Below are 115343 nucleotides of genomic sequence, written 5' to 3' on the forward strand. Positions count from 1 at the left end.
CAGGTTCTCGTACCAGTACTCGCCGGTCAGCGTGGTCGTGTCGATGAAGGCGTTGTGCAGCGTCGAGTAGAAGGGGATCTTCGCCTCGACCGGCTTGATGCCCTTCAGCGCTTCCAGCAGCTCGTCGCGAAGCGGCTCGACGTACGGCGAGTGCGACGCGTAGTCCACAGGAACGAGCCGGGCTTGAATTCCCTCGGCCTGGTAACTTTCCACCACCTCCCGCAGCGCCGTCGCGTCACCGGAGATGACGGTCTGGCGCGGGCTGTTGTACGCCGCGACGTACGCGCCGTCCGGCAGCGCGATCTCGTCGGCGGGCAGCGGGATCGACGCCATCGTCGTGTCGCCGGTGATCGTGATGAGCGTCTTGCTGCGCAGCGCGACGACCGCCGCCGCGTCCTCCAGCGACAGCGCCCCCGCGATGTACGCGGCGGCGATCTCGCCTTGGGAGTGCCCGATCACCGCGTGCGGCTGGATGCCCGAGTGCTGCCAGAGGTGCGCCAGCGAGACCATGATCGCCCACAGTGCGGGCTGGACCGTGTCCACGCTCTCCAGTGCTGACAAGTCGGTCGGGTCCCAGGTCACGTACGGGCTGAGGGCCTGGACACAGGCGTCCAGGTGCTCCCGGAAGACCGGGTTGGTGGCGTAGAGGTCGGCGGCCATGCCCGCCCACTGCGATCCCTGGCCCGGGAAGACGAACACCGTCTTGCCCGGGTCGCCCGTCACGCCGGACACGACGTTCTCGGCGGCCTCGTCACGGGAGAGCGCCAGCAGCCCGTCCCGGAGCGCGTCGGCCGAGCCGCCGACCACCACGGCGCGGTGGTCGAACGTGTCGCGCCCGACGGTCTGCGCGTGGACGAGCGCCGCCGGGTCGTCCAGCCGGTCGGCGAGCAGCGCCGCCTGCGCCCGCAGCGCCGCCGGGTCCTTGGCCGACAGCGGCAGCGGCAGCGGCCCGGCGGGCGCCGTCGGGGCCGTCGGTTCGGCGGCGGGCGGCTGCTCGATGATGACGTGCGCGTTCGTCCCGCTGATCCCGAAGGACGACACGGCGGCCCGGCGCGGACGCCCGGTCTCCGGCCACGGGACCTCGTCCATCAGCAGCGACACCGCGCCCGCGTCCCAGTCCACCTCGGGGCTGGGCGCGTCGATGTGCAGCGTCTTCGGCAGGACGCCGTGCCGCATCGCCTCGACCATCTTGATGATCCCCGCGACACCGGCGGCGGCCTGCGTGTGCCCGATGTTGGACTTGATCGACCCGAGCCACAGCGGCTCGTCGCGCTCCCGCCCGTAGGTCGCGAGCAGCGCCTGCGCCTCGATCGGGTCGCCGAGCGTCGTGCCGGTGCCGTGCGCCTCGACGGCGTCCACGTCGGTGGTCGTCAGGCGCGCGTTGGCGAGCGCCTGCCGGATGACGCGCTGCTGCGACGGCCCGTTCGGCGCGGTGAGCCCGTTGGACGCGCCGTCCTGGTTGATCGCCGAGCCCCGGACGACCGCAAGCACCGGGTGCCCGTTGCGCTGAGCGTCCGACAGCCGCTCCAGCAGCAGCAGGCCCGCGCCCTCGCCCCAGCCGACGCCGTCCGCGCCCGCCGAGAACGGCTTGGACCGGCCGTCCGCCGCGAGGCCCCGCTGCCGGCTGAACTCCACGAACAGCGCCGGGGTCGCCATGACCGTGACGCCGCCCGCGAGCGCGAGTTCGCACTCGCCCTCGCGCAGCGCCCGCGCCGCCAGGTGCAGCGCGACCAGCGACGACGAGCACGCCGTGTCGATCGTGATCGCCGGTCCCTGGAGGCCGAGCGTGTAGCTGATGCGGCCGGACGCGATGCTGGACGCGCTGCCCGTCCCGATGTACCCCTCGAACGGCTGCGGCGCGGGCGTCAGCCGGGCGCCGTAGTCGTCGTACATGAGCCCGGTGAACACGCCGGTGCGGCTGCCGCTCAGCGACCCCGCCGCGATGCCCGCGCGCTCGATCGCCTCCCACGCCAGCTCCAGCAGGATGCGGTGCTGCGGGTCGGTCGCCTGCGCCTCGCGGTCGCTGATGCCGAAGAAGTCGGCGTCGAAGTCGGCCGCCCGGTGCAGGAAGCCGCCCTCGCGGGTGTAGGACGTCCCGGTGTGCGCGGGGTCGGGGTCGTAGAGGCGGTCCAGGTCCCAGCCCCGGTCGGACGGGAACGTCGTGACGGCGTCCGCGCCGCCCGCGACCAGCTCCCACAGCTCCTCGGGCGACGTCACGTCGCCGGGGAACCGGCACGCCATCGACACGATCGCGATCGGCTCGTCGTGCGCGGCCGTCGCGACGGCGACCGGCGCGTCCTGCGGGGCCTCGCCGAGCAGTTCGTCCCGGACGTGCTCGGCCAGCGCCTCCGACGTCGGGTGGTCGAACACGAGCGTCGCGGGCAGCCGCAGCCCGGTGAGGACGTTCAGCCGGTTCCGCAGCTCGACGGCCATCAGCGAGTCGAAGCCGAGGTCCTTGAACGCCCGGTCGGCGTCGACGCGCTCCCCGGACGCGTGGCCGAGCACGGCCGCGACGACGCCGCGCACCGCGTCCAGCACGATCCCGAGCCGGTCGGCCTCGGGGCTCGCCGCGACGCGCCGCGCGAGGTCGGCGCCGCCCGCCCCGGCCCGGCGCGCCGGGGTCCGGACGAGCGAGCGCAGCACGGCCGGGACGTCCCCGCCCCCGGCGCGCAGCGCGGCGAAGTCGAACCGGGCGGGCGCGAGGACGGGTTCGGCGCCGGTGAACGTCCGGTCGAACAGCTCCAGCGCGTCGTCCTCGGCGAGCACGGTGATGCCGCCCCGGGGGCGCGGCGCGGCCTGCTCGGCCATGCCGTGGTCCCACAGGCCCCAGGCGAGGCTGACGGCGGGCTGCCCGTTCGCCCGGCGGAGCTGCGCGAGGGCGTCCAGGAAGGTGTTCGCGGCGGCGTAGTTGGCCTGGCCGGGCCCGCCGAGGAGTCCGGCGAGCGAGGAGAACAGCACCAGCGGCGTGTCGGGCAGCAGCCGGTGCAGGTTCCAGGCGGCGTCGACCTTGGGCCGCAGGACGGTGTCCAGGTCGTCGGCGGTGAGCGTGCCGACCGTCGCGTCGCGCAGGACGCCGGCGGTGTGGACGACGGCCGCGAGGTCCCGGCCGTCCAGCAGCGCGGCGAGCGCGCCCTCGTCCGCGACGTCGCAGGCGGCGAGGTCGACGGTCGCGCCGAGCCCGGTCAGCTCGGCCGCCAGCTCCGCCGCGCCCGGGGCGTCGGCCCCGCGGCGGCTGACCAGCAGCAGGTCCCGGACGCCGTGCCGGGTGACGAGCCGCCGGGCGATGAGCGCGCCGAGCGCGCCCGTCGCGCCGGTGACCAGGACCGTGCCGTCGGCGAGCGCCGCCGGTTCGGCCGGGACGGTCGCGCGGACCAGGCGCGGCGCGAACAGGTCGCCGTCCCGGACGGCGATCTGCGGCTCGTCGGACGCCAGCGTGGCGGCGAGCGCGTCGCGGGACGCGTCCGAGCCGTCCAGGTCGACCAGCGCGAACCGGTCCGGGTGCTCGGCCTGCGCGGAGCGGACGAACCCCCAGACCGCCGCCGCGACCGGGTCGGGCGCGGCGCCGGTGGCGTTCTCGGTGACGAACACGAGCCGGGGACGGTCCTCGCTGAGCCAGTCCCGGACCAGCCGCAGCACGTGCCGCGTCGCCGCGTGCGTCGCGGTCACGACGTCGTCGCCGCCGTCCAGCGGCGGGGCGACCACGTGGTCGTGCGCGCCGCCGGACGGGACCGGCACCGGCGTCCACTCGACCCGGAACAGCGCCGAGTCCAGCGGCGACGCGGCGGTGGCCGCCGCGCGCAGGGCGACGGCCCGCACGGACGCGACGGGGGCGCCGGTCTCGTCGGCGACGTCCAGCGCGTAGGCGTCGTTCCCGGCGGGCGCGAGCCGGACCCGCAGCGTGCGGGACGCGGCCCGGTGCAGCGCGACGTCGTTCCACGCGAACGGGACGCGGGTCGTCCGGTCGTCCCCGGCGGTGAGCGAGAGGGCGTGCAGGGCGGCGTCGAGCAGCGCCGGGTGGACGGCGAAGCCTTCGGCGGGGTGGTCGGCGGGCAGGTCGACCTCGGCGAAGATCGCGTCGTCGCGCCGCCACGCGGCGCGCAGGCCCTGGAACACCGGGCCGTACTCGTAACCGGCGTCGGCGAGCCCGTCGTAGAACCCGGCGACGTCGACGGGCGTCGCGTCCTGCGGCGGCCACACGGTCTCGGCGGGGCCGCCGCGCGCGGTCTCGGGGGCGAGGGTGCCGGTGGCGTGCCGGATCCAGTCGCCGTCGGCGCGGGAGTGGACGGCGAAGTCGCGGCGTCCGTCGCCGTCCGGCGCGCCGACCGCGACCTGGAGCCGGACCGGGCCGTCGGCCACCGTCAGCGGCGCCTCCAGGACGAGGTCGGTGAGGTGCGGCGCGTCCGCGCGGCGGCCCGCGTGCAGGGCCAGTTCGACCAGCGCGGTGCCGGGGACGATCGTCGCGCCGGCGATGCGGTGGTCGGCGAGCCACGGCTGGTCGCGCAGGGAGACCGTGCCGGTGAACAGCAGGTCCTCGGTCCCGGCGGGCTCGACGACGGCGCGCAGCAGCGGGTGCTCGGCCGCGTGGAGCCCGAGCCCGGCCGGGTCGCCGGTGCCGGTGGGCGCGTCGAGCCAGAAGCGCTCGCGCTGGAAGGCGTAGGTGGGCAGCTCCACGGGACGTCCGCCCGCGAACACGGCCGCCCAGTCCGCGGCGACGCCGTGGACGAACAGGTGCGCGAGCGCCCGGTGCAGCGCGACGCCGTCGGGGTGCTTGCGGCTGAGCGCGGACGCGGCCGGGCCGTCGGCGAGCGTGGCGAGGACGGCGTCCGGGCCGATCTCCAGGTACGCGCCGACGCCCTGCGCTTCGAGTTCGCTCAGGCCGTCGTGGAAGCGGACGGCGTCGCGGATGTGGTTCACCCAGTAGTCGGGCGTCGTGATGTCGCCGGTCGTGTTCGCCGCGATGGGAATGGCCGGGTCGTTGTAGGTGAGCGTGGCCGCGACGTCCCGGAACTCGTCCAGGATCGGGTCCATGAGCGGCGAGTGGAACGCGTGGCTGACCGTCAGCCGCTTCGCCTTGAAATGCTGCGCGATTTCCTCGGCGGCGGACTCGTCGCCCGAGATGACGATCGACTTCGGCCCGTTCACCGCCGCGATCGAGACCGCGTCGTTCAGGTGCGGCAGGACCTCTTCCTCAGTGGCCTGGAGCGCGATCATCGCGCCCCCGGCCGGAAGGCTCTGCATCAGCTTGCCGCGCGCGGCGACGAGCGTGCACGCGTCGTCCAGGTCCAGAACCCCGGCGACATGGGCTGCCGCCAGCTCGCCGATGGAATGGCCGAGCAAATAGTCGGGCTTGACGCCCCAGGACTCGAACAGCCGGTAGAGCGCGACTTCCAAAGCGAACAAGGCGGTCTGCGTGAACTGCGTGTCGTTCAACCGGGGATCGTCGCCGAACATGACGTCCTTGAGCGGAAGGTCGATCCGCTCGAACACCGCGTCCAGAGCCTCGGCAAACACCGGATACGTCTCGTACAGTTCGCGGCCCATTCCGGCGCGCTGGCTGCCCTGGCCGGTGAACAGGAAGGCGAGCTTGCCCTTGACCGGGCCGCCCTCCACGGTCAGCGCGGCGGGCGTGCCCCGGCTGAGCGCGTCCAGCCCGGCGAGCAGGTCCGCGCGGGACGCCCCCGCCACCCCGGCGCGGTGCGCGAACGCCGTGCGCCCGGTCGCGAGGGTGAGCGCGGCGTCGGCGATCCCGAGGTCGGGACGCCGCGCGAACTCCTGCCGCAGCCGCGCCGCCTGGTCGCGCAGCGCGGCGGCCGACGCGGCCGACAGCAGCAGCGGGCGCACGGCCTCCGAAGGCTCGGCCGCGACGGGAGCGCGCTCCTCCAGGATGACGTGCGCGTTCGTCCCGCTGATCCCGAACGCCGACACCGCCGCCCGGCGCGGACGCCCGGTCTCCGGCCACGGCGCGTTGTCGGTCAGCAGCTCGACCGCGCCCGCTGTCCAGTCCACCTGGGAGCTCGGCTCGTCCACGTGCAGCGTCTTCGGCAGCACGCCGTGCCGCATCGCCTCGACCATCTTGATGATCCCGGCGACCCCGGCGGCGGCCTGCGTGTGCCCGAGGTTGGACTTGACGGCCCCGAGCCGCAGCGGCGCCTCCCGCTCCTGCCCGTAGGCGGCGAGCAGCGCCTGCGCCTCGATCGGGTCGCCGAGCGGAGTGCCGGTCCCGTGCGCCTCCACCGCGTCGATGTCGCCGGGCGCGAGCCGCGCGTTGGCGAGCGCGGCGCGGATGACGCGCTGCTGCGACGGCCCGTTCGGCGCGGTGAGGCCGTTGGTCGCGCCGTCCTGGTTGACGGCGGTGCCGCGCACGACGGCGAGGATCGGGTGGCCGTTGCGCTCGGCGTCCGACAGCCGCTCCAGGAGCAGCAAGCCCGCGCCCTCGCCCCAGGCCGTCCCGTCGGCCGCCGCCGCGAACGGCTTGCACCGGCCGTCCGGCGCGAGGCCGCGCTGTCGGCTGAACTCGATGAACAGCGCGGGCGAGGACAGCACCGTCGCGCCGCCCGCGAGCGCGAGGTCGCAGTCGCCGTTGCGCAGCGCCTGCGCCGCGAGGTGGACGGCGACCAGCGACGACGAGCACGCCGTGTCGATCGTGATCGCAGGGCCCTCGAACCCGAACGTGTAGGCGACGCGGCCCGACGCGATGCTCGGCGCGCTCCCGTTCCCGATGAACCCCTCGTACTCGGCCGGCACGCCCTGGAGGAACCGGCCCGCGTAGTCGGAGTACATGATCCCGGTGAAGACGCCGGTCTTGGAGCCGCGCAGCGCGTCCGGACGGATCGCCGCGCGCTCCAGCGCCTCCCACGCCAGCTCCAGCAAAAGCCGCTGCTGCGGGTCGATCGTGCGGGCCTCACGCGGCGAGATGCCGAAGAAGTCCGGATCGAACCCGGTGGCGTCGGCGAGGAACCCGCCCTCGCGCGTGTAGGACGTGCCGAGGTGGTCGGGGTCGGGGTGGTAGAGGCCGTCGACGTCCCAGCCGCGGTCGCCGGGGAACGCCGAGATCGCGTCCCGGCCGTCCGCCACCAGCCGCCACAGGTCGCCGGGGCCGCGCACGCCGCCCGGATACCGGCAGCTCATCGCGACGATCGCCACCGGCTCGGTGGCGGCGCCGACGAGCTGCCGGTTCTCCTTGCGCAACCGCTCGACCTCCTTCAGGGAGGTGCGCAGCGCCTCGACGACCTTCGCGTCGGATGAGGCCATTCGGGATCCCCTCGCTCGTCTTCGGTCAGGCCGCTGAGTCGTCGCCCAGGGCCAGGCGGATGAGTTCGTCGGTGTCCATGTCGTCCACGTCGGCGGCCTCGCCGGACGCGGCGGGCTCCGCCAGGTCGGTGAGCTGCAGCAGCGCGTCCAGCACGCCCGCGTCGCGCAACCGCGTCAGCGGGACGGTGCTGAGCGCGCGCCGCAGCCGCGTCTCCAGGTCGCCGTCGCCGGACTCGCCGGGCGCCAGCTCGGTCAGCAGCTCGTCGGCCAGCGCCCGCGGGGACGGGTGGTCGAACACGAGCGTCGCGGGCAGCCGGAGCCCGGTGGCGGTCCCCAGCCGGTTGCGCAGCTCGACCGCCATCAGCGAGTCGAACCCGAGTTCGTTGAACGCGCGGCCGGGGTCCACGTCGTCGGCCGACGCGATGCCGAGCACCGCCGCGACGTTGCCCTGCACGAGGTCCAGGACCCGCGCGCGCCGCTCGTCGGCGGGCAGGCCCGCGAGCTGGTCGGCGAGCGACACCGCGGCCGGGGCGGCCTCGGCGGCGCGCCGCTGCGGACGCCGCCGGACGAGCCCGCGCAGCAGCGGCGGCAGCGCGTCCCCGCGCTCCCGCAGCGTCGCCGCGTCGAACCCGGCCGTCACGACCGCCGCCCGGCCCGCGTCCAGCGCGGCGTCGAACAGCGCCAGCCCGCGTTCGGCGGTGAGCGGGACGATCCCGGCGCGGGCGATGCGGGCGCGGTCGCCGTCGTCCAGCCGGTCCGCCATCGCGCCCGCCTTGTCCCACAGGCCCCAGGCGAGGCTGACGGCGGGAAGTCCGGCGTCGCGGCGGTGCCGGGCCAGCGCGTCGAGGAACGTGTTCGCGGCGGCGTAGTTGGCCTGCCCGGCGTTGCCGAGGACGCCCGCCAGCGCCGAGAACAGCACCAGCGGCGTGTCCGGGACGAGCGTGTGGAAGTTCCACGCCGCGTCGATCTTCGGCCGCAGGACGGTCGCGAGCCGTTCCGGGGTGAGCGCGGTGAGGATGCCGTCGTCCAGCACGCCCGCCGCGTGGACGACCGCGCCGAGCGGCACGTCCAGCGACTCCAGCAGCCCGGCGAGCGCGGCCCGGTCGGCGGTGTCGCAGGCGGCGACCGTGACGTCCGCGCCGTGCGCGGTCAGCTCGGCCTCCAGCTCGATCGCGCCGTCGGTCGCGTGGCCGCGCCGGCTGACCAGCACCAGGTGCCGGATGCCGTGCTCGGTGACGAGGTGGCGGGCCAGCAGCCCGCCGAGGGCGCCGGTGCCGCCGGTGATGAGGACGGCGGCGCCGGGGTCGAGGGTGAGCGCCGCGTCCTGCCGCGCCGGGGCGAGGCGGGGCGTGCGGGGCTCGCCGTCGCGGACGAGGAGCTGCGGTTCGCCCGTCGCGAGCGCGGCGGGGATCGCGGCCAGGGACGCGTCGGTCCCGTCCGTGCCGAGCAGGACGAACCGTCCCGGGTGCTCGGTCTGCGCGGTGCGGGTCAGCCCCCACAGCGGGGCGTGCGCCAGGTCGCCGTCGCGGGTGACCACGACCAGCCGCGCGTCCTCAAGCCGGGGGTCGTCCAGCCACGCGCGCAGCGTGCCGAGCAGCCCGGCGGTGAGGGCGTGCGCGGCGGCGAGCGGGTCGGCGTCCCCGGCCGGGGCCAGCGGGAGCAGGACGGTGGACGGGACGTCGGCGCCGTCGTCCAGCGCGGCCAGCAGCGCGTCGAGGCCCGCGTACGGGGTGAACGGGCCGGGGAGGCCGGGCGCGAGGACCGCCCAGCCGTCCGGCGCCGCCGGGACGGACGCGGCCGGTCCCCACTCGATCTCGTAGACCTGCGCGTCCCCGCCGGCGCGGACCGGCGCGATCTGGTCGGCGGCGGTCGCGCGGAACTGCACCGAGCCGATGTCGGCGACCGGCGCCCCGGCCTGGTCGGTGACGGTCAGCGTGACCTGGCCGGGCCGTCCGGTGGCGGCGGTGCGGACGCGGATCGCGGTCGCGCCGACGGCGTGCAGCGTCACGTCCGACCACGCGAACGGCAGCCACACCTGGTCGCCGCTCTCGTGCTCGGGCAGCAGGCCGCCGAGCGCGACGGTGTGCAGCGCGGCGTCCAGCAGCGCCGGGTGCAGCCCGAACGCGCCGGGCTCCTCGGCGGGCAGGACGACCTCGGCGTACACCGCGTCGTCGTCCTGCCACGCCGCCCGCAGCCCCTGGAACAGCGGGCCGTAGTGGTAGTCCCGGCCGGCGAGGTCGTCGTAGAGGGCGGCGACGTCCAGGCGGGACGCGTCGGTCGGCGGCCACACCGGCACCGGCGGGGCCTCGACGGGCTCGGCGGACCCGGTGAGCAGGCCGGTCGCGTGCCGCGTCCACGGCTGGCCCTCGTCGTCGGCGGGACGGGAGTGGATCGTGAACGCCCCGTCCGGCGCCACCGCGAGCTGGACCCGGACGGCCCCGTGCTCGGGCAGCGGCAGCGGCGCGTGCAGCGTCAGCTCGGCGACCTGCTCGGCGCCGACGTGGTGCGCCGCGTGCAGCGCGAGGTCCACGTAGGCCGTCGCGGGCAGCAGCGGCGCCGCGCCGATCGTGTGGTCCTCGATCCACGGCTGCGTCCGCAGCGACAGCAGGCCGGTGAACAGTGTGCCGCCGTCGTCGGCGAGCTCGACGGCCGCGCCGAGCAGCGGGTGCTCGGCGTCGCCGAGGCCGAGGTCGGCCGCGGCGGCGGGCGTCATCGGCGCGTCCAGCCAGTACGGCGTGCGCTGGAACGGGTAGGTCGGCACCTCCACGTACGCGGCCGGGCCTTCGCCGAGCACCGCGTCCCAGTCGACGGCGGCGCCGTGGGCGTGCGCGGCGCCGAGCGCGGTGAGCGCGGTGCGCGGCTCGGGGTGGTCGCGGCGGAGCGCGGCGACGGCCGTCGCGTCGCCGAGCGCGGTGCTGGCGAGCGTCGACAGGACGGGGTCGGGGCCGAGTTCGAGGAACGTGGTGACGCCCTGCGCGTGCAGTTCCTGGAGGCCGTCGTGGAACCGGACGGCGTTGCGGATGTGGTCCGTCCAGTACTCGGGGGTGGTCACGTCGCCGGAGGTGTTCGTCGCGATGGGGATTTCCGGCGCGCGGTAGGTGAGCGTGGACGCGATTTCGCGGAACTCGTCCAGGATCGGGTCCATGAGCGGCGAGTGGAACGCGTGGCTGACGGTCAGGCGGCGCGCCTTGAAATGCCGCGCGACCTCGTTGGCCGCCGTCTCGTCGCCGGAAATGACGACGGACTTCGGCCCGTTCACGGCCGCGATGGAAACGCTGTCGTTGAGGTGCGGCAGGACGTCTTCCTCGGCGGCCTGCAGCGCGATCATCGCGCCGCCGGACGGGAGGCTCTGCATGAGCCGGGCGCGGGCGGCGACGAGCTTGCAGGCGTCGTCCAGGTCCAGGACGCCCGCCACGTGCGCGGCGGCGAGTTCCCCGATGGAATGGCCCAGAAGGTGGTCGGGCTTGACGCCCCAGGACTCGAACAGCCGGAACAGCGCCACTTCCAGCGCGAACAGCGACGTCTGCGTGTACTGCGTGTCGTTCAGCCGCAGATCGTTGCCGAACATGACCGCCTTGAGCGGCAGGTCGATCCGGTCGAGAACGGCGTCCAGGGCCTCGGCGAACACCGGGTAGGCGTCGTAGAGTTCGCGGCCCATCTCGGGACGCTGGCTGCCCTGCCCGGTGAACAGGAACGCGAGTTTCCCGCCCGGGACGCCGACGTCGACCGCGTCCAGCCCGGCGAGGAACGACTCCCGGTCGTCGCCCACGACGACCGCGCGGTGGTCGAACACCGCGCGGGCGCGCAGCGCGCGGGCGACGGCGGCCAGGTCCGCGTCCGGGTCGGCGGCGAGCCGGTCCCGCAGGTGGACGGCCTGGTCCCGCACCGCCTGCTCGGTCTTCGCCGACAGCAGGAACGGCAGCGCGGGCGGCGCGGCGGCGGGCTCGGGCCGTTCGTCGCCGGGGGCCTGCTCCAGGATGACGTGCGCGTTCGTCCCGCTGATCCCGAAGGCCGAGACGCCCGCGCGGCGCGGACGCCCGGTCTCGGGCCAGTCGCATGCGGCGTCCACCAGCGCGACCTGCCCGGACTCCCAGTCGACGTGCGGCGTGGGCTCGTCCACGTGCAGGGTCTTCGGCAGGCGGCCGTTCCGCATCGCCTCGATCATCTTGATGACGCCCGCGACGCCCGCGGCGGCCTGCGTGTGGCCGATGTTCGACTTCACGGCGCCGAGCAGCAGCGGCGTCTCGCGCTCCTGCCCGTAGGTGGCCAGCAGCGCCTGCGCCTCGATGGGGTCGCCGAGCGTGGTGCCGGTGCCGTGCGCCTCGACGGCGTCCACCTCGGCGGGCGTGAGCCGCGCGTTGGCGAGCGCCTGCCGGATGACGCGCTGCTGCGACGGGCCGTTCGGCGCGGTGAGGCCGTTGGACGCGCCGTCCTGGTTCACGGCCGTCCCCGAGACGACCGCCAGCACCTCGTGGCCGTTGCGGCGCGCGTCCGACAGCCGCTCCAGCAGCAGCAGGCCCGCGCCCTCGGCCCAGCCGGTGCCGTCGGCGGACGCGGCGAACGGCTTGCACCGGCCGTCCGGCGCGAGCCCCCGCTGGCGGCTGAACTCCAGGAAGATGCTCGGGCTCGCGATGATCGTCGCGCCGCCCGCCAGCGCGAGGTCGCACTCTCCGCTGCGCAGCGCCTGCGCGGCCAGGTGCAGCGCGACCAGCGAGGAAGAGCACGCGGTGTCGACCGTGACGGCCGGGCCTTCGAGCCCGAGGCTGTAGGCGATCCGGCCGGACGCGACGCTCGTGGTCGTCCCGGTGAGGAAGTAGCCGCCGACCCCGTCGGGCACCTTGCGCAGCGGCGACGCGTACTCCTGCGCGATCACGCCGGTGAACACGCCCGTCCGGGACCCGCGCAGCGACGTCGGGTCGATCGACGCCCGCTCGAACGCCTCCCACGCGACCTCCAGCAGGAGCCGCTGCTGCGGGTCCATCGCCAGGGCCTCGCGCGGGCTGATCCCGAAGAACTCGGCGTCGAACCCGGCCGCGTCGTAGACGAACCCGCCGCGCTTGACGTAGAAGCGACCGGGGACGCCGGGCTCGGGGTCGTACAGGCCGTCGATGTCCCAGTGCCGGTCCTCGGGAAGCTCGCCGATCACGTCGGTCTCGTCGGCCAGCACCCGCCACAGGTCCTCGGGCGACCGGACGTCGCCGGGGAACCGGCAGCCGATCGCCACGACCGCGATCGGGTCGTCGCCCGCGACGGTCGCGGCCGGGCCCGCCTGGATCTCGGCGGGACCCGCGTCCAGCAGCTCGGCGAGCAGCCGCGCCGCCAGGGACTCGGGCGTCGGGTGGTCGAACACGAGCGTCGTCGGGAGTCGCAGGCCGGTGAACGCGTTGAGCCGGTTGCGCAGCTCGACGGCCGTCAGCGAGTCGAAGCCCAGCTCCTTGAACGCCCGCCCGGCGTCGATCACGTCGGTGGCCGGGCGGCGCAGGACGTCGGCGGTGGTCGTCCGGACGAGGTCCAGGACGAGGTCCAGCCGCTCGTCCTCGGTCCGTCCGGCGAGCCGCTGCGCGAACGCGGCGGACCCGGTGGCGGCGCGGCGCGCCGACGTCCGGACCAGGCCGCGCAGCACCGGCGGCAGCGTGCCCTGCTCGGCCTGCTCGCGCAGGCCCGCCAGCTCGAACCGGACGGCGGTGACGTCCGGGCGCCCGGCGGCCAGCGCCGCGTCGAACAGCGCCAGGCCCTCGTCCGGGGCGAGCGCCGCGACGCCGCCGCTCACCATGCGGGCACGGTCGGTGTCGGAGAGGTCGCCGGTGAGGTTGCCCGGCTCGTCCCACAGGCCCCAGGCGATGGACGTCCCGGGCAGGTTCGCCGCGGCGCGGAGCCCGGCGAGCGCGTCCAGGAAGGTGTTGGCCGCCGCGTAGTTGGCCTGGCCGGGGTTGCCGAGGACGCCCGCGAGCGAGGAGAACAGGATCAGCGGGGTCTCGGGGGCCAGTTCGTGCAGGTTCCACGCCGCGTCCACCTTGGGGCGCAGCACCTGTTCGACGTGCTCGTCGGTCAGCCCGGCGAGCGTGGCGTCGCGCAGCACGCCCGCCGTGTGGACGATCGCGCCGAGCGTCCGGCCGTCCAGCAGCGCGGCGACGGCGTCGCGGTCGGCGGTGTCGCACGCGGCGAACGTGACCGTGGCGCCGAGCGCGGTCAGGTCGGTCTCCAGCTCGGCCGCGCCGGGGGCGTCGGCGCCGCGTCGGCTGACGAGCAGCAGGTCGGTGACGCCGTGTTCGGTGACCAGGTGGCGGGCGACCAGGCCGCCGAGGGCGCCGGTGGCGCCGGTGACCAGGACCGTGCCGCCGACGGTCAGCGGCTCGGCGGGCTCGGCGGCGGCCAGGCGCGGGACGCTGAGTCCGTCCGGGCCGAGCGCGAGCTGCGGTTCGCCGGTCGCCACGGCGGGCGCGAGGTCGTCGAGCGTGACGTCCGCGACCGTGTCCACCAGCGTGAAGACGCCGGGGTTCTCCGCCTGCGCGGACCGGACCAGGCCCCACACCGCCGCCGCGACGGGGTCGGGCGCGGCGCCGGTCGCGTTCCGGGTGACCACGACGAGCCGGGACGACGCGAATCGCGGATCCGCCAGCCAGTCCCGCAGCACGCCCAGCGCGTGCCGGACGGTCGCGTGCGCGGCGGCCGGGACATCGCCGTCCGACACCGTGACCGGCGCGACCACCACTTCGGGCGCGGACGCGTCGTCCGCGACGTCGTCCAGGAACGCCCACGTGCCGGTCGCGGGCGCCGCCGGGGCGGCGACCTCCTGCCAGTCCAGCGCGTACAGCGGACGGCGCGGCGCGGCCGACAGCTCGCCGGGCGCGGGCGCCCGCAGCGCCAGCCGCTCGATCGTCAGGACGGGCGCGCCCTCGGTGTCGGCGAACACCGCCGTGGCGGTGCCGTCCGGGCCGGGGGAGACGCGCAGCCGCAGCTCCCGGCCGGCCGTCGCGTGGACCTCGACGCCGCCGAGCGCGCCGGGCAGCGCGGTGCCGGGCCGCTCCGCGTAGGCGAGCTGGAACGCGGCCTCGATCAGCGCGGGGTGGACGGCGTGGCCGGACGGGTCCACGTCGTCGGGCAGCGCGACCTCGGCGTACTGGTCGTCGCCGTGCCGCCACGCCCGCTGGATCGCCTGGTAGAGCGGGCCCACGCGGCGGTCCCGGTCGGCGAGCCGGTCGTAGATCGCGTCCGGGTCGACCGGGTCGGCGCCCGGCGGCAGCCAGCCGGTCGCGGCGGGCGCCGACGCGGCGCCGAGCCGGGCGGACAGGTGGTGCGTCCAGGGCAGGTCGTCGTCGGCGACGGGACGCGAGTGGACGTTCAGCTCGCCGTCCGCCACCGCGACCTGGAGCTGCGCGGCGCCCTCGGCCGGGACGGTCAGCGGCGCGTGGACCACGACGTCGTCCACCCGCGTGTGCCCGGCGCGCTCGGCGGCGTGCAGGACGAGGTCGGCGAGCGCGCCGGCGGGCAGCAGCGCGGTGCTCCCGATCGTCTCGTCCGCCGGGCCGGACACGCGCCCGGTGAAGACCGTGCCCTCGCCGGACGCGAGCGCGACGACGGCGGACAGCAGCGGATGCCCGGCCGGGCGCAGCCCCGCCGCGCCGATGCCGCCCTGGTCGGCGACCGGGTCCAGCCACAGCCGCCGCCGCTGGAACGGGTAGGTCGGCAGCTCGACGTGCCGGGCGGACCCGGTGTCCAGGACGGCCGGCCAGTCGACGGTCACGCCGTGCGCGTGGGCGTTGGCGAGCGCGGTGAGGAATTGGACGTCGTCGCCCTGGTCGCGGCGCAGCGTGTGCAGCGCGGTCAGGTCCTCGGAGATCTGCTGGAGCGGGTACGTCAGCACCGGGTGGGGGCTGGACTCGATGAACGTCCGGTGCCCGCTCTCGATCAGGTGCTCCACGGCCTGGCGCAGCAGCACCGGACGGCGGAGGTTCTCGTACCAGTACTCGGCGGTCAGCGTCGTGGTGTCGATGAAGGCGTCGTGCAGCGTCGAGTAGAAGGGGATCTTCGCCTCGACCGGCTTGATGCCCTTCAGCGCTTCCAGCAGCTCGTCGCGCAGCGGCTCGACGTACGGCGAGTGCGACGCGTAATCCACAGGAACAAGCCGGGCTTGAATTCCCTGCGCCTGGTAGCTCTCGACCAGCTCCCGCAGCGCGGTCGCGTCACCGGAGATGACGGTCTGTGTCGGGCTGTTGAAGGCAGCGACGTGAGCGCCTTCGGGCAGGTCGATGTCCCCGGCCGCGAGCGGAATGGACGCCATCGTGGTGTCGCCCGTGATCGTCAGCAGCGTCTTGCTGCGCAGCGCCACGACGGCCGCCGCGTCCTCCAGCGACAGCGCGCCCGCGATGTAGGCGGCGGCGATCTCGCCCTGCGAGTGGCCGACCACGGCGTGCGGCTGCACACCCGACTCCCGCCACAGATGCGCCAGCGACACCATGATCGCCCACAGCGCGGGCTGGACCGTGTCCACGCTCTCCAACGGGGACAAATCAGTCGGGTCCCAGGTCACGTACGGGCTGAGCGCCTGCACGCACCGGTCCAGGTGCTCCCGGAACACCGCGTTCGTCGCGTACAGGTCGGCGGCCATCCCCGCCCACTGCGAACCCTGGCCCGGGAAGACGAACACCGTCTTTCCTGGGTCGCCCGCGACGCCCGTCACGACGCCCGGCGCGTCCTCCTCGGCGGCGAGCGCCGCCAGCGACGCGCGCAGCTCCGCCGCGTCCCGCCCGACGACGACCGCGCGGTGCGCGAACGAGCTGCGCCCGGTGGCGAGGGCGTGCGCGACGTCGCGCGGGTCCGCGCCGGTCACGCCGCGCAGCCGGTCGGCCTGGTCGCGCAGCGCGGGCGCGGACTTCGCCGAGATGATCCACGCCGACGGCCGGGGCGCCGGACGCTCCGCCGCGTCCTCGACCGCCGGGGCCTGCTCCAGGATGACGTGCGCGTTCGTCCCGCTGATCCCGAACGACGACACGCCCGCGCGCCGCTCCCGGCCGGTGTCGGGCCAGTCGCGGGCCTCGGCCAGCAGCGCGACGCGGCCGGCGTCCCAGTCGACCTCGGGCGTGGGCGCGTCCACGTGCAGCGTCTTCGGCAGGACGCCGTGCCGCATCGACTCGATCATCTTGATGACGCCCGCGACGCCCGCCGCGGCCTGCGTGTGCCCGATGTTCGACTTGATCGACCCGAGCCACAGCGGGTGCTCGCGGCCCTGCCCGTAGGTGGACAGCAGCGCCTGCGCCTCCAGCGGGTCGCCGAGCCGCGTGCCGGTGCCGTGCGCCTCGACCGCGTCCACGTCGGCGGGGGTGAGCCCGGCGGCGGCGAGCGCGGCCCGGATGACGCGCTGCTGGGACGGCCCGTTCGGCGCGGAGATCTGGCTCGTCGTCCCGTCCTGGTTGATCGCCGAGCCGCGCAGGACGGCGAGGACCGGGTGGCCGTGGCGCTGCGCGTCCGACAGCCGCTCCAGCAGCAGCAGGCCCGCGCCCTCGCCCCAGCCGACGCCGTTGGCCGCCGCCGCGAACGGCTTGGACCGACCGTCGGGCGCGAGGCCCTGCTGCCGGCTGAACTCCACGAACAGGTCCGGCGTCGCCATCAGCGTCACGCCGCCCGCGAGCGCAAGTTCGATCTCGTGGTTGTGCAGCGCCTGGGACGCCAGGTGCAGCGCGACCAGCGACGACGAGCACGCCGTGTCGATCGTGATCGCCGGGCCGTGCAGGCCCAGCGTGTAGCTGATCCGGCCGGACGCCACGCTCGTCGCGCTGCCCGTCGCGATGTACCCCTCGTACGGCTGCGGCGCGGGGCTGAGCCGGGCGCCGTAGTCGTCGTACATCACGCCGGTGTAGACGCCGGTGTGGCTGCCGTGCAGCGCGAGCGGGTCGATGCCCGCGCGCTCGATCGCCTCCCACGCCAGCTCCAGCAGGATGCGCTGCTGCGGGTCGACGGCCTGCGCCTCGCGGAAGTTGATGCCGAAGAAGTCCGGGTCGAACTCGGCGGCGTCGTGCAGGAACCCGCCGTGCCGGGCGTACGACGTCCCGATCTTGTGCGGGTCCGGGTCGTACAGGTCCTCGATGTTCCAGCCCCGGTCGGACGGGAACGGCGTGATCGCGTCGGTGCCTCCGGCGACCAGGTTCCACAGCTCGTCCGGCGCGGTGACGCCGCCGGGGTAGCGGCAGCTCATCGCCACGACGGCGATCGGCTCCTGGGCGCGGCTCTCGGCGTCCCGGAGTCGCTGCCGGGTCTGGTGCAGCTCGGCGGTCACCCGCTTGAGGTAGTCGCGGAGCTTGTCCTCGTTCACCATCAGCCTCGCCCGTCCTTAGGAGATGCCAAGTTCGTTGTCGATGAAGTCGAAGATCTCGTCGTCGCTGGCGGAGCCGATCTGCTCGACGACCTCGGCCTCGCCGGAGTCGCCGTCGGTCTCGCCGAGCCGGGCGAGGAACTGCTGGATGCGGCCGGTGAGGATGCGGCGGTCCTCCCCGGCGGGGGCGAGCGCGGCCAGATCCGCTTCGATCCGGTCCAGTTCGGCGAGGACCGACGCGGTCGACGTCCCGCCGGTGCCCAGCTCGTCGGACAGGTGCCGGGCGAGCGCGTTCGGCGTCGGGTGGTCGAACACGAGCGTCGCGGGCAGCCGCAGCCCGGTCGCCGCGCCGAGCCGGTTGCGCAGCTCGACGGCGGTGAGGGAGTCGAAGCCGATCTCGTTGAAGCCCCGGTCGGGGTCGATGCCGTCGGCGTCGGCGTGGCCGAGCACGGCCGCCGCCTGGCTCCGGACGAGCCGGGTCAGTTCGCGCAGCCGCTCCTCGGGGTCCAGGCCGTCCAGCGCGAGGGTCGCGGTGGGCGCCGCGCGCCGCGCCGGCGGGACGCGGACGAGCCCGCGCAGCGCGGGGGAGAGCGTCCCGGCGGCGGCCTGGGTCCGCAGCGCCGCCGTCTGGAGCCGCGCCGCGACGACCACCGGCGCGGCCTGGGCGAGCGCCGCGTCGAAGAGGGCGAGGCCCTGCTCGTGGCTGAGGGGCAGGACGCCGGTGTCGGCCATGCGGGCGCGGTCGGCGTCGGAGAGGTTCTCGGTGAGGTCGCCGGGCTCGTCCCACAGGCCCCAGGCGATGGACGTTCCGGGGAGTCCCTGGGCCGCGCGGTGCTGGGCGAGGGTGTCGAGGAAGGTGTTGGCCGCCGCGTAGTTGGCCTGGCCGGGGTTGCCGAGGACGCCCGCGAGCGACGAGAACAGGATCAGCGGGGTCTCCGGGGCGAGCGTGTGGAGGTTCCACGCCGCGTCGACCTTCGGGCGGAAGACCTGGTCCAGGTGGTCGTGGGTGAGGCCGGTGAACGTCGCGTCGCGCAGGACGCCCGCCGTGTGGACGATCGCGCCGAGGCTGCGGCCGTCCAGCAGGTTGGCGACGGCGTTGCGGTCGGCGGTGTCGCAGGCGGCGAAGGTGACGGTGGCGCCGAGGGAGGTGAGGTCGGTTTCCAGTTCGGTGGCGCCGGGGGCGTCGGCGCCGCGTCGGCTGACGAGCAGCAGGTCGGTCACGCCGTGCTCGGTGACCAGGTGCCGGGCGACCAGGCCGCCGAGGGCGCCCGTCGCGCCGGTGACCAGGACCGTGCCGTCCAGCGCCAGGGGCTCCCCGGTGGGCTCGGCCGGGCGGGCGACCCGCTGGGCGTGGATCTCTCCGGCCCGGATCGCCAGGCGCGGTTCGTCCAGTTCGTCCGCTGCGGCAAGGGCGGCGGGGACGGCGCGGACGGACGCCGCGTCGTCGTCCAGGTCCAGCAGGACGAACCGGCCCGGGTCCTCCGCCTGCGCCGACTTCACCAGGCCCCAGACCGCCGCCGCGCCGAGATCGGTCGCGGCGTCCAGCGCGACCGCGCCGCGCGTGACGAGCACCAGGCGGGCGGTCGCGGGGGCGTTCTGGAGCAGGTCCAGGACGGTCCGGGCCGCCGCGTGGGCGGACGCCGCCGCGTCGCCGTCCGCGCCCGCGACCGGGACGAGGATCGTGTCCGCCGGCGGCACGGCCGCGAGGTCGGCGTAGTGCTCCACGGTGCCGGGCAGGTCGTCCAGCCCTGTGCCGAGGACGGTCCAGCGGCCCGATCCGGTGCGGGCCTGCGTCTGCACCGGCGTCCAGCCGAGGACGAACAGCGCGTCGTTGCCACGCGCCGGCAGCGTCAGCGGGCGCACCGCGAGCGACGCGACGGACGCGATCGGCGTCCCGTCCGTGCCGGTGACCGTGATCGCCACCCCGTTGGACGTCGGCGAGACCCGGACGCGGGCTTCGGCCGCCGCGCCGTGCAGGGTCACGTCGGTCCAGGAGAACGGGAGCTGGAGCGCGTCGTCGGCCTGGTCGAGGAGCAGGACGTGCAGCGCGGCGTCCAGCAGCGCCGGGTGCGGCGCGTATCCGGCGGTGTCGGTGCCGGACGGCAGCGCGACCTCGGCGTACAGGTCGTCGCCGTCGCGCCACGCGGCGCGCAGGCCCTGGAACAGCGGGCCGTAGTCGTAGCCGCGCTCGGCGAGCCGTTCGTAGAGGCCGTCCACGTCGATCGGCTCGGCCGTGGCGGGCGGGCGGGTCGAGGGCGTGTCCGCGGCGGTCGCCTTGACGAGCACGCCGGTCGCGTGGCTCGTCCACGGCGTGTCGTCGTCGGCGCCGGAGTAGAGGGCGAAGCGGCGCTCCCCGGCGTCGTCGGGGGCGTCCAGGGCGAGCTGGAGCCGGACGGAGCCGTCCTCGGGCAGCGTGAGCGGCGCGTCCAGCGTGAGTTCGGCGACCCGGTCCAGGCCGGTGTCGCGACCGGCGGCGGCGGCGAGTTCGAGCAGCGCCGTCGCCGGGACCAGGACCGTCCCGGAGACGGCGTGGTCGGCGAGCCAGGGGTGCGTGCGCAGCGAGATCCGGCCGTTGAAGACCGTCCCCTCGCCGGACGCCAGCTTCACCTTCGAGCTGAGCAGCGGGTGGTCGGACGTGCCGAGCCCGGCCGAGCCGAGGTCGCCGGCCGCCGCCGGGGCGTCCAGCCAGTACGTCCCGCGCTGGAACGGGTAGGTCGGCAGGTCCACGTGGGCGGGTCCGGCGCCGAGCACGGCGTCCCAGTCCACGGTGACGCCGCGCGCGTGGGCGGTGCTCAGGGCGGCGAGCGCCGTGGCGGCCTCGGGCCGCTTGCGGCGCAGGACCGGGGCCGCCGTCGCGTCGGCGAGCGCGGTGCTCGCCAGCGCGGTCAGGACGGGGTCGGGGCCGAGTTCGAGGAACGTCGTGACGCCGTTCTCGTCCAGCTCGCGCAGACCGTCGTGGAAGCGGACGGCGTTGCGGATGTGGTCCGTCCAGTACTCCGGCGTGGTGATGTCGCCGCTCGTGTTCGCCGCGATGGGAATCTTCGGCTCGTTGTAGGTGAGCGTGGCCGCGATCTCCCGGAACTCTTCGAGGATCGGGTCCATGTGCGGCGAGTGGAAGGCGTGGCTGACGGTCAGGCGCCGAGCCTTGAAGTGCTCGGCGATCGCGTTCGCCGCGTCCTCGTCGCCGGAGATGACGATGGACTTCGGCCCGTTCACCGCCGCGATCGAGACCGCGTCGGTGAGGTGGGGCGCGACCTCGTCCTCGGTGGTCTGGAGGGCGATCATCGCGCCGCCGGTCGGAAGGCTCTGCATGAGCCGGGCGCGGGCCGCGACGAGCGTGCACGCGTCGTCCAGGTCGAGAACGCCCGCCACGTGCGCGGCGGCCAGCTCGCCGATCGAGTGCCCGAGCAGGTGGTCCGGCGTGACGCCCCACGACTCCAGGAGCCGGAACAGCGCGACTTCCAGCGCGAACAACGCGGTCTGCGTGAACTGCGTGTCGTTCAGGCGCGGGTCGTCGCCGAACATGACGTCCTTGAGCGGGAGGTCGATCCGGGCGAACACCGCGTCCAGGGCTTCGGCGAACACCGGGTAGGTCTCGTAGAGTTCGCGGCCCATCCCGGCGCGCTGGCTGCCCTGGCCGGTGAACAGGAAGGCGAGCTTGCCGGTGCTCCTGGCGGCCTCCACGACTCCCGGGTGCCCGGAGCCGGACGCGAGCGCGTCCAGCCCGGCGAGGAAGCCGTCCCGGTCGGCGGCCACCACGGCGGCCCGCCGGTCGAACGCGGCCCGGCCGCGCAGCGCGCGGGCGACGGCGGCCACGTCCAGCTCGGGCGCGGCGGCGAGCCGGTCGCGCAGGTCCCGCGCCCGGTCCCGCAGCGCCGCGTCGGACTTCGCCGAAAGCAGCCACGGCAGCGTGCGCGGCGCCTCGGCGGGCTCGGCGACGTCCGCCTCGGGCGCCTGCTCGATGATGACGTGCGCGTTCGTCCCGCTGATCCCGAAGGACGACACGGCGGCGCGCCGCACCCGGCCCGTCTCCGGCCACGGGACGTCCTCGGTCACGAGCGCGACGGCCCCGGCGTCCCAGTCCACCTCGGGGCTGGGCGCGTCCACGTTCAGGGTCTTCGGCAGGACGCCGTGCCGCATCGCCTCGACCATCTTGATGATCCCGGCGACGCCCGCGGCGGCCTGCGTGTGCCCGATGTTGGACTTCAGCGCGCCGAGCAGCAGCGGCGTCTCCCGGTTCTGCCCGTAGGTGGCGAGGAGAGCCTGCGCCTCGATCGGGTCGCCGAGCCGGGTGCCGGTGCCGTGCGCCTCGACGGCGTCCACCTCGGACGGCGCCAGCCGCGCCGACGCGAGCGCCTGCCGGATCACCCGCTGCTGCGACGGCCCGCTCGGCGCGGTCAGTCCGTTGGACGCGCCGTCCTGGTTGATCGCCGAACCGCGCAGGACGGCGAGGACCGGGTGCCCGTTGCGCCGCGCGTCCGACAGCCGCTCCACGAGCAGGAGCCCGGCGCCCTCGGCCCAGGCCGTCCCGTCGGCGGCGGCGGCGAACGGCTTGCACCGGCCGTCGGGGGCGAGCCCGCGCTGGCGGCTGAACTCCACGAACGTCGACGGCGTGGCCATGACCGTCACGCCGCCCGCGAGCGCGAGCGAGCACTCGCCGTTGCGCAGCGCCTGCGCCGCGAGGTGCAGCGCGACCAGCGAGGACGAGCACGCGGTGTCGACGGTGACGGCCGGGCCTTCGAGCCCGAACGTGTACGCGATGCGGCCGGACGCGATGCTGCCCGCGCTGCCGGTGCCCACATAGCCGTCCAGCTCGTCGGGACGCCGGTCGAGCAGCCGCCCGGCGTAGTCGTCGTACATGACGCCGGTGAACACGCCCGTCGCGGTGCCCTGCACGGCCGCCGGGTCGATGCCCGCCCGCTCGAACGCCTCCCACGCGACCTCCAGCAGGATGCGCTGCTGCGGGTCGATGGCCAGGGCCTCGCGCGGGGAGATCCCGAAGAACGCCGGGTCGAAGTCGGCGGCGCGGTGCAGGAACCCGCCGTGCCGGGTGTAGGAGCGGCCGGCGCGCTCGGGGTCGGGGTCGTAGAGGTCCTCGACCTCCCAGCCCCGGTCGGACGGGAACGGCGTGATCGCGTCCACGCCCCCGGCGACCAGTTTCCACAGGTCCTCGGGGGAGGTGACGTCGCCGGGGTAGCGGCACGCCATCGCGACGATCGCGATGAGGTCGTCGTCCGCGGCGGCGGCGGTCGTCCCGGCGGTGATCTCCTCGGCGCCGCCGGACAGCTCGGCCTTCAGGTGGCGGGCGAGGACGGCGGCCGTCGGGTAGTCGAACACGAGCGTCGCGGGCAGCCGCAGCCCGGTCGCCGCGTTGAGGCGGTTGCGCAGCTCGACCGCCATCAGCGAGTCGAAGCCCAGCTCCTTGAACGCCTGCCCGGTGTCGATCCCGGCCGGGTCGGCGTGGCCGAGGACCGCCGCGACGGCCTCCCGGACGAGGTCGAGCGTGTCGCGGTCGCGTCCGGCCGGGGCCGTGCGCGCCGGCGCCGGGACGAGCCCGCGCAGCACCGGCGGGATCGCGGCGTCCAGGGCGCGCAGGGCCGTCCGGTCGAACCGCGTCGCCACGGTCACCGGGCCGCCCGCGGCGAGCGCCGCGTCGAGCAGGTCGAGACCCTGCTCCGCGCTGAGCGGCAGGACGCCCGCCTTGGCGAGCCGTCCCCGGTCGGTGTCGCTGAGGGTGCTCGTCATCGCGCCGGTCCCGTCCCACAGGCCCCACGCGATGGACGTCGCCGGACGCCCCTCCGCGTGCCGCCGCCGGGCGAGCGCGTCCAGGAACGTGTTCGCGGCGCCGTAGTTGCCCTGGCCCGCGTTGCCGAGGATCCCGGCGGCGGACGAGAACAGGACGAGCGGGACGTCCGGGACGAGCCGGTCCAGGTTCGCCGCCGCGTCCGCCTTCGCGCGGAGCACGGTGTCGAGGCGGTCCGGCGTGAGGGACGTGACGATGCCGTCGTCCAGCACGCCCGCCGAGTGGATCACCGCCGTGAGCGGACGCTCGACGGTGCCCAGCAGCGCGGCGAGCGCGTCGGCGTCGGCGGTGTCGCAGGCCGCGATCGTGACGTCCGCGCCGAGCGCGGCCAGGTCGGCTTCCAGTTCGGCGGCGCCCGCCGCGTCCCGGCCCCGGCGGCTGGTGAGCAGCAGGTGCCGCGCGCCGTGCTCGGTGACGAGGTGCCGGGCGACCAGCGAGCCGAGCGCGCCGGTGCCGCCGGTGATGAGGACGGTGCCGTCCGGGTCCAGGGTGATGGGCGTGCCGGGCCCGTCGGCGGTCCGGGCGATCCGGGGGACGAGCGCCGTCCCTTCCCGGATCATGAGCTGTGGTTCCCCGGTCGCGAGCGCCGCCGCGACGGCCGCCTCCGACGCGGGGTCGTCGTCGAGGTCGAGCAGGACGAACCGGTCGGGGTTCTCCGTCTGCGCGGACCGGACGAGCCCCCAGACCGTCGCCTGCGCCGGGTCGGTGAGCGCGTCCCGCGTCACGAGGACCAGCCGGCCGGCGTCGGCGGCCAGCCACTCCTGGACGAGCGCGAGCGTCGCGTGCGCGGTGGCGTGCGCGTCGCCCGCCGCGACGGGCGCGAGGACGAACCGGCCGTCCGCCGCGAGCGCGGCGGGGTCGCCGTCCAGCGGCACGACGTCGGCGGGCGTCGCGGCCGGGGCGACCGGCACCCAGTCCAGGTCGAACAGGGTGCTCGCGCGCCGGTTCCGCTCGACGGCGATCGCGCGCAGCGTCAGCGCGTCGGCGGTGAGCACCGGGTTCCCGGCCCGGTCGGCGATCGTGAGCCGGACCGTGTCGTCCCCGGCCGGGGCGAGCCGGACGCGCAGCTCCGTCGCGCCCGCGCCGTGCAGCGCGACCCCGCTCCACAGGAACGGCACCTCGCCGGTCAGGTCGCGGACGAGGCCGAGCGCGTGCAGCGCGGCGTCCAGCAGCGCCGGGTGGACGCCGTACCCGGCCGCGTCCACGCCGTCGGGCAGGACGACCTCGGCGTAGGCGTCGTCGCCGTCTCGCCACGCCGCCCGCAGGCCCCGGAAGGCGGGGCCGTAGCCGTAGCCGAGGTCGGCGACGTTCTCGTAGTGGTCGGCGACGTCGACCGGGACGGCGCCGTCCGGGATCCGCACCGGTTCGGGCGCGGACGCGGCGGTGGTGAGGGTGCCGCTGGCGTGCCGCGTCCAGGGGGCGTCGCCTGCGCGGGCGTGGACGGCGACCGTCCGCGTGCCGTCGTCGGCTTCCGTCCCTACGACGACCCGCAGCCGCACCGGGGCGTCGGCGGGCAGGACGAGCGGGCTCTCCAGCGTGAGGTCCGCCAGCTGCGGGGCGCCCACGAGGCTTCCGGCGTGCAGCAGCAGCTCCACGAAGCCCGTGCCGGGGAACAGCGTGGTTCCCGAGACGGCGTGGTCGGCCAGCCAGGGGTGCGTCCGGAGGGAGATCCGGCCGGTGAGCGTCAGGCCGTCGCCGTCCACGTCCTCGACGGCGGCGGTGACGAGCGGGTGGCCGGTCGCGCTCAGGCCGAGCCCGTCGGCGTCGGCGGGCTCGCCGGTCGCGGGCGCGTCGAGCCAGTAGCGGGCGTGCTGGAACGGGTAGGTGGGCAGCGGCGCGAGCGCGGACGCCGGGACGATCCGCGTCCAGTCCACCTTCGCGCCGTGCGCGTGGGCGGTGCCGAGCGCGGTGAGCAGCGCGGGGACCTCGGGCCGCTTGCGGCGCAGCACGGACGCCGCCGCGACCTCGGTGAATGCCGTCCGGGCGAGCGCCGTCAGGACCGGGTCGGGGCCGAGTTCGAGCAGCGTGGTGACGCCGCTGTCGTCCAGCTCGCGCAGGCCGTCGTGGAACCGGACGGCGTTGCGGATGTGCCCCACCCAGTACTCGGGGGTCGTGATGTCGCCGGTCGTGTTGGCCGCGATCGGGATCTTCGGCTCGTTGTAGGTGAGCGTGGCGGCGACCGCGCGGAACTCGTCCAGGATCGGGTCCATCAGCGGCGAGTGGAACGCGTGGCTGACCGTCAGGCGCCGCGCCTTGAAGTGCTGCGCGATTTCCTCGGCGGCGCTCTCCTCGCCGGAGATGACGATCGAGTTCGCGCCGTTGACCGCCGCGATCGAGACCGCGTCGTTCAGGTAGGGCTCGACCGATTCCTCGGTGGTCTGGAGGGCGATCATCGCGCCGCCGGTCGGAAGGCTCTGCATGAGGCGGGCGCGGGCGGCGACGAGCTTGCAGGCGTCGTCCAGGTCGAGAACGCCCGCGACGTGCGCGGCGGCCAGTTCCCCGATCGAGTGGCCCAGGAGATGGTCGGGCTTGACGCCCCACGACTCCAGCAGCCGGTAGAGCGCGACCTCCAGTGCGAACAAGGCGGTCTGGGTGAACTGCGTGTCGTTCAGACGCGGGTCGTCGCCGAACATGACCTCCTTGAGCGGAAGGTCGATCCGGGCGAACACGGCATCGAGCGCGTCCGCGAACACCGGGTAGGCGTCGTAGAGTTCGCGGCCCATTCCGGCGCGCTGGCTGCCCTGGCCGGTGAACAGGAACGCCAGCTTGCCCGAGCCCGCCACGCCCTGGACCGCGTTGTCGGCCGGAGACCCGGCGGCGAGCGCGTCGAGGCCGCTCCGCAGCCCGTCCCGGTCGCCGACGACGACCGCGCGGTGGTCGAACACGGTCCGCGTCGCGGCGAGCGTGTACGCGGCGGCCACCGGGTCCACGTCGCCGAGCGCCGCGCCGATCCGCGCGGCCTGGTCCCGCAGCGCCTCGGGCGACCGCGCCGACAGCACCAGCGGCAGCGGCCCGGCGGGCGCGACGGGCTCCACCGGCTCGGCGGCCGGCGGCTGCTCGATGATGACGTGCGCGTTGGTGCCGCTGATCCCGAACGAGGACACGCCCGCGCGGCGGGGACGGTCGACGTCCGGCCACGGCGTGCTGTCGGCGAGCAGTTCGACGGCGCCGGTCGTCCAGTCCACGTACGGCGACGGCTCGTCCAGGTGCAGCGTCTTCGGCAGGACGCCGTGCCGCATCGCCTCGACCATCTTGATGATCCCGGCGACACCGGCGGCGGCCTGCGTGTGCCCGATGTTCGACTTGATCGACCCGAGCAGCAGCGGCGTCTCGCGCTCCTGCCCGTAGGTGGCGAGCAGGGCCTGCGCTTCGATCGGGTCGCCGAGCTTGGTGCCGGTGCCGTGCGCCTCGACCGCGTCCACCTCGGACGGAGCGAGCCGCGCCGCCGCGAGCGCCTGCCGGATCACCCGCTGCTGTGACGGACCGCTCGGCGCGGAGAGCTGGCTGCTCGTCCCGTCCTGGTTGATCGCGGTGCCGCGGATGACGGCGAGGACGGAGTGCCCGTTCTTCTCCGCGTCCGAGAGCCGTTCGAGCAGCAGCAGCCCCGCACCCTCGCCCCAGCCGGTGCCGTCGGCGGCGGCGGCGAACGCCTTGCACCGCCCGTCCGGCGAGAGCCCGCGCTGGCGGCTGAACTCGATGAACGTCGCGGGCGTCGCCATGACCGTCACGCCGCCCGCGAGCGCCAGCCCGCATTCGCCGTTGCGCAGCGCCTGCGCGGCGAGGTGGACGGCGACCAGCGAGGACGAGCACGCCGTGTCGACCGTCACGGCCGGGCCTTCCAGCCCGAACGTGTACGCGATGCGCCCGGACGCGACGCTGCCCGCGCTCCCGGTGACGAGATACCCCTCGAACCCCTCGGGCGCGGTGTGCTGCAGCCGCGAGCCGTAGTCGTTGTACATGACGCCGGCGAACACGCCCGTCGCGCTGCCGCGCACCGAGTCCGGCGTGATGCCCGCCCGCTCGAACGTCTCCCACGCGACCTCCAGCAGGATGCGCTGCTGCGGGTCGATGGCGAGGGCCTCGCGCGGCGAGATCCCGAAGAACGCCGGGTCGAAGCGGTCGGCGTCGGCGAGGAAGCCGCCCTCCCGCGCGTACGAGCTGCCGGTGCGGTCGGGGTCGGGGTCGTAGAGGCGGTCCAGGTCCCAGCCCCGGTTGTCGGGGAAGCCACTGATCGCGTCCGCGCCCCCGGCGACGAGCCGCCACAGGTCCTCGGGCGTCGCGACGCCGCCGGGGTAGCGACAGCCCATCGCGACGATCGCGATCGGCTCGTCCGGCTCGGCCCGGCCGGTGGGCGCGGCGGGAACGAGCGCGTCGCCGGTGCCGAGCAGTTCGCGCTTCAGGTGCTCGGTGAGCGCGGCCGGGGTCGGGTGGTCGAACACCAGGGTCGCGGGCAGCCGCAGCCCGGTCGCCGTGTTGAGCCGGTTGCGCAGCTCGACGGCCGTCAGCGAGTCGAAGCCGCTCTCGCTGAAGCCCCGGTGCGGGTCGATGGTCTCGGGCGTGGCGTGCGCGAGGACGGTCGCGACGTTCGTCCGGACGAGGTCGAGCAGGATCGCGTCGCGCTCGTCGGCGTCCGCGCGGCGCAGCCGGTCGGTGAGCGAGGACGCCGGGGCGGCGGCGCGCCGGACGGGCGTCCGGATGAGGTCGCGCAGGACGGCCGGGGGCTCGGCGCGCAGCGCGGCCAGGTCCAGCCGGGCCGGGACGACCAGCGAGGCGTCCGAGGCCACCGAGACGTCGAACAGCGCGAGCCCCTGGTCGGCGGTCAGCGGGAGGATGCCGCCGCGTCCGAGCCGGGCCAGGTCCGCGTCGCTCAGCGTGTCGGTCATCGCGCCGGTCTCGGCCCACAGGCCCCAGGCGAGGGACGCGCCGGGCAGGCCGTGCGCGCGCCGGTGCTGGGCGAGCGCGTCGAGGAAGGTGTTGGCCGCCGCGTAGTTCGCCTGGCCGGGCGTGCCGAGGACGCCCGACACCGAGGAGAACAGGAACAGCGGCGTCTCCGGGACGAGCCGGTGGAAGTTCCACGCCGCGTCCGCCTTGGGCCGCAGGACGGTCGAGAGGCGTTCGGGGGTCAGCGACTCGACGATGGCGTCGTCCAGCGTCCCGGCGGCGTGGATCACGGCGCCGACCGGGTGCCCGGCCAGCAGCGCGGCGAGCGCGTCGCGGTCGGTGGTGTCGCACGCGGCGATCGTCACGGACGCGCCGTGCGCGGTCAGTTCGGCTTCCAGCTCCAGCGCGCCGGGCGCGTCCGGGCCGCGCCGGCTGACGAGCAGCAGGTCGCGGACGTCGTGCCGCTCGACCAGGTGCCGGGCCAGCAGCGCGCCGAGCGATCCGGTGCCGCCGGTGATGAGGACGGCGCCGTCGCCGCCGAACGGCGAGACGGCTTCGGCGGGCGCCCGCCGCCGCTCCAGGCGCGGCACGTGGACGGCGCCGCCGCGCACCGCGAGCTGTGGTTCGCCGGACACCACCGCCGCCGGGACGGCCGTGAGCGAGGCTTCGTCGTCGTCCAGGTCCAGCAGCACGAGCCGGTCGGGGTGCTCGGCCTGCGCGGACCGGACGAGACCCCACAGCGCGGCGGCGGCGAGGTCGGTGACGTCGTCGTCGGCGCCGGTCGCGACGGCGCCGCGCGTGACGACCACCAGCGGGGCCGTCGCGTCGGACGCCAGCCACGCCTGGACCAGTTCCAGCACGCGGCCCGTCTCGGCGTGGGCGCCCTCGACCGGGTCGCCGGACGAGCCCGCAGGGAGCAGCACCGGCCCGGCGGCGTCCACCGGGAGGCCGTCGCTCGCGGTCGCGCCGAGCGCGGCGGTGAGCGCGGCGTCCGCGCCGACGACGGTCCAGGTCCGCGCCGCGTCGGACGCCGGGCGGATCCGCTGCCACGCCAGCCCGAACAGCGCGTCGCGGTGCGGGCCGTCCGGCGTGTACGGGCGGACGCCGAGCGCGTCGACCGTGATGAGCGGGACGCCGGTGACGGAGTCGGCGAGGGTGAGCGTGACCGTGTCCGTGCCGGTCGCCGTGAGCGCCACCCGCGCCGCCGCCGGGGAGACGGCGTCGTGGAACGTCACGCCGGACCAGGAGAACGGCAGCCGGATCCGTCCGGGCTCGTTGTCGACGGTCAGCGGGCGCAGCGCCGCGTCCAGCAGCGCCGGGTGGACGGCGTAGGGCGCGACGTCGGTGTCGCCGGGCAGGCTCAGGTCGGCGTAGTAGGTGCCGTCCAGCTTCCACAGTCCGGTGACGCCCTGGAACAGCGGGCCGTAGTGGTAGCCCTGCGCGGCGAGGTCGTCGTGCAGTTCCGCCACGTCGATCGGCGCCGCGCCGGGCGGCGGCCACGCGGCGGGCAGCGGCTCGGCGGCGGGGACGCGGTCGCTGAGCGCGCCGGTCGCGTGCCGCGTCCAGCCCGCCTCGTCGGCGGTGCGGGAGTGGATCGCCACGGGCCGCGCGCCGGACGCGTCGGGCGCGGAGACGACGACCTGGAGCTGCACGGCGCCCGCCGGGGTCAGCGCGAGCGGCTGCTCCAGCGTCAGCTCCTCGACGCGGTCCAGGCCGAGGCGGCGGCCCGCCTGCGCGGCCAGCTCCACGAACGCGCTCGCGGGCAGCAGCGGCGTCCCGAGGATCGCGTGGTCGGCCAGCCACGGCTGCGCGGCGAGCGAGACCCGTCCGGTGAGGACGAGCCCGTCGCCGTCCGCGGGCTCCAGGACCGCGCCGAGCAGCGGGTGGCCGGTGCCGGTGAGCCCGGCCGCGCCGAGGTCGCCGGTCGCGGCGGGCGGCGCGAGCCAGTACGGCGCGCGCTGGAACGGGTAGGTCGGCAGCTCGACGTGGCGCCCGCCCGCGAGGACGGCCGTCCAGTCGACCGGGACGCCGGTGTGGAACAGGTGCGCGAGGGCGGCGTCCAGCGCGGTCCGCTCGGGCTTCTTGCGGCTGAGCGCGGACGCGGCGGGGCCGTCGGCGAGCGTGGCGAGAACGGCGTCCGGGCCGATCTCCAGGTAGGTCGTGACGCCGTTCGCCTGCAATTCCCGCAGGCCGTCGTGGAAACGGACGGCGTTGCGGATGTGGTTCGTCCAGTACTCGGCCGTGGTGATGTCGCCGGCGGTGTTCGCGGCGATCGGGATTTTCGGCTCGTGATAGGTGAGCGTGGCCGCGATCGCGCGGAACTCGTCCAGGATCGGGTCCATCAGCGGCGAGTGGAACGCGTGGCTGACGGTCAGGCGCTTGGCCTTGAAGTGCCGCGCGATCTCCTCGGCGGCGGCCTCGTCGCCGGAGATGACGAGCGCGTTCGGGCCGTTGACGGCGGCGATCGAGACCGTGTCGGTGAGGTGCGGCGCGACCTCGTCCTCGGTGGTCTGGAGGGCGATCATCGCGCCGCCCGGCGGAAGGCTCTGCATGAGCTTCCCGCGGGCCGCGATGAGCGTGCAGGCGTCGTCCAGGTCCAGTACTCCGGCGACGTGCGCGGCGGCGATCTCGCCGACGGAATGGCCGAGGAGATGATGCGGCGTGACGCCCCAGGACTCGAACAGGCGGTAGAGCGCGACTTCCAGCGCGAACAGCGACGTCTGGGTGAACTGGGTCTCGTTGAGGCGCGGGTCGTCGCCGAACATGACCTCCTTGAGCGGGAGGTCGATGCGGTCGAGAACGGCGTCCAAAGCGTCGGCGAAAACGGGGAAGGCGTCGTAAAGCTCGCGGCCCATTCCGGCGCGCTGGCTGCCCTGGCCCGTGAACAGCAACGCGGTCTTCGCCCGTCCCTCGACGTGGTGCGGAGCGGTCTCGCCCCCGGCCAGCGCGTCCAGCCCGGCGAGCAGTTCGTCCCGGGACGCGCCCACGACCGCCGCCCGGTAGGGGAACCGCGACCGGGTCGCCAGCGAGAACGCGACGTCGGCCGGGTCCAGTTCGGCGGCGGACGCGGCCAGCCGCGCGGCGTGGTCGCGCAGCGCCTCCGGCGAGCGCGCCGACAGCGGCCACACCGCCGGGACGTCCGGTCGCTCGGCGGCGGGCTCGGCCGGCACCTCCTCGATGATCACGTGGGCGTTGGTGCCGCTGATGCCGAAGGACGACACGGCCGCGCGGCGCGCCCGGCCCGTCTCCGGCCACGGGCGCGGCTCGGTCAGCAGCTCGACGGCGCCGGACGTCCAGTCGACGTGCGGCGAGGGCGCGTCCACGTGCAGCGTCCGGGGCAGCACGCCGTGCCGCATCGCGTGGATCATCTTGATGATGCCGCCGACCCCGGCCGCCGCCTGGCTGTGCCCGATGTTGGACTTCAGCGAGCCGAGCAGCAGCGGCGTCTCGCGCTCCTGCCCGTACGTGGCGAGCAGCGCCTGCGCTTCGATCGGGTCGCCGAGGGACGTCCCGGTGCCGTGCGCCTCGACCGCGTCCACGTCGGCGGGCGCGAGGTTCGCGGCGGCGAGGGCCTGCCGGATGACGCGCTCCTGCGACGGGCCGTTCGGCGCGGTGAGGCCGTTGGACGCGCCGTCCTGGTTCACGGCCGTGCCCCGGACGACCGCGACGACCGGGTGGCCGTTGCGGCGCGCGTCCGACAGCCGCTCCAGCAGCAGGAACCCGGCGCCCTCGCTCCAGGCCGTCCCGTCGGCGGACGCGGAGAACGCCTTGCAGCGCCCGTCCGGCGACAGGCCGCGCTGGCGGCTGAACTCGATGAACGTCGCGGGCGTGGACATGACCGTCACGCCGCCCGCCAGGGCCAGCTCGCATTCGCCGTTGCGCAGCGCCTGCGCGGCCAGGTGCAGGGCCACCAGGGAGGACGAGCACGCGGTGTCGACCGTCACCGCCGGGCCTTCCAGCCCGAGCGTGTAGGAGACGCGGCCGGACGCGATGCTCGCCATGCTCCCGTTGCCGACGTACCCCTCGAAGCCCTCGGGGGCGGGCCGCAGCCGCGCGCCGTAGTCGTCGTACATGACGCCCGCGAACACGCCCGTCCGCGAGCCGCGCAGCGCGCCCGGGTCGATGCCGCCGCGCTCGATCGCCTCCCACGCGACCTCCAGCAGGATGCGCTGCTGCGGGTCGATCGCCAGGGCCTCGCGCGGCGAGATGCCGAAGAAGTCGGGGTCGAACGCGGGCGCGTCGTGCAGGAACCCGCCGTGCCGGGAGTAGGACGTGCCGGTGTGGTCGGGGTCGGGGTGGTAGAGCGCGTCCAGGTCCCAGCCGCGGTTCGCGGGGAAGGTCGAGATGGCGTCGACGCCGTCCGCGACGAGCTTCCACAGTTCTTCGGGCGAGGTGACGTCGCCGGGGTAGCGGCACGCCATCGCGACGATCGCGATCGGGTCGTCGTCGGCGGCCGTGGCGCGGACGGTCACGGCGGCCGGACGGTCCGCGCCGCTCACCCGCGTCCGCAGGAACGCCGCGACGGCGGCCGGGGACGGGTGGTCGAACACCAGCGTGGCCGGCAGCACCAGGCCCGTCGCCGTGTTGAGCTGGTTGCGCAGCTCGACGGACGTGAGCGAGTCGAACCCGAGTTCCTTGAACGCGCGGTCGGTGTCGAGCGCGTCGGGGGAGTCGTGGCCGAGGACGGCGGCGGTCGCGGTCCGCACCAGCGCGAGGATCGCCTCGTCCTGCGCCGGGCCGGACAGCCCAGCGAGGCGCTGCGCCAGCGAGGACGGCGCGGTCGTCGCGGCGCGGCGGGCCGGGGTGCGGACGAGCCCCCGGAACAGCGGCGACAGCGTGCCGTCGGCGGCGCGGGCCCGTAGCGCGGCGGTGTCGAGCGCGACCGCGACGACGGTCGGGTCGGCCAGGCCCAGCGCGACGTCCAGCAGTGCGAGGCCGTGCTCGGTGCCGAGCGCGGCGACGCCCTGGCGGCCGAGGCGCGAACGGCCCGCGCCCGCGTTCTCCCCGGCCATGCCGCCGGACTCGTCCCACAGGCCCCACGCGATGGACGTCGCCGGGAGGCCGTTGGCGGCGCGGTGCTCGGCGAGCGCGTCGAGGAACCCGTTGGCCGCCGCGTAGTTCGCCTGGCCCGGGTTGCCGATGACGGTCGAGATGGACGAGAACAGCACGAAGTGCGTCACGTCCGGGTTGTTCGCGGTGAGCCGGTGCAGCGTCCACGCGGCGTCGGCCTTGGGCGCGAGGACGGTCGCGATCCGTTCGGGGGTCAGCGACTCGACGGTCGTGTCGTCCAGCGTCCCGGCCGCGTGGATCACGGCGGTGACCGGGTGCGCGGCCAGCAGCGCGGCGACGGCGTCCTCGTCCGTGGTGTCGCAGGCGGCGATCGTGACGGTCGCGCCGTGCGCGGTCAGTTCGGCCTCCAGCTCGCGCGCGCCGGGGGCGTCCGGGCCGCGCCGGCTGACGAGCAGCAGGTCGCGGGCACCGTGCGCGGTCACCAGATGGCGGGCGACGAGGCCGCCGAGCGCGCCGGTGCCGCCGGTGATCAGCACCCGGCCGTCCAGCGCGGGCGCCGGGGCGGCCGGGGCGGCGAGGCGGGTCAGCCGGGGCGCGTAGTGGGCGCCGTCCCGGACGGCGAACTGGTCGGTGCTCCCGGTCGCGACGGCTTGGTCGGCGGCCTCGGGGTCGTCCACGTCGGCGAGGACGATCCGGCCGGGGTGCTCGGACTGCGCCGTCCGGAGCAGGCCCCAGGCGGCGGCGACGCGCGGGTCGGGCGGCGAGTCGTCCGCGCCGACGCGCACGGCGCCCCGGGTGACGACCGCGAGCCGGTCCTCCGTCCCGGACGCGAGCCATTCCTGCACGTGGGCGAGCGCCCCGGCGGCGGCGTCCAGCGCGGTCGCGGGGTCGTCGGGGATCCGGACGATCGTGAGGTCCCCGGCCGCGTCCTGCGCGGGCACCGGCACCCACTCGACGCGGAACAGCGCGTCGTTCGCCTCGGCCAGCGCGGACGGATCGGCCTGCCGCAGCGTCAGTTCCGCGACCGACACGACCGGCGCGCCCGCCGCGTCGGTGAGCGTGAGGGCGACCGCGTTCGGTCCGGACGGTGCGATGCGCGCCCGGAGCTGCGTCGCGCCGCGCGCGTGCAGGCCGACGCCCGTCCACGCGAACGGCAGGCGCGGCGGTCCGGCGGGCTCCTCGCTCAGCACGACGAGGTGCAGGGCCGCGTCCAGCAGCGCCGGGTGGACGCCGAACCGCGCGGCGTCCGGTTCGAGGTCGGCGGGCAGGTTCAGGTCGACGAACGTCTCGTCGCCGCGCCGCCAGGCCGCCGTGACGCCCTGGAACGCCGGGCCGTAGGCGTAGGAGCCGTCGGCGAGGCGGTCGTAGAGGTCGGCGAGGTCCAGCGGGGTCGCGCCCTCGGGCGGCCAGACCCCGGCCTGCGTGGCGGCGGGGGCGTCGTCCCAGGTCAGCGTGCCGGTGGCGTGCCGGGTCCAGGGCGCGTCGTCGTCGCCGGCGGGACGGGAGTGGACGCCGATCGTCCGTCCGCCGTCGCCGGTGACCGGGCCGACGATCGCCTGGATCTCCACCGCGCCCGTCGCGGGCAGGATCAGCGGCCGTTCCAGCGTGAGGTCCGCGAGCCGGTCGTGCCCGGTCTGGCGGCCCGCCTCCAGCGCGATCTCCACGAACGCGGTGCCGGGCAGCAGCGTGGAACCGGCGATGACGTGGTCGGCCAGCCACGCCTGGTTCGCCAGGGACAGGCGTCCGGTGAACAGGATCCCGCCGCCGTCGGCGAGGCTGATCGGGGCGCCGAGCAGGCCGTGCGCCGCCGCGATGCTCGTCCCGGCGTCCGGGGCGAGCCAGTACGAGCGGCGCTCGAACGGGTAGGTCGGGACGTCGACGCGTCCGGCCGGGCCGGTGAACGCGGGCCAGTCGAGCGTGACGCCGCGCGCGTGGAGCTGGGCGAGCGCGAGGACGGCCGTGCGGGGCTCGGGCCGGGTCCGGCGCAGCGCCGCGAACGCCGCGTCGACGCCGTCCAGGCCGGTGCGGGCCAGCGCGGACAGGACCGGGTCGGGGCCGAGTTCCAGGAACGCGGTGACGCCGCCGGCCCGGAGTTCGCGCAGGCCGTCGTGGAAGCGGACGGCGTTGCGGATGTGGCCCACCCAGTACTCGGGCGTGGTGAGGTCGCCGGTCGTGTTCGCCGCGATCGGGATCTTCGGCTGGTGGTAGGTGAGCGTGGCCGCGATGTCCCGGAACTCGTCCAGGATCGGGTCCATGTGCGGCGAGTGGAAGGCGTGGCTGACCGTGAGGCGCCGGGCCTTGAAGTGCTGGGCGATCTCCTCGGCGGCGGCTTCGTCGCCGGAGATGACGATGGAGTTCGGGCCGTTGACCGCTGCGATGGAGACCGCGTCGTTCAGGTAGGGCTCGACCGACTCTTCGGTCGTTTGCAGCGCGATCATCGCGCCGCCGCCCGGGAGGCTCTGCATGAGCCGGGCGCGGGCCGCGACGAGCTTGCAGGCGTCGTCCAGATCGAGAACGCCCGCGACGTGGGCGGCGGCCAGTTCGCCGATCGAGTGGCCCAGCAGGTGGTCGGGCTTGACGCCCCACGACTCGTACAGCCGGAACAGCGCCACTTCCAGCGCGAACAGGGACGTCTGGGTGAACTGGGTGTCGTTGAGGCGGGGGTCGTCGCCGAACATGACCTCCTTGAGCGGGAGGTCGATGCGCTCGAACACCGCGTCGAGCGCTTCGGCGAACACCGGGTAGGTCTCGTACAGCTCGCGGCCCATCCCGGACCGCTGGCTGCCCTGGCCCGTGAACAGGAAGGCGAGCTTCCCGGAGCCCGCCGTCGCCCGGACGAGGCTCGGGTGGGCCGCGCCGGACGCCAGCGCGTCCAGCCCGGCCAGCAGCTCGTCCCGGTCGGCGGCCACCACCGCGGCGCGCTCCTCGAACGCCGTCCGCGTCGTCGCGAGCGAGAGCGCCAGCGCGCGAACGTCCGGCGCCGGGTCCGCCTCGACCAGCGCGTGCAGCGCGGCGGCCTGGTTCTGGAGCGCTCCGTCCGTCCGCGCCGACACCGGCACCGCGACCGGCCCGGTCCCGCCGGACGTCGCGGCGGGCTCGGCCGCCGGGGGCTCCTCGATGATGACGTGCGCGTTGGTGCCGCTGATCCCGAACGACGACACGCCCGCGCGGCGCGGACGCTCCCCGCGCGACCACGGCCGGGGCTCGGTGAGCAGGTCCACCGCGCCCGCCGACCAGTCCACGTGCGGGGACGGCGCGTCCACGTGCAGCGTGCGCGGCAGCAGCTCGTGCCGCATCGCCTCGATCATCTTGATGACGCCGCCGACGCCCGCCGCCGCCTGGCTGTGCCCGATGTTGGACTTCAGCGACCCGAGCAGCAGCGGCGTCTCCCGCCCCTGCCCGTACGTCGCGATGATCGCCTCGGCCTCGATCGGGTCGCCGAGGGACGTCCCGGTGCCGTGCGCCTCGACCGCGTCCACCTCGTGCGGCGCGAGGCCCGCGCCGGCCAGCGCCCGCCGGATGACGCGCTCCTGGGACGGCCCGTTCGGCGCGGTGAGCCCGTTGCTCGCGCCGTCCTGGTTGATCGCCGAGCCGGCGAGGACCGCGACGACCGGGTGGCCGTTGCGGCGCGCGTCCGACAGCCGCTCCAGGACGAGCAGCCCGGCGCCCTCCGCCCACGCGGTGCCGTCGGCGGCGGCGGCGAACGCCTTGCACCGGCCGTCGGCGGCGAGGCCGCGCTGCTTGCCGAACTCCACGAACATGCCCGGGTTGGCCATGACGGTCACGCCGCCCGCGAGCGCCAGCCCGCATTCGCCCTGCCGGAGCGCCTGCGCGGCCAGGTGCAGCGCGACGAGCGACGACGAGCACGCGGTGTCGACCGTGACGGCCGGCCCTTCGAGCCCGAGCGTGTAGGCGACGCGGCCGGACGCGACGCTCGCGGTGTTGCCCGTCAGCAGGTAGCCGCTCAGCCCCTCCTCGGCCGCGTGCAGGCGCGGCCCGTAGTCCTGGGCGGTGGCGCCGACGAACACGCCGGTCGCGCTGCCGCGCAGCGCCGACGGGTCGATGCCCGCCCGCTCGATCGCCTCCCAGGACGTCTCCAGCAGCAGCCGCTGCTGCGGGTCCATCGCGGCGGCCTCGCGCGGGCTGATGCCGAAGAACGCGGCGTCGAACCGGTCGGCGTCGTGCAGGAAGCCGCCCTCGCGGGCGTAGGTGCGGCCGGGCTTGCCGGGCTCGGGGTCGAACAGGGCGTCCAGGTCCCAGCCGCGCGTCGTCGGGAAGCCGGACACCGCGTCGACCTCGTCGGCGACGATCCGCCACAGGTCCTCGGGGGACCGGACGTCGCCGGGGTAGCGGCAGCCGATCCCGATGATCGCGATCGGCTCGTCCGCCGGGACGGCCGCGACCGGCGCGGCGGACGCGGTGCCGCCGCCGGTCAGCTCCGCCCGCAGGTGCCGGACGAGCACCTTCGGCGTCGGGTAGTTGAACAGCAGCGCGGGCGGCAGCCGCAGGCCGGTCATCCCGGCGAGGCGGTCGCGCAGCTCGACGCTGCTCAGCGAGTCGAAGCCGAGGTCCTTGAACGCCCGGTCGGTCTCGACGGCCTCCGGCGTGACGTGCCCGAGGACGATCGCGACGGCCGTCCGGACGAGGTCCAGCAGGACGCGCTCCTGCTCGGCCTCGTCCAGCCCGGCGAGCCGTCCGGCCAGCTCGCTCGCGTCGCTTCCGCTCGTGTCCTCGGCCGTCTCGGCGAGGCGGAGGGTCGCGCGCGCGGCGCGGGTGGTGTCGAACCAGTACCGCTCGCGCTGGAAGGGGTAGGTGGGGAGCGTGACGCGGCGTCCGCCGGTGAACGTCCGGGTCAGGTCGACGTCGCGGACGTGGGCGAGCGCGGTGAACAGCGTCCGGAGCTCCGGCCGGCCCCGCCGCAGGGCCGACGCCGCGACGGCGTCGGGGAGCGCGGTCCGCGCGAGCGCCGCGAGGACGGGGTCGGGGCCCAGCTCGACGCACGCGGTGACGCCGTGCGCCTGCAATTCCTGAAGGCCGTCGTGGAAACGGACGGCGTTCCGGATGTGGTTCACCCAGTATTCGGGCGTCGTGAGATCGCCGTCCGTGTTCGCGGCGATCGGAATTTCCGGCTCGTGGTAGGTGAGCGTGGCCGCGATGTCCCGGAATTCGTCCAGGATCGGGTCCATGTGCGGCGAGTGGAAGGCGTGGCTGACCGTGAGACGCCGGGCCTTGAAATGCCCGGCGATCTCCTCGACCTTTTCGGCGTCGCCCGAAACGACGAGGGACGCCGGGCCGTTCACCGCCGCGATGGAGACCGAGTCGTCCAGATACGGCCGGACGTCGTCCTCGGTGGCCTGGAGCGCGACCATCGCGCCGCCGCCCGGGAGGCTCTGCATGAGCCGGGCGCGGGCCGCGACCAGCTTGCAGGCGTCGTCCAGATCCAGGACCCCGGCGACATGGGCCGCCGCCAGTTCGCCGATCGAGTGGCCGAGCAGGTGGTCGGGCTTGACTCCCCACGACTCGTACAGCCGGAACAGCGCCACTTCGAGCGCGAACAGCGAGGTCTGGGTGAACTGGGTGTCGTTGAGGCGCGGGTCGTCGCCGAACATGACCTCCTTGAGCGGGAGGTCGATGCGCTCGAACACCGCGTCCAGGGCTTCGGCGAACACCGGGTAGGCCTCGTACAGCTCGCGGCCCATCCCGGACCGCTGACTGCCCTGGCCCGTGAACAGGAACGCGAGCTTGCCGGGCGCGGCCACCGGGACGTCGCCCGGCACGGCGTCCAGGCCCGCCAGCAGCTCGTCCCGCGTGCCGCCGACCACGACGGCACGGCGCTCGAAGGCCGTCCGGGTCGTGGCCAGCGAGAACGCGGCGTCCGCCGGGTCGAGGCCGGCGCGCAGCCGCGCGGCGATCCGCTCCGCCTGCGCCTGGACGGCCGCGCCGCTCCGGCCCGACAGCAGCAGCGGCAGCGGACCGCGCGCCGGCTCGGCCGGGGGGACGTCCCGGGCCGGCGCCTCGGCCAGCACCACGTGGCAGTTCGTGCCGCCCATGCCGAGCGAGCTGACCCCGGCGACGAGCGGCAGGTCCGGCGTCGGCCACGGCGTCAGGTCCGTCTGGACGTCCAGCCCGAGATCGTCCAGGGGGATGTCCGGGTTGGGCGTCGCGAAGTTCAGGCTCGGCGGCAGCTCCCGGTGGTGGACGGCGAGCGCCGCCTTCAGCAGCCCGACGATGCCCGCCGCGCCCTCCAGGTGCCCGACGTTGGTCTTGGCGGACCCGACGCGCAGCGCGGGCCGTCCGGGACGCGCGGTCCCGAGCGCCGCGCCGAGCGCCGCCGCCTCGATCGGGTCGCCGACCTTCGTCCCCGTGCCGTGCAGCTCCACGTACTGGACCTGAGCGGGCTCGACCCCGGCGTGCCCGTAGGCGAGGCGCATGACCTCGGCCTGCGCGTCCGCGCTCGGGACGGTCAGCCCGTCGGTGCCGCCGTCGTTGTTGACCGCGCTGCCGTGCAGGACGCAGTAGATCGGGTCGCCGTCCGCCAGCGCCGCCGCGAGGGGCTTCAGGACGACCGCGCCGCCGCCCTCGCCGCGCACGTAGCCGTTGGCGCGGGCGTCGAAGGTGTAGCTCGTCCCGTCCGGCGACAGCCCGCCGAACTTGGCCGCGCCGACCGTGCTCTCCGGCGCCAGGTTCAGGTTCACGCCGCCCGCGATGGCCAGCGACGCCGCGCCGGTCCGCAGCGCCTCGCACGCCAGGTGGACGGCGACCAGCGACGACGACTGCGCGGTGTCCACCGTGAGGGACGGCCCGTGCAGCCCCAGCGTGTACGACACGCGGTTGGCGATGATGCCGCGGTGCAGGCCCGTCACCGAGTGCGGGGTGATGGCTTCCAGCCCGTACCGGTGCAGCAGGGTCGCGTAGTCGTCCCAGATCGCGCCGACGAACACGCCGGTGCGGCTGCCCGCCAGGTCGGCGGGGACGATCCCGGCGTTCTCCAGCGCCTCCCAGCTCAGTTCGAGGAACAGCCGCTGCTGGGGGTCCATCGCGGCGGCCTCGCGGGGCGAGACGCCGAAGAACGCCGGATCGAAGTGGCCCACGTCGTCGAGGTAGCCGCCGCGCCGGGTCGGGACGAGCCCTTCGTCCTGGAGCGCCGCCGCGTCCCATCGGTCGGCGGGCGTCTCGCCGATCGCGCTGCGCCCGGCCCTGAGCAGTTCCCAGAAGGACTCCGGATCCGGCGCGCCCGGGAGGCGGCACGACATTCCGACAATGGCGATCGGCTGATCAGATCCGGTGAACTCAAAGCCACGCGTCATCTGTTGGACTGCCCCTCGTGGTGAACACACAGTGGGAAAACACGGGCCTGCGTCCCTGCCCGGTATTCAGTGTGTCGGGGCGGCCTAACAACGAGCTATGAATGACCTAAAGCCCGATCCGACGGCGGGCCTTCTGCGCGGTGAGCGACGCGGTCAGAAGCGCGCGCGGGACCTGCCGTCCGCCCGCCATCTTCAGGATCGACAGGATCGTCCACAGGCCGACCTCGCCGGTGTGCGCGGGGGAGCCGTGGACGTCGTCGTAGGCGACCACGTCGAGCTTCCCGACGTGCTCGCGCAGCAGCCGGACCTCGTCCTGCGGGATGATCTCGTCGCGCAGGCTCGCCGCGTACGCGACCGGGATCGTCAGGTTCTCCAGCGTCTCGGCCGGCAGCGCCCAGTCGCGGATCTCGTCGTAGACCTGCGATGGCTTGGTCCCGACCAGGTGCGCGAGCGTGTCGGTCGTGATGCGCGGAACCTGCGCCTGCCACGCGGTGTCGGTGAAGAACGCGCTGATCGGCGCGCACGTCGTGACGACGCCCTTGATCCGCTGGTCCGCGGCGGCGGCCCGCAGCGCGAGGTGGCCGCTGAAGCTCATCGCGAGCGCGTAGGTCGTGCCGACGTCGGCGCGGTCGGCCAGCTCGTCCAGGATCGCCGACAGCAGCGTCGACGACTGCGCCGAGTACGGCAGCGTGTTCTCGCCGACGCCCGGCAGCTCGATGACGACGCCCGCCAGCCCGAGCCGCGCGCCGCGCGCGAGGACGGCCGCCCACTGCTCCTTCACCGTCACGATCCCGCCCGAGACGATGAGCAGCGGCTTGCGGTCGGTCGTGGACAGGCCGCTCGTCCAGCAGCGGACGGTGCCGTCGGGCAGCTCCAGGTCGAGGCGTTCGATGCCCGGGACGTTCGCGCGCCACCGGTCGAACACCGCGAGCCCGCGCTCGTGCGCCGCGCGCCGCGCCTCGCCGTTCACGAACGGGAACCGCGCCATCGCGTAGTGGCGGGACGCGCCGAGCAGGTCGCCCGCGCCCTCCAGCCGCTCCCCGGCGCGCGTCCACTCGACGGCCCACGAGCCCGGCCCGTCGTCGTCGCTGTCGATCCGCTCCAGGATCGCGCGGTAGTGCTCGGGCGCCATCCGCTGCCCGCGCGCGTGGACCTCGACGTACTGCTTCAGCTCGGCGAGGTCGTTGGTCGTCTCGGTCACGAAACCTTCTCCAAGGCCAGTCCACCCTTGATCCACTTGCTCGACTCGACCGCGATGGCGACGGCCCTGTCCTGGTCCGTCAGCCGGGGGAGGAGCCGTTCGAGCTGGAAGAACGGCAGTGCGTTCCCCGTGTTGGCCGTCTCGGCGACGACGCTGACCTCCTGCGCGTCCGGCAGCGCGAGCCGCTTGACGATCAGGTCGGTCATCTTGCCGGACAGCTGCGGCGGCAGGAGGTAGTCGACGTCCTTCCAGTCCAGGTCGTCGAGCATCTCCTCCAGGATCTCCACCGCCATCGTCGGCACGGACTCCTCGATGGCCTTGTAGTCCTCGCCCACCGACGGCGGCGGGTCCGCGAGGTCGGCCGGGCCGTACCACTCCACGACGTGGCCGGGCTTGCGGCCGAGGCCCGTCAGCCGGACGAGCACCTTGCGCAGGACCGCCGAGCCGTCCGTCGGCGTCGTGCTCAGCACCGCCGCGCCCGCGCCGTCGCCGAACATCAGGCCGGGCACCAGCTCCGACGGCGACAGCTTCGACGGGTCCAGGTCGAGGTCCAGGTGCTTGGTGCAGGTGTCGCCGCCGATGACGAGCGCGGTGCGGTGCCGTCCGGTCTGCAGCGCCTGCTGCGCGACGTCCAGCGCCTGCACGGCCCCGGTGCAGCCGGACTGGAGCTGGTAGGTCGGCACGTCGTTGATGCCGAGCTGGTCGGCGATGACGTTCACCGTCGCGGGCATGAGCTGGTCCGGGCTGGACGTGCCCATCACGATGACGTCCACGTCGGACGCGGCGAGCCCGGCGCCCTCCAGCGCCTTCTCGGCCGCGATCCGGCCGAGGTCGGCGAGCCGGAACCGCACCTCCGCCGTCGCGAGGTCCACCGAGAAGTGGCGGTTGCGGGTGCCGACGAACGTGTCCGCCCACTCGGCGAACAGCGTGTCGCCGCCGAACCGCTCGGCCAGCTCGACGTTCGAGATCGGGGCGCCGGGCAGCGCCGTCCCCGAGGAGAGAAGGTGTACGTCCGGCAGGTCCACGGCGTGTCCTCGCTTCCGGTTGTGATCGCCCGGCTCCATGCTCACGGCCGTGGTTAAAGCGGACCTATGGTCATCTGATGCCGTTCGTCCGTGCTGCCCCGCGCCGTAGCCGGCGCGGGGCAGCACGGACGAACGATGCGGGCCCGGTGGCGCGGGCCCGGTGGCGCGGGCACGGTGCGCGGCATGTGACGCGCGCCTGGGCTCGCGGTCACGCGGGCGGGCCGTTCGCGTGCGGGGGTGCGTCAGGGGGCGGCCCAGGCGGTGGGGGGGACGTAGCCCGGATCGCCGTAACGCCAGACGGCGCGCGGCGTCCGGCGCGAAGGCGAGGTGCCGGTCGCGGCGCGGCGGCGCAGGGCCAGCAGGACGACGGTGAGCGCGGCGAGGTCGGCGGCGTCCGCCGTGCCCCGCACGACCTGGATCTCCGGCGTCACTGCGGCTGGTTCCCGTGCTTGCGCGCCGGCAGCGGACGGTGCTTGGCCCGCAGCATCGCCAGCGCGCCCGCCAGCGCCGACCGCGTCTCGGCCGGGTCGATGACGTCGTCCACGAGCCCGCGCTCGGCCGCGTAGTACGGGTGCATCAGCTCGGTCTTGTACTCGGCGATGCGCATCTGCCGGACGGCCTCGGGATCGGCGGCGGCCGTGATCTCCCGCCGGAAGATCACGTTCGCGGCGCCCTCGGCGCCCATCACCGCGATCTCGTTCGTCGGCCACGCCAGCGACAGGTCGGCGCCGATGGACCGCGAGTCCATGACGATGTACGCCCCGCCGTACGCCTTGCGCAGGATCACCTGGACGCGCGGGACGGTCGCGTTGCAGTACGCGTACAGCAGCTTGGCCCCGTGCCGGATGATCCCGTTGTGCTCCTGGTCCACGCCCGGCAGGAAGCCCGGGACGTCCACGAGTGTCACCAGCGGGATGTTGAACGCGTCGCAGAACTGGACGAACCGGGCCGCCTTCTCCGACGCGGGAATGTCCAGCACCCCGGCCAGGTGCAGCGGCTGGTTCGCGACGACGCCCGTCAGGTGCCCGTCGATCCGCACCAGCGCGCACACCACGTTCGGCGCCCACAGCGGATGGACCTCGAAGAACTCGCCGTCGTCCACGATCTCGGCGATCACCGCGCGCATGTCGTAGGCGCGGCTGGACTCGACCGGGACGAGGTCCAGCAGCCGTTCGGTGCGCCGGTCCGCCGGGTCGGCGGGCACCGCGTCGGCGGGCGGCGCCTCCCGGTTGTTGGACGGCAGCAGCGACAGCAGGTACCGGACGTCGGCGAGGCACGACTCCTCGTCGTCGTAGGCGAACGTCGCGACGCCCGAGGACGTCGCGTGGACGTCCGCGCCGCCGAGCCCGTCGTGGCTGATGACCTCGCCGGTGACGGCCTGCACGACATCCGGCCCGGTGATGAACATCTGCGAGATGTCGCGGACCATGAACACGAAGTCGGTCAGCGCGGGCGAGTACGCCGCGCCGCCCGCGCACGGGCCGACCATGACGCTGATCTGCGGGATCACGCCGGACGCGCGGACGTTGCGCTGGAAGATGCCGCCGTACCCGGCGAGCGCGGTGACGCCCTCCTGGATCCGCGCGCCCGCGCCGTCGCACAGCCCGACGATCGGCGCGCCCGCCGCCTCGGCCATGTCCTGCACCTTGTGGATCTTGGTGGCGTGGGCCTCGCCGAGGGCGCCGCCGAAGATCCGGAAGTCGTGGGCGTAGGCGAAGACCGTCCGGCCGTTGACCAGGCCCCAGCCGGTCACCACGCCGTCGGTGTGGGGCCGCTTGGTCTCCAGCCCGAACCCGGTCGCGCGGTGCCGCCGCAGGGCCTCGACCTCGTGGAACGTGCCCGGATCGAACAGCAGCTCAATGCGCTCGCGCGCGGTCAGCTTGCCCTTGTCGCGCTGGATCTGCGTGGCCTTGGCGTTCGGCCCGGCCGCGACCCGCTCGCGCAGCAGGGTCAGCTCGGCCACCCGGCTGCGCATCGGCGGGGGACCCTGGCCCGCGGTGGCGGTCGGATCGGGAGGGAGCTGCAGCTCCTGCTCGCCGGCGATGCTCATCCTGACCCTCCGGGGAGTTCCGAGGTTGTGCTGCCTCGCTCCAAAGTCTCCCCGGCCGTCCTTAAGCGCTCCTAGAGCCCGGGCCGGGCCGCCCCCGAGACGGCCCGGCCCGGGCGGGTCAGCGCGCGGTGACCAGCAGCTCGTCGGGCGCCCGCGTCAGCAGGCCCGTCTCGACCGGCGCGAACCCGTCCGCCCAGCGCAGGTCCGGCAGGCGCTCCAGCAGGACGTTCACCGCGATCTCCGCCTCCATCCGCGCGAGCTGCGCGCCGAGGCAGAAGTGGCGGCCCGCGCCGAACGCCAGGTGCGTGGACGCGCCGGTGAACTCCCGTTCCACCGCCGCGCTCCGGCGCGGGTCGAACCGGTCCGGGTCCCGGAACCGGCGCGGGTCGCGGTTGGCCGACCCCACCAGGCACGCCACCGTCGCCCCGTCGGGGACGCGCCCGCACGGCAGGTCGACCGGGCCGTCCGCCTGCCGCAGCACCACGTGGACGGGCGGGTTGCGGCGCAGCGACTCCGCCCACACCGCGCCCGCAAGGCCCGGGTCGGCGCGCAGGTCGGCGAGGACGTGCGGCGCGTCGAGCAGGTTCGCCAGCAGCGACGCCAGCGCCCGGTCCGTCGTCTCGCCGCCCGCGCCGAGCAGCGCGCCGCAGAACCCCTTGACCATCGAGTCGGGCAGGAGTTCGCCGTCCACCCGGACGGTACAGAGCACCGACAGCAGGTCGTCGGCCGGTCGCGCCCGCCGCTCGGCGACGTGCGGCTCCAAGTAGGCGTACAGCTCGTCGCGGGAGGTCAGGCCGCGCGCGAGCGTCGCCGGGTCCTGCCGGTAGTTGCCGAGGTAGGAGAACCCGGCGCGGTACCACTCCTGGAACAGCGGCGCGTCCTCGGCGGGCAGGCCGAGCGCGCGCACGACGACGTCGATCGGCAGCCGCCGGGTGAAGCCCTCGACCAGGTCGGCGTCGTCCCCGGCGGCGATCCGCGCCGCGACGTCGTCGGCCAGCCGCTCCGCCGTCGCGCGCACCGACGCCGCCAGCCGCTCCAGCGCCCGCCCCCGGAACGCCGGGGTCAGGAACGCGCGGTGCGCCGCGTGCTCGCGTCCCTCCATCTGCAGGACGGTCGGGCCGAACATGGGCGCGAGCTGCCAGGCGTAGTTGCGCGGGGTGAGGCGCGGCTCGGTCAGCGCGGCCCGGACGTCGGCGTGCCGGCTCACCAGCCACGCGTCCAGCGGTTCGTCGCGGACGAGGGGGAAGTCGTCGCGCAGCCGCTCGTACAGCGCGTACGGGTCGCTCTCGAACGACGGCCACAGCAGGCTCGGCGGCGACTGGCGCGTGTCGACCCGCTCGGCGGCCTGCCAGTGGTAGCGCGGGACGGACCGGTGCCAGTCCAGCGAGGCGGCGAGGACGTCCGCGAGCCGTCCGGCGTAGGCGGGGTCGGCGGCCCGGCGCGCCGAGCGGAACTCCCCGGCCCGCTCGACGATCATCCGGTGGGCCGCGTCGACCGCGTCCTGCCAGGACCCGCCGCGCTCGTCGCGCAGCAGGCAGACGAGGTTAGCCGGCTCGCCGAACGCGAGGTCCTTCTCCAGCGAGTAGACGTCGTTGGTCCAGGCCAGGACGTCGGCGGCGCTCGCGCGCAGCACGGCGGGCCGTTCGCGCGCGGCGAGGACGCGTCCGTCGGCGGCCTCCATGAGGTCGAAGAACAGGTCCGCGCCGAACAGGTCGCGGCGGGCCGCGACGTAGCCGCGCACGTCCATCGGCTTGCCCGCCGTGCGGCGCTCGACCTGGTCGCACTGCGCCCACAGATGGCGGGCCAGGTGCTCGCCGAACCGGTGCCGCCAGGCCGCGTTCGCGAGCGCGGCGGTGCGCGGCCACAGGTCGCCGGCGAGGTCGGCGAGCATGGGTTCGTCGTCGTGGGCGCGGTAGGCCGGGTCGGGGACGCCCCGGACGATCGCGAGCGCGGACTCGGTGAACGCGGCGAGCATCCCGTCGCGCGCCCAGGGGCCGTCGTCGATGCGGTCGTCCAGCAGCAGCACCCACAGGAACCAGTCGAGGACGACGCGGGCGCGCCCGGGCTCGGCGGCGCCGGTGAGCGCCACCCCGAGGTCGAGGGTGCGGCCCGTCATCAGCCGTTGGTGGCCGCGCGGGCCGAGGACGCCCCGGCGCAGCGCCCGGTCGCAGGCCTCGGCGCGCAGCCGGTCGCCGTCGGGGCGGGGTGCGGGCGGGGGGAAGGGCAGGGTCAGGTCCGGGAGCCGGAATTCGGCTCGGATTCCGGACGTCGGGGCGCTCTCGGTCACGGGACGTCGTCCCACGTGACCGGGTCGTTCCCGGTCGTTTCGGTCGTGTCGGTCGGCACCGCCACCTCCAGGGATCGAAAAGCCGTTCGTGCCTCGAATCTCCGGGAAGGACGCAGCCATTGCCGCACCGCCGCGCCATACTTGGCCAGCGCTTTACCAACTGCGGTGTGCCGGGCAGGACACGGTCGAGCGAGTTTCGGACGTCCGTTAAGGACCGCTTCCGAAATGCCCCGATACGGGGTTACGGATCATCCGGACACGGGCCGCGGAGCGGAAAGAATCGCCTCGGCGAGCGCGCGCAGCGACGTCCGGAACCGCTCGGTGCCGCCGTCGGCGGTGAGCGGGCCGACGAGATCGGCGTCGAACAGGCCGAGCAGCGCGTGCGCGCAGAACGCCGCGTCCAGGTCGGGCCGCGCCTCGGCGAGCAGGTCCGTGACGTGGCGGTGCCAGCGCAGGTAGGTCGGGTCGGTGAACCGGTCCTGCGCGCAGGCACGCTCGTTGGCCGCCAGCAGCGCGGTGTTGCGGGCGGCGAGGTCGGCGAGCGCGTCCAGGAACGCGGTCAGGCGCTCGCCGGGCGGGGCGCCGGGGCCGAGCGGCGGCGGGCCGCCCGCGATGCCGGTGGCGATGGCCTGCGCGCGCTCTTCCAGGAGTGCCTGGAACAGGCCGGTGCGGCTGCCGAAGCGGCGGAAGACCGTCCCCTTGCCGACGCCCGCCGCGGCGGCGACGCGGTCGAGCGAGACGTGCTCGCGGCCGTGCTCGGCGAGCAGTGCCTCGGCCGCGCGCAGCAGGGCGCGGCGGTTGCGCGCGGCGTCCGCGCGTTCGGGCATCGGCGCCGCCTCTCGGTTGCTCAATCGGACCGTCGGTCCGTATATTACCCGGAACATTAACCGGACCAATGGTCCGTTTTGGAGGGGCGATGCGAGCAGTGATCACCGACCCGGCCGCGCCGGGCGGGATGCGGATGGGGACCGTCCCGGAGCCGGAGCCCGCGCCGGACGAGGCCGTCGTCGCCGTCCGGCACGCGGGGGTGAACCACGGCGACCTGCGCGTCGAGGCCCGTCCGCCGGGGACCGTGCTCGGCGCGGACGCCGCCGGGATCGTCGTCCGGCCCGCCGCCGACGGCACCGGCCCCGCCGCCGGAACCCGTGTCATGGCGCTCGCGCCCGGCGCGTGGGCGGAGCGCGTCGCGGTCCCGGCGGGCGCGCTCACCGAGGTCGCCGCTGGGGTGGACCTCGCCGAGGCCGCCGCCGTCCCGCTCGCCGGGATCACCGCGCTGCGCAACCTGCCCGGCCCCCTCGCGGGCCGCCGCGTGCTGATCACCGGCGCGTCCGGCGGCGTCGGCCGGATGGCCGTGCAGCTCGCGGCGCGCGGCGGCGCCCACGTGATCGCGGCGGTCGGGTCGGCCGCGCGCGGCGCTGGGCTGTCCGCGCTCGGCGCGGCCGAGGTCGTCGTCGGCCTGGACGGCGTCGCCGAACCCGTGGACCTGGTCCTGGAGAACGTCGGCGGGCCGCTGCTCGTCGCGGCCTGGAACCTCCTCGCGCCCGGCGGGGACCTGCGCAGCATCGGGTGGGCGTCCGGCGAGCCCGCCGTCCTGCCGCCCTACGCGACGTTCGCGCTCGGGCCCGCCCGCACCCTCCACTCGTTCGGCGACGTCGGCGACCTGGCCGACGACCTCGCGCGCCTCGCCCGCCTGCACGCCTCCGGCGCGATCACCGCCGGGGTGGCCTGGCGCGGCTCCTGGGACCGGGCCGCCGACGCCGCCGCGGCCCTCGCCGCCCGCCGCATCGCGGGCAAGGCCGTCCTCGACGTCTCCTGACGCGCGCCGGGAAAACCCGTTGGGGCGCGACAGAGGTGTGGGCTAGCGTGAGAGACGCCTCGCGGCTGCTGAACCTCGGGGAACTTCCGTCACCGCCTTCCCGGTGACGCTTCCGCACGCCCTTTCACCGGCGTGCCCTGCACCCTTTCCAGCAGCCATCGGGATGTTCATCATGACCTTCCAGGATCCACGGCTCGTCCGGACCGACGACGCCTGGCTCACCCTTCCCAACGCCTGGGGCGTGCCCGTCGACATCTGCGCGGGGGCCGACGTGCCCGTCGAGCCCGCCGCCGTCGACGAGGCGCTTTCCGTCCTGGAGACCGCCGACACGCTCGCGCGGCTCGGCGACGCGGCGATCACCCGGCTCGTCCTCACGCCCGATTTCCACAAGGGCGCCGGAATTCCCATCGGGACCGTCCTGCAGACGCGCGGCGCGCTGCTCCCGCAGGCCGTCGGCAACGACGTCAACTGCGGGATGCGGCTGGAGACGACGTCGCTGACCGCCGATCGGGTGCGGCCCCGCCTGGACGCCCTGGAACGCCGCCTCCGGCACGTCTTCTTCGAGGGCGGTCGGCGCATCGCCCTGTCCGGCGCGCAGCGCGAGGGCCTGCTGCGCGACGGGCTGCCCGGCCTGCTCTCCGTCCGCCGCGCCTCGGACGCGGGGGTGTGGGCCGCCGTCCGGCCGGGCGACGCCGCACCGGGCAGGATCCACGGCGCGTCCTACCCGACCCGGACCGCCGACGCCTTCCGCGACTGGATCGGCAGCGCGGGCGGCACCAGCCACGACAGCATCATCGGCAGCGTCGGCGGCGGGAACCACTTCGCCGAACTGCAGTACGTCGCGAAGGTTCACGACCGTCAGGCCGCGTACGCCTGGGGGTTCCGGCCGGGCCAGGTGGTGTCGATGACGCACAGCGGCTCGCTGTCGCTCGGGCACCAGGCGAACGCGTCCGGGCTGACGCGGGCGAAGGCGCGCTGGCCCGTGCGCCTGCCGGAACCGCGCAACAAGCTGTTCCCTCTGCCGCTGGACGACGAGGCGGCGTGCCGCGACTACCTCGACGTCTTCGGTAACGCGGCGAACTTCGCCGTCGGCAACCGCTTCTTCCTCGCGCTGATGCTGCGGACCGCGCTGGCCGCCGAGTGCGGCGACTTCGCGTCCGGGCTGGTGTACGACGCGCCGCACAACCTGCTCTGGCGCGGCGCGGACGGCCACGTCGTCCACCGCAAGGGCGCCACCCCGGCCGGCGGGCACGCGGCGATGGCGGACGGGCCGTACGCGATGTGGGGCGAACCGGTCATCGTGCCGGGCTCGATGGGCGCGGCCAGCTACGTCCTGCGCGGCACCGGCGCGGCGCGGACACTGGCCAGCGCGTGCCACGGCGCCGGCCGCCGGGTGCCGCGCGGCGCGGCCTCCCGCGCCGGCGACGCGGAGCTGGACGCCTTCCTGCACGAGTTCCGGGTCGTCACACCGCTCGACCACCGCGCCCCGGGCATCGCGCGCCGGGCGGACGTCCTCGCGGCGTGGCGCCGGGACCTCAAGCAGGAGGCGCCCTGGGTCTACAAGGACATCGGCCCGGTCGTCGCCAGCCTTGAGCGGGGCGGGGTCGCCGTCCCGGTCGTGGAGCTGCGCCCGTTGCTGACCGTCAAGGGATGAGACCATGTCCGATTACCCTCACGGCATGGACGCGCCCTCGCCCGCCGTGCTCGCGTGGGCGGCCGAGGCGGTCGGGGACCGGCCGCCCGCCCGCGTCGTCCGGCCGCTCGCGGGCGGTTCGCACGCCGCCACGCACCTGCTGGCGACGGCGACGCGGCGGATGGTCCTGCGCCGGTTCCCCGCCGGGGACGGCGCGGCGGCGCGCGAGGCGCGGGTGCTGACGGCGCTCGACGGGCTCGGCGGGCTCGTCCCGCGCCTGCTGGCCGCCGACCCCGGCGCCGCCCGGCCCGCGACGCTGACCACCGTGCTGCCCGGCCGCGCCGACATCCGTCCCGCCGATCCCGGCGCGGCGGCGGTCCGGCTGGCCCGGACGCTCGCGCGGCTGCACGCCGTCCCCGCGCCGGGCCTTGACGCGCCGTCCGTGCGGCTGCCGCCGGACCTCGCCGGTGAGCCGCCGGTGCTGACGCACCGCGACTACTGGTCCGGCAACGTCCTGTGGACGGGCGGCGCGATCACCGGCGTGGTCGACTGGACGAGCGGCTGCCTGGCCCCGCGCGGCGTCGACGTGAGCTGGTGCCGGCTCGACCTCGTCCTGCTGCACGGCCGCGCGGTCGCCGACGTCTTCCTGCGCGCCTACGAGGACGCGGCCGGGGTCCGGGTGGCGGCGCGGTGGGACCGGTGGGCCGCCGAGCACTCGCGCGCGGGCGTGGAGACGTGGGTGCCGAACTACAGCGGTCTCGGGCGGGACGATCTGACGGCGTCCGTGCTGCGCGCCCGTCACACGGCCTGGGCGCGCCGGCTCGGCTGACGCGCGGAGCCGTCGACGGGGTCGCGCTTCCGGCCGTCGAGGGAGGAGACGACCGCCACGACCAGGACGAGCAGCCCGCAGCCCGCCACGAGCGCCCAGCCGGGACGGGTCGCCTCGGCGAGGCGGGCGGGCGCGGCGCCGGCGACGAGGCCGCCCGCGATGGCGACGCCCACGGCCGAGCCGAGCTGGCGTGCCATCGAGGTGATGCCGCCCGCGACGCCGGCGCGGGCGCGCGGGAGGCCGCCGACGGCCGTGTCGGTGATCGGGGCGTTCGCGAAACCGAAGCCCGCGCCGATCAGCAGGTAGGCCAGGGCGATCAGCCGGACGTCCGTGCGGTCGCCGAGCAGCGTGAGCGGGAGCGCGCCCGCCGTGAGCAGGCCGCCGGCGAGCAGGAGCGGCGGGCGCGGGCCGTGCCGTCCGGTGAGGACGCCCGACAGCGGCGCGCACACGGTCGCCGCCAGCGCCATCGGGAGCGTGACGAGGCCCGTCGCGAGCGGGGAGAGGCCGCGCGCGTGCTGGAGGTAGAGGGTGTTGAGCAGCAGCGTCGCGCCGAGGGCGGCGAACACCGCGACGGCTCCGGCGACGGCGGCGGCGAACGACGGGCGGCGGAACAGGCGCGGGTCGATCAGGGGTTCGTCGCGGCGTGTCTCGACGCGTCCGAGCGCCACCGCCGCGACGGCCACGACGCCGTAGCCGGTGAGCGCCGCGGGCGAGGCCCAGCCGACGCGCGGGCCCTCGATCAGCACGGCGACCGCGCCGGACGCGACGAGCGCCAGCAGCGCCTGGCCCGGGGCGTCCAGGCGGCGCGGGCGCTCCGCGCGGGACTCCGGGACGAAGACCGCCGTGAGCACGAGCGCCGCCGCGACGACCGGAACATTGATCCAGAAGAGGGACCGCCAGCCCGCCGCCGCGACCAGCGCGCCGCCCACGAGCGGCCCGGCCGCCATGCTGACGCCGAACACCGCCGCCCACACGCCGATCGCGCGGGCGCGTTCCCGCGCGTCCGTCATGACGTTGACGACGATCGCGAGCGCCACCGGGCTCAGCATCGACGCGCCCACGCCCTGCGCGACGCGGGCCGCGACGAGCACCGCCGCGTCCGGGGCGAGCGCGCACACCGCCGACGCGGCGCCGAACACGACGAGCCCGAGGCGGAACACGCGGCGGCGCCCGAACCGGTCGGCCAGCGCGCCGGACGAGACCAGCAGCCCCGCGAACGCGAGCGTGTAGGCGTCGACCGTCCATTCCAGGCCGCGCGTGCCGAGGCCGAGGCCCGCGCCGATCGCGGGCAGCCCGACGTTGACGATCGTGGTGTCGAGTCCGACGAGGAACAGGCTCAGGCAGCAGACCGCGAGGATCGTCCAGCGTCGTTCCATGGTCGCTCCTTTCGGGTGGGAGGACGACCACTGTCGGGGCGGCGCGCACGGCGCGGACAGGAATTTTGCGGGAACTGCAAAACTGGACGGCATGGACGCCGAACTGGAACGCACGCTCGCCGCGATCGGGCCCCGGCTGCGCGCGCTGCGCCGCGACCGCGCCCTGACGCTCGCGGAGCTGTCGGCGATGACCGGCATCTCGGTCAGCGGCCTGTCCCGGCTGGAGTCCGGACGGCGGCGCCCGACGCTCGAACTCCTCATCCCGCTCGCGCGGGCGCACCGCGTCGCGCTGGACCAGCTCATCGGCGCGCCCCCGACCGGCGACCCGCGCGTCCACCTCAAGCCGCTGCGGCATCCGCGCGGGATGCTCGTGCCGCTGACGCAGTACCCGGGCCGCCTCCAGGTGTTCAAGCAGGTGATCGCGCCGCGCCCGCGCAGGCTCGTGACGCACGAGGGCTACGAGTGGCTGTTCGTCCTCGCGGGGGAGCTGGTGCTCGTCCTCGGCGACCGCGAGCTGACGCTGCGGCCCGGCGAGATCGCCGAGTTCGACACGGCCGAGCCGCACTGGTTCGGGCCGCCCGGGGACGGCTCGGCGGAGATCCTGCACATCTTCGGCCGGCACGGCGACCGGGCGCGGGTGCGGGCGCGCCCGGACGCCTGATCACGGCAGCGCGGCGCGGTCCAGCTTCCCGTTCGCCGTCAGCGGCAGCCCGGCGAGCGGGACGACGGCGTTCGGCAGCATGTAGTCGGGCAGGAGCCGCGCGGCGAAGCGGCGGACGTCCTTCAGGGACGGGACGTCGCCGTCCGCCACCAGATAGGCGACGATCTTCGGGGCGCGGGTGTCGGCGTCCCGGACGGCGACGACCGCGTCGCGCACCGCCGGATGGGCCGCCAGGGTCTGCTCGATCTCGCCGAGTTCGACGCGGAATCCGCGGATCTTGACCTGCTGGTCGGCGCGGCCCACGTATTCGATGTCGCCGTCGTGGCGCGGTATCGCCAGATCGCCGGAACGGTAGAGCGTCTGCCCTTCCTCGCCGGGGAACGGGCTCGGAAGGAAGCGTTCCGCGGTGAGATCGGGGCGTCCGAGATATCCCTGCCCGACGCCGTCCCCGCTGACGTGGATCTCGCCGGTCTCGCCGATCGCCACGGGTTTTCCGTCTTCATCGAGAATGTGCAGGCGCAGGTCCGGGATCGGCGTCCCGATGAGGCTGGCCGGGTTCTCGGTGTCGTCGAGCGTGATCTCCCGGTAGGTGGCGTGGACGGTCGTCTCGGTGATGCCGTACATGTTCACCAGGCGCGGAGTCGCGTCGCCGTGCCGGTCGAACCACGGCCGCAGTCCGGGAATGTCCAGGGCCTCTCCCGCGAAGATGACGAAACGGAGACGCAGCGGCGTCGTGTTCCGCGTGATCCGGTCGGCCTGCTGGAACTGCTTGAACGCGGTGGGCGTCTGGGTGAGCATCGTGACGCCTTCGCGGGCCACGAGGTCGTGGAACTGCTCGAAGGACCGGCTCACCTGGTGCGGGACGACGACGAGCCGTCCGCCGTGGGCGAGCGCGCCCCACATTTCCCAGACCGAGAGGTCGAACGCCGGGGAATGGAACAGTGTCCAGACGTCGGTGGCGGCGAAACCGAACCAGCCGTCGGTGGCCGTGAAGAGGCGGCGCACGTTGTGGTGGCTGATCCGGACGCCTTTCGGCCTTCCGGTCGAGCCCGACGTGTAGATGACGTAGGCGAGGTCGTCGCCGTCCGCGCCGCCGCCGGGATTTCCGGAATCCGCCGCGTCCAGCGCCGGGCGCAGATCTTCGAGCGCGTGGACGCCGGGCCGTCCCGCGAACGCGGCCCGGTGCGCGCGGTCGGTGAGGAGCAGCGGAACGCCCGAGTCGTCCAGCATGAGCGCGATCCGCTGCTCGGGGTGGTGCGGGTCGAACGGGACGTACGCCGCGCCGCTCTTGAGAATGGCGAGAATGGTGGTGACCAGGTCGAACGAGCGGTCCAGGCAGACGCCGACGAGAACGCCGGGCCGGGCGCCGAGGTCGCGCAGGGCGTGCGCGAGCCGGTTGGCGCGGGCGTTCAGCTCCCCGTACGTCAGCGTCTCGCCGCCGAGGGCGAGCGCGGTCGCGGCGGGCCGCGCGGCGGCCTGTTCCTCGAACCTCGTGTGGACGTTCATCGCAGGCTCTCCAGATGGGACGCGAGCCGGGCGATCGTCGGCATCTCGTAAAGGTGCGCCAGCCCGATGTCGAGGGCGCGCAGCTCGCGGAGTTCGGAGATCAGCTGGAGGCCGAGCAGCGAATGGCCGCCGAGGGAGAAGAAGTCGTCGTCCACGCCGATCCGCTCGACGCCGAGCAGCCCGGCGAACAGGTCGGCGAGGTCGCGTTCCATCGCGGTGCGCGGCGCGACATAGGCCGTTTCCAAGTCCGGGCGGGCGTGCTGGGTTCGTTCCGGCTCGGCGGCGGGCTTGCGCGTCGTCGCGGTCGCCGTCACCCATTTCTCGTGGCGGCGGCCGAGGTTCGTGGCGGAGATGTCGACCTCGACCTCCCCGGTCACGGCGAACGCCCGCTCGAAGCAGGCCAGGCCCTCTTCGCCGGTCAGCACGGACGGCTCCACGCGCCGGTAGAGCGCGGTGGGAAGGCGATCGATGATGCCCGCCCATTCGACCGTCCAGGAGTCCCAGCAATGGACCGTCCACGGATGCTCGGTGCGCGCCCGGGAGATCGCGTACGCCTTGGCGAAACCGCTGATCGTGGCGATCTGGAAGAAGCCGTCGCCGCCGAGGACCGAGCCGAGCGAACTCGACATGATGCGGAAGTCCAGCTCCCGTCCGGCGACCATCCGGTCGACCAGGAGAAAGCTGTGGGCGACCGCGTCGAAATGCCCGCGCCAGGTCTCCGGCGTGATCGACCGGAGCGTGGCGATGCGTTTGGCGTTGGACGAGCCCGGCGCGTGCAGGACCCCGGCGACCGGGCCGAACCGGGCCTCCAGTTCGGTGAGAAGCCGCGCGTTGTCGGCGTCGTCGTCGCTGAGGCGGCCCGCGAAGGCGGCGCCTTCCTCGATGAGCGCCTGGGCCCGGCGGATGCGCGCGCCGACCGGGTCGTCGGCGTCGTGGGCGTCCAGCCAGGCGTCCCATTCCGGCCGGTCCGGGAAGGCAGCGTCTTCCAGAATCAGGATCCTGCCGCCGCCGCGCCCGATGTGCTCGGCGATGAGGTGCCCGATTCCCTCCAGGCCGCCATAGACCAGGTAGTTCTTGCCCGCCTGGACGGCTCCGGGACGAGGCGCCGCCGCGTCCACCCGCACGCGGTCGTACTTCTTCACGTGGCGCCGCCCGTTGCGGTACGCGCAGATCAGCGCGGACGGCGGCCGGGCGATCTCGGCGAGCAGCGGGCCGGTGACGTCGCCGGGCGCGCATCCGGCCGGAAGGGAAAGGTCGATCACCCGGGACGCGAGATGCCCGTAGGTCTGCTGAATGACCAGGCAGGCGCCCGCGACCGTGCTGTCGTGGACGTTCAGTTCCTCGCCGCCGGTCACCTCGAACACGTCGTCGGTCACGCCGGTGAACGTCATCGGCCGCCGCACCGAGAGCCGGTCCAGCGCCTGGGCGAACAGCAGGATCGCGAGCGACGAGGCGTCCTGCGCGCGGACCAGGGATTCCCGGTCCATTTCCTCCGGCCGGTCGCGGCGGCTGCTCAGCGGCCAGAGGAAATGCGTGCCGTCGGGCAGCCGGTCCTCGTCCCGCAGCGTGCGGACGAGCGAGAGATAGTCGGCCTCCCGCGCGGGATTCACCAGGAAGGACCCGTCGTCGGCCGTGCGGAATTCGTCGCCGGGGCGCACCACGACGACGGTGTCGCCCGCCGCGCGCAGTTCGGCCGCCAGCGCGTCGCCGATTCCGCGGCCGTCGGCGAACAGCAGATGCGTGCGGCGCTCCGGCGCGGGCGCCTCGAACGGCAGCGGCTCCCGCTTCCAGACCGGGACGGAGAACCAGTCGGCGACGTCGGGCAGTTTGGTGAAGTCGTCGGCGTCGCCGCGCTGTTCGGCGTACCAGAAGTGCCGCCGCTCGAACGGATAGGTGGGAAGGGGGATGCGGCGCGCCTCACCGTCCGCCCACCGGGCCGACCAGTCGACGTCCTCGCCCGCCAGCCACCGGACGACGTCCGGATCACCGGCCGGGCCGCCGGGTTCCCGCAGCAGCCGTGCGGCCTCGTCGGCCGAACGGCACACGACCGCGCGGCGGTGCCGGAAATGGCGGCGCCCGCATTGGAGGGTGAACGCGACGTCCGCGAGCGGAACGGACGGGTTCTCGGCGAGATGGTCCGCCAGCGCGTCGGCCGCCGCTTGCAGCGCTTCTGGGGAACGCGCGGACAGGACGAGAATCTGCTCCCGCTCCTCGGCGTTACGGGCCGGTGCCGAAGGCGCCTCTTCGAGAATCACGTGGCAGTTCGTCCCGCCGATCCCCATCGAGCTGACGCCCGCCCGGCGGGGACCGGGACGGTCCGGCCACGCGGTGAGTTCCGTCTGCACATAGAACGGCCCGTCCGCGAAGTCGATCTCGGGATTCGGGCTGGAGAAGTTGAGCGTCGGCGGAAGGACGCCGTTCCGCAGCGCCAGGACCGTCTTGATGAGCCCCGCGATCCCCGCCGCCGCGTTGAGGTGCCCGATGTTGGTCTTGACCGAGCCGATCGGGCAGAAACCGGTCCGGTCCGTGCCCGTCCGGAACGCCCGGCTCAGCGCGGCCACCTCGATCGGGTCGCCGAGCCGCGTGCCGGTGCCGTGCGCCTCGACGTAGCCGATCTCGTCCGGGGCGACCGCCGCGTCCGCGAGCGCCTCGACGATCACGCGGCTCTGCCCCTCGACGCTCGGCGCGGTGTAGCCGACCTTGAGCGACCCGTCGTTGTTCACCGCCGAGCCCTTGATCGTCGCGTACACGTGGTCGCCGTCGGCGAGCGCGGCGGCCAGCGGCTTCAGCACGACGACGCCGCAGCCGTCGCCCCACACGGTGCCCTCGGCCTTGGCGTCGAACGCGCGGCAGTGGCCGTCGGGGGACTGCAGGCCGTCCGGGACGTACCGGTAGCCCCGGCCGCCGCCCGCCACCAGCGACACCCCGCCGGCGAGGACGATGTCGCTCTCGCCGAGCAGCAGGCTCTGCCGGCCCAGATGGACGGCCACGAGCGACGTCGAGCAGGCCGTGTTCACGCTGACGCTCGGCCCGGTGAGGTTCAGCTTGTACGAGACGCGGGACGGCAGGAAGTCCTTGTCGTTCCCGATCATCAACTGCTCCGCCCCGGCCGACCGCAGATATCCGGGGTCGTTCAGCGCGGCCTCGATCAGGTAGGAGTTCATGCCCGTGCCCGCGAAGACGCCGATGTCGCCGTCAAAGGTCTCGGGGTCGTAACCGGCGTCCTCCAGCGCGGTCCAGCAGCATTCCAGGAAAAGGCGGTGCTGCGGGTCGGTCGCGGTCGCCTCGGCCGCGCTGATCCCGAAGAAACCGGCGTCGAACGCGCCGATGTCGGTGATGCCGGAGACCGCGCGGACGTACGCGGGGTCGCGGAAGGTCTCCTCGGGGACGCCCTTCGCGCGCAGTTCCTCGTCGGTGAGGAACCGCACCGCCTCGGCGCCGTCGCGCAGGTTCCGCCAGAACTCGGCGGGCGTGCGCGCGCCGGGGAACTCGCACGCCATGCCGATCACGGCGATGTCCAGCGCGGTCGGGTCCTGCTCGTTCATTCGCGGTCGCCAATCTGTGCGGAGGGCGGTGGGTCGGCGAGTCCGGCGACGCGCCGCAGCGCGCGCCGCCGGTTGTCGCCCTTTCTTCGGCTCCGGGCGAGGAGCCCGTCGACGGGCGGGGCGCTCAGGAACGCGGTCAGCGCGTCGACGGTCGGGTGCTCGAACAAGTGGACGCTCTGCACGTCGCGGCCCAGTTCGTCGCGGAGCCGCAGCGCGACGTCCACGAGCAGGACCGAATGGCCGCCGAGGTCGAAGAAGTTGTCGGCCGGGTCGATGCCGGTCACGCCGAGCGCTTCCTCGTAGGACGCGGTGACGATCCTCCTGATGGCGTCGGCGTCCGTTTCGCGTTTCCGGCCGGGCGCGAGCAGCCGTTCGTACTCGGCGCCGATTCCCGCGACCGTCTCCGCGTCGAAGAGGGCCGGGTCGTAGATGAACAGCAGGACGTATTCGCCGTCGATCCTGCCGACTTCGAGGGACAGGTCGAACACGCCCTGCTGGTGGATCTCCAGCATCGGCTCGAACCGGGCGAGCGCCGCGTCGGCGTCGCCCTGCAGCCAGTTCTGGAAGACGAAGCTGACGCGGAAGTCCAGGCCGCGCCGGCGGCCGTTCCCGGTGAGGTCGTCGATCTCCGACACGGGATAGCGGGCGTGCTCGAAAGCCTCGTAGACGCGTTCCTTCACCTGGACGGCGAGGTCGCGCACCGACGGCGTCCCGGAAACGCGCGTCCGGATCGGCACCTGGTTGAGGAAATAGCCGATGACGTCCTCGTACTCCGACCGGTGGCGGTCCTGGACCGGCGTCCCGACGACCAGGTCGTCCTGCCCGCCGCGCCGGTGCAGCAAAGCGCTGAACGCGCTGAGCATGACGACGAACGGCGACGTGCCCAGCTCGGCGCTCAGCGCGCGCACGTGCTCGGCGTGCGCGGCCGGGAGCCGCCGCAGGTGGACGACGCCGTCGAAGCGGGTCGCGTCGGTCCGGGGCCGGTCCGGGCGGAGGTCGACCGCCGGGGGCGCGCCGCGCAGCCGCTCGCGCCAGAAGTCGCGGTCCGCGCGGCCCCGGTCGCCGTCGAGGTGGCGGCGCTGGTCGGCGACGTACGCCGCGTAGGCGCCGGGCGCCGGGCCGTCCCCGGCGAGCCCGGCCAGCTCCCGCATGAGCAGGAGCGTGGACGTGCCGTCGAACACCACGTGGTGGACGGTGATCAGCAGGACGTGCTCGTCGTCGTCCAGCGTCAGCAGGTGGGCGCGCAGCAGCGGCCCGCGCTCCAGGTCGAAGGGGCGGCGGATCCGGTCGGTCAGCGCGGCGTCGAGGTCGGCGCGGTGCAGCGTCGCCCGCTCGAACGGGACGGCGGTGTCGTCCGCGACGATCTGCCTCGGCTCCCGGCCGACGACGGTGAAGCGCGTCCGCAGCGCCGCGTGCCGCTCCACCAGCCGACGTACCGACGATTCGATCGCATCGGCATCGACAGAGTCACGGATACGGAAGGCCAGCGGCACGTTGTACGCCGTGCTGCCGGGCGCGAGCTGCTGGAGCGACCACAGCTCCCGCTGGCCCGCCGACAGCGGGAAGCCGGGACGTCCGTCGTCCTCCGGCACGGGCGCGTCGTCGGGCGCCGCGCCGTCCAGGACGCGGCGGGCGAGCGCGTCCACCGTCGCGGCCTCGAAGATCGTCCGCGCGGACAGGACGACCCCGAACGCGTCCCGGATCCGGTTCCGGAGCGCGAACGCGTTGATCGAGTCGAACCCGTGGCGCAGGAACGCGTCGCCGGGCTCGATCCGTCCCGCCGGGACGCCGAGCAGCCCGGACAGCCACGCCAGCAGCGCGCGCCGCACCCCGGCCTCGCTCCGGTCCGCGCCGAAGTCCGGTTCGTCCGGGGCGGGCGCGGTGTCGGGGACGCCGTCGAACTCCCATCCGCCGCCCGACGACCGGACCGTCAGCCAGAACCGCCGCCGCTCGAACGCGTACGTCGGCAGGTCGGCGGCGGGCCCGTCGCCGAACAGCGCGGGCCAGTCGACGCGGGCGCCCCGGGCGTGCGCGGCGCCGAGCGCGGTGAGCAGCGCGCGGTCGTCGGGCGTCGCGCGGCGCAGCAGCGGAGCGAACAGCGCGCCCCGGCCGGGCAGCGCCTCGGGGCCGAGCGCGGACAGGACGCCGTCCGGGCCGATCTCCAGGAACACCGCGGCGCCGGCGGCGTCCAGGGTCCGCAGGCCGTCGAGGAACCGCACCGGCGCGCGGACCTGCCCGGCCCAGTACTCGGGGGTGAGGCGGTCGGTCTCGGCGCCGGTCACCGTGGACACGAACCGGACGCCCGGCGGCGCGTGCGGCAGGCGCGCGGCGACGCGGCCGAGGTCGTCCGGCACGCCGTCCATGTGCCGCGAGTGGAAGGCGTGGCTGACGTGCAGGCGCCGCGTCCAGTGCCCGCGCGCGGCGGCCCGCTCGGCGACGGCGGTCACGGCGGCGGCGTCGCCGGAGATCACGGTCGCCGTCGGGCCGTTGACCGCCGCGATGTCGACGTCGTCCCCGCCGATGAGGTCGAGGACGTCGTTCTCGCCCGCCTCGATCGCGGCCATCGCCCCGTCGGACCGGGCCGCCTGCATGAGCCGTCCGCGCGCCTCCACCAGCGTGGCCGCGTCCGCGAGCGACAGCACCCCGGCGGCGTGCGCGGCGGCGATCTCGCCGATCGAGTGGCCGAGGACGAGGTCGGGCGTGACGCCGAAGTGCTCCGCCAGCCGGAACAGCGCCACCTCGATCGCGAACAGCGCGGGCTGGGCGAAGCGCGTCCGGTCCAGGTCGGCCTGGACGCCGGAGAAGACGAGGTCGCGCAGCGAGCGCCCGAGCGCCGGGTCGAACGCGGCGCAGGCGGCGTCGAACGCGTCCGCGAACACCGGGTGGGCGGCGTGCAGGCCGCGGCCCATGCCGATCCGCTGGGCGCCCTGGCCGGTGAACAGGAACGCCACGCGGGGACGCTGGGCGCGGCCGGTGACGACGGCGTCGGAGCGCGTCCCGGACGCCAGCGCGTCGAGGCCCGCGAGCAGGTCCGCGCGGTCGCGCCCGACGACCACGGCGCGGTGGTCCAGCGGGGACCGCGCGGTCGCCAGCGCCCGGCCCACGGCGACGGCGTCCAGGGCCGGACGGTCCCGGACCCACGCCGCGAGCCGTTCGGCCTGCCGGGGCAGCGCCTGCTCGGTCGCGGCGGACAGCAGCCACGGCAGCGTCGCCGCCCCGCACGTCTCCGGGACCGGCGCGGCGGGTTCGGGCGGCTGTTCGAGAATGACGTGGGCGTTCGTCCCGCTGATGCCGAACGAGGAGACCCCGGCGCGGCGCGGCCGTCCCGTTTCGGGCCACGGCGTGTTCCGCGTGAGGAGCCGGACGCCGTCCTGCGGCCATTCCACCCGGTCCGTCGGCTTGTTGACGTGCAGGGTCCGGGGAAGGACGCCGTGCCGGATCGCATAGACCGTCTTGATGATTCCGGCGATGCCCGCTGCGGCCTGCGTGTGGCCGATGTTGGATTTGACAGAACCGAGCCAGAGCGGCCGTTCCCGGTCGCGTCCGTAGGCGGCGATGAGGGCCTGCGCCTCGATGGGGTCGCCGAGCGGCGTCCCGGTGCCGTGCCCTTCCACGGCGTCGATGTCGGACGGGCTCAACCCGGCGTCGGCGAGGGCCTTCCTGATGACGCTCTCCTGCGACGGCCCGTTCGGCGCCGTGAGCCCGTTGGACGCGCCGTCCTGATTCACCGCCGACCCCCGGAGAACGGCGTGAATGTGATGCCCGTTGCGCTGCGCGTCCGAAAGCCGCTCGACCAGCAGAACCCCGGCGCCCTCGCCGAATCCGGTGCCGTCGGCGGTGTCGGAGAACGCCTTGCAGCGGCCGTCGGGGGAGAGCGCGCGCTGTCGGCTGAACTCGACCAGCAGGCCCGGCGACGCCATGACCGTCACCCCGCCGACCAGCGCCAGCGAGCATTCGCCGCGCCGCAGCGACTGCGCCGCCAGATGCAGCGCGACCAGCGACGACGAGCACGCCGTGTCCACCGTGACCGCCGGCCCGACGAGCCCGAACGCGTACGAGATCCGTCCCGCCGCCACGCTCGACGCGCTCCCCACGCCCATCGAGCCTTCCAAGGAAGGCGGCAGGGATTCCCAGCGCGGCGCGTACTCGAACGGATAGGTGCCGACGAACACGCCGGTCTCGCTGTCACGTAGTTCACCGGCGGGAATCCCGGCGCGCTCGACGGCCTCGAACGCCGTCATCAGCAGCAGCCGCTGCTGCGGGTCCGCCGCGACGGATTCGCGGGCGCTCATCCCGAACAGGTCGGGATCGAAGTCGCCCGCGCCGGGCAGGAAACCGCCCGCCGTCGCGTAACAGGTGCCGTGCCGTTCCGGGTCGGGATCGTAAAGGCGGTCGACGTCCCATCCCCGGTCGTCCGGGAAGGGCCCCATCGCGTCGGTGTTCGACACGACCAGGTCCCACAAATCCTCGGGCGACTCCACGCCGCCGGGAAAGCGGCACGCGACCCCGACGACCGCGATCGGCTCGTGCCGCCGGTGGGCGAGGTCGCGCAGTTCCGCGCGCGCCTCCTGGAGGTCGGCCGTGGCCTTCCTCAGATAGGCCCGGAGTTTCTCGGTGTTGTCCGCCATCGGTGTCTGGTCCCCGATCAGGAGAGGCCGTTGTCGAGCGCCTCGAACAGTTCGTCGTCCGTGGCCTCGCTGAAGTCCCGTTTCGGACGGGCGTCCGTCCCGGCGTGCCGGTCGCGCCAGGCGCGCAGCAGCGCGTCGAGCCGCGCGGTGACGAGGTCGACCTCGTCCGCGCCGGGCGCGAGCGCGGCGAGCGCGGCCTCGATCCGGTCCACCTCGGCGGCGGTCCCGCCGTCGTCGCCGGGCGCCAGCTCGGCGCGGAGCCGGTCGGCCAGCGCCGCCGGGGTCGGGTGGTCGAACACGAGCGTCGCGGGCAGCCGCAGGCCGGTCGAGGCGTTGAGCAGGTTGCGGACCTCGACGGCCGTCAGCGAGTCGATGCCGAGTTCCTTGAACGCGCGGTCGCCGTCCGCCAGCTCCCCGGCGGCGTGCCCGAGCGCCGTCGCGGTGTGCCGCAGGACGAGGTCGAGCAGCAGCCGCGACCGCTCGCCCGGCGGGAGCGCGACGAGCCGCTGCCGCAGGTCGGCCTCCCCGGCGACGCCCGCCGCGATCCGCCGCGCGCCGGCCCCGGCGAGGTTCCGCAGCACGGCCGGGACGCGGTCCAGCGCCGTGAGGTCCAGCCGGGCGGGGAACACCTGCGGCAGGCCGCGGCCGAGCGCCGCGTCCAGCAGCGCCAGGCCCTCGTCGGCGGACATCGGCCGCAGCCCGGACCGGCCGAGGCGGCCGAGGTCGAGCTCGCCGAGATGCCCGGTCATCGCGCTGCGCACGCCCCACAGGCCCCAGCCGAGCGACGCGGCGGGCAGGCCGCGCGCGTGCCGGTGGGCGGCGAGCGCGTCGACGAACGCGTTGGCCGCGCCGTAGTTGGCCTGCCCGAGGCCGCCGACCGTCCCGGCCAGCGACGAGAACAGGACGAACTCCGACAGCTCGCACCCGGCGGTCAGCTCGTGCAGGTTCCAGGCCGCGTCGACCTTCGGCCGCAGGACGGTGTCGAGCTGGGCGGGCGTCAGCGCCGTGAGCATCGCGTCGTCCACCACGCCCGCCGCGTGGACGACGGTCGTGAGCGGCTCGTCGGGCGGGACGGCGGCGAGCGCGGCGGCGAGTTCGTCGCGGTCGGCGGCGTCGCACGCGGCGAACGTGACGGTCGCGCCGCGCGCGGTCAGGTCCGCCTCCAGCTCGGCGGCCGTCGCGGCGTCCCGGCCCTGGCGGCTGACCAGCAGCAGGTGGGACGCGCCGGGCCGCCCGGCGAGGTGCCGCGCGACGAGCGAGCCGAGCGCGCCCGTCGCGCCGGTGATCAGCGCGGTGCCCGCCGGACCCGGACGGCTCGGGACGGTCAGCGCGAGCTTGCCGATGTTGCGGCCCTGCGCGAAGTACCGGAACGCCTCGTGCGCCCGGCGGACGTCCCAGACCTTCACCGGCATGGGCGGCAGCGTCCCGTCGGCGAACAGCGCGAGGATTCCGGCGAACAAGTGCTGGATGCGCTCCGGACCGGCGTCGGCCAGCGCGAGCGTGCGGTAGACGATGTCGGGACGCAGGTCCGCCGGGTCGCGGACGTCCGCCTTGCCCAGCTCGATGAACCGTCCGCCGGGAGCCAGCAGATCCAGCGAGCGGTCCAGGAACTCACCGGTGAGCGAGTTGAGGACGGCGTCCATGCCGCGTCCGGCGAACCGCTCGGCGAAGTCCAGGGTGCGGGACGAGGCGATGTGGTCGTCCGGCACGCCGAGCGCCCGCAGCGTGTCCCATTTGCCGGGGCTGGCCGTCGCGTAGACGTCCAGGCCCCGGTGCCGGGCGAGCTGGACGGCCGCCATTCCGAACCCGCCCGCGCCCGCGTGGACCAGCACGCTGTCGCCCGGCCGCAGTCCCGCGAGGTCGTCCAGGCAGTACCAGGCGCTGAGGTAGGCCATCGGGACGGCGGCGGCCTCGGTGAACGACCACTCGTCCGGAATCACGGCGAGCACATAGCGGTCGGTGACTGCTATGTCGGCGATGCCGCCGGAGAACAGGCCGAAGACGCGGTCGCCGGGCGCGAGATCGGTGACGTCGGGGGCCGTGTCCAGGACGATCCCGGCGGCCTCGCTGCCCATCGGGACGCGCGGGTGGCGGCCGAGCCCGATCAGCACGTCCCGGAAGTTCAGCCCGGCCGCGCGCACCGCGACGCGCACCTCGCCCGGCGCCAGCGGACGGTCGGCCTCGGCGGTCGGCGCGAACGCGAGGCCGTCCAGCGCGCCGTCCGCGGCGGGCTCCAGCCGCCAGCCGGGCGTCTCGGGCAGCGGGCCGGGGCCGTCCGCGGTCGCCCGGACGAGGCGCGGCACCGACGCCGCCCCGGCCCGGACGACGATCTCCGGCTCGTCCAGGGCGAGCAGCGCGGCGAGGTCGTCCGGCGGGGCGTCCACGTCGAGGAGGACGAACCGGCCGGGGTGCTCGGCCTGCGCGCTGCGCAGCAGGCCGGGCGCGACTCCGGCGGCCAGACTCGCGTGCGCGGTCCGCACGACCAGCCGGGACGCGGCGAACCGTTCGTCGGCCAGCCAGCGCTGCAGGACGGTCAGCACGCGCAGCGCGGTCCGGTGGGCGCCCGCGACGACCTCGTCCTCGGCGGCGACGTCGTAGATCACCGCGTCCGGCACGTCCGGTCCGAGCGCGTCGAGATCGTCCGCGCCGAGGATCACCGCGCTGGTGAGCGGCGGCGGGTCGGCGGGGAGCGCGACCGGTGTCCATTGCAGCCGGTAGAGCGCGTCGTCGTCGGCGCGGCGGGCCAGCAGGTCCGGGTCGGCGGAGCGCATCCGCAGCTCGCCGATCGACGCGACCGGCGCGCCCGCGGCGTCGAAGAGGTCCAGGGCCACGGCCTCGTCGGACGTGCGGGAGATCCGCACCCGCAGCGCCGTCGCGCCCGTCGCGTGGATCCGGATCCCGGACCAGCTGAACGGCAGCCGGACGCCGTCCTCCGGATCGTCGATGGCGAGGACGTGCAGCGCCGCGTCGAGCAGCGCCGGGTGCAGACAGAACCCGGCGACGTCGACGCTCTCGTCCAGCACGACTTCGGCGTAGTGGTGGTCGGCGTCGCGCCACGCGGCGCGCAGGCCCCGGAACACCGGCCCGTAGTGGTAGCCGCGCTCGGCGAGGGCCGGGTAGACGCCGTCCACCGGCAGCGGCGCCGCGCCGGGCGGGGGCCAGACCGCGTCGAGCGGCGCGCCGGGCACCCGGTGGACGGAACTCAGCACGCCCTCGGCGTGCCGCGTCCACGCCCCGGACCCGCCCGCCGGGCGCGAGTGGACGGTCAGGGACCGCGTCCCCGTCTCGTCCGCGTCGCCGACGAGCACCTGCAGCGCGACGGGCTCGGCGCCGAGGACGAGCGGGACGTGCAGCGTCAGCTCGTCCACCGCCGCCGCGAACGCCTGCTCGGCGGCGTGCAGCGCGAACTCCACGAACGTCGTCCCCGACGCGAGTGTCGTCGTGCCGACGGCGTGGTCGGCGAGCCACGGATGGGTGCCGGGCGCCATCGTCCCGGTCAGCGCGAGCCCGTCGCCGTCGGCCAGGGTGAGCTGCGCCGACAGGATCGGGTGCGCGCCGGGCGTCAGGCCGAGGCCGCGCGCGTCCGCGCGGGGCGGCGCGGCCGACGGCCAGTAGCGGCGGTGCTGGAACGCGTAGGTCGGCAGCTCCACGCCGGCGCCGCCGGCGGGCCAGGCGACCGGCAGGCCCGCGACGTGGGCGTGGGCGAGCGCGGTGCGGAACTGGCGGGGCCCGCCCTGGTCGCGGCGGAGCGTCCCGAACGCGGTGACGCCGGGGTCGATGTCCTGGATCGCGCCGGTGAGGACGGCGTGCGGGCTGACCTCCACGAACGTGGTGTGACCTGCGGCGATGAGGGCGCGGACGGCGTTCTCGAACAGGACGGGCGAGCGCAGGTTCCGGTACCAGTAGCCGGTGTCGAAGGCGGGTTCGTCCAGCCGTCCGCCGGTCACGGTCGAGTAGAACGGCAGCTCGGCCGGACGCGCCTCGATCCCGGCCAGGGCCGCGCGCAGCGGCTCCTCGACGCGCTCCACGGCGGGCACGTGCGAGGCGTAGTCGACGGGGATGCGCGTGGCCCGGACGCCCGCCGCCTCGTACGACGCGAGAAGCTCAGTGAGTGCATCTGGGTCCCCGGCGACGACCGTCGAGGCGGGGCCGTTGAACGCCGCGACGGCCAGGTCCCCGCCGTGCCGGGCCAGGTCGGCGGCGACGTCCGGCGCGGGCCGCGCGACCGACGCCATGCCGCCGGTGCCGGTGAGTTCCGTGGCGATGACGCGGCTGCGCAGCAGGACGACGGCGGCGGCCTCGTCCAGCGTGAGCGCCCCCGCGACGTGCGCGGCGGCGATCTCGCCCTGGGAGTGGCCGACGACGGCGGCGGGCGTGACGCCGGACGCCTCCCACAGCCGCGCCAGCGCGACCATCATCGCGAACAGCGCGGGCTGGACGACGTCGACCCGGTCGAGGCCGTCGCCGGTGCGCAGCACCTCGGCCAGGGACCAGTCCACGTGCCGGGCGAAGGCCGCCTCGATCGCGGCGATGGACGCGGCGAACTCCTCCGATTCCGCCAGGAGTTCCGCGCCCATCCCGATCCACTGCGGCCCCTGGCCGGGGAACACCAGCACGGGACGCGGCGCCTCGCGGACGGGCCCGCCGACGACGACGTTCGGCGCCGCCTCGCCGCGCGCGAGGGCGTCGAGACCGCTGCGGAACTCGTCCGGGGCGTCGCCGAGGACGACGGCGCGGTGCTCGCGGGCCGCGCGGCCGTGGAGCAGCGTGCGCGCGACGTCCGCCGGGCGCGGGTCGCGCTCGGCGGCGAAGGCGCTCAGCCGGGCGGCCTGGGCGCGCAGCGCCGCCTCGGTCGCGGCGGACAGCACCCACGGCGGGGTCGCGGTGCCGGGCTCGGCGTCCGGCGCGGCGGGCGGCTGTTCGAGGATGACGTGGGCGTTCGTCCCGCTGATGCCGAAGGCGGAGATCGCGGCGCGGCGCGGCCGGCCGGTCTCCGGCCACGGCGTGTTCTCGGTGAGGAGCCGGACGGCGTCGTCCGGCCAGTCCACGCGGGCGGTCGGCCGGGCGACGTGCAAGGTGCGGGGGAGGACGCCGTGTTTCATCGCGTGAACGGTCTTGATGATTCCGGCGATGCCCGCGGCGGCCTGCGTGTGGCCGATGTTGGATTTGATGGATCCCAGCCACAGCGGATTCGCGCGGTCGTGCCCGTACGTCGCGATGAGCGCCTGCGCTTCGATCGGGTCGCCGAGCGGGGTGCCCGTTCCATGGGCTTCGACGGCGTCGATGTCGGACGGGCTCAGTCCCGCGTCCGCGAGCGCGCTGCGGATGACGCTTTCCTGGGACGGCCCGTTCGGCGCGGTGAGGCCGTTGGACGCGCCGTCCTGATTGACCGCCGAGCCCCGCAGAACGGCGTGGACGCGGTGCCCGTTGCGCAGGGCGTCCGAAAGCCGCTCGACGAGCAGGACGCCGACGCCTTCGCTGAATCCGGTGCCGTCGGCGTCGTCGGAGAACGCCTTGCACCGGCCGTCCGGGGAAAGCCCGCGCTGGCGGGCGAATTCGATGAGCAGTTCCGGCGTCGGCATCACGGTCGCGGCGCCCGCGAGCGCCAGCGAGCATTCCCCGCGCCGCAGCGACTGCGCCGCGACGTGCAGCGCGACCAGCGCGGACGAGCACGCCGTGTCGACCGTCACCGCCGGGCCGACCAGCCCGAACGTGTAGGCGATCCGCCCCGACGCGACGCTCACCGCGTTGCCGAGGCCGACATGCCCGTCGACGTCGTCGGCCGACGCCTGGAGCAGCGCCGGATAATCGCTGTACCGCACGCCGGTGAAGACGCCGGTGTCGCTGCCCCGCAGCGCGTCCACCGGAATTCCGGCGTGCTCGAACGCCTCGTAGGCCGTTTCGAGCAGCAGCCGTTGCTGCGGGTCCATCGCGAGCGCTTCGCGCGGGCTGATGCCGAACAGGTCCGCGTCGAAATCGGCTGCCGCGTCGAGGAAACCGCCGTCGCGGGCGTAGCAGGTGCCGGGCTTTTCGGGGTTCGGGTCGTAGAGGGCGGCCAGATCCCAGCCGCGATCCTCGGGGAATCCGGAAATGACGTCGGCGCCGTCGCGCACCACGGCCCACAGGGCGTCCGGGCCGTCGACGCCGCCCGGGAAACGGCACGCCATTCCGACGATCGCCACCGGGTCGTCGTCCACTGCGGGAGCCGTTCGCGGCGCCGCGGGAAGCGGCGCGGAATCCGTCAGCCGGGCCACGAGGAAATCGGCGAGCGCGCCGGGCGACGGATGGTCGAACACGACCGTGCTCGGCAGCCGCAGGCCCGTCGCCGCCGCGAGCCGGTTGCGCAGCTCCACCGCCGACAGCGAGTCGATCCCGAGGTCCTTGAACGGGCGGCGGCCGTCGACGGCGTCCGCGCCGCCGTAGCCGAGGACGTCCGCGATCTGGCCGTTGACCAGCGCCTGCACGCTCGCGGGGTCGCGGGCGGCGAGCACGCCGGGCGCGGCGGCGCGGCGCGGGCCCGGCTCGGCGCCGCGCGCGGCCCGCCGCGTCCGGGGCCGCCGCAGGACGCGCAGGATCGCGTGCGACGTCTCCGTCCGCACCTCGCGCAGCGTCAGCCGCGCCGCGACCAGCACCGGCAGGTCCCCGCCGACGGCCGCGTCGAACAGCGCGAGCCCGTGCGGGGTGTCGAACCGGCCGATCCCGGCGCGCGCGAGCCGCCGCACGTCGGTCCGGTCGAGATGGGACGTCATCCCCGTCCCGGCCTCCCACAGGCCCCACGCGATCGCCGTCGCGGGCAGCCCCGCCGCGTGCCGCCGCGCGGCGAGCGCGTCGAGGTAGGCGTTCGCGGCGGCGTACCCGGCCTGGCCCGCGGTGCCGACGGTCGCCGCGATGGACGAGAACAGCACGAACGCGGCGAGGTCGTGCCCGGCGGTCAGCTCGTGCAGGTTCCGCGCCGCGTCGGCCTTGGGCCGCAGGACGTCGTCGAGCTGCCGCGCGGTCAGGCTCTCGACCGGGGCGTCGGCGAGGACGCCCGCCGCGTGGACGACGGCCGTCAGCGGACGGTCCGCCGGGATCGCTGCCAGGAGCGCGGCGAGGCCGTCGCGGTCGGCGGCGTCGCAGGCCGCGAGCGTGACGGTCGCGCCGAGCGCTTCCAGGTCGCGGCGCAGCTCGTCCGCGCCGGGCGCGTCGGCGCCCGTGCGGCTGGCGAGGACGAGGTGCCGCACGCCGTGCGCGTCCGCCAGATGCCGGGCGATCAGCGCGCCGAGCCCGCCGGTGCCGCCGGTGACGAGCACGGTGCCGTCCGGGTCGATCGGCCGCGCCGTCCCTTCCGGACGGCCGCGCACGAGCCTCGGCACCGTCAGCACGCCCGAGCGGAACGCGAGCTGCGGCTCTCCGGTGGCGACGGCGCCCGCGACCTGCTCCGGCGTCACGTCGCCGTCGGCGTCCACCAGCACGAACCGGCCGGGGTGCTCGGTCTGCGCCGAGCGCACGAGCCCCCAGACGGCCGCGCCGGTCAGGTCCTCGGGCGCCGGGCCGGTCGCCGACCTCGTCTGGACGACCAGCGTCGACTGCTCGTACCGGTCGTCGGTGAGCCAGGTCCGCAGGACGTCCAGGACGGCGTTCGTGCCTTCGTGAACGTCCCGGCCCTCGCAGCGGAGCAGGACCGTCGCCGGGACGGGATCCAGGGGCTCGCCGTCCAGCACGGGCCAGTCCGGCGGGCCGTCGACGGGCGGCGGCTCGATCTGCCGCCAGTCCACGACGTAGAGCGAATCGTCGGTGCCGCCCGCGAGGCCGTCCGGATCGACGGGCCGCAGCGTCAGCGAGCCGACCGACACGACGGGCCGTCCGGTGCCGTCGGTCGCCTCGATCGCCAGCGCGTCCGGCCCGGACAGCGTGATCCGCACCCGCAGCAGGTCCGCCGCCGTCGCCGCGAGCCGGACGTCGTGCCAGGCGAACGGGAGCCGCGTCCCGTCCCCGGCGCCGCTGACCAGCACCGCGTGCAGCGCGGCGTCGAGCAGGACGGGGTGCAGCGCGAACCGGTCGGCGTCCCGCTGCTGCCCGGCCGGCAGCCGGACCTGCGCGAACACCTCGTCGCCGCGCCGCCACGCGGCCTCCAGCGCCTGGAACGCCGGGCCGTACTCGTAGCCGGTGGCGGCGAGCGCGTCGTAGCAGCCGTCGAGGTCGATCGGCGCCGCGCCGGGCGGCGGCCACGCGGCAGTCTCCCCTTCGCTCGGGGCTGTGGGGACGAGCCGTCCGCTGCCGTGCCGCGTCCACGCGCCGTCGCGGCGGGAGTGGACGGCCAGCGCGCGCCCGCCCTCGTCGTCGGGCTCGGCCACCGTGACCTGGAGCTGCGCGGTCCCGTCGGCGGGCAGCACGAGCGGCGTTTCGAGGACCAGCTCGTCCACCCGCTCGGCGCCCGCGTGCGCCCCGGCGTGCAGCGCGAGGTCGAGCAGCCCGGTCCCCGGCAGCAGCACGGTGCCCCGGACGGCGTGGTCGGCGAGCCAGGGATGCGTGTCGAGCGACACCGTCCCGCTGAAGACCATCGCCCCCGAACCCGCGACCTCCACGCCCGTGTCCAGCAGCGCGTGCGCGTCCGGGGCCTGGCCGGGGGCGGGCGTGTTCATCCAGAAGTGCTGCCGCTGGAACGGGTAGGTCGGCAGGTCGACAAAGCGTCCGGCGACGTCGGGCCAGGTGACGGGCAGGCCCGCGACGTGGGCGTGGGCGAGCGCGGTCAGCAGGCGCCGCCTTCCGCCCTCGTCGCGGCGCAGCGTGCCGAACACCGTCGCGTCCGGCCCGGTGTCCTCGATCGCGCCCGTCAGCACCGCGTGCGGGCTGACCTCGATGAACGTGGTGAACCCCGCGTCGAGCAGCGCGCGGACGGCGTCCTCGAACAGCACGGGCGAACGCAGGTTCCGGTACCAGTAGGCGGCGTCGGCGCCGGCCGTGTCGAACGGCCCGCCGGTCACCGTCGAGAAGAACGGGACCTCCGACGTCCGGGGCGCGAGGCCGTCCAGCGCCGCCGGAAGGTCGTCGCGGATCGCCTCGACGTGCGGCGTGTGGGACGCGTAGTCCACCGGGATCGTCCGCGCCTGGATCCCGCGTTCCTCGCACGCCGCCACCACCGCCGCGAGCGCGCCCGCCTCCCCGGCGACGACCGTGGCGTGCGGGCCGTTGCGCGCGGCGACCGAGACCGCGCCGCCGGTGCCGGTGTCGCGCAGCAGCTCGGCGGCCTCGGCGGAGGGCAGCGCCAGCCAGGCCATGCCGCCCGCCCCCGCGAGGCGGTCGGCGATGAGCGCGCTGCGGCGCAGGACGATCCGCGCCGCGTCGTCCAGGTCGAGCGCGCCCGCGACGTGCGCGGCGGCGATCTCGCCCTGCGAGTGCCCGAGCACCGCGCCGGGCGTCACGCCGTGCGCCCGCCAGACCCGGGCGAGCGCGACCATCATCGCGAACAGGGCGGGCTGGACGATCTCGACGCGGTCCAGGCTGTCGCCGGTCCGCAGCACGTCGGTCAGGGACCAGTCGACATACCGGGCGAAGACCCGCTCGGTCTCGTCGACGGACGCGGCGAACTCCTCGGATTCCGCCAGGAGTCCGGCGCCCATCCCGGCCCACTGGGGGCCCTGGCCGGGGAAGACGAACGCCGTCCGCCCCACGTGCCCCGCGATGCCCCGCACGGCCGGGCCCCCGGTCGCGAACGCGTCCAGCGCCGCGCGGAACTCCGCCGGGGTCTCACCGATGATGACGGCGCGGTGGTCGAGCGCGGCGCGTCTGCGCAGCGTGACCGCGACGTCGGCGGGGTCGGCCGTGACGTCCCCGAGGCTCCGCGCCTGGGCGCGCAGCGCGGCGTCGGTGCGCGCCGACAGCAGCCACGGGACGGGACCCGCGTCGCGGACGATCTCCTCGTCGGGCGCGGGCTGTTCGAGGATGACGTGCGCGTTCGTCCCGCTGATCCCGAACGACGACACGGCCGCGCGGCGGGCCCGTCCGGTCTCCGGCCAGGCGGTGTCCTCGGTGAGCAGGCGCACGGCGCCGCCCGTCCAGTCCACCCGTTCCGACGGCCGGTCGACGTGCAGCGTGCGCGGCAGCACGCCGTGCCGCATCGCCTGCACCATCTTGATGACCCCGGCCGCGCCCGCCGCCGCCTGCGTGTGCCCGATGTTGGACTTCACCGAGCCGAGCAGCAGCGGCGTCTCCCGGTCCTGGCCGTAGGTGGCGAGCAGCGCGTTCGCCTCGATCGGGTCGCCGAGCGTCGTCCCGGTGCCGTGCGCCTCGACCGCGTCCACGTCGGACGGCGCGAGCCCCGCGTCCGCCAGCGCCCGCCGGATCACCCGCTGCTGCGACGACCCGTTCGGCGCGGTCAGGCCGTTGGACGCGCCGTCGGAGTTCACCGCCGAGCCCCGCAGGATCGCCAGCACCCGGCGGCCGTTGCGGCGCGCGTCCGACAGCCGTTCGAGCAGCAGCAGGCCCGCGCCCTCGCTGAAGCCGGTGCCGTCCGCGCCGTCGGCGAACGCGCGGCAGCGCCCGTCCGGGGACAGCCCGCGCTGGCGGCTGAACTCCACCAGCAGGCCCGGCGACGCCATGACCGTCACGCCGCCCGCCAGCGCCAGCGAGCACTCGCCGCCGCGCAGCGCCTGCGCCGCCAGATGCAGCGCCACCAGCGACGACGAGCACGCCGTGTCGATCGTCATCGTCGGGCCGACCAGGCCGAACGCGTACGCCAACCGACCGGACGCGACGCTCGCCGAACTGCCCGTCAGCACGTAACCGCCGGTCGCGGGCGACGACTCGTGCATCCGGGGGCCGTAGTCCTGCGCCATCATGCCGGTGAAGACGCCGGTGTCGGTGCCGCGCAGCGCGTCCGGGTCGACGCCCGCGCGCTCGAACGTCTCCCAGGCCGTCTCCAGCAGCAGGCGCTGCTGCGGGTCCATCGCCAGCGCCTCGCGGGGGCTGATGCCGAACGGCTCGGGGTCGAAGTCGCCCGCGTCGTAGAGGTAGCCGCCCTCGCCGCCGTAGGCGCCGAGGTCCAGCCCGGCGAGGTTCCAGCCCCGGCCCTCGGGCGGCGGGCCGATCGCGTCGGCGCCCGCCGCGACCAGGTCCCAGAGCGCTTCGGGCGTCGTCGCGCCGCCGGGGTAGCGGCAGGCCATGCCGACGATCGCGATGGCGTCGTCGGTGGTCGTCTCGGTGACCGGCCAGTGGCGCTCGCGCTGGAACGCGTAGGTGGGCAGGTCGACCGGACGCGGGTCGGGACGGTCGATGACCGCTTGCCAGTCGATCGCGTGGCCCTGGACGTGGAGTGCGGCGATGGCCGTCAGGTCCGGGGCCTCAGGGAAGGGGCTCGACGCCGCCTCGGCGTCGGCGAACCCGGTCATCACGGACGGGGACGGCTCCCCGGCGGCGAGCTTTTCCAGGCCGTCCAGCAGCGCGGCGGGCTCGTCGGCGACGATGACCGCGCGGTGCTCGAACTGGGTGCGGGTGGTGGCGAGGGCGTGGGCGACGTCGGCCGGGTCCGCGTCGGCGTCCCGGAGCCGTTCGTGGAGCGCTGCGGCTTGGGCGCGCAGGGCCTCGGGGTCGCGCGCGGACACCGGCCACGCCCACGGCCCGCGCGACGGCTCCGGCTCGCGGTGCTGCGCCGGCGGCGCCTCGGCGAGGACGAGGTGGCAGTTGGTCCCGCCCATCCCGAACGCGCTCACGCCCGCGACGCGCGGACCGTCCCACGGGCTCAGCTCGGTGTTCACCCGCAGGTTCAGCTCGCCGAGCGGGATGTCCGGGTGGGGCGTGACGTGGTTGAGGGACGGCGGCAGCTCGCCGTGATGGAGCGCGAGCGCCGTCTTGAGCAGGCCCGCGATGCCCGCCGCGCCCTCCAGGTGCCCGATGTTGGTCTTCACCGAGCCGACCGGCAGGGGAGCGTCCCGCCCGGCGCCGAGGGCCGCGCCGAGCGCCGCCGCCTCGACCGGGTCGCCGCGCCGGGTGCCGGTGCCGTGCAGCTCGACGTAGCGGATCTCGTTCGGCGTCGTCGCAGCGTCCGCGCAGGCCAGGCGGATCACGTCGCGCTGGGCGTCCGCGTCCGGGACCGTCAGCGCGGACGTCTCCCCGTCGTTGTTGACGGCGCCGCCCCGGATGACGCAGTAGATCCGGTCGCCGTCGGCCACGGCTTCGTCGAGCGGCTTGAGGACGACCGCGCCGCCGCCCTCGCCGCGCACATAGCCGTTGGCGCGGGCGTCGAAGGTGTAGCAGCGTCCGTCGGGGGAGAGCGCGCCGAACTTCGCCATGCCCTCGGTGCTCTCGGGCGCCAGGTTCAGGTGGACGCCCCCGGCGATCGCGATCGGGGCCTCGCCCCGGCGCACGCTCTCGCACGCCAGCCGCACCGCGACCAGCGACGACGCCTGCGCGGCGTCGACGGTGAAGCTCGGGCCGCGCAGCCCGAGCGAGTACGACACGCGGTTGGCGATGACGCCGCGGTTCAGGCCCGTCGCGGTGTGCGGGGTGATCTCGCCGTGTACGACGCTCGCGTAGTCGCCCGCCGTGGCGCCCGCGAACACGGCCGCCGCCGAGCCCGCCAACGCCGCCGGGACGATCCGCGCGTCCTCCAGCGCCTCCCACGCCAGCTCCAGCATGAGCCGCTGCTGCGGATCCATCGCGGCGGCCTCGCGCGGGGAGACGCCGAAGAACGCGGCGTCGAAACCGTCGACCTGATCCAGAAAACCGCCCCGGCCCGTGCCCGGCCGGTCGCCGGGAACGTCGGTGATCGCGTCCGTTCCGGCGCGCAGCAGGCGCCAGAAAGCGTCCGGTCCGGGCGCCTGCGGGAAGCGGCAGGAAAGGCCGATCACCGCGATTTCCCGGTCCGGCCGGGAGGTGTCCATTCCGTTGCCCACGACGTGCCCACGCCCCTCTCGGACTACTCGACGCGGGCGAGTCTCGTAACGTGGGCTTAAGTCGGCCTATAATTAACCTGAATTATTAACGTCGTGCATCTAATTGACCTTCTGTGGCGTTGTTCGCGCTTTAGGTGGGCGGTTCTCGAAAGGTAAATTCTTGGGAAAGCCTGCGCACTTTAGAATTTGCCTTCCGGGTCAGACGGCCGCGCTGCCGCCGTCCACCACGATGTCGCCGCCGGTCATCCACGCCGACTCCGGCGCGGCGAGGAAGACGGCGGCGCCGGCGAGATCGTCCGGCCGTCCGGGCCTGCCGAGCGGGATGTCCTTGCTGCGCTCGTGCCACACGCCGGGATCGTCGCGCCACTGCGCGGCGTTGGCCTTGGTCGCGGTGAGGCCGGGGGAGATCGTGTTGACGCGGATGCCGTCCGGCGCCAGTTCGTACGCCGCGCCGCGCGTCAGCATCGACAGCCCGGCCTTGCTGCACTGGTAATGCGCCATCGCGCTGACCGCCTTCGTGGCGCTGATCGAACTGATGTTGATGACGCTTCCCGGGGTGTTCGCGGCACGCAGCCGGGCGGCGAACGCCTGGGTCAGGAAGAACGGGAACCGGAGATTGACCGTCATGACCCGGTCGTACTGCTCGGGGGTGATGTCGAGAAATGCGGTGCGGGTCATGGTCCCGGCGTTGTTCACCAGGACGTCGATGAGGCCGAGCGCGCGGGTCGCCTCGTCCATGAGGCGTTCGGGGGCGTCCGGGTCGGCGCCGTCGAGCAGCAGGTACTCGGCGCGGACGCCGGTCGCGCGCAGCTCGGCGGCGGTGTCCTGGGCGGCCGATGTGTCGCTCAGCGCGGTGAAGAACACGTCGCAGCCCTCGCGGGCGAACGCGGCGGCGATCGCCCGCCCGACGCCGTTGGCGCCGCCCGTGACGACCGCTCGCCGTCCGCTCAACCTGCCCATCGCGCACCTTCTCTCGTCGAGCCTGCCGTCAGCGCGGCGGCGACGTCCCGCGCCGTCCTGACGAACCAGGCGATTCCGGGCGACCGGCTGCCCGCCGGCCACAACGCGAGCGTCCGGTACGGCGCCGCGTCCCGCACCGGACGGTAGACGACATCGGGCCGGACATTGCGGACGGCCAGCGACGCGGGCACCAGCGCGACCGCCTGGCCGAGCGCGACCACCTCCAGCAGCTGGGCCGTGTCCCGCACGACGGGCCCGTCCGTGGGCCGGTCCGGGTGCCCGAGCCAGAAGGCGCGGTCGAGCACGGGGGAGCCGCCCCACCGGGGAGCCGGCTCGGCCGCCAGGTCGGCGGCCTGGAGGACGTCGCGCCCGGCCAGCGCGTGCCCCTCGGCCAGCGCCGCGACGCGCGGTTCGGTCGCCAGCGGCTCGGTGTCGAGACCGTGGCCGTGGAAGCATCCGGCGATGGCGGCGTCCGCGCGTCCGGTGCGGACCAGGTCGGCCTGCTCGCCGAACCCGCTGACGACGACGCGGAGTTCCGGCGCGTCCGGCTCCGCGCGTGCCCGGCCGCCGACCTCCCGCAGCAGCTCTGTCGCGATGCCCGGCTTGGCGGTCACGACGAGCACGTCGCGGGGGAGGCCCGCGCGCCGCGTCCGGCGCACGGCGGCGTCGAGGGCGTCGAGCACGACCGCGGCCTCCTCGGCCAGCGTCGTCCCGGCCCGCGTCAGCGCGAGCCGGGGCCCGCCGCGGTCGAACAGCGCGACACCGAGCCGACGCTCCAATTGGCGGACGGCCCGCGACAGCGGCGGCTGCGCGATGCCGAGCCGTTCCGCCGCGCGGGTGATGTTGAGTTCTTCGGCGACCGCGCGGAAGTAGCGCAACTCGCGGATTTCCGGCTCCGGCATACCGTCAGGGTAGGGCGCGGAACCGATCGGGTCTTTGTGTCCCGGGCGGCCGTGCGGATGGGATTGGGGGCGTGAAAGAAATCGCACTCGTCACGGGCGGGAACAAGGGCATCGGACGGGAGATCGTCCGCCGTCTCGCCGACCGGGGATTCGTCGTCCACCTCGGTGCCCGCGATCCGGAGCGCGGCGGCCGGGCGGTCGCGGAACTGCGCGCGGAATCGTCCGGCGCGGACATCCGGTTCGTGCAACTCGACGTCACCGACCCGGCTTCGGTAGCCGCGGCCGTCACCACGATCGACGCCGGGGCGGGACGGCTGGACGTGCTCGTCAACAACGCCGGAATCATGACCGAGTGGGGCGTCCGGACGGCCGACGTCACCGCCGAGCACCTCCGCGAGGTCTACGAGGTGAACGTGTTCGGGGTGGTGGCGGTGACGTCGGCGTGCCTGCCGCTGCTGCGCCGCTCCCGCAATGCGCGCATCGTCAACATGTCCAGCGGCCTGGCGTCGCTGACCCTGCTGAGCAACCCGTCGATACCCCTGCGCAAATTCCTCGCCTACAGCTCGTCCAAGGCCGCTCTCAACGCCCTCACCCTGATCTACGCCGACGCCCTTCGCGCGGACGGCATCAAAGTCAACGCGGTGAGCCCCGGAATGGTCCCGACCGACCAGAACGCCGCCGCGCCGTTCCCGCGCGGCGACCGCACCCCGTCCGACGGCGCCGTCGTCCCGACCCAGTTCGCGACAATCCCCGCCGACGGCCCGACCGGCACTTTCCACGGCCCGGACGCCGCCATCCCCTGGTGAACGCGCCTCAGCCGAGCCGCGCCCGAAGAAGGCAGAACTCATTGCCCTCGCGGGAACGCTAGTTCTAGCCGACGTCCTCCCGCTGGTCCGCGTCCGCAGGACGCTCGTCGGACACCCGCTCGTGCGCACCGGCAAGCGCGGCTTCAGCAAGGGCGGCGCGCTCGCGCTGGGCGGCGGCATCGGCGCGGGCAGCCGCGAGGTCGTCCTCCAGCCGAGCGAGGACGGCCCGCTGAGCGGTCGACGTAGCGGCGGCCTCCGCCCGCTCCCGCTCGACCGCCTTCTGCAGCGAGGCCAACCGAGTGTCCAATTCGGCGGCCCGTGCAGTGACCGTCTCACTCTCGCGGCGAGCCGCATCCAACGCCTGCTCAGCGGTCTCAGCACGCGCACGCTCGGCACGCGCCTCGCCCTGCGCGGTAGCCAGAGCCTCCCGCGCAGCACTCAACGCAGCCTGCGCATGAGAGAACTCGGTGCGCAGCGCAAGCACCTGTTCCTCCTGCCGAGCGGCGGCGGCCTGATACCGGGCGACGTCCTCCTCATGAGCCCGCCGGGCTTCACGAAGCTCAGCGGTCTTGGCATCCCGCGCCGCTTCGGCGACCTCCTGGGCACGCTGCGCGGCATCGCGAACCTGCTGATGGACGGCGACGAGCGCAGCACAGTCACTCCGCGTCCGCTCAGCATCCGCAAGAGCCCGCCGAGCCTCCTCACGCGCAGAATCCCGCTCGGCAACGGCGTCCTCAACTTCCTGCAAGGCCCGCCGCCGAGCCAACTCGGCAGCCTCGGCACGAGCATCGGCCTCGGCGGCCCCCTGACGAGCGGCGACAGCCTCCCCCTCAGCCCGCCGAACCCGACTCAGCGCACCTTCTTCCGCCTGCGCCAGCAACGCAAGAGCCTGCGTCAACTGCTCCTGCAGATCACTGATGGCGGCCGGCAACAGACGAGCGAGCGCCTCGGCCTTGCCCAGCGGCTCGTCCACCATCGCAGCATCCGCAGCACGCCGATCCCGACTGGCCTGATCGGCGTGCGCCTTGCTGCAGTACTTGGCCGGCCGCCCCCGCCGACCCGCAGGCAACGCCAACTCGCACCCGTCGAGCGCGCACACGCCACCGTCCACCGACTCCACCGGACCCACTTCAACATCCACCCGCCCAACCTACCGATCTTTAAGCGCACCAGCGCGCGAAACAACTAACGCGCATCGCGAAACGCGAAATCAGAGTCAGCGAACCACCCATGATAATGACCCTTATCCCGGTGTGGCTGGCCCAGAGGGGCATCGGGCACACGATGCTGCGCCGGTTCACCCGCGGCGGACCCAAGCGCCCGACCATCGGGACGATCCGGACAAATGGGTACGGGGCCGGATCGGACAGTCGGCTGCCCGATCCGGCCCCGGGGAGAGGGCTCAGCTTCGGCCGAGCATCTCCGCGGTGAGGATGGCGCCGCCGAGGCCCCAGCCACCGTCCGGAACCTCGTCGACGATGACCAGAGTGGTCGCCCGGGCCCGCTCGCCGTACACGTTGGCGTAGGCGTCGGTGACGGCGTCGATGAGCTTCTTCTTGGACTCGGGGGTCAGGGTGTCGGCGGGAACCTTGAGGTTGGCGAACGGCATGATGATCTTCCTTCTCGGTGATGTGTTTTCAGAGTGAGGCGGTCGAGGACAGCAGGTCCTCGATGCCTACGCGGTGGTAGAACTCGGCGCGGATCCGGTCGGCGACGGCGGAGACCACCTCGCTGCCGTCCTTGCTGGGGTCGACGTGGGTGCGGAACGGCCGCCGACCGGACGGAAGGCCGACGATGCGGACGATCTCGTCGGCGACGGACTGCGCGTCACTGTCCGGGGCGATGAGCCGGCCGAGCCGGTCGCCGAGGCTCGCTCGGAGCCCGCCGTACAGCTCGTCGTACTGCTTCTCCCGGTCCGCGTCGGCCGGGCCGCCGGCATTGACGAAGTGGTCGGTGCCCGAGGTGAAGGCGCCGGGGACGACGATGGAGGTCTCGATGCCGAACCGGATGAGCTCGGCGGCGTAGCTCTCCGCGAGGGCGTCCATGGCGGCCTTGGCCGCGAAGTAGGGGGCCATGAACGGCGGGTGACCGCCTCGGGTGGAGGAGCTTCCCACCCACAACAGCAGCCCGGAACCCTGTTCCCTCAGGTGTGGCAGGGCGGCGCGGTTGACCCGCTGCGTGCCGAGGACGTTGACGTCGTAGACCGCGGCGAGCTGCTCGGGCGTGAACGCCTCGGCAGGGCCGAGGACCAGGTGGCCCGCGTTGTGGACGACGACGTCCAGGCGCCCGTGCCGGCCGAGGACGGCGGCGACCGCCCGGTCGACCGACTCCTGTGACTGCACGTCCATGTCGACCGCCGACAGGGTGATGTCCTCGTCGTGTGCGAGCCGTTCCAGGGCCGCGACCGCCGGCGCGTTACGGCCCCTGGTGTGACGCAGGCCGGCGACGACGGCGTGCCCGGCGCGTGCCAGGGCCACGACCGCGAGCCGGCCGAACCCGCTGGAGGCCCCGGTGACGACGATGACCGGCGGTGCGGCGGGCATCAGATGATGCCGCCGTTCGCGCGTACGACCTGCCCGTTGACCCAGTGCCCCGAGGGACTCGCAAGGAAGGCGACGACCTCGGCGATGTCCTCGGGGGTGCCGAGCCGCTCGAGTGGGGCCTGCTGGGCGAGCCCCTCGATGGTGGCGTCGTCCTTGCCCTCGAGGAACATCTCGGTGGCGGTCGGGCCGGGCGCCACCGCGTTGGCCGTGACGTCCCGTCCCCGCAGTTCGCGCGCGAGGACGAGCGTCATCGCCTCGACTGCGCCCTTGCTGGCGGCGTACGCCCCGTAGCTCGGGAACTGCAGACCCACAACCGAGGTGGACAGGTTGACGATCGCACCCCCGGCGCGCGCCCGGCGCGCGGCCTCCCGCGCCATGACGAAGGTGCCGCGGATGTTGGTGCGGTGCAGGGCGTCAAGGTCGGCGAGGTCCAGGTCCGCGATCGGGGAGAGCGCCAGCCGCCCCGCCGAGTTCACGACGACGTCGACCCCGCCGAACGCCTTCTCCGCCTCGTCGAACATCGCCGCGACCGCGGCCTCGTCCGCCACGTCGGCCTGGGCCGCAATCGCCCGGCCACCGGCCGACGTGATCGCCTCGACCACCCCGGCCGCGGTCGAGGCCGACCCCTTGTACCCCACGACGACCGCGCAGCCCTGTGCCGCCAGCGTCGTCGCGATCGCCCGGCCGATGCCCCGGGAGCCGCCGCTGACGACGGCCACGCGCTCATCACTCATGTGGAGACTCCTTGCCTATCGCTGATACGCAGGAGACGTATCGACGTTATGGGAGACGGTAACACAACTCCCGTAACACTGCTAGCGCAAGGCCGTATCGTTGATTCATGACAGGAGCGGACACGCTTCGCGCGGCGATGGTCGAGGCCGCGGAGCAGGGGCTAGCGACGTCCTCGGACGACGACATCGCCACGCGGGCGGTCTGTGAGGCGGTCCACGCCCGGCTGGCGCACCGCGACCTGCTGGACATCCTCCCCCGTACCGCCTACCAGCTCCGCTGGCACCACCACTTCGGGCCGGCGTCTGGCTCGGATCCGAAGATCTCCGACACCCTCGGCCGGTATGTGCTGGCCACCTTCGCCTACGGCACCCTGCTCGGCCCGACCCAGGTCGCCGCGCACATGCGCGGCAAGGTCAGCCCGCACGAGCTGTCGCTGGCCGGGGACAAGCACGCCACCAGCGAGAAGATCGCCAAAGCGTCCACGACCGTGGTCAACGCTTTCAACCAGTTCGACATCGCCTCGATGTGGGGCGACGGCAAGACCGTGGCCGCCGACGGCACCCAGATCGAGACGTGGGAGAACAACCTCCTCGCCGAATCCACATCCGCTACGGAGGGTACGGAGGTCTCGCCTACCGTCACATCTCGAATACGTACGTGGCTCTTTTCTCCCACTTCATCCCGTGTGGGGTGTGGGAGGCGGTGTACATCATCGAGGGCCTGCTGCGGAACGCCTCGGAGATCCAGCCCGACACCATCCACGCCGACACCCAAGGCCAGCCGCTACCTGTCTTCGGGCTGGCCGCGCTGCTGGGGTTCGACCTGCTGCGCCGCCTGGGCAACCACTCCCGCAAGAACCGCCTCTACCGCGCCTTCCGCGAACTCGGCCGCGCCGTGCGGACCATCACGCTGCTGCGGTACCTGTCCGACCCCGACCTGCGTGAGCAGATCACCGCCGTCACCAACCGCACCGAGGCCGGCCTTGAGGAACATCGGTACAGCCGTTGGCGCTGAGAACGATCATGGTCCGGTGGACGCCGATGTGAGGGCGTTGACGCGGTTCTCATACTCGCGGCGGGCCTTGCGTTGTGCGGGGATAGCGGTTGTGCCCTGGGTGCTGCCGTCGAGAGGCTGGCAGTGTGCGAGGAGCTGGCGGTGAATCGCATGCGTGGCGGTGACGCGCAGGGTGTAGCCCCGGCCGCGCCGGATGGTCGCACCATGGTCGAGTGAGGCCTGTTCGGCGGGCTCCAATTCGGCGGTGCGGAGGAAGTCGGCGACCTTGCCGGGCATGTCGAGGGTGACCGGCAGGTCGGGGGCTGGGTTGTTCGGACGGTCGGCCGCCGCGGCGTGGTCGGGCATGAGGTCGGCGACGGCCGTGCGGATGGCGCCGCGGCTGACGCCGTGCTCGCGGGCCAGTGCAGCGATGGATCGGCCGTCCAGGTAGGCGGCGCGGACGGCGGCGGTCTTGTCGGTGGTGATGGCTGGGCGGCGGCCGCCCTTGTTGCCCTTGGCCTCGGCGGCTCGTAGTCCGTCGTAGGTCAGCTCGCGCTGGAGGTCACGCTGGAGTTCTCCGGCGGCCGCGAGGGTCTGGACCATGAACTTGACCGTGGACAGCAGCTCTCCGGTGCGTGGGTGGCGGGCGGTGAGGTCCATCGCGGAGAACGCGCCGTCGTGAATGCGCAGGGCGAGACGGTCGCGGTGCAGGACGTCGAGCACGTCGAGGATGTGGCCGGTGCCGCGTACGAGGCGGAACATCTCGGAGATGTGCACGGTGTCGCCGGGCCGCGCGTAGATGAGCAGCTCGCTGAACTTCGGCCGCTGAAGCGGGTGCAGGCGGCTGGAGGTGCCGGCCTGCTCCTCGAAGGTGACCGGGTCGGCGATATGGGCGTCGGCGAGGACGAGGTTCTGCCGGGCGGTCGACTGCTGGTCGGTGGAGACCCGCTTGTAGATCAGGTTCGCCATCGGGGGTCCCTTCCTTGCAGAGGATCGGACGCTATCTGTCGCCAAACCCTGTCATCAATCACCATCGGATTTGATTGGATCGCCGCCGTCGGGCGTCCTGGTCACGCACGGGCCATTGGCCGCGCGCGGCGCCTGTCTTCAAACGTTCGTTTGAAGACAGGGCGACCTTGACGCCGGAGGCGAGTCCGCGAATCTGACGGCTGACACCTGCGCGAGGCATGCCCCTAGCGAGACCAAGTAGTAGCCATTGAGGGTGGTTAAGATCTTATTTCCCATGATTGCATGTTGATGATACTATCTACTCCTTAACAAGACCCGCCGGGGTCTTGTCTAGCCGATTAGAGGCATACCTGTGAGCATCAACGTCGACCCCCTGCGCCTGTCCAAGCCGCAGGACTCCAGCACGTACCTGGCGATCAAGACCATCCAGGGAGGACGCGCGGTATACGCGACGCGCGTTCCCCTCCTTGACCTGCCCACGATCCTTCCTGTGCCCGACCCGAACAACGTCGACAAGGACAATCGCAAGGTCGACCGTCTGCACGCCAAGCACTTCGGCGAGTACCTCGACGCCAAGCAGGACTGGGTCGCCCCTGCCCTCCTGGCTCGCGACAGTGGAGGCTGCCGTTTCGAGAAGCTCGACGAGCATGGTGCGGTCGGGTACCTCACCGTCCCGTGGGCGATCGGCGGTGTCTCCTCACTGCGCACCATCGACGGCCAACACCGCGTGCTCGGTGTCGCCATCGAGAAGCAGCGCATCACCGACGCCATCGCTGGCGTCGACCGTGACATGGCGCGCAAGGTCAGCCCGGAGAAGGCGGCCAAGCTCCAGGCGGAACGCGAGAAGCTCATCGCCCAGATGACACGGCTGAAGGAGGAGTACGTCGGCCTGGACATCTACGTCGAGCCTGACCCGATCAAGGCCCAGCAGATGTTTGTCGACGTCGCCGACAACGCTAAGGGCATCAGCAGCGCAGTCCGCGCCCGCTTCGACAGCTACAAGGTCGCCAACCGGACCCTGTCTGACGTCATCGACCATCCGCTCCTCAAGGGTCGGGTCGATGCCGAGCAGGACCGCATGACCTTGAAGAACCCTAATTTCATGGGCGCCAAGCACGTCGCCGACATTACCCGCGCCGTCATCGCCGGGGCCGGTGGACGAATCAGCAAGAAGGCCGAGCAGACTCTCACCGACGGTGAGGTGATCGAGCAGGTCAAAGATTTCCTGGACGTCATCTCCAACGCGTTCACCGACCTTGCCGCCCTCACCGAGGATGATCCTGAAGCCGAGCGCAAGCCCGACGAGCTGACGATGGCACAGCGGGTGCGCCGTACCTCGCTGCTCGGCTCGGTGGGCATGCTGCGTGTTCTGGGCGGTGTCTTCCGCAACCTGCGTGCCGGCGACAATCCGGCCGAACTCGACGACATCACCGCTTTCTTCAAGCGCCTCGACCCGCACATGGCCGTCCCGGTCGCCGAGAACAGCATCTGGCGCACCACCGATGCTGGCGACGACTTCGAACCGAACGCCGCCGCGCCGATCATGCGGACCCAGAACATCGTCCACCTGGTCAATGTCATCACCGGCTGGTACAAGAAGGCCCCCGTCGCCCTGTAGCCGTCACGCAGAAAGACTGAGGGGTGCTCACCCAGCGCTGGGTGAGCACCCCTCAGTCTTTCTGTGCGGTCCGCAGCTGGCGTTGGCTCAAGCGCGATTGCTGCGCAGCCCCTTCATTCGACACCAATCTCATCCTCATCCAGCTCGGGCGCGTCCGGATCGCGCAGGGGCCGGAGGTTACCCGCTGCAGGGTTGGAGGCGGTGAAGCTATAGCGGCCGAGCACGTTGAGATTACGATGCTTGAGCGGGGAGAGCCGGGCGACGTCCTCGTCCCGGATCTCGTGGCGCTCGGCGCGAAGGTGCTGAACGGCGGCGTCGATATACCGCGTCGTCCACAGCACCACGGCGTTCAGCACGAGGCCGAGCGCGCCGAGCTGGTCCTCCATTCCGTCGCGATAGGCTTGGTGGATGGTGCCGCGCTTGCCGTGACACACGTCCCGGGCGAGCTTATGGCGGGATTCCTGGACGGTGAGCTGCCTGTTCATCTGGCGTCGGTAGGTGTCGTCGACCGGGTCGACCACCCGCAGCAGGTGCTCGGTCTTGGCGATCCGCCCGTACTCGGCGAACGCGGTGCCGAGCGGGGTAGGGCGGCCGTCGCGTCCGAACATGCGCAGCAGGTCGTACGCACGGACCTGGTTGGTGACCAGGGAGCCGGCCACGCGCAGCATGTCCGGCCAGTGCGTGATCACCTTGTTCAGGTTCACGCGGTTGCGGGCCAGGTCTTCCAGCACCCCGTAGGTCCCCGTCTCCACACCGGGCATGGAAGCGCGCCAGAATCGCTGGTCGTCCAAGTCGCGGAAGCGCGGGGAGAAGTTGTAGCCCAGGATCTTGAACAAGCCGAACACCATGTCGGAGTAGGCAGCGTTGTCGGTGGCCACCATTTCCGGCCTTACCCCTCCGTCTAGGTTCAGGAGAGCGTCCAGGATGTGCAGGGAGTCGCGCGGGGTGCCGGGGACGACCATCTGCCCGATTCCTGCGACTTGGTCGTTGACGGCGTTCAGCCAGGTGATGCCGCGTTTGAATCCGAAGTACTTCGGTGAGGGCGCGGCGCTGATGGTCTGGACGGGGACGACGAACCGCAGCCCGTCCACGGAGGCGAGCAGCCCTTCACCCCAGAACCGGACGATGGGAACCTTGGCTTGGGCGGCGATCAGTTTCGCGTTCGCCGTGGCGATGGTGTCGGCCCGTAGGTAGTACTGATCGACGTGGACGAGCCGGGATCGGGTGAGCGCCTCATAGTTCGGGTTCACCACGGGGGTCAAGCCGATGTTGCAGGCTTCCGATACCAGCAGTGCGACCACTGAGGTGGTCAGGTCTTTCATGCGGGTGGTGCCGTCGCCGAGGTGGACGAATGCGTCCAAAAAGCCGGTCCAGGCGTGCACCTCGAACAGCAGGTCCGGCAGGTCGATCTTCGGGAGCATCCTCTCGACCCGGCCGCGCAGCCAGGCCAGGGATTGCGGTTCGCCGAGTGCACCGAGCCCTGCGACGTTCAGCCTCACTCGGCCGCTTTCGTTCGTCTCGATGCTGACCTTCGTGGCCGGCCCCGCCTCCGCGAGGCGTTCGGCCAGCAGCTTCCAGCCCGCGTCCAGACCCCGCACCAGCTCCGCCAGGTGCTCCTCGACCGGCATGTCCAGGCTGAGTCCCGCCAAGACGTCCTCGCGCACGGCTTCCCACTCGGTGCCGTCCAGCAGCCGCGCGCGGGTCGGACCAGCGGTGCGAAGGCGAGGCGAACACATCGCGCCGGTTCAGGGCTCGGTGCAGCTGTTCCAGCACGCACACCACGTACGCGTCGCGGTCGACCGCCCCCTGAGGCAGGTCGGGGTTGGCGTAGACGGCCCTGCGCCACGCCGGCGGCACGAGCTTGTCGTCCACCTCGCGCGCAAGCAGAGGCTTGACGCCCACCTTCCGCCGGGCCAGCTCCGGGAGACGGCGTACCGCGGCCAGTACCCGGACGCCGCCCGTCGCGGCCGACAGCGCCTTCGACTCGCCCAACAGCGCCAGGAACGGCTTCACCGTGTTGTACCGGGCGGCCAGAGCAGACCGCATGGCGGTCTCGGCCGAACCCTCGTCCTGGGGCACCAGGGACACCACCGTGACCGCCGCACCCATCACCGCGGCCCGGGGCGCCACCTCTTCCACCGCTGCCCACAGCGCCGCAACGTTCACATCCGCGCCGCGCTCCTCGACCAGCTCCAGCTCTTCAAACAGCACTTTCGCCGCGTGGGCGAGCGTGCGGGACGCCTTCTCCAGCTGCGGCAGCGTGGACAGCCGCTCTTTGTCCGTGGTCCGCCTCGCCGTGCTGATCAGCCTCGTTGCCATGAGGACCTGGAACAGGTCTAGGGCCTCGTCGATCGCCTTCGCCTCCAGATGCCGCATCACTGCCGTGAGCATCGCCGTGCGCTTGGGCTCCGCCGTCCGCTCCAGCAGCGGCGCCTTCAATCCGAGCGCGTATCGGGCCAGCGCCGCGAGCCGGTTCGGCGGAATCTGCGACAACCGGAGCTGGCCGAGCTGGAACGCGCCGATCTCCTCCACCCGCTCGAGCGCGCGGGCGAACGCAGTGCCCGTCGTCCTCGTCGGCGGTCGGCGCAAGCGCTCCAGCTCCGAGTACCGCCTGCCCTCCGGCGTCTTCAGCGTGGCGACCAGGTCACCGGGCAGTGCCGGGTCCGCCCGCCGGGCGGCCTTGGCCACCGTGGCGTGCAAGCGCTTCTCCGCGACCTTGCGGGCTTCCGACACCTGCCGGGCCAGCACACTCACGCCGGGCAGCAGCACCCGGTGACGGCGCAGCCAGCCCACCGCCTGGTTGAACAGCGCCTGCGGCCCCTCGGCGTGCGTCCACGCCCGTCCGTGCAGGAACGTGCGGAACCGCCGCCCCCACTCCGCGTCCTCGTACGGGTGGTAACCGTAGGCGTCCCGGATTTCCCACGCGTGCTCGTACGCCGTCTTCGGACGCTCGGTGTACCGCTTCACCACCGCCACATCCTCGATGCCGAGCTGCGCGGCCAGATGCTCGATTACCGGCCACGGCACCGCGAGCGGGTCCTCCAGGAACAGGCCCACGTACCGGACCGTGCACATCTGGAGGGCGAACCCGAGCTGGTGGTGCTTGGTTCGCCGCAGCGCGATCAGGTCCCGGTCGACATCGTCCAGGAAGAAGAACCGCTCCAGCTCAGGCCTCGTCGGCTCCTCGGCGAACGTCCCGTACGCCTCAGCCTGCTCATCACTCAGAAACTCCACCGGCACGACCGGACTTTAGCCAGATCCAGGACTCGCCCGGCGGACTTTCCCGCACTAAACGACCATGATCGTTCTCAGCGCCAACGGCTGTACCGATGTTCCCCAAGGCCGGAGGCCTTCCACGGCTTCGCCGACTGGCTGATGTTCGGCGGCGAGCTGATCGGCCACAACGACCCCGACTACCAGGAGAAGGTCATCAAGTTCAACGAGCTGCTGGCCAACTGCGTCATCTACTCCACCGCCTGCGACATCACCGACGCCGCTAACGCCGTGGCCGCCGAAGGCGAGAGCGTGGACGTCGACGACCTGGCCACCATCTCCCCCTACATCACCCACACCGTCCGCCGGTTCGGGAACTGGATCCTCAACCTCACCCCGCCCGCCGCCGCGCCCTCCACCCGCCTGGACCTGGAACCCACCGTCCTGTTCGCCACCGGACCGACCTGACCGACATCGTCGCGGGTCAGTGGTGCCGGATCGATTCACGGCCGCGGTAGCAGACCGGGTAGACCGGGTCCCCGTCGGCGTCCAGGCACTCCACCAGACGGTCGTCGGTCACCACGATCTCCCACTCATCCGCGCCGGTCTGGCCGAGCACCAGCCCGGGCAGCCACGGCCACGTGTCCGGGTCCGCCTTCGAGGCGGCGTCGTCGAGGGGATGGTGGACCTGGCCGTCGCTGTCGTCGGGGACCGGGTTGGCCTGCCGGGCGGCCGTCCCGAGCCCGTGAGTCGATCAGGGCCTCCCGCTCGACGGCGTCCCTCCAGTCGATGACCGGCTTGTCCGTGCTGGTGCAGGCGTCGCCACTGGAGAGCAGTGGCTCGCAACTCGGCCCGCAGCACCTGGTCGGCCGCCCGCAACAGCCCGCGGATCGCCGAACGGATCAGCGTGATGGTGTCCTGCGTGGCCACCGCGTCATAGATCGGCGCCGAATCCAGCACCCTGCGGCGGCCGACCAACCCCGCCCACGCGGCCACCTCCACGGTCCGTTCGAAGATTCGATCCGGGCGGGCGGAAGCGGCCGACCGCGCCCGCATGTCCACCAAGAGGGTGTGCACAAACCCCGGATGGTCGAAGTCCAGCCCGCCAGCGGCATACCTCCACCGCACATCGAACGCGAACCGCTCGACCGCCTCCCGATCGGACAGGCCCTCCAGCCGCTGCAAGACATCACCACCGCCACGATCATCGGCGGCACCGACCTGCGGCCGTCCTCGGCGAACAGGTCCGCGAACATCTCGTCCGGGAACAGAGCCCGGCACTCGCGGTGCAGCACCGCGTAGATCGAGTTCGGCGCCAGCCGACCCTCGCAAAAACCCGCCGTAGAGGACAGCAACCCCGGCTGCATCGGAGTCTGGCCTACCGCCATCGCTCAACCTCTCCCCACACCCAGCGACCAACACCGCAAGCCCGGCACACAGCCAAGACCCAACGCGAGCCCACACGATTAACACAAGTCACCTAGGCCGCCGACGCGCTGCGCACCATGAAGCACCCGGTCGATGATGCTCTGGCCCGCGACGGCGCCCTGGGCGGCCCGGGCGCCGACAAGATGACCGGCGCCAAGCACGCTTTCCGGTCCGCTGCCCGCCTGGGGATCAAGGCCACCGCAGCCCGCAGCAGCGACCTGGAGAAAGAACACAACGCCCTGGCCCGCCGACTGCTGGGACGCCACGACGACCACCTCCGGTTCACCGTGGATGCACGCGTTCCGTTCGACAACAACGCAGCCGAGCGCGAGATACCGATGATCAAGATCCGGCAGAAGATCTCCGGCTGCCTACGCACCCTGACCGGCGCCGAGCAATTCGTTGCGTTCCGGTCCTACCTGGCCACCACCGCCAAGCACGGCGTCGACCTGTTCGACGCGCTCACCCAGCTCGCCAACCACCGCCGCTGGATGCCCTCCACCGCCTGAAACTCAACTCATCCAGCCCCGACCTGACCAGTCACCCCTAATCTTGGGCTGACCGGATTTGACTTCGTAGTGTTACTTGTTGTCGGAGCTATTGTGCAGGTGCGGAAGTCCGATTAACGTCCGGCGTGATAGGTGTCGGCGGCGGAATCTCAGGAGGCCGGCCGTTGGCAATCCGTACGGGAAAGGGTAGCACATGAGGAACATCAAGCCAGTAATGAGCGCTGGCCGGATCGCTGGCACGGTGGGAGCTGCAGCGCTTTCTGCGACCTTGATCGGAGGAAACGTCGCCTACGCGCAGTCGACGGCGCCGAGCCCCAAGCCAATGCCTTTATTAAAAGCCCCCGTCAGGGTCGGCGCGAAGGCCGGAGGCTTCACTATCGTGGCAACGCGAAAGCACAGGGGCGCCACGACCACCGCCAGCTGGTCCTGTAGTTTCAACCCTTCCTACCGGTACCCCCCGCTGGGGTCCTTCTACGTCACCTCTCAGATCGTAGACTCATGCACCGGTGTCACTCCTGCGCACATTACGGCCAATATCGATACCTATCAGTCGATATGGGGCATAGTCCAGATCGGCCAATCGTCCAGCGAGAACTACAACCAACCGTCCCTGACGCTCAATTCAACAGGCTACTGCATCGACACCTGCCGAACCAGCTTGATCACTATCGGCTTCGCCAGCACTTTCACCCTCCCTGCCGGGTACTCTTTCGGCAGCCCTACGGGCGGATGTAGCATCGTCAACGCGAGCACAATGTCCTGCACTTCGTATGCACAGTTCTGAGGGCTGGTATATCGGGTAAGGCCAGCGGAGCGGGGTAACCTGCTGGCCTCCCCTCAGCACTGCCTGTGCGGCTTTCACCGCGGGTCAGCGCAAGCAAGCCCCGGTGGGCGGTGTGGGCGTTGGAGGTCGGAAACCCTCACCCAGGAACTCCAGTCCCGACTCGACGCGCTGGCCTCCCACGGCATCCCCCGCAACAAGATCTTCGCCGAGAAGATCTCCACCCGCCTCAAGGTCCGACCCGAGTTCGAGAAGGCCCTGGCCACCGCCCGGCAGATCAAGGCCCACGCCCCGCACTGCCGCGTCATCCTCACTGTCCATGAGATGAAACGGCTCGGCCGCGACGCCGCCGAACTCACCGCGCTCGCCGACCACATGACCGCCCACGGCCTGGTCCTGGAGATGCTCGCCGGACCACTGGCCGGGATCTACGACCCCTCAGGGCCCGGACGGATGCTGTTCGCCTTCTTCGCCGCCATGGCCGAGACCGAACGCGAGACCATCCGCGAGGCGACCCTGGAGGGCCTGGACGCAGCCGCCCGCGGCGGCAAACACGGCGGACGCCCCCAGGTGATCACCGACGACATGTCCACACCGTGCTCCGCCGCATTAGCCGACCCGGTAGCTCTCATTAGCCGCCGGAGAGAAGGTCGAAGACATCCGCAAAGACCTGATCATCCCCACCGGCAAACGCCACGGACGCAACCCCAGCCTGGCCAGCATCTACCGCGCCCTCGCCGAACACCACAAGGCCCAGCGCTACCCCGAAGCCATCGCCGCCGCTCACGCCGACTTCGCCGCCCTCCAGCAGAACCTCTGACCACACCATGCCCCTCACCCCACCCCCGGCCCCGCCCCTGAGCCCTCCTCCTCGCCAGCCCTCGCCGAGAAGATCTCCGGCATCACCCGCGAGATCGCCCTGGCCGCTGACGGGAAACCCGCCCCGGTCGTGCTCGCGCTGGCCTGCCGCGGGTTCGTGCTCGCAGGGACTGTCAGCAACCTGCTCGATTCCTACGCTCTGCCCCGCCGGGAGGCCTTCCGGCTCGGCGACGACGCCTGCCAGAGCGCCGCTGAGATCCTGCTCGCCGAGCTCGGCGAGCACCTGATCAACCGATACAACGCGCTCCGAGAGCTCACCGCCCACAAGCGGCGCGCAAAGGAACGCATCGACGACCGCATCCGACGCCGCCAACCTCTTCTGCCCACTCTCGTTGCCCACCTCGAAGATCGCTACCACCACCTCCGCGGACTTCTGCAACAAGCATCCCCACGGGCCTCCGGTGAGACCTTCACTCTCGAAGGACGCTCCTACCAGCGCATCTGGACAGCAGGCGACGAACGACGTCACCGCCACGGCGGCCAAGCCAACGTTCGCGTCCGTGACCTGGCCACCGGCACGGACCTCAACGTCACCGTCGCCGAGGAACTGGCCTTCCGGGAGTGGTCGACCATGGAGGTCTTGCGGCACAGCGGCATCCGGCTCGAGGAACTCCTCGAGCTCACCCACCTCAGCATCCGCCAATACCGACGCCCCAACGGTGAAGTCATTGCGCTGCTCGTCATCGCCCGTCCAAGACCGACCGCGAGCGCGTCATCCCCATGTCGGCCGAGATCTTCGCCGTCATCATCCGCCGCCACACCGACGGCGGCCGGCCCATGCCCCTTATCCAACGCTACGACCAGCACGAACGGCGGATGAGTGAGCCGATGCCGTTCCTGTTCCAACGCCAGCTCGGCACCGTCCGCCGCCGCCAAGCACGACCGGCCGATGAGTATCGGCCCGTGACCCAGGCCGAATGGCTCGGGTTCGAGGAGCACTTCGATCAGCGCAAGGTCGAGTTGGGAGGATGCGCCCGCCCCTACGCGACCGCCTGCCAGCATGAACACGCCTGTCTGAGATGCCCGATGATCAACATCAACCCGAAGATGCTGCCCCGCCTCGACGAGATCGAACTCGACCTTCTGGCCCGCCGCTCCCGAGCCGAAGCCGAGGGTTGGCTCGGAGAAATCGAAGGCATCGACCTCACCCTGTCCTTCCTCCGCCAGAAACGAGACCAGACCCGCCGACTCGCCAGAGTGGCCCCAGTGGACCTCGGCATCCCGACCCTCGGAGGAAGAGCTTCGTGATCAACTAACTGTCAGCCAAACTGCGAGGACTACTCGATCGCCCGCCACTCCGGTGTCACACAGCCCTCCTCATAGTGCCACCGGCTCTGGTCCGCACCCTGAATAACCAAGCGCTTCACGGCAGAGACATCCGCAGTAGTCGGCACATTCAGGGCCACGAGCCCAAACCGCTCGATGCCCTCACCGTCAACCCGCGCCCTTTCGCCCAAGGGACGTGGACGGGCATCCCCCTCGTCAGAGAAGAGGTACCAAGGTGGACGCCCCCGATCGTGCTGTGTCCGTTGTGGCCGTGGCGGTCTCTGCTATGTCCGGCCAGGCGTGGTGCGCCGGGGCCGCCACGCCCAGGCGCCGGTGCTGTCGTCGGTGTCGGGTTTCAATCCCGGTGCGATCGCCACGGTGATTCAGGACGGGTCCGCGTCGGGTTCGTCGTGGGAGGCGAAGAACGCGACCATGTTCTGTAGGCCTTGCTCGTCGAACATCGTCTCCAGGCTGGTGGCGGAGTCCAACGCGACCTCGGCGCAGCGTGGGAAGAGTGTCTTCTCGTAGGCGGTCAGGGCGGCTTCGGGGTCGCCGGGGTGCGCGGCGATCGCCAGGGCGAGTTCGGCGCCGTCGAGCATGGCCAGGTTGGCGCCCTCGCCTGCGAACGGGGACATCAGGTGTGCCGCGTCTCCGAGCAGCGTCACGCCCGGCACGCGGTCCCAGCTGTGTCCGATGGGCAGGGCGTGGATGCGGCGCGGGACGATGGTGTCGGCGTCGGCGATCAGGCTGCGCAGGTCGTCGGACCACCCGTCGAAATGGGTGAGCACGGCGGCCTTGGCGGCGGCCGGGTCGGTGAAGTCGACCGTGTCCGCCCAGCCTTCGTCGACCTTGAGCGCGGCGTAGGCGTGGAGGCTGCCGTCGGTCTCCCGGTGCGCCAGGATGCCGCGTTCGTCGCCCAGGGCGAAGAAGAAGCCGCCGGCGACGATCGCCGCGCCGCGCGGGTGGCGGGCGTCGGCCTCGAACAGGTCGGTCTCGGCGAAGGAGATGCCGCTGTAGGCGGGCCGGGCGTCGGAGACCAGCGGACGGATGCGGGACCAGGCGCCGTCCGCGCCGATCAGCAGATCGGTGGTGATGGCCGAGCCGTCGGCGAACTCCACCTCGTGGCGGCCGTCGCCGAGCGCCCGTGCGCGGACGACCCGCCGACCCCAGTGGACGGTGCCGTCGGGCAGCGAGCCGAGCAGCAGGTCGCGCAGGTCGCCCCGGTCCACCTCCGGGCGGCTGCCGGCGTCGTCGTCCGCTTCTTCCACGAACACGGTGCCGTCGGCGCCGAGCAGACGCATCGCCTGGCCGCCCGGATGGATGATCTTGCGGAACTCGTCGTGGAGGTGGGCGGCGTGCAGCGCCTGCTGCCCGTTCTCCTCGTGGATGTCGAGCATTCCGCCCTGGGTCCGGGCCGTCGGCGAGGCCTCCAAGTCGAAGATCGCCGATTCGATGCCGTGGACGTGCAGGACGCGGGCGGCGGTCAGGCCACCAAGGCCTGCGCCGATGATCGCGATCGGGACGTGAGTGGTGCTCATGATTGCCTCCGATGGGAGCTGGGAAGGTCTGCGGGTGCCGCACTGGGGCCGCCGGGCTGCGGATCTGGCGCGCGTCGGCGCCGATGTGCTTCACCTTAACGAACGCGTTCGTGCCGAACAAATTCCCGACGAACATGTTCGCGACACCTCCGCGCGTCTCCGGCGACGGAAGCGGGCGCCCGCCTGGGCCTCAGCTCTGCCCGCCGGGGACGGGGGTCCCCACGATCCCGTTGACGAGGACGTCGAAGCTCCACCGGAAGCGCTCCTCCGGGGAGCCGCCGACCAGGGCGGGCATGTGCGCGGCGATCGCCGGGTGCGTGTCCGCGCCCACGGCGCCGAGCGCGCGCACGGCAGCGCTCCACTCGTCCTCGGCGGCCGGGTCGCGGTCCCGCGTCGACTGCTCGGCCGCGGTGGCGGTTGCGTTCTGAAGCAGCTTGTCCACGCCCCAGGCGACCTGCTCACGCGCGGCCCCGCTCCGCGCCAGCAGGTCGAGGACGCGGTCCACCAGGCGCAGGTAGTTCTCGCCGCTCGGCCGGGCGACGAGCGCGGACCGTGCGAGCTGCGGGTACTGGAACAGCACCAGGGTGTAGGACCGCATCACCGCGCGGAGCTGCTCCCGCCAGCCCTCGCCGCCGTCCCGCCCCGTCAGGTCGACCTCGCCGAGCAGGGCGTCCAGGACGGCCGCGTGCAGCTCGGCGGTGTTGGCGACGTAGACGTACAGCGAGGCTGGGCCGGTGTCCAACTCCTGGGCGATGCGGCGCATCGTGACCTTCTCCAGACCCTCCTCCCGCATGATCCGGACGGCGGTCTCGGTGATCCATCTGCGCGACAGGGCGGGTTTCGCCGGGCGGTCCCGGCGGCTGATCGGCTCTCTCCGGACGTTCATGTCCACGATCGTAACGAACATGTTCGCTTAACGCCCTCGTGGGCGGTTCGTCCCCGGTTAGGAGGCCGGAGCGCGTTGCCACGCCCCGACCCCTTCAGCCTTCGTGCTACATCTCGTGCTCCCACCAGCCGCGCGTGTCGATGTCCGCAGCATCGGCCAGCGCTTCCAGTTCCGCGATCCCTTCGGCGGTGAGCTCGATGTCGCGGGCTCGGACCAATCCGTCGATGTAACGCGCCTTGGTGACCCCGATGATCGGCGTGGTCCCCTTGGCGATGGCCCAGGCGGTGGCGACATCGGCGGCGGACGCGTCGCGCTCCTTGCCGATCGCCGCCATCCGGTCGGTCAGCGCCTGGAGCTGGGGCAGGATGCCGTTGTACACGCCCGCCCGGTTGCTCCCCTCCGGCATCGGATTCGCCGGGCCGTACCTGCCGGTCAGCGCTCCCTGTTCAAGGACCATGTAGGAGAAGAACCGGATGCCGTGCTCGCGGCAGTGGTCGAGGATCCCCGCGCGCTCAGAACCCCGGTAGAGCAGGCTGTAGTGGTTCTGGACCGCCTCCACGCGGAAACCGGCCGCGCCGAGGATCTCATCGGCGCGAGCGATCTCCGCCATGTCGTGGTTCGAGACGCCGACATGCTTGATCTTGCCGCTCTTGAGCATCGGGATTAGGGACGGCGTCCACCGCGCCACGTCGGCGGGATTGTGGATCCAGTAGATATCCACGTAGTCCGTGCCCAGCCGGTCGAGGCTCTGCTCCAGCATGTCCGCGACCGGATCGTCGCCGTCGCCCGCCATCTGCGGGGTGAATTTCGTCGACAGCTGGTACTCACTGCGGGAAAAGCCCTTCAGCGCCTGGGCGAGGACGGTCTCCGAACGTCCCATGCCGTACGCAACGGCGGTGTCCCACAAGGTGAACCCGTTCGACTGCGCCTTCTCGACGACCTCGCGCAGACCGGACTCGCTGAGCGGACTGCCGAAGTAGCCATCGCCTTCTTCGCCACTGTCTCCCCATGCCCACGTGCCCAACGCCACCGCGGGCGCAGTCAGCGACTTGCTCATGACGTATCTCCGTTCGTTCTTGAGGTTGTGTCGGAACGTCCGGACACCAGAAGACCGCGATCGGCACCACGGGAGAAGGTCGCGTCCATGGGGGGTATAACTTCGACCCCCTTCGGGCTGTGACCAGCGATTACCATGAATTTCATGGACGAACAGCCCGGAACCCGCAACGAGATCCGGGACTTCCTTACCCGCCGGCGTGCCCGGATCACGCCGGCGCAGGCCGGGTTGCCGACCAGCGCCCGTCGCCGGGTCCCCGGGCTGCGGCGCGAGGAGGTTGCCGTTCTCGCGGGCGTGAGCACCGAGTGGTACACGCGGCTGGAGAAGGGCCACATCGGCGGTGTGTCCGAGGACGTCCTCGAAGCGGTCGCCCGCGCCCTGCGACTGGACGACGACGAACGCGCCTACCTGTTCGACCTGGCCCGCTCATCGCGGCGCGCGAACCGCACGCCGTCGCGTCGCCGGGACGTCGAGGTCCCGCCCCGGGTCCAATGGATGCTCGACTCCATTACGACGTCCGCAGCGTTCGTCCGCAACGGCCGCACCGACATCGTCGCCGGAAACCCCCTGGCCCGGGCGCTGCTCGCACCGATGTACGACAGCGCCACCGCCGACAAGCACGGCCGTCCCAACATCGCCCGCTACGTCTTCCTCGACCCCGGCGCACAGGACTTCTTCGTCGATTGGGACGCCGGCGGCGCCGCCACCGCAGCCCTGCTGCGCGCCGAGGCCGCCCGCGAACCCCGCGACCGGGCACTGCGCGAACTCATCGGCGAACTGTCCACCCTCAGCCCCGAGTTCCGCAGCCAATGGGCCGCGCACGACGTCCTGATGCGCCACGACGGCGTCAAACGACTCCAGCACCCCGACGTCGGCCACCTGGAACTGACCTTCCAGTCCCTCGACCTGCCCCTGCCCGGCCGAACCGTGCACGACCTGATCATCTACACCGCCGAACCCGGCACCCCATCCGAGGACCGCCTCAAACTCCTCACCATCTGGTCCGCAACCCAAGCCCGAACTGCCCAACCTTCTCAGCCCGGACCGCTCAATTCGTCATGATGAAACCGACCGGCCGCGCGACGCCCGGCCCTTCACTCCGGGCCTCATTTGGGGTGGGGGCTCGCCGGAGTGTCCGCGTTCCAGGAGGTCGGTAGCGGCTCGTCGCAAATTGCGCAGACGTAGTGGTCGTCTTTCACGACGTTGAACTGGCTGCAGCTTTCGCAGCGCCGGAAGATGAACGGCACCGTGAAGCGGCCCGGATGATCGAGGGCGGCGGCGTCGAGGGCGGACTGCACCGCCGCGTAGAAATGCGGCTCGGGGCAGTAGCCGGTCGACTGGTTGCTGATCTCGCTCACCCGCCAGCCGGTGCCGTCCGGCTCGAAGGTGATCTCACCAGCGCTGAGTACCGGGGCGCCGCCCGCGCAGACGACGTGCTCGCTACGCCGCGGAGCCAAGCGCAGGGTCGTGGACTGGTCGATTACAAACGTGAACGGTTCTCTGCGGTCACTGGCGTCCTGCCGGGCGAGCCATTCAGTGAGATCGGCGGGCGAGGTGATCGGATGGCCCGCGACCTGCGACGAGATCGGCACGCGAACCTCTTCGGGGCCGACGTACGGATAGTGGCGGCGCGCGCGCCGATGCCCAAGGCTGCGGCGCAAGCTGATTTGAGCCGGCCAAGCTCTCGAGGCCATCGCTTCGATCAGGAGGCGGGGCAAGGGAAGGCCCCGGACGCGCGAAGGATGCACGCGCACAGGCTCCCACGATCAGTACCGTCATGAGGCGGTTGGGGCCTAGCAGGGTCAGGCGTTGCGGACGCGAAGTTTCGTCCTGGGTCGTGTCGGCCGACCACCGTTACCGCTGGTCCTCCCAGCGCTGCGGCTGGCGGTCAGCCCCTTCGCAGCACGAGTTCAGGCGGTTGGTTGGAAGAAGCCTCGGATGTAGGGGTCGTCGAGGGCGGCCAGGGACGTGAGGTCGCCGGTGGTGACGATTTTTCCGGCGCGCATGAGGGCCACGTGGTCGGTTATTTCGGTGGCGGCGAGCATCGGGACGTCGTGGGTGATCACCAGGACGGCGGCTCCGGTGTCGGCGTAGCGGCGGAGGGCGGCCCAGACGGTGTAGGCGGCCTCGGTGTCGAGGGAGGCCGTCGGTTCGTCCGCGATGAGGACGCGGGGGCGCGGCAGGAGGGCGGCGGCCAGTGCGGCGCGCTGGATCTGGCCGCCCGAGTGCTGCTTCGGGTAGAGGTCGGCCATCTCGGTCGGGTAGCCGGTGGCCGCGCAGGCCCGGGCGACGGTCCAGCGTCCGTGGCGTTCTTCCAGGTCGCGCAGCTGTGCGCCGACGGTCGACTCGGGGTCGAAGGCCGTGATGCCCGCCTGGGGGAGCCGCCCGACGGTGCCGTCGCGCAGGCGTTGCCAGTCGCGCTGGCCCTTCACCGGCGTGCCGTCGATGAGCACCTGTCCCTTGGTGCGGGCGGACGCGGGGAGCGAGCCGGTGAGCGCCGCCGCGGCCATGGACTTGCCGCAGCCGGACTCGCCGAGCAGGGCGGTGATCTTCCCGTCCGGGACGACGAGGTCGACGCCGTCCAGGACCGTGTCCTTCCACCGGCGCGTCGAGACGCGGACGGTCAGCTCACGTAGTTCGGCAGGCATCGGGGCGTTCCGTTTCTGGAAGGGGACGCCGTCAGCGTACGACATGTCGGAGATCTCCCTAGTGCGTCACGCTGCGTAAGATCGGGCGCATGGCGACACGGCTTGTGCAGATCGCGATGGATGCTCGTGACGACGCCGCCCTCGGACGGTTCTGGGCGGACGCGCTGGGCTGGAAGCTGTCCAGCGAGGGCCCCGGCGTCACCAACCTGGAGCCGCCGGGGTTCGACTATCCCGATCCCGCCGCGCTGTTCATCGACCTCGTCGCCGTCCCGGAGCCGAAGACGGTGAAGAACCGCGTCCACCTCGACCTCGCCACGACCTCGGCGGCCCACCAGGCCGAGCTGGTCGCGCGCCTGCGGGATCTCGGTGCGACGCCCGCCGACATCGGGCAGGGCGACGTCCCGTGGACCGTCCTCGCCGATCCCGAGGGCAACGAGTTCTGCGTCCTGGAGCCCCGGCCGCTCTACGCGGACACCGGGCCGATCGCCGCCGTCGTGGCCGACTGCGCGGACCCCCGGGCCGTCGCCCGGTTCTGGGACGCGGCGCTGGATTGGACGCTGCACGAGGTCACCGACGACCTCGCCCGGCTGCGGTCGTCCGCGGGCGTCGGCCCGTACCTGGAACTCGTCCGGACGCCGGACGTGAAGACCGTGAAGAACCGCGTCCACCTCGACCTCCGGCCGTACGCCGGCGACGACCAGGCGGCGGAGGCGGCGCGGCTGCGGGCGCTCGGTGCGACCGACGTCGATCTCGGCCAGGGCGACGTCCCGTGGACGGTGCTCGCCGACCCCGAGGGCAACGAGTTCTGCATCCTCGCCCCGCGCTGACGGCGGTTCACGCGCGAAGCAGCCGCCGTCCGCGTGGGAGCTCCGGGCCCGTCCGTTGCCAGCGCGGCGGCAGACTTATAGGCGAGGCCGCGAGCCGGGCGATGAGCCCCAGCTAGAGCAGCGGGTGCCGTGCCGCGCTCGTCCGGGCGGCGGTCGTCCGGAACAGCGCCTCGACGTCCTCGCCGCCGGGAGCCTGCGCGAGGACGTCCTGATGCTCATGCGGGAGATCGACGCGCGCGTCCACCTGGCCGGGTACCACCGGGGGACCGCCGACAGGGACGTGCGCGACAGCCTGACGGCGTTCGCGCCCGTGCCCGACCGCGTTCGGGAGGAGAGCGCGGACACGGTGTTCCTCCGGTCTACTCCCGCGTGTGGAGGACCTCGCGGGCCTGCTCGGCGGCGCGGGTGATGCTCTCGCTGATGAAGTCCAGGAAGCGGGCGACGTTCTCCAGCCGCGCGGCGGCCGGGGTGCCGGGGCCGAGGACGCCGACGCCCTGCCGCGCCGCCGCGACGAACCGCGCGTTGTCCCGGGCACTGCGGATCATCGACTGGTACCAGAGGTCGTCGTCCACGACGTAGCGCTCGCGGCGGCGGTCGTCGCGCTCGCGGCGGACGAGTTCCATGCCCTCCAGGAACGCGACCGCCTTGGAGACCGACGCCGGGCTCACCTGGAGCCGCCGGACGAGTTCGGACGCGGTCAGGCTGCCCGCGTCGGTGGTGTAGAGGCAGGCCAGCACGCGCGCCATCATCTTCGGCAGGCCGCTCTGCATGAGGACGGCGGCGAGGTCCTCCTCGTAGGCGCGGACGGCCTGGGCGTCGCGACCGTCCGTCCGCGCGGCGTCCCGCCCGGGCGCGGGCGCGGCGGGCCGGGCGCGCCGGCCGCGCCGCTGGGCGGCGTGGTGGGCCAGGTCGGCGCGGTAGCCGGCGGGGCCGCCGTTGCGCATCACCTCGCGGGTGATCGTGGAGGTCGGCCGGTCCAGGCGGCGGGCGATCTCCGCGTAGGCGAGCCCGTCGGCCAGCCCCAGCGCGATCTGCTGGCGGTCCTTCTGCGTGAGCCTGCCTCCGGGCACCGCGTCCTCCTTCGTCTCGGTGACACCCGACGATAGCGTTCACTCGCGCTCAACGCAACGAATCGACGGCACATCTGTTGCGTTACCCGCCAGAACGTTGCAACGAAATGATGCTTCTGACATGCAGATACGCAACTACAATGCAACATTGATGTTGCCAGAACAGGGAACGCAACGTAGCTTTTCCGTTGTCGGAAACAACCGGTCCGCAAGGGAGAAGCACGATGCAGAAGTTCGACACCCCCGCCCCGATCACCGTCGTCCTGGACGTCCCCGCCGGGCGCATCCGGCTCATCGCCGCCGACCGCGCCGACACCACGGTCGAGGTTCGGCCCGCCGCCGAAGGGAAGGGCCGCGACGCCAAGGCCGCCGAGCAGACCGCGGTCACCTGCGCCGATGGCGTCCTGCGGATCGAGGCCCCGGCCGGCAAGCAGCTCCTCGGCGCGTCCGGCGCGGTGGAGGTGACGGTCCAGCTGCCCGCCGGGTCCCGCGTCGAGGGCACGTCGGCCGGGGCCGAGCTGCGGGCCGTCGGCCGCCTCGGCGACCTCGCGTTCACCGGCGTCCACGGCCGGGCGAAGGTCGACGAGGCCGCGGACGTCCGCCTCACCGCCCTCGACGCCGACGTCGAGATCGGCCGCCTCGGCGGCCCGGCGGAGATCACCACCGAGCGGGGCGCCATCCGGATCGCCGAGGCCGTGCGCGGGACGGTCGTCCTGCGCACCCGGTCCGGCGACATCTCGGTCGGCGCCGCCGCCGGCGTCTCGGCCGCCCTGGACGCCGGGACGGGCCACGGCCGCGTCAGCAACGCGCTCAAGAACGACGGCACCACCGAACTCGACATCCGCGCCACCACCGACCACGGCGACATCACCGCCCAGAGCCTCTGAGGAACGCCCCATGACGAACCTCGCCATCGCCGCGGACGGACTCCGCAAGTCCTACGGCGACAAGGTCGTGCTCGACGGCGTCGACCTGGCCGTCCCCGAAGGAACGGTCTTCGCCCTGCTCGGCCCGAACGGCGCCGGCAAGACCACCACCGTCCAGATCCTGTCCACCCTGGTCCCGGCCGACGGCGGCACCGTCAGCGTCGCCGGGCACGACCTGGCGCGCGACCCCGACGGCGTGCGCGGCGCGATCGGCGTCACCGGCCAGTACTCGGCGGTCGACAAGCTGCTGACCGGCGAGGAGAACCTGCGCCTCATGGCCGACCTGCACCACCTGCCGCGCCGGGAGGGCCGCCACCGGGCCGCCGCGCTGCTCGACCGCTTCGACCTGGCCGACGCGGCGCGCAAGCCGGCCGGGACGTACTCCGGCGGGATGCGGCGCCGCCTCGACCTCGCCATGACCCTGGTCGGCGACCCGCGGGTGATCTTCCTGGACGAGCCCACCACCGGCCTGGACCCGCGCAGCCGCCGCGCGATGTGGCGGATCGTCCGGGAACTGGTCGCCGACGGCGTCACGATCTTCCTGACCACCCAGTACCTGGAGGAGGCGGACGGCCTCGCCGACCGCATCGCGCTCCTCGACCACGGCCGGCTGATCGCCGAGGGCACGGCCGACGAGCTGAAGCGCCTCATCCCCGGCGGCCACGTCCGGCTCACCTTCGCCGACGCCGGCCTGCTCGACGCCGCGCACCGGATCGTCGGCGCCGGGGCCCCCGACCCCGACACGCTCACGCTGCGGGTGCCCGGCGACGGGGTGCGGGCGATCCGCGACCTGCTCGTCGCCCTGGACGCGCACGCGATCGACGTCGCCGCCCTGACCGTCCACACCCCCGACCTCGACGACGTCTTCCTCACCCTCACCGCCCCGCAGAAGGAGTCCGTCCGATGACCGCCCTCACCCTCGCCGCGCGCGACTCGTCCACGATGGTCCGGCGCCAGCTCAAGCGCCTGCTGCGCTACCCGTCGATGACGGTGCAGCTCGTGGTCACGCCGGTCATCGTGCTGATCCTGTTCGTCTACGTCCTCGGCGGAACGCTCGGCGCCGGGCTGGGCGGCGGGCGCGCAGCGTACGTCGACTACGTGGTCCCCGGGATCCTGCTCATGGCCGTCGCGACGGCCGCCACCGGGACGGCCGTCATGGTCGCCTCCGACATGTCCGAGGGCATCGTCGCCCGGTTCCGCACGATGCGGATCTCCCGGGGGTCGGTCCTCACCGGGCACGTCGTGGGCAGCGTCGTCCAGCAGCTCCTGGGAATGGCCGTGGTGATCGGCGTGGCGCTGGCGATCGGCTTCCGCCCGAACGCGGCGCCGCTGGAATGGCTCGCCGCCGCCGGAATGCTCACCCTGTTCGTCGTGGCCGTCACCTGGCTGTCGGTCGCGCTCGGAATGAAGTCGCCGACGCCCGAGGCCGCGAGCAACGCGCCGATGCCGCTGATCCTGCTGCCCTTTCTCGGCAGCGGATTCGTCCCGACCGACTCCATGCCGACCGCCCTGCGGTGGTTCGCCGAGTACCAGCCGTTCACGCCGGTCATGGAGACCGTCCGGGGCCTGCTGCTCGGCACCCCGATCGGCCACGACGCCGCCATCGCCGTGGCCTGGTGCGTCGGGATCGGCGCCGTCTCCTACCTCTGGGCCAGACGGACCTTCGACCGGGCATGAGGAAGCGAGGAAAGGGGGCCGCCGGCCCCCTTTCCTGCATCATGGGGCGATGGAATTCCCGGAGTGGCGGCGCACCGGCGACCCGCGTTTTCCCGCCGCGGCCAACATCGACGGATGCTGGCTCGTGCTGCGGATCAACGGATTCCCCGACCATCCGCTGTGGACGCCCTTCATGGACGGCGTCGCCCGCCCGGACCTGGCGGAGACGTTCCCCGGCGAAGGCCGTCCGCTGTCCGCGCCGCCGCTGGACGCCGACCTCGCCGAACAGGTCCTGGCGAACGTCCGCCCCTTCGCGGTCTACGGCAGCGAGAACGGCGAGCCCTGCGACGATCCGGTGTGCTGTCCGGTGATCTGAGTCACAAACCGTCACGCCGCCGGGCGGCGCGGTGTCTTCAGGGCGAACCACCTGGAGACGGAGGACATCATGACCGGAACCACCCACGTCGTCGTCATCGGCGGAGGCTACGCGGGCGTCATGGCGGCGAACCGGCTGACGCGGCGCGACGACGTCGCCGTCACGCTCATCAACCCCCGGCCCGACTTCGTGGAGCGCATCCGCCTCCACCAGCTCGCCGCCGGCACCCACGACGCGGTCGTCGAGTACCGGAAGGTCCTCGCCGGGCGCGTCCGCCTGACCGTCGACACCGTGACCGCCATCGACGTCCCCGGACGCCGCGTGACCTGCGCGTCGGGCGACACCGTCGGCTACGACTACCTCATCTACGCGGCGGGCAGCGCCGCCGGCGAGGCGCGCGTGCCCGGCGCGGCCGAGCACGCCCACCCGGTCACGACGCTGGAGGAGGCGCGGCGGCTGCGGGACGTCCTGGCGGCCGTGCCCGCCGAGGCCGCCGTGACGGTCGTGGGCGGCGGCCCGACCGGCATCGAGACCGCCGCCGAGCTGGCCGAGCGGGGCCGCGCCGTCACGCTCGTCTGCGGCGGCGCGCTCGGCCCCTACCTGCACGCGCGGGGCCGCCGCTCGGTCGCCGGACGGCTCGCGGCGCTCGGCGTGACCGTCCTCGCCGGCCCCGGCACGCGCGTGACGGAGGTGACGCGCGACGCCGTCCGCCTCGCCGACGGCAGCGAACTGCCGAGCGCGGTGACCGTCTGGACCGCCGGGTTCGGCGTCCCGGACCTGGCCGCGCGCAGCGGGCTGAGCACCGACGTCCTCGGCCGGCTGCGCACCGACGAGACGCTGACGAGCCTGGACGACGTCCGGATCGTCGCGGCCGGGGACGCGGCGGCGCCCTCGGACCTGCCGCTGCGGATGAGCTGCCAGGCCGCCACCCGCATCGGCGCGCACGCCGCCGACACCGTGCTGAACCGGATCGCGGGGGAGCGGCCCGCCCCGCTCGACCTCGGCTTCTTCGGCCAGTGCATCAGCCTCGGCCGGCGCTTCGGGATCTTCCAGTTCGCGCACCGGGACGACACCGCGACCCGCTTCCACCTCGCCGGGCGTCCGGGCGGGCGGTTGAAGGAGTTCGTGTGCGTCCAGACCGTCGAGCACCTGGCGAAGGAGGCCCGCAAGCCCGGCTCGCTGAAGTGGGTCAAGGACGCCTCGCGCCGCGCCCGCCTCGACGCCCGCCGCGCCCCGGCCGCCCCCGAGCGCGTGGCCTAACCTCGAGCCGACGAAAGGACGGGACATGAGCGACGCGGCGACCGAAACGTTCGTCACCTACCGCAACCTGCTGTTCACCGTGGCCTACGAGATGCTCGGCTCGGCGGCCGACGCGGAGGACGTGCTGCAGGAGACGTGGCTGCGGTGGGTGCGCGTGGACCGGGACGAGGTGCGCGACGAGCGCGCCTACCTGGTGCGGATCGCGACCCGGCAGGCGCTCAACCGGCTGCGCGCGCTGCAGCGGCGCAAGGAGTCCTACGTCGGCCCGTGGCTGCCCGAGCCGCTGCTCACCGCGCCGGACGTCGCCGAGGACGCCGAACTGGCCGAGAGCATGTCGATGGCGCTGATGGTCGTGCTGGAGGCGCTGTCGCCGACCGAGCGGGCGGTGTTCGTGCTGCGGGAGGCGTTCGACCTCGGATACGACGAGATCGCGGCGGCCGTCGGGAAGACCCCGGCGGCCTGCCGCCAGATCGCGCTGCGCGCCCGCCGCCACGTCGAGGAGCGGCGGCCCCGCGCGGCGGTGTCCTCGGGGGCGGCGCGGGAGGCGGTGGACGCGTTCCGCCGCGCGTTCGAGAACGGCGATCCGCAGGGGGCGCTGGACGTGCTCGCGCCGCAGGTCGTCCTGGTGAGCGACGGCGGCGGCGTCAAGAAGGCCGCGGCGCGTCCGGTCACGGGGGCGGACAAGGTCGTCCGGATGCTGTTCGGGCGGATGGCCAAGCTCGCGGGGACGCTCGCGATCGAGCCGACGGTCGTCAACGGCAGCCCGGCGCTGCTCGTGCTCCTGGACGGCGAGCTGGACGGCGTCCTCGCGGTTCGCGTCGAGGACGCCTCGATCACCGGGCTGTACTACGTCCGCAATCCGGAGAAGCTGACCCGCGTCCAGACCGAGACGCCGCTCGCCCTGCGCTGAAACCGCGGCCCGCGCCGGGGAAAAGGAAAAGGCAAGGAGGTCACTCCTTGCCACTACTAACGTATAACACACCCCGGGGCTTGCGGCAAGACCCCTGGCGTGCTGCACAATCTCCGGCCGGGGCCGATCCGCGCGGGGGAATCGGGGGATTCACGTCTTCGGACCGCGCCCGGATTCCGGCCGGAAGAGCACTCACCAGGGGATGGCGATTCATGTACGACGTGATCATCGTCGGCGCCGGGCCGACCGGCCTGATGCTGGCCGGCGAGCTGCGGCTGCACGACGCGCGGGTGCTCGTGCTCGACAAGGAGGCGGAGCCGACCAAGGTCGTCCGGTCGCTCGGCCTGCACGTCCGCAGCATCGAGGTGATGGACCAGCGCGGTCTGCTGGAGCGTTTCCTCGAAAAGGGCCGCAAATTCCAGTACGGCGGCTATTTCGCCGGGATCGACCGGCCGTGGCCGGAGAAGATGGACACCGCGCACTCCTATGTCCTCGGGATCCCGCAGCCCATCATCGACCGTCTGCTCGCCGAGCACGCCGTCGAGGTCGGCGCCGAGATCCGGCGCGGCAGGGAGCTGACCGGGCTGAGCCAGGACGACGAGGGCGTCACAGCCGAGCTGGCCGACGGCACGCGGCTGCGGGCGCGCTACCTCGTCGGCTGCGACGGGGGCCGCAGCACGGTCCGCAAGCTGCTCGGCGTCGGGTTCCCCGGCGAGGCCGCGCGGTCGGAGTGGCTGCTCGGCGAGGTGGAGGTCGGCGAGGACCCGCAGACCATCGCGCGGATCGTCGGGGAGGTCCGCAAGAAGCACCACGTCTTCGGCGTCGGGCCGATCGGGGACGCGTTCCGCGTCGTCGTCCCGGCGGCGGAGGTGTCGGAGGGCCGCGCCGCGCCGCCGACCCTGGACGAGGTCCGCGAGCGCGTCCGGGTGTTCGCCGGGACGGACTTCGGCATCCACTCGCCGCGCTGGCTGTCGCGGTTCGGGGACGCGACGCGGCTCGCCGAGCGCTACCGGGTCGGCCGCGTCCTGCTGGCCGGGGACGCGGCGCACGTCCATCCGCCGCTGGGCGGGCAGGGGCTGAACCTCGGCGTCCAGGACGCGTTCAACCTCGGCTGGAAGCTCGCCGCCGAACTCGGGGGCCGGGCGCCGGACGGCCTGCTGGACACCTACGAGGCCGAGCGCCGTCCGGTGGCCGCCGACGTGCTGAACAACACGCGGGCGCAGTCGGCGGTGATGTCCCCCGAGCCGGGCCCGCAGGCGCTGCGGCGGCTGCTGGCGGAGGTGATGGAGGAGTTCGAGGAGGTCAACCGGTACCTCATCGAGAAGATCGTGGGGATCGGGATCCGGTACGACTTCGGTTCGGGGCATCCGCTGCTCGGGCGGCGGCTACGGGACGTGCCGTTGAAGCGCGGACGCCTCTACGAGCTGATGCGCGAGGGCCGGGGCCTGCTGCTCGACCAGACCGGGCGCCTCTCGGCCGACGGCTGGTCGGACCGCGTGGACGTCGTCGCCGATGTCAGCGAGGAGCTGGACGCGCCCGCCGTCCTGCTGCGTCCGGACGGCCACGTCGCGTGGGTCGGCGACGACCAGGCCGACCTGGCGGCGCACCTTCCGACCTGGTTCGGGCCCGCCGCCTGAGTTCGTCCGGCCCCGCCCCCTGTCGCGGGGCGGGGCCGGACTTTTTCTGAAAAGTTCGGGCGGTGGTGTCGGGTCGGGGCGGGGGCGTTCGTAGCAGGGGTGAGGGCGCCCACGAGGGGCCGCCCCGGACCGCAGGGAAACCACCATGATGACGACCATGACCGCGGCGCCCGCCCGTGCCGCGTCCGCCCGGTCGATGTGGGCGATCCTGGCGCTGGTGCTGCTCGCCGACGCCCTGGACGTGATCGACGCGACCGTCACCAACATCGCCGCGCCGACCATCGCGGCGGATCTGCACGGCGGGCCCGGCCTGATCAAGTGGCTGGGCACGGCCTACATGCTGGCGATGGGCGTGCTGCTCATGGTCGGCGGACGGCTGGGCGACAAGTACGGGCAGCGCAGGCTCTTCCTGATCGGGATGGCCGGGTTCACGGCCGCGTCGGCGGTGGCGGGCCTGGCTCCCGGACCGGCGCCGCTGCTCGCGGCCCGGGCGGCGCAGGGGGCCTTCGGCGCGCTGCTGATCCCGCAGGGGATGGGGATCATGACGAGGACGTTCCCGCGTCCGATGCTCACCCGGGCGTTCGGGCTGTTCGGGCCGCTGCTGGGCGTGGCCACGATCGGCGGCCCGGCGCTGGCCGGGCTGATCATCAGCGCGGACCTGTTCGGGTTGTCGTGGCGCCCGGTCTTCCTGGTCAACGTGGTGCTCGGCGTGGCCGGGCTCGCGGTGGCCGTCCGGATCCTCCCGTCCGACGCCGGCGACCGGTCCACGGTCGTCGACGGGTGGGGCTCGGTCCTGCTCGCGGGCGCGATGTTCGGCCTGCTGTACGGGCTGATCGAGGGGGCCGGGGACGGGTGGGGTTTTGTCCCGGTCGCGTCGGTCGGCGTCGGCGCGGTGTTCTTCGCCGCGTTCGCCCGTCGGCAGTCGACGGCGTCCGATCCGCTGCTCAAGCCGTCGCTGCTGCGCAACCGAGGCTTCACGTCCGGCCTGGTCGTCGGGCTCACCGTCTTCGCCGCGACGATCGGGCTGGTCTACGTGCTGTCGCTGTTCCTCCAGGAGGGCCTGCACGCCTCACCGCGCGCGGCGGCGCTGACGCTGCTGCCGCTGACGGTCGGCGTCATCGGCTCGGCGTTCGCCGCGATGGGCGGGCTGGTCGCCCGGCTCGGCCGCACTCTGGTCTTCGCGGGGCTGGCGGTCATCCTGGCGGGGTGCGGCTGGGTGCTCGCCCTGGTCGCCGCGTCGGGCACCGGCGTCGGCCCGTGGACGCTCACGCCGGCGTTCTTCGTGGTCGGCGTCGGGATGGGCTGCTGCTACAGCACGATCTTCGACGTCGCGCTCGGCGACATCGACCCCGGCGAGGCCGGGAGCGCGAGCGGATCGCTCAGCTCGATCCAGCAGCTCGCGTCCGGAATAGGATCGGCGGCGGTGACCTCGATCTTCTTCCAGGGCTCGGCGGGGGGCCCGGACCACGCCATGACGACCAGCCTGCTCGCCGTCATGGGGCTGCTCGCCCTGAGCGTCCCGCTCGTCGCCCTGATGCCCCGCAAGGCCGCGTCATGACCGGCGCCGCCGACACTGTTCTGCACACCATGGGAGGTGACCGCGCGATGCGGTATCTGGTTTCGGTGATCGACGACAAGGACAATCCCGGCAGCGCGGACCGGGTGCCCGCGATCGGCGAGTTCAACAAGCGGCTGATGGCCGAGGGCCACTGGGTGTTCGCGGGCGGGCTCGCCGCCACCGACGCGGCCACCGTCGTCGACAACCGGGGCGAGCAGGCGGTGTTCAGCGACGGGCCGTTCCTGGAGTCCAAGGAGTACCTCGCCGGAGTCTGGGTGTGGGAGGCCCCGGACCTGGACGTGGCGCTCGCCCTCGCCGCCGAGGCGTCGCGGATCTGCGACCGCAAGCTCGAAGTGCGACCGTTCCTGTGACCGACGCCCACGCGGCGGTCGCCCGCGCCCACCGTGACGAGTGGGCGCGGGTCGTCGCCGGCCTGACCCGGCGCTTCGGCGATCTGGACGTCGCCGAGGAGGCCGCCGCCGAGGCGTTCGCGACGGCCGTCCAGCGGTGGCCGTCCGACGGCGTGCCGCCCAACCCGGGCGCCTGGCTGACGACGACCGCCAACCGCAAGGCCATCGACCGGATCCGCCGGGAGAGCAAGCGCGACGACAAGCACAAGGAGGCGCGGACGGTGTTCGACGACGACCCGCCCGCGCCGGTCGGCGCGATCGACGACGACCGGCTCCGGCTGATCTTCACCTGCTGCCATCCGGCGCTGGCGATGCAGACCCGCGTGGCGCTGACGCTGCGGATGCTCGGCGGGCTGACCGTCCCGGAGATCGCCCGCGCGTTCCTGGTGCAGGAGACCGCGATGGAGCGGCGGATCACCCGCGCGAAGGCGAAGATCAAGGCGGCGGGCATCCCGTACCGGGTGCCGTCCGCCGCGGACCTTCCGGGACGGCTGTCCGGGGTGCTCGCCGTCCTGTTCCTGGTGTTCAACGAGGGCTACCTGGCGACCGGCCCCGGCACCGACCCCGTCCGCCAGGACCTGACCGCCGAGGCGATCCGCCTCACCCGCCTGATCCGCGCGCTCCTGCCGGACGACGGCGAGGTCGCCGGGCTGCTGGCGCTGATGCTGCTCACCGAGGCCCGCCGCACCGCCCGCGTCTCGGCCGACGGCGAACTGGTCCCGCTGGCCGAGCAGGACCGCGGCTCCTGGGACGCGACACTGATCGCCGAGGGACACCGCCTGGTCCGCGAACGCCTCGCCGCAGCCGCCGCCGGAACCGCGCCGGGCCGCTACCAGATCCTCGCGGCGATCAACGCGGTGCACACGTCCGCCCGCGACATCCGCGACACCGACTGGTCGCAGGTCGTCGCCCTCTACGACCAGCTCGTCCGCCTCGACCCGTCACCGATCGTCGCCCTGAACCGCGCGATCGCAGTCGCCGAACTGGACGGCCCCGACGTGGCCCTGGCTTCCATCAACACCCTCGCCGAAAAACTCGCCGACTACCACGCCTACCACGCCACCCGCGCCGACCTACTACGCAGACTGGGCCGCAGCCAACAATCCCGCGAGGCCTACGACAAGGCCATAGCCCTGGCCGGCAACACCGCCGAGACCGCCTACCTGACCCGCCGCCGCAACCAACTCCACTAACCCCACCCGCGCCCCACAAATGCCCTGCTCACGCCCCACCCACTCCAAAGCCCGGCCACCCTAGAGCGCACCCACCAACACCGCACTCGACCCAAAGCCCGGCCGACCCACACCACACTCGCGTACACCACGCCCGACCCAAAGCTCGACCGGCGCGGACAGGCGCAGGGCGACGCACGGACGAGCACCGTGGCGAGCAGGGGCAAGGGAAGGGGCCCTCGGCAACGGTGCAGGCGCCAGCTCACCCTGTCGAAGTCACCACTTCCGCACGGCTCACCACCGGACCAAAGCCAACCGGAACGGTGTTCCGGACGTAATCGGAACGACGTTTCGATTATTAGCTTCCCAGAAGTGTCACGTCGGGCCCTGGCGCCCGCAAGCGGAACGATGTTCCGCGATGTGCGGGGTTCACGGGCGGAGTCCTGCGATGAGCAGGCGCACCAAGCGGCGGACGTCGTAGCGCGGGTCGCTCTCGGCGCCGATGCAGAGGTTACCGACGCCGCGCATCAGGTCATAGGCGTCCACGCGAGCGTGGATCTCCCCGGCCGCGACGGCCGCGTCGAGCAGCTGCGCACACACCGGCAGGAGCCGGTCGAGGAGGTAGGCGTGCAGTGCGTCGAACTCTTTCCGCTCGGAGCGCAGGACGGCCGCGAGTCCGTGTCTGGTGACCAGGAAGTCCACGAACAGGTCGATCCACCGGCCCAGCGCGGCGTGCGGGGCCGTTCCGCCTTCGAGCAGGGCCGTCCCGGCCTCGGCGCACGCCTCCACCTGGTTCCGGTAGACGGCGATGATGAGGTCGGCCCGGGTCGGGAAGTGGCGGTAGATCGTGGCCACCCCGACGCCCGCGCGGGCCGCGATGTCGCGGACCGGCGCCTCGACGCCGGACTCCACGAAGACCGCCGCCGCGGCGTCGAGCAGCGTCCGCTCGTTGCGCAGAGCGTCCGCCCGCCTGCGCGGGGCCTCGCCGTCGTCTCGCACCTGCCGCCTCCGGGTTCATTAAAACGGAACATGGTTTCGGAACACTGCGGAACAATGATCCGTTTAGCCATGATGTCGGAGCGAGGAGGCGGGTGGCAAGGAGACGATGGCGGCGCCGACCGATTTGCAGCGCGTTGGGAAGTGCCCGCGCGGTGTGGCTTGTCGCGTCTCCCGAACCGCGCCGGGCTGGACGCAGTGGAGCGGCGGGGGTCGGCCGGGAGGCCGGGCTGACGCTGATTCAGCTCGCGCCCGGCTTCGTCACGGCGCCTCCGGCGTGGCTGGCGCGCGATGCCGTGCCAGGCGGCGCTTGCGTCGCACTGCCGCCCGCCAGCGCGCGGGCAGCCCGGCGTTGGACGCCCCGGCGCGCAGCGCCCCGCGCACGTTGGATCACCGACCGCCGCGCACCGGACCGCCAGCGCCCCTGCGCGCCGGACCAGCTGCCGGACCAGCTGCCGGACCAGCGCGCTGCTGGCGGCACTGTGGCGCCGGGTGACGCTCTAAAGCGACCGGCGCGACCGGCGCGATCGACGCGCCGGGGGTCGACCTCGCCTCGCACGAAAAGGTCGGCATCCCGCCCGCATTGCAGGATTCGGCGCCGCGCCGCCGCTGACCGCTTCGACGCCGACCGCTTCGACGCTGACGGTTCGGTGGCCCGTCGGTGGCCCGTCGGTGGTCAGTTGTGGCGGGTTGGGCGGTAGGTCAGGACCTGGGTGTTGGTGTCGAAGGTTCGGGCGTCGACGAGTTCGAGGTCGAAGTCGTCGGCGCCGTTGAAGATCCGGGCGACGCCGGTCGTGCCGGAGATGACGGGGAAGATCGTGATTTCGACGGCGTCGACGAGGCCGGCGTTCAGCAGGGCGCGGTTGAGGGTCAGGCTGCCGTGGGAGCGCAGCGGCACGTCGGATTCGGCCTTGAGCCGGGTGACCGCCTCGATCGGGTCGCCGGGGTCGATGGTCGTGTCCGGCCAGTCGAGGGGCTCGGTCAGTCGGCTGGAGAAGACGGTGACCGGGGAGGCGAACATGCGCGTGATCCACTCGTCGACACGGCTGCGGTCGAAGGTCGGGGCCAGGAACGGGGCGTTGGAGGTGTAGGTCTTGGCGCCGAGGACCATGCGCAGCGGGTCGCGGTAGGCGGCTGCGCGGTGCGCGAGGAACTCGGGGCCCTGCTTGCTCCAGTAGCCGCCCCAGTCGCCGTTGTGGTTGGCGTAGCCGTCGAGCGTGGAGAAGATGTCGAAGGTGTAGGTGGCGGTCATGGTGTCTCCTTGCGGGTGTCGGGCGTGCCGCGTCTTGCGGCCTCACCCTTGCTACGGACGGACCCGCCTCGACCCGACACCGTCCGCCGGATCTTTTTGGGAAACTTTCGGGGTGCCGGTCGGCGGCGCGGGTGACGCCCGGCCGGGAGCCGGGCTCGGGAGGGGTGGCGTGACGGGTTCCGACGACGACGTGCGCGTGGTGCCCGCGCCGCGTGCAGCAGCGGCCGTGCCGTCGGGCGGCGACGCGGTCGCCGAAGCCGTGCCGTCCGGCGGGGACGCGTTCACCGAGGCCGTCGCGGTGCTGCCCGTGCTGCCGGACGACGAGCCGGGCGAGCGGTACGGGCTGCGGGCGTTGACGGCGGCGTGGCTGCGGGGCCAGCGCAGTGACGCGACCCGCCGCGCCTACTTCCAGGACCTGGCGGGCTGGCTGGACCACTGCGCCCGCACCCGGCTGGATCCGCTGGCCGCGCGGCGGGCCGACGTGGACGACTGGACGGCGACGATGACCGTGGCCGTCCGGGGCGGCGGGACGCGGCCCGCGGGGTCGGCGACCAAGGCGCGCAGGCTGGCGGCGGTGTCGTCGTGGTACCGGTACCTGCAGTCCAACGACGCGGCGGAGCGCAACCCGACGCTGCTGGTGCGGCGCCCGTCGGCGGCGGAGATCGAGGCGGCGGCGCGCAAGGCGCCGACGCTCAGCGTCCGGGAGACGGCGGCGCTGCTGGACACGGCCGAGCAGCGCGCCCGCCGCGACGGCACGGAGGCGGCGTGGCGGGACGCGGCCGTCGTCGCGCTGCTGTTCTACACGGCGCTGCGCGTGTCGGCGATCACCGGCGCGGACGTCGCGGACCTGGACACCGAGGCCGGGTACCGGGTGCTGCGGCACGCGCTGAAGGGCAAGGGCCCGGGCGCGCGCGGCTACGTCCGGCTGGACGGGGACCTGTGCCGCGTGCTGGACGCCTACCTGGCCGTCCGGGGCGAAGACGGGGGCCCGCTGCTGGTGACGACGCCGCATCCGCACGATCCACGCCGTCCGGGCGGGAAGCGGCTCACGCAGCGGGACGTCACCAACATCCTGCGCGCCCAGGCCGAGCGCGCCGGCCTGCCCGCCGCGCGCAAGCTGAGCCCGCACAGCGGGCGCCGGACGGTCATCACGACGCTGCTCGGCAACGACGTGCCGCTGCCGAAGGTGCAGGACCTGGCGGGCCACGCCGATCCGCGCACGACGCGCCGCTACGACGACACCAACCACCGGCTGGCGGCGTCCCCGGTGACGGACCTGACGCGGATCATCGCGCGGCACCGGGGCGAGCCCGGCTAGGGTTTCGGCCGTTCACCCACCCTGCGAGGACGGAGGCCGCATGGCGCGCGTCACCGCCGAACTCCTGGCCCGGACGGCGGCGGAGCTGGCCGACGAGTCCGGGTTCGGCAACCTGACCGTCTCGGCCGTCGCGCGGCGGCTCGGGGTGAAGGACCCGAGCCTGTACGCGCACATCGCCAACGCGCGGGACCTGAAGACGCGGGTGGCGCTGCTGGCGCTGGACGAGCTGGCGGACCGCGTCGCCGAGGCGCTGG

57 protein-coding genes and 3 pseudogenes (1 of these 60 running past the window's edge) are annotated in these 115343 nt (G+C 73.6%); 29 read left to right on the forward strand and 31 right to left on the reverse strand.

Annotated elements, in window-relative coordinates:
- The 9 genes from GQ466_RS24600 to GQ466_RS24640 form a co-directional block, all read right to left on the reverse strand.
- The coding region (locus GQ466_RS24600) for a type I polyketide synthase (protein WP_161105397.1) at nucleotides 1-7251 on the reverse strand (7251 nt) is incomplete at its 3' end.
- 25 nt (nucleotides 7252-7276) lie between these two features.
- Nucleotides 7277-17563 carry a type I polyketide synthase gene (locus tag GQ466_RS24605; RefSeq protein ID WP_161105398.1) on the reverse strand — a complete coding sequence of 3429 codons (10287 nt, stop codon included), beginning with the start codon at nucleotides 17561-17563 and terminating at the stop codon, nucleotides 7277-7279.
- A gap of 15 nt (nucleotides 17564-17578) precedes the next feature.
- Nucleotides 17579-40561, reverse strand: coding sequence for a type I polyketide synthase (locus tag GQ466_RS24610; RefSeq protein WP_161105399.1), 22983 nt, complete (start codon nucleotides 40559-40561; stop codon nucleotides 17579-17581).
- A gap of 106 nt (nucleotides 40562-40667) precedes the next feature.
- On the reverse strand, nucleotides 40668-41762 hold the full coding sequence (locus GQ466_RS24615) for an alpha/beta hydrolase (protein WP_202421050.1): 1095 nt from the start codon (nucleotides 41760-41762) through the stop codon (nucleotides 40668-40670).
- Nucleotides 41759-42787, reverse strand: coding sequence for a thiolase family protein (locus GQ466_RS24620; protein WP_202421051.1), 1029 nt, complete (start codon nucleotides 42785-42787; stop codon nucleotides 41759-41761). Before GQ466_RS24620 ends, GQ466_RS24615 begins: the two co-directional genes overlap by 4 nt.
- A 242-nt stretch (nucleotides 42788-43029) precedes the next feature.
- The gene (locus tag GQ466_RS24625) at nucleotides 43030-43218 is read right to left on the reverse strand and encodes an acyl-CoA carboxylase epsilon subunit (RefSeq protein WP_161105400.1); all 189 of its coding nucleotides are present in this window, start codon (nucleotides 43216-43218) and stop codon (nucleotides 43030-43032) included.
- Nucleotides 43215-44762: an acyl-CoA carboxylase subunit beta gene (locus GQ466_RS24630; RefSeq protein WP_202421091.1), complete on the reverse strand. Its 1548-nt coding sequence runs from the start codon at nucleotides 44760-44762 to the stop codon at nucleotides 43215-43217. Before GQ466_RS24630 ends, GQ466_RS24625 begins: the two co-directional genes overlap by 4 nt.
- A 193-nt stretch (nucleotides 44763-44955) precedes the next feature.
- Nucleotides 44956-47124 (reverse strand): cytochrome P450, encoded by a 2169-nt coding sequence (locus GQ466_RS24635; protein WP_161105402.1) that lies wholly within the window; start codon nucleotides 47122-47124, stop codon nucleotides 44956-44958.
- 248 nt (nucleotides 47125-47372) lie between these two features.
- Nucleotides 47373-47951, reverse strand: a complete 579-nt coding sequence (locus GQ466_RS24640) for a TetR/AcrR family transcriptional regulator (RefSeq protein ID WP_161105403.1) — start codon at nucleotides 47949-47951, stop codon at nucleotides 47373-47375.
- An 89-nt stretch (nucleotides 47952-48040) separates the two neighbouring features.
- Here GQ466_RS24640 and GQ466_RS24645 point away from each other — a divergent pair, with 89 nt between their 5' ends.
- From GQ466_RS24645 to GQ466_RS24655, 3 genes are all read left to right on the forward strand, one after another.
- Nucleotides 48041-48940, forward strand: a complete 900-nt coding sequence (locus tag GQ466_RS24645; RefSeq protein ID WP_161105404.1) for a zinc-binding dehydrogenase — start codon at nucleotides 48041-48043, stop codon at nucleotides 48938-48940.
- Nucleotides 48941-49112: 172 nt separating this feature from the next.
- Nucleotides 49113-50594 carry an RtcB family protein gene (locus tag GQ466_RS24650; RefSeq protein WP_161105405.1) on the forward strand — a complete coding sequence of 494 codons (1482 nt, stop codon included), beginning with the start codon at nucleotides 49113-49115 and terminating at the stop codon, nucleotides 50592-50594.
- A 4-nt stretch (nucleotides 50595-50598) separates the two neighbouring features.
- Complete coding sequence (locus GQ466_RS24655; RefSeq protein ID WP_161105406.1) at nucleotides 50599-51402, forward strand: phosphotransferase family protein; 804 nt, start codon at nucleotides 50599-50601, stop codon at nucleotides 51400-51402.
- Here GQ466_RS24655 and GQ466_RS24660 read toward each other — a convergent pair.
- A complete protein-coding gene (locus GQ466_RS24660; RefSeq protein ID WP_161105407.1) occupies nucleotides 51372-52778 on the reverse strand; it encodes an MFS transporter in 1407 nt (468 codons plus the stop codon). The two genes, GQ466_RS24655 and GQ466_RS24660, sit on opposite strands and share 31 nt — an antisense overlap.
- 91 nt (nucleotides 52779-52869) lie before the next feature.
- On the opposite strand from GQ466_RS24660, the gene GQ466_RS24665 reads away from it, so the two are divergent.
- Nucleotides 52870-53439 (forward strand): helix-turn-helix domain-containing protein, encoded by a 570-nt coding sequence (locus tag GQ466_RS24665; RefSeq protein ID WP_161105408.1) that lies wholly within the window; start codon nucleotides 52870-52872, stop codon nucleotides 53437-53439.
- Here GQ466_RS24665 and GQ466_RS24670 read toward each other — a convergent pair whose 3' ends face one another.
- The 6 genes from GQ466_RS24670 to GQ466_RS31965 all read right to left on the reverse strand — a co-directional run bounded on the left by GQ466_RS24670 (nucleotide 53440) and on the right by GQ466_RS31965 (nucleotide 77852).
- Entirely contained in the window at nucleotides 53440-54945 is a 1506-nt protein-coding gene (locus GQ466_RS24670) for an amino acid adenylation domain-containing protein (RefSeq protein ID WP_161105409.1), read from the reverse strand.
- On the reverse strand, nucleotides 54942-58490 hold the full coding sequence (locus tag GQ466_RS24675) for a type I polyketide synthase (RefSeq protein ID WP_161105410.1): 3549 nt from the start codon (nucleotides 58488-58490) through the stop codon (nucleotides 54942-54944). Before GQ466_RS24675 ends, GQ466_RS24670 begins: the two co-directional genes overlap by 4 nt.
- Complete coding sequence (locus tag GQ466_RS24680) at nucleotides 58487-63118, reverse strand: type I polyketide synthase (protein ID WP_161105411.1); 4632 nt, start codon at nucleotides 63116-63118, stop codon at nucleotides 58487-58489. Before GQ466_RS24680 ends, GQ466_RS24675 begins: the two co-directional genes overlap by 4 nt.
- A gap of 17 nt (nucleotides 63119-63135) precedes the next feature.
- Nucleotides 63136-75945 (reverse strand): type I polyketide synthase, encoded by a 12810-nt coding sequence (locus tag GQ466_RS31960; RefSeq protein WP_161105412.1) that lies wholly within the window; start codon nucleotides 75943-75945, stop codon nucleotides 63136-63138.
- A 243-nt stretch (nucleotides 75946-76188) separates the two neighbouring features.
- Nucleotides 76189-76950 (reverse strand): SDR family NAD(P)-dependent oxidoreductase, encoded by a 762-nt coding sequence (locus GQ466_RS24690; protein ID WP_161105413.1) that lies wholly within the window; start codon nucleotides 76948-76950, stop codon nucleotides 76189-76191.
- The gene (locus GQ466_RS31965; protein ID WP_161105414.1) at nucleotides 76938-77852 is read right to left on the reverse strand and encodes a LysR family transcriptional regulator; all 915 of its coding nucleotides are present in this window, start codon (nucleotides 77850-77852) and stop codon (nucleotides 76938-76940) included. Before GQ466_RS31965 ends, GQ466_RS24690 begins: the two co-directional genes overlap by 13 nt.
- Nucleotides 77853-77923: 71 nt before the next feature.
- Here GQ466_RS31965 and GQ466_RS24700 point away from each other — a divergent pair, with 71 nt between their 5' ends.
- Nucleotides 77924-78658, forward strand: coding sequence for an SDR family oxidoreductase (locus GQ466_RS24700; RefSeq protein WP_337193613.1), 735 nt, complete (start codon nucleotides 77924-77926; stop codon nucleotides 78656-78658).
- Between the two features lie 121 nt (nucleotides 78659-78779).
- A complete protein-coding gene (locus tag GQ466_RS24705) occupies nucleotides 78780-79847 on the forward strand; it encodes a hypothetical protein (RefSeq protein WP_161105415.1) in 1068 nt (355 codons plus the stop codon).
- Between the two features lie 213 nt (nucleotides 79848-80060).
- Here the strand turns inward: GQ466_RS24705 and GQ466_RS24710 are convergent, their stop codons facing one another.
- From GQ466_RS24710 to GQ466_RS24720, 3 genes are read right to left on the reverse strand one after another with little or no spacing between them, the layout of a single operon-like run.
- Nucleotides 80061-80267, reverse strand: a complete 207-nt coding sequence (locus GQ466_RS24710; protein WP_161105416.1) for a tautomerase family protein — start codon at nucleotides 80265-80267, stop codon at nucleotides 80061-80063.
- Nucleotides 80268-80295: 28 nt separating this feature from the next.
- Nucleotides 80296-81201, reverse strand: a complete 906-nt coding sequence (locus GQ466_RS24715; protein WP_161105417.1) for an SDR family NAD(P)-dependent oxidoreductase — start codon at nucleotides 81199-81201, stop codon at nucleotides 80296-80298.
- Complete coding sequence (locus tag GQ466_RS24720; protein ID WP_161105418.1) at nucleotides 81201-81935, reverse strand: SDR family oxidoreductase; 735 nt, start codon at nucleotides 81933-81935, stop codon at nucleotides 81201-81203. Before GQ466_RS24720 ends, GQ466_RS24715 begins: the two co-directional genes overlap by 1 nt.
- A gap of 137 nt (nucleotides 81936-82072) precedes the next feature.
- Between GQ466_RS24720 and GQ466_RS31035 the strand changes: the two are divergent.
- Both GQ466_RS31035 and GQ466_RS31970 read left to right on the forward strand, forming a co-directional pair.
- A pseudogene (locus GQ466_RS31035) lies at nucleotides 82073-82698 on the forward strand (Tn3 family transposase); the annotation flags it as partial.
- A 72-nt stretch (nucleotides 82699-82770) separates the two neighbouring features.
- Nucleotides 82771-82950 carry a transposase gene (locus tag GQ466_RS31970; protein WP_237418359.1) on the forward strand — a complete coding sequence of 60 codons (180 nt, stop codon included), beginning with the start codon at nucleotides 82771-82773 and terminating at the stop codon, nucleotides 82948-82950.
- 6 nt (nucleotides 82951-82956) lie between these two features.
- Here the strand turns inward: GQ466_RS31970 and GQ466_RS24730 are convergent, their stop codons facing one another.
- Nucleotides 82957-83898: a recombinase family protein gene (locus GQ466_RS24730; protein WP_161105419.1), complete on the reverse strand. Its 942-nt coding sequence runs from the start codon at nucleotides 83896-83898 to the stop codon at nucleotides 82957-82959.
- Nucleotides 83899-84250: 352 nt separating this feature from the next.
- Between GQ466_RS24730 and GQ466_RS24735 the strand changes: the two genes are divergently transcribed.
- A complete protein-coding gene (locus GQ466_RS24735) occupies nucleotides 84251-85516 on the forward strand; it encodes a DNA sulfur modification protein DndB (RefSeq protein WP_161105420.1) in 1266 nt (421 codons plus the stop codon).
- 113 nt (nucleotides 85517-85629) lie between these two features.
- Here the strand turns inward: GQ466_RS24735 and GQ466_RS24740 are convergent.
- Nucleotides 85630-88756 (reverse strand): annotated as a pseudogene (locus tag GQ466_RS24740) (Tn3 family transposase).
- Between GQ466_RS24740 and GQ466_RS24745 the strand changes: the two are divergent.
- The 5 genes and pseudogenes from GQ466_RS24745 to GQ466_RS33195 all read left to right on the forward strand — a co-directional run.
- Nucleotides 88733-89197: a Tn3 family transposase gene (locus tag GQ466_RS24745; RefSeq protein ID WP_337193619.1), complete on the forward strand. Its 465-nt coding sequence runs from the start codon at nucleotides 88733-88735 to the stop codon at nucleotides 89195-89197. The pseudogene GQ466_RS24740 and the gene GQ466_RS24745 overlap by 24 nt on opposite strands.
- A gap of 618 nt (nucleotides 89198-89815) precedes the next feature.
- Entirely contained in the window at nucleotides 89816-90031 is a 216-nt protein-coding gene (locus GQ466_RS31050; RefSeq protein ID WP_202421114.1) for a hypothetical protein, read from the forward strand.
- Between the two features lie 203 nt (nucleotides 90032-90234).
- On the forward strand, nucleotides 90235-90666 hold the full coding sequence (locus GQ466_RS33190; RefSeq protein WP_161105421.1) for an IS66 family transposase: 432 nt from the start codon (nucleotides 90235-90237) through the stop codon (nucleotides 90664-90666).
- 193 nt (nucleotides 90667-90859) lie between these two features.
- Nucleotides 90860-91450, forward strand: coding sequence for a hypothetical protein (locus GQ466_RS24760; RefSeq protein WP_161105422.1), 591 nt, complete (start codon nucleotides 90860-90862; stop codon nucleotides 91448-91450).
- 183 nt (nucleotides 91451-91633) lie between these two features.
- Nucleotides 91634-91939, forward strand: a pseudogene (locus tag GQ466_RS33195) (recombinase family protein); the annotation flags it as partial.
- A gap of 139 nt (nucleotides 91940-92078) precedes the next feature.
- Here the strand turns inward: GQ466_RS33195 and GQ466_RS31985 are convergent.
- Nucleotides 92079-92954: a hypothetical protein gene (locus tag GQ466_RS31985; RefSeq protein WP_237418327.1), complete on the reverse strand. Its 876-nt coding sequence runs from the start codon at nucleotides 92952-92954 to the stop codon at nucleotides 92079-92081.
- Nucleotides 92955-93046: 92 nt separating this feature from the next.
- Here GQ466_RS31985 and GQ466_RS31990 point away from each other — a divergent pair, with 92 nt between their 5' ends.
- Entirely contained in the window at nucleotides 93047-93574 is a 528-nt protein-coding gene (locus GQ466_RS31990; protein ID WP_237418328.1) for a hypothetical protein, read from the forward strand.
- A 401-nt stretch (nucleotides 93575-93975) separates the two neighbouring features.
- Here the strand turns inward: GQ466_RS31990 and GQ466_RS24780 are convergent, their stop codons facing one another.
- The 3 genes from GQ466_RS24780 to GQ466_RS24790 form a co-directional block, all read right to left on the reverse strand.
- Complete coding sequence (locus GQ466_RS24780; protein ID WP_161105425.1) at nucleotides 93976-95130, reverse strand: FAD-dependent oxidoreductase; 1155 nt, start codon at nucleotides 95128-95130, stop codon at nucleotides 93976-93978.
- A 190-nt stretch (nucleotides 95131-95320) separates the two neighbouring features.
- Nucleotides 95321-96016, reverse strand: coding sequence for a TetR/AcrR family transcriptional regulator (locus GQ466_RS24785; protein ID WP_202421055.1), 696 nt, complete (start codon nucleotides 96014-96016; stop codon nucleotides 95321-95323).
- A 106-nt stretch (nucleotides 96017-96122) separates the two neighbouring features.
- On the reverse strand, nucleotides 96123-97073 hold the full coding sequence (locus tag GQ466_RS24790; protein ID WP_161105427.1) for an aldo/keto reductase: 951 nt from the start codon (nucleotides 97071-97073) through the stop codon (nucleotides 96123-96125).
- Nucleotides 97074-97217: 144 nt separating this feature from the next.
- On the opposite strand from GQ466_RS24790, the gene GQ466_RS24795 reads away from it, so the two are divergent.
- Nucleotides 97218-98135 (forward strand): helix-turn-helix transcriptional regulator, encoded by a 918-nt coding sequence (locus GQ466_RS24795; protein WP_161105428.1) that lies wholly within the window; start codon nucleotides 97218-97220, stop codon nucleotides 98133-98135.
- A gap of 44 nt (nucleotides 98136-98179) precedes the next feature.
- Here GQ466_RS24795 and GQ466_RS24800 read toward each other — a convergent pair whose 3' ends face one another.
- Complete coding sequence (locus tag GQ466_RS24800) at nucleotides 98180-98665, reverse strand: hypothetical protein (RefSeq protein WP_202421056.1); 486 nt, start codon at nucleotides 98663-98665, stop codon at nucleotides 98180-98182.
- Between the two features lie 318 nt (nucleotides 98666-98983).
- Nucleotides 98984-99766, reverse strand: coding sequence for an ATP-binding cassette domain-containing protein (locus GQ466_RS24805; RefSeq protein WP_237418329.1), 783 nt, complete (start codon nucleotides 99764-99766; stop codon nucleotides 98984-98986).
- 44 nt (nucleotides 99767-99810) lie between these two features.
- Here GQ466_RS24805 and GQ466_RS24810 point away from each other — a divergent pair, with 44 nt between their 5' ends.
- The gene (locus tag GQ466_RS24810; protein ID WP_161105429.1) at nucleotides 99811-100548 is read left to right on the forward strand and encodes a VOC family protein; all 738 of its coding nucleotides are present in this window, start codon (nucleotides 99811-99813) and stop codon (nucleotides 100546-100548) included.
- Between the two features lie 112 nt (nucleotides 100549-100660).
- Here GQ466_RS24810 and GQ466_RS32480 read toward each other — a convergent pair whose 3' ends face one another.
- The gene (locus GQ466_RS32480; RefSeq protein ID WP_272918092.1) at nucleotides 100661-100792 is read right to left on the reverse strand and encodes a hypothetical protein; all 132 of its coding nucleotides are present in this window, start codon (nucleotides 100790-100792) and stop codon (nucleotides 100661-100663) included.
- Between the two features lie 115 nt (nucleotides 100793-100907).
- Nucleotides 100908-101618: a helix-turn-helix domain-containing protein gene (locus tag GQ466_RS24815; RefSeq protein ID WP_161105430.1), complete on the reverse strand. Its 711-nt coding sequence runs from the start codon at nucleotides 101616-101618 to the stop codon at nucleotides 100908-100910.
- A 224-nt stretch (nucleotides 101619-101842) separates the two neighbouring features.
- Here GQ466_RS24815 and GQ466_RS24820 point away from each other — a divergent pair, with 224 nt between their 5' ends.
- The 10 genes from GQ466_RS24820 to GQ466_RS24865 all read left to right on the forward strand — a co-directional run bounded on the left by GQ466_RS24820 (nucleotide 101843) and on the right by GQ466_RS24865 (nucleotide 111544).
- Entirely contained in the window at nucleotides 101843-102505 is a 663-nt protein-coding gene (locus GQ466_RS24820) for a DUF4097 family beta strand repeat-containing protein (protein WP_161105431.1), read from the forward strand.
- A 10-nt stretch (nucleotides 102506-102515) separates the two neighbouring features.
- Nucleotides 102516-103451 (forward strand): ATP-binding cassette domain-containing protein, encoded by a 936-nt coding sequence (locus tag GQ466_RS24825; RefSeq protein ID WP_161105432.1) that lies wholly within the window; start codon nucleotides 102516-102518, stop codon nucleotides 103449-103451.
- Nucleotides 103448-104221, forward strand: coding sequence for an ABC transporter permease (locus GQ466_RS24830; RefSeq protein ID WP_161105433.1), 774 nt, complete (start codon nucleotides 103448-103450; stop codon nucleotides 104219-104221). Before GQ466_RS24825 ends, GQ466_RS24830 begins: the two co-directional genes overlap by 4 nt.
- A 49-nt stretch (nucleotides 104222-104270) precedes the next feature.
- Nucleotides 104271-104576, forward strand: a complete 306-nt coding sequence (locus tag GQ466_RS24835; RefSeq protein WP_161105434.1) for a hypothetical protein — start codon at nucleotides 104271-104273, stop codon at nucleotides 104574-104576.
- Between the two features lie 69 nt (nucleotides 104577-104645).
- Nucleotides 104646-105836 (forward strand): NAD(P)/FAD-dependent oxidoreductase, encoded by a 1191-nt coding sequence (locus GQ466_RS24840; RefSeq protein WP_161105435.1) that lies wholly within the window; start codon nucleotides 104646-104648, stop codon nucleotides 105834-105836.
- 25 nt (nucleotides 105837-105861) lie between these two features.
- Nucleotides 105862-106746 carry an RNA polymerase sigma-70 factor gene (locus GQ466_RS24845; RefSeq protein WP_161105436.1) on the forward strand — a complete coding sequence of 295 codons (885 nt, stop codon included), beginning with the start codon at nucleotides 105862-105864 and terminating at the stop codon, nucleotides 106744-106746.
- Between the two features lie 212 nt (nucleotides 106747-106958).
- A complete protein-coding gene (gene rox / locus GQ466_RS24850) occupies nucleotides 106959-108383 on the forward strand; it encodes a rifampin monooxygenase (protein WP_161105437.1) in 1425 nt (474 codons plus the stop codon).
- Nucleotides 108384-108540: 157 nt separating this feature from the next.
- Nucleotides 108541-109941, forward strand: coding sequence for an MFS transporter (locus GQ466_RS24855; RefSeq protein ID WP_202421057.1), 1401 nt, complete (start codon nucleotides 108541-108543; stop codon nucleotides 109939-109941).
- Nucleotides 109942-109988: 47 nt separating this feature from the next.
- Entirely contained in the window at nucleotides 109989-110312 is a 324-nt protein-coding gene (locus GQ466_RS24860) for a YciI family protein (protein ID WP_161105438.1), read from the forward strand.
- Nucleotides 110309-111544: a DUF6596 domain-containing protein gene (locus tag GQ466_RS24865; protein ID WP_161105439.1), complete on the forward strand. Its 1236-nt coding sequence runs from the start codon at nucleotides 110309-110311 to the stop codon at nucleotides 111542-111544. The genes GQ466_RS24860 and GQ466_RS24865 overlap by 4 nt, the downstream gene beginning before the upstream one ends.
- 408 nt (nucleotides 111545-111952) lie before the next feature.
- Here GQ466_RS24865 and GQ466_RS24870 read toward each other — a convergent pair whose 3' ends face one another.
- Together GQ466_RS24870 and GQ466_RS24875 are read right to left on the reverse strand one after the other, a co-directional pair.
- Entirely contained in the window at nucleotides 111953-112522 is a 570-nt protein-coding gene (locus tag GQ466_RS24870) for a TetR family transcriptional regulator (protein ID WP_161105440.1), read from the reverse strand.
- Between the two features lie 673 nt (nucleotides 112523-113195).
- On the reverse strand, nucleotides 113196-113771 hold the full coding sequence (locus tag GQ466_RS24875; RefSeq protein ID WP_161105441.1) for a dihydrofolate reductase family protein: 576 nt from the start codon (nucleotides 113769-113771) through the stop codon (nucleotides 113196-113198).
- Nucleotides 113772-113940: 169 nt separating this feature from the next.
- Here GQ466_RS24875 and GQ466_RS24880 point away from each other — a divergent pair, with 169 nt between their 5' ends.
- Together GQ466_RS24880 and GQ466_RS24885 are read left to right on the forward strand one after the other, a co-directional pair.
- Nucleotides 113941-115089: a tyrosine-type recombinase/integrase gene (locus GQ466_RS24880; RefSeq protein WP_161105442.1), complete on the forward strand. Its 1149-nt coding sequence runs from the start codon at nucleotides 113941-113943 to the stop codon at nucleotides 115087-115089.
- A 40-nt stretch (nucleotides 115090-115129) separates the two neighbouring features.
- Nucleotides 115130-115343, forward strand: partial view of a TetR/AcrR family transcriptional regulator gene (locus GQ466_RS24885; RefSeq protein WP_161105443.1) — the 5' portion only. The gene runs 356 nt beyond the window's last position; only the first 214 of its 570 coding nucleotides appear in the window; its start codon is at nucleotides 115130-115132; its stop codon lies beyond the right edge, outside the window.

Origin of the sequence: Actinomadura rayongensis (assembly GCF_009831215.1) — a bacterium.
GTDB classification, from domain to species: Bacteria; Actinomycetota; Actinomycetes; order Streptosporangiales; family Streptosporangiaceae; genus Spirillospora; species Spirillospora rayongensis.

What these genes read in the sequence shown, in the direction of transcription:
- GQ466_RS24805 (WP_237418329.1), bottom strand. Translation starts at nt 99,766, where the DNA reads ATGTCGTACGCTGACGGCGTCCCCTTCCAGAAACGGAACGCCCCGATG.
- GQ466_RS24690 (WP_161105413.1), bottom strand. Translation starts at nt 76,950, where the DNA reads ATGGGCAGGTTGAGCGGACGGCGAGCGGTCGTCACGGGCGGCGCCAAC.
- GQ466_RS24710 (WP_161105416.1), bottom strand. Translation starts at nt 80,267, where the DNA reads ATGCCGTTCGCCAACCTCAAGGTTCCCGCCGACACCCTGACCCCCGAG.
- GQ466_RS31965 (WP_161105414.1), bottom strand. Translation starts at nt 77,852, where the DNA reads ATGCCGGAGCCGGAAATCCGCGAGTTGCGCTACTTCCGCGCGGTCGCC.
- GQ466_RS24680 (WP_161105411.1), bottom strand. Translation starts at nt 63,118, where the DNA reads ATGGCGGACAACACCGAGAAACTCCGGGCCTATCTGAGGAAGGCCACG.
- GQ466_RS33190 (WP_161105421.1), top strand. Translation starts at nt 90,235, where the DNA reads ATGAAGCACCCGGTCGATGATGCTCTGGCCCGCGACGGCGCCCTGGGC.
- GQ466_RS24605 (WP_161105398.1), bottom strand. Translation starts at nt 17,563, where the DNA reads ATGGTGAACGAGGACAAGCTCCGCGACTACCTCAAGCGGGTGACCGCC.
- GQ466_RS24825 (WP_161105432.1), top strand. Translation starts at nt 102,516, where the DNA reads ATGACGAACCTCGCCATCGCCGCGGACGGACTCCGCAAGTCCTACGGC.
- GQ466_RS24650 (WP_161105405.1), top strand. Translation starts at nt 49,113, where the DNA reads ATGACCTTCCAGGATCCACGGCTCGTCCGGACCGACGACGCCTGGCTC.
- GQ466_RS24785 (WP_202421055.1), bottom strand. Translation starts at nt 96,016, where the DNA reads ATGAACGTCCGGAGAGAGCCGATCAGCCGCCGGGACCGCCCGGCGAAA.
- GQ466_RS24720 (WP_161105418.1), bottom strand. Translation starts at nt 81,935, where the DNA reads ATGAGTGATGAGCGCGTGGCCGTCGTCAGCGGCGGCTCCCGGGGCATC.
- GQ466_RS24795 (WP_161105428.1), top strand. Translation starts at nt 97,218, where the DNA reads ATGGACGAACAGCCCGGAACCCGCAACGAGATCCGGGACTTCCTTACC.
- GQ466_RS24670 (WP_161105409.1), bottom strand. Translation starts at nt 54,945, where the DNA reads ATGAACGTCCACACGAGGTTCGAGGAACAGGCCGCCGCGCGGCCCGCC.
- GQ466_RS24835 (WP_161105434.1), top strand. Translation starts at nt 104,271, where the DNA reads ATGGAATTCCCGGAGTGGCGGCGCACCGGCGACCCGCGTTTTCCCGCC.
- GQ466_RS31050 (WP_202421114.1), top strand. Translation starts at nt 89,816, where the DNA reads ATGGTCGAAGTCCAGCCCGCCAGCGGCATACCTCCACCGCACATCGAA.
- GQ466_RS24830 (WP_161105433.1), top strand. Translation starts at nt 103,448, where the DNA reads ATGACCGCCCTCACCCTCGCCGCGCGCGACTCGTCCACGATGGTCCGG.
- GQ466_RS24730 (WP_161105419.1), bottom strand. Translation starts at nt 83,898, where the DNA reads ATGGCGAACCTGATCTACAAGCGGGTCTCCACCGACCAGCAGTCGACC.
- GQ466_RS24875 (WP_161105441.1), bottom strand. Translation starts at nt 113,771, where the DNA reads ATGACCGCCACCTACACCTTCGACATCTTCTCCACGCTCGACGGCTAC.
- GQ466_RS24640 (WP_161105403.1), bottom strand. Translation starts at nt 47,951, where the DNA reads ATGCCCGAACGCGCGGACGCCGCGCGCAACCGCCGCGCCCTGCTGCGC.
- GQ466_RS24675 (WP_161105410.1), bottom strand. Translation starts at nt 58,490, where the DNA reads ATGAACGAGCAGGACCCGACCGCGCTGGACATCGCCGTGATCGGCATG.
- GQ466_RS24665 (WP_161105408.1), top strand. Translation starts at nt 52,870, where the DNA reads ATGGACGCCGAACTGGAACGCACGCTCGCCGCGATCGGGCCCCGGCTG.
- GQ466_RS24655 (WP_161105406.1), top strand. Translation starts at nt 50,599, where the DNA reads ATGTCCGATTACCCTCACGGCATGGACGCGCCCTCGCCCGCCGTGCTC.
- GQ466_RS24645 (WP_161105404.1), top strand. Translation starts at nt 48,041, where the DNA reads ATGCGAGCAGTGATCACCGACCCGGCCGCGCCGGGCGGGATGCGGATG.
- GQ466_RS24790 (WP_161105427.1), bottom strand. Translation starts at nt 97,073, where the DNA reads ATGAGCAAGTCGCTGACTGCGCCCGCGGTGGCGTTGGGCACGTGGGCA.
- GQ466_RS24660 (WP_161105407.1), bottom strand. Translation starts at nt 52,778, where the DNA reads ATGGAACGACGCTGGACGATCCTCGCGGTCTGCTGCCTGAGCCTGTTC.
- GQ466_RS24780 (WP_161105425.1), bottom strand. Translation starts at nt 95,130, where the DNA reads ATGAGCACCACTCACGTCCCGATCGCGATCATCGGCGCAGGCCTTGGT.
- GQ466_RS24820 (WP_161105431.1), top strand. Translation starts at nt 101,843, where the DNA reads ATGCAGAAGTTCGACACCCCCGCCCCGATCACCGTCGTCCTGGACGTC.
- GQ466_RS31990 (WP_237418328.1), top strand. Translation starts at nt 93,047, where the DNA reads ATGTCGGCCGAGATCTTCGCCGTCATCATCCGCCGCCACACCGACGGC.
- GQ466_RS24760 (WP_161105422.1), top strand. Translation starts at nt 90,860, where the DNA reads ATGAGGAACATCAAGCCAGTAATGAGCGCTGGCCGGATCGCTGGCACG.
- GQ466_RS24860 (WP_161105438.1), top strand. Translation starts at nt 109,989, where the DNA reads ATGCGGTATCTGGTTTCGGTGATCGACGACAAGGACAATCCCGGCAGC.
- GQ466_RS24845 (WP_161105436.1), top strand. Translation starts at nt 105,862, where the DNA reads ATGAGCGACGCGGCGACCGAAACGTTCGTCACCTACCGCAACCTGCTG.
- GQ466_RS24630 (WP_202421091.1), bottom strand. Translation starts at nt 44,762, where the DNA reads ATGCGCAGCCGGGTGGCCGAGCTGACCCTGCTGCGCGAGCGGGTCGCG.
- rox (WP_161105437.1), top strand. Translation starts at nt 106,959, where the DNA reads ATGTACGACGTGATCATCGTCGGCGCCGGGCCGACCGGCCTGATGCTG.
- GQ466_RS24810 (WP_161105429.1), top strand. Translation starts at nt 99,811, where the DNA reads ATGGCGACACGGCTTGTGCAGATCGCGATGGATGCTCGTGACGACGCC.
- GQ466_RS24610 (WP_161105399.1), bottom strand. Translation starts at nt 40,561, where the DNA reads ATGACGCGTGGCTTTGAGTTCACCGGATCTGATCAGCCGATCGCCATT.
- GQ466_RS24715 (WP_161105417.1), bottom strand. Translation starts at nt 81,201, where the DNA reads ATGCCCGCCGCACCGCCGGTCATCGTCGTCACCGGGGCCTCCAGCGGG.
- GQ466_RS24855 (WP_202421057.1), top strand. Translation starts at nt 108,541, where the DNA reads ATGACCGCGGCGCCCGCCCGTGCCGCGTCCGCCCGGTCGATGTGGGCG.
- GQ466_RS24840 (WP_161105435.1), top strand. Translation starts at nt 104,646, where the DNA reads ATGACCGGAACCACCCACGTCGTCGTCATCGGCGGAGGCTACGCGGGC.